The sequence below is a fragment of the Castellaniella sp. MT123 genome (assembly GCF_039614765.1).
Taxonomy (GTDB): Bacteria; Pseudomonadota; Gammaproteobacteria; order Burkholderiales; family Burkholderiaceae_B; genus Castellaniella.
Map to the genome: position 1 here is coordinate 2849225 of NZ_CP154879.1, position 114914 is coordinate 2964138.

General features: G+C 63.5%; 101 protein-coding genes, 4 pseudogenes and 1 riboswitch (2 of these 106 running past the window's edge). Of the genes and pseudogenes, 61 read left to right on the top strand and 44 right to left on the bottom strand.

The features are described from left to right. The 3 genes in view from dapF to ABCV34_RS13475 are tightly spaced (at most 5 nt apart) and all read right to left on the bottom strand, a layout consistent with a single transcriptional unit that may run on beyond the window. Positions 1 to 407, bottom strand: the 5' portion of a protein-coding gene (gene dapF / locus ABCV34_RS13465) for a diaminopimelate epimerase (RefSeq protein WP_345796728.1). Its footprint begins 484 nt before the window's first position; the window shows 407 of its 891 coding nt (coding positions 1-407); it begins with the start codon at positions 405 to 407; its stop codon lies off the left edge, out of view. A gap of 5 nt (positions 408 to 412) precedes the next feature. Continuing rightward, positions 413 to 1303, bottom strand: a complete 891-nt coding sequence (locus ABCV34_RS13470) for a lysophospholipid acyltransferase family protein (RefSeq protein ID WP_345796729.1) — start codon at positions 1301 to 1303, stop codon at positions 413 to 415. After that, positions 1290 to 2150, bottom strand: a complete 861-nt coding sequence (locus tag ABCV34_RS13475; RefSeq protein ID WP_345796730.1) for a lysophospholipid acyltransferase family protein — start codon at positions 2148 to 2150, stop codon at positions 1290 to 1292. The genes ABCV34_RS13470 and ABCV34_RS13475 overlap by 14 nt, the downstream gene beginning before the upstream one ends. A gap of 229 nt (positions 2151 to 2379) precedes the next feature. Between ABCV34_RS13475 and metK the strand changes: the two genes are divergently transcribed. From metK to metF, 15 genes are all read left to right on the top strand, one after another. Further along, positions 2380 to 3543 (top strand): methionine adenosyltransferase, encoded by a 1164-nt coding sequence (gene metK / locus ABCV34_RS13480; RefSeq protein ID WP_345796731.1) that lies wholly within the window; start codon positions 2380 to 2382, stop codon positions 3541 to 3543. A gap of 284 nt (positions 3544 to 3827) precedes the next feature. Then, complete coding sequence (locus ABCV34_RS13485) at positions 3828 to 5198, top strand: FAD-dependent oxidoreductase (RefSeq protein ID WP_345796732.1); 1371 nt, start codon at positions 3828 to 3830, stop codon at positions 5196 to 5198. A gap of 104 nt (positions 5199 to 5302) precedes the next feature. Next, on the top strand, positions 5303 to 5911 hold the full coding sequence (locus ABCV34_RS13490) for a GntR family transcriptional regulator (protein WP_345796733.1): 609 nt from the start codon (positions 5303 to 5305) through the stop codon (positions 5909 to 5911). Between the two features lie 75 nt (positions 5912 to 5986). After that, positions 5987 to 6886: a transporter substrate-binding domain-containing protein gene (locus ABCV34_RS13495; protein ID WP_345796734.1), complete on the top strand. Its 900-nt coding sequence runs from the start codon at positions 5987 to 5989 to the stop codon at positions 6884 to 6886. Between the two features lie 168 nt (positions 6887 to 7054). Then, positions 7055 to 7972 (top strand): MurR/RpiR family transcriptional regulator, encoded by a 918-nt coding sequence (locus ABCV34_RS13500; protein WP_345796735.1) that lies wholly within the window; start codon positions 7055 to 7057, stop codon positions 7970 to 7972. Then, positions 7969 to 8937 carry an isoaspartyl peptidase/L-asparaginase gene (locus ABCV34_RS13505; protein WP_345796736.1) on the top strand — a complete coding sequence of 323 codons (969 nt, stop codon included), beginning with the start codon at positions 7969 to 7971 and terminating at the stop codon, positions 8935 to 8937. The genes ABCV34_RS13500 and ABCV34_RS13505 overlap by 4 nt, the downstream gene beginning before the upstream one ends. 58 nt (positions 8938 to 8995) lie before the next feature. Next, entirely contained in the window at positions 8996 to 10867 is a 1872-nt protein-coding gene (locus ABCV34_RS13510; RefSeq protein ID WP_345796737.1) for a dipeptide ABC transporter ATP-binding protein, read from the top strand. 16 nt (positions 10868 to 10883) lie between these two features. Beyond that, positions 10884 to 12431: a glutathione ABC transporter substrate-binding protein GsiB gene (gsiB, locus tag ABCV34_RS13515; RefSeq protein ID WP_345796738.1), complete on the top strand. Its 1548-nt coding sequence runs from the start codon at positions 10884 to 10886 to the stop codon at positions 12429 to 12431. A gap of 63 nt (positions 12432 to 12494) precedes the next feature. Beyond that, positions 12495 to 13415, top strand: a complete 921-nt coding sequence (gsiC, locus tag ABCV34_RS13520) for a glutathione ABC transporter permease GsiC (RefSeq protein ID WP_345796739.1) — start codon at positions 12495 to 12497, stop codon at positions 13413 to 13415. Between the two features lie 9 nt (positions 13416 to 13424). Further along, on the top strand, positions 13425 to 14318 hold the full coding sequence (gene gsiD / locus ABCV34_RS13525; protein ID WP_345796740.1) for a glutathione ABC transporter permease GsiD: 894 nt from the start codon (positions 13425 to 13427) through the stop codon (positions 14316 to 14318). Continuing rightward, the gene (locus ABCV34_RS13530; protein ID WP_345796741.1) at positions 14318 to 15406 is read left to right on the top strand and encodes a P1 family peptidase; all 1089 of its coding nucleotides are present in this window, start codon (positions 14318 to 14320) and stop codon (positions 15404 to 15406) included. Before gsiD ends, ABCV34_RS13530 begins: the two co-directional genes overlap by 1 nt. 12 nt (positions 15407 to 15418) lie before the next feature. After that, positions 15419 to 16237, top strand: coding sequence for a M55 family metallopeptidase (locus ABCV34_RS13535; RefSeq protein WP_345796742.1), 819 nt, complete (start codon positions 15419 to 15421; stop codon positions 16235 to 16237). A 31-nt stretch (positions 16238 to 16268) separates the two neighbouring features. After that, a riboswitch (S-adenosyl-L-homocysteine riboswitch) is annotated at positions 16269 to 16366 on the top strand. 63 nt (positions 16367 to 16429) lie between these two features. Further along, positions 16430 to 17836 carry an adenosylhomocysteinase gene (gene ahcY / locus ABCV34_RS13540; protein ID WP_345796743.1) on the top strand — a complete coding sequence of 469 codons (1407 nt, stop codon included), beginning with the start codon at positions 16430 to 16432 and terminating at the stop codon, positions 17834 to 17836. A gap of 89 nt (positions 17837 to 17925) precedes the next feature. Next, positions 17926 to 18264, top strand: a complete 339-nt coding sequence (locus ABCV34_RS13545) for a phage holin family protein (protein WP_345798785.1) — start codon at positions 17926 to 17928, stop codon at positions 18262 to 18264. Next, entirely contained in the window at positions 18261 to 19103 is an 843-nt protein-coding gene (metF, locus tag ABCV34_RS13550) for a methylenetetrahydrofolate reductase [NAD(P)H] (protein ID WP_345796745.1), read from the top strand. Before ABCV34_RS13545 ends, metF begins: the two co-directional genes overlap by 4 nt. Here metF and ABCV34_RS13555 read toward each other — a convergent pair. After that, entirely contained in the window at positions 19100 to 19735 is a 636-nt protein-coding gene (locus ABCV34_RS13555; protein WP_345796746.1) for a 5-formyltetrahydrofolate cyclo-ligase, read from the bottom strand. The two genes, metF and ABCV34_RS13555, sit on opposite strands and share 4 nt — an antisense overlap. Before the next feature lie 34 nt (positions 19736 to 19769). On the opposite strand from ABCV34_RS13555, the gene ABCV34_RS13560 reads away from it, so the two are divergent. From ABCV34_RS13560 to murI, 3 genes are read left to right on the top strand one after another with little or no spacing between them, the layout of a single operon-like run. After that, a complete protein-coding gene (locus ABCV34_RS13560) occupies positions 19770 to 21986 on the top strand; it encodes a transglycosylase SLT domain-containing protein (RefSeq protein ID WP_345796747.1) in 2217 nt (738 codons plus the stop codon). Between the two features lie 56 nt (positions 21987 to 22042). Next, a complete protein-coding gene (locus ABCV34_RS13565) occupies positions 22043 to 23221 on the top strand; it encodes a tRNA CCA-pyrophosphorylase (protein ID WP_345798786.1) in 1179 nt (392 codons plus the stop codon). 13 nt (positions 23222 to 23234) lie between these two features. Further along, positions 23235 to 24113 carry a glutamate racemase gene (murI, locus tag ABCV34_RS13570; protein WP_345796748.1) on the top strand — a complete coding sequence of 293 codons (879 nt, stop codon included), beginning with the start codon at positions 23235 to 23237 and terminating at the stop codon, positions 24111 to 24113. On the opposite strand, the gene ABCV34_RS13575 is transcribed toward murI, so the two are convergent. From ABCV34_RS13575 to ABCV34_RS13585, 3 genes are all read right to left on the bottom strand, one after another. Next, positions 24110 to 25291, bottom strand: a complete 1182-nt coding sequence (locus ABCV34_RS13575) for an SAM-dependent methyltransferase (RefSeq protein ID WP_345796749.1) — start codon at positions 25289 to 25291, stop codon at positions 24110 to 24112. The two genes, murI and ABCV34_RS13575, sit on opposite strands and share 4 nt — an antisense overlap. 140 nt (positions 25292 to 25431) lie before the next feature. After that, the gene (locus tag ABCV34_RS13580; protein ID WP_345796750.1) at positions 25432 to 27120 is read right to left on the bottom strand and encodes a DEAD/DEAH box helicase; all 1689 of its coding nucleotides are present in this window, start codon (positions 27118 to 27120) and stop codon (positions 25432 to 25434) included. 209 nt (positions 27121 to 27329) lie between these two features. Next, positions 27330 to 29057, bottom strand: a complete 1728-nt coding sequence (locus ABCV34_RS13585; protein ID WP_345796751.1) for a diguanylate cyclase — start codon at positions 29055 to 29057, stop codon at positions 27330 to 27332. A 203-nt stretch (positions 29058 to 29260) separates the two neighbouring features. Between ABCV34_RS13585 and ABCV34_RS13590 the strand changes: the two genes are divergently transcribed. Further along, positions 29261 to 30595, top strand: coding sequence for an aspartate aminotransferase family protein (locus tag ABCV34_RS13590; protein ID WP_345796752.1), 1335 nt, complete (start codon positions 29261 to 29263; stop codon positions 30593 to 30595). Positions 30596 to 30610: 15 nt separating this feature from the next. Here ABCV34_RS13590 and ABCV34_RS13595 read toward each other — a convergent pair whose 3' ends face one another. The 6 genes from ABCV34_RS13595 to ABCV34_RS13620 all read right to left on the bottom strand — a co-directional run bounded on the left by ABCV34_RS13595 (position 30611) and on the right by ABCV34_RS13620 (position 36036). Continuing rightward, complete coding sequence (locus tag ABCV34_RS13595) at positions 30611 to 31399, bottom strand: ABC transporter ATP-binding protein (protein ID WP_345796753.1); 789 nt, start codon at positions 31397 to 31399, stop codon at positions 30611 to 30613. Continuing rightward, on the bottom strand, positions 31396 to 32154 hold the full coding sequence (locus tag ABCV34_RS13600) for an ABC transporter ATP-binding protein (protein ID WP_345796754.1): 759 nt from the start codon (positions 32152 to 32154) through the stop codon (positions 31396 to 31398). Before ABCV34_RS13600 ends, ABCV34_RS13595 begins: the two co-directional genes overlap by 4 nt. Next, positions 32144 to 33142 carry a branched-chain amino acid ABC transporter permease gene (locus ABCV34_RS13605; protein ID WP_345796755.1) on the bottom strand — a complete coding sequence of 333 codons (999 nt, stop codon included), beginning with the start codon at positions 33140 to 33142 and terminating at the stop codon, positions 32144 to 32146. The genes ABCV34_RS13600 and ABCV34_RS13605 overlap by 11 nt, the downstream gene beginning before the upstream one ends. Further along, entirely contained in the window at positions 33139 to 34038 is a 900-nt protein-coding gene (locus ABCV34_RS13610; RefSeq protein ID WP_345796756.1) for a branched-chain amino acid ABC transporter permease, read from the bottom strand. Before ABCV34_RS13610 ends, ABCV34_RS13605 begins: the two co-directional genes overlap by 4 nt. Positions 34039 to 34108: 70 nt before the next feature. Then, positions 34109 to 35335, bottom strand: coding sequence for an ABC transporter substrate-binding protein (locus tag ABCV34_RS13615; RefSeq protein ID WP_345796757.1), 1227 nt, complete (start codon positions 35333 to 35335; stop codon positions 34109 to 34111). 218 nt (positions 35336 to 35553) lie between these two features. Beyond that, complete coding sequence (locus tag ABCV34_RS13620) at positions 35554 to 36036, bottom strand: Lrp/AsnC family transcriptional regulator (protein WP_345796758.1); 483 nt, start codon at positions 36034 to 36036, stop codon at positions 35554 to 35556. 141 nt (positions 36037 to 36177) lie between these two features. On the opposite strand from ABCV34_RS13620, the gene glmS reads away from it, so the two are divergent. The 5 genes from glmS to torA all read left to right on the top strand — a co-directional run bounded on the left by glmS (position 36178) and on the right by torA (position 43144). Next, positions 36178 to 38010, top strand: coding sequence for a glutamine--fructose-6-phosphate transaminase (isomerizing) (gene glmS, locus ABCV34_RS13625; RefSeq protein ID WP_345796759.1), 1833 nt, complete (start codon positions 36178 to 36180; stop codon positions 38008 to 38010). A 235-nt stretch (positions 38011 to 38245) separates the two neighbouring features. Further along, positions 38246 to 39427 carry a copper-containing nitrite reductase gene (gene nirK, locus ABCV34_RS13630; RefSeq protein WP_345796760.1) on the top strand — a complete coding sequence of 394 codons (1182 nt, stop codon included), beginning with the start codon at positions 38246 to 38248 and terminating at the stop codon, positions 39425 to 39427. Between the two features lie 79 nt (positions 39428 to 39506). Beyond that, positions 39507 to 39824: a c-type cytochrome gene (locus tag ABCV34_RS13635; protein WP_345796761.1), complete on the top strand. Its 318-nt coding sequence runs from the start codon at positions 39507 to 39509 to the stop codon at positions 39822 to 39824. A gap of 119 nt (positions 39825 to 39943) precedes the next feature. Continuing rightward, on the top strand, positions 39944 to 40666 hold the full coding sequence (locus tag ABCV34_RS13640) for a hypothetical protein (RefSeq protein WP_345796762.1): 723 nt from the start codon (positions 39944 to 39946) through the stop codon (positions 40664 to 40666). 12 nt (positions 40667 to 40678) lie between these two features. After that, a complete protein-coding gene (gene torA / locus ABCV34_RS13645) occupies positions 40679 to 43144 on the top strand; it encodes a trimethylamine-N-oxide reductase TorA (protein ID WP_345796763.1) in 2466 nt (821 codons plus the stop codon). Between the two features lie 34 nt (positions 43145 to 43178). Here the strand turns inward: torA and hmgA are convergent, their stop codons facing one another. Further along, positions 43179 to 44498, bottom strand: coding sequence for a homogentisate 1,2-dioxygenase (gene hmgA, locus ABCV34_RS13650; protein WP_345796764.1), 1320 nt, complete (start codon positions 44496 to 44498; stop codon positions 43179 to 43181). Between the two features lie 109 nt (positions 44499 to 44607). Here hmgA and ABCV34_RS13655 point away from each other — a divergent pair, with 109 nt between their 5' ends. Continuing rightward, the gene (locus ABCV34_RS13655; protein WP_345796766.1) at positions 44608 to 45906 is read left to right on the top strand and encodes a D-serine ammonia-lyase; all 1299 of its coding nucleotides are present in this window, start codon (positions 44608 to 44610) and stop codon (positions 45904 to 45906) included. Between the two features lie 13 nt (positions 45907 to 45919). On the opposite strand, the gene ABCV34_RS13660 is transcribed toward ABCV34_RS13655, so the two are convergent. Next, on the bottom strand, positions 45920 to 46834 hold the full coding sequence (locus tag ABCV34_RS13660; RefSeq protein WP_345796768.1) for a LysR family transcriptional regulator: 915 nt from the start codon (positions 46832 to 46834) through the stop codon (positions 45920 to 45922). Between the two features lie 116 nt (positions 46835 to 46950). On the opposite strand from ABCV34_RS13660, the gene ABCV34_RS13665 reads away from it, so the two are divergent. From ABCV34_RS13665 to maiA, 5 genes are all read left to right on the top strand, one after another. Then, positions 46951 to 47571: a TRAP transporter small permease gene (locus ABCV34_RS13665; RefSeq protein ID WP_345796769.1), complete on the top strand. Its 621-nt coding sequence runs from the start codon at positions 46951 to 46953 to the stop codon at positions 47569 to 47571. After that, positions 47568 to 48845 carry a TRAP transporter large permease subunit gene (locus tag ABCV34_RS13670; RefSeq protein ID WP_345796770.1) on the top strand — a complete coding sequence of 426 codons (1278 nt, stop codon included), beginning with the start codon at positions 47568 to 47570 and terminating at the stop codon, positions 48843 to 48845. The genes ABCV34_RS13665 and ABCV34_RS13670 overlap by 4 nt, the downstream gene beginning before the upstream one ends. A 63-nt stretch (positions 48846 to 48908) precedes the next feature. Beyond that, entirely contained in the window at positions 48909 to 49889 is a 981-nt protein-coding gene (locus ABCV34_RS13675) for a TRAP transporter substrate-binding protein (RefSeq protein WP_345796771.1), read from the top strand. A 13-nt stretch (positions 49890 to 49902) separates the two neighbouring features. Next, positions 49903 to 50922, top strand: coding sequence for a fumarylacetoacetate hydrolase family protein (locus tag ABCV34_RS13680; protein WP_345796772.1), 1020 nt, complete (start codon positions 49903 to 49905; stop codon positions 50920 to 50922). Between the two features lie 5 nt (positions 50923 to 50927). Continuing rightward, positions 50928 to 51572 carry a maleylacetoacetate isomerase gene (maiA, locus tag ABCV34_RS13685; RefSeq protein ID WP_345796773.1) on the top strand — a complete coding sequence of 215 codons (645 nt, stop codon included), beginning with the start codon at positions 50928 to 50930 and terminating at the stop codon, positions 51570 to 51572. Positions 51573 to 51658: 86 nt separating this feature from the next. On the opposite strand, the gene ABCV34_RS13690 is transcribed toward maiA, so the two are convergent. Next, the gene (locus ABCV34_RS13690; protein ID WP_345796774.1) at positions 51659 to 52789 is read right to left on the bottom strand and encodes a homogentisate 1,2-dioxygenase; all 1131 of its coding nucleotides are present in this window, start codon (positions 52787 to 52789) and stop codon (positions 51659 to 51661) included. Positions 52790 to 52989: 200 nt separating this feature from the next. On the opposite strand from ABCV34_RS13690, the gene ABCV34_RS13695 reads away from it, so the two are divergent. Beyond that, on the top strand, positions 52990 to 53715 hold the full coding sequence (locus ABCV34_RS13695; RefSeq protein WP_345796775.1) for an IclR family transcriptional regulator: 726 nt from the start codon (positions 52990 to 52992) through the stop codon (positions 53713 to 53715). Positions 53716 to 53784: 69 nt separating this feature from the next. Here ABCV34_RS13695 and ABCV34_RS13700 read toward each other — a convergent pair whose 3' ends face one another. From ABCV34_RS13700 to paaN, 5 genes are all read right to left on the bottom strand, one after another. Then, positions 53785 to 54897 (bottom strand): ABC transporter substrate-binding protein, encoded by a 1113-nt coding sequence (locus ABCV34_RS13700; protein WP_345798787.1) that lies wholly within the window; start codon positions 54895 to 54897, stop codon positions 53785 to 53787. 66 nt (positions 54898 to 54963) lie between these two features. Further along, positions 54964 to 56286 carry a phenylacetate--CoA ligase PaaK gene (gene paaK / locus ABCV34_RS13705; protein WP_345796776.1) on the bottom strand — a complete coding sequence of 441 codons (1323 nt, stop codon included), beginning with the start codon at positions 56284 to 56286 and terminating at the stop codon, positions 54964 to 54966. 37 nt (positions 56287 to 56323) lie between these two features. After that, complete coding sequence (paaI, locus tag ABCV34_RS13710; protein ID WP_345796777.1) at positions 56324 to 56791, bottom strand: hydroxyphenylacetyl-CoA thioesterase PaaI; 468 nt, start codon at positions 56789 to 56791, stop codon at positions 56324 to 56326. A gap of 4 nt (positions 56792 to 56795) precedes the next feature. Next, entirely contained in the window at positions 56796 to 57593 is a 798-nt protein-coding gene (paaG, locus tag ABCV34_RS13715) for a 2-(1,2-epoxy-1,2-dihydrophenyl)acetyl-CoA isomerase PaaG (protein WP_345796778.1), read from the bottom strand. 20 nt (positions 57594 to 57613) lie between these two features. Next, positions 57614 to 59281 carry a phenylacetic acid degradation protein PaaN gene (gene paaN, locus ABCV34_RS13720; RefSeq protein ID WP_345796779.1) on the bottom strand — a complete coding sequence of 556 codons (1668 nt, stop codon included), beginning with the start codon at positions 59279 to 59281 and terminating at the stop codon, positions 57614 to 57616. Between the two features lie 371 nt (positions 59282 to 59652). Here paaN and ABCV34_RS13725 point away from each other — a divergent pair, with 371 nt between their 5' ends. From ABCV34_RS13725 to ABCV34_RS13775, 11 genes and pseudogenes are all read left to right on the top strand, one after another. Beyond that, complete coding sequence (locus ABCV34_RS13725; protein WP_345796780.1) at positions 59653 to 60678, top strand: hypothetical protein; 1026 nt, start codon at positions 59653 to 59655, stop codon at positions 60676 to 60678. Positions 60679 to 60755: 77 nt separating this feature from the next. Further along, entirely contained in the window at positions 60756 to 61796 is a 1041-nt protein-coding gene (locus tag ABCV34_RS13730) for a 2Fe-2S iron-sulfur cluster-binding protein (protein WP_345796781.1), read from the top strand. Between the two features lie 36 nt (positions 61797 to 61832). Next, on the top strand, positions 61833 to 62789 hold the full coding sequence (gene paaX, locus ABCV34_RS13735; protein ID WP_345796782.1) for a phenylacetic acid degradation operon negative regulatory protein PaaX: 957 nt from the start codon (positions 61833 to 61835) through the stop codon (positions 62787 to 62789). 405 nt (positions 62790 to 63194) lie between these two features. Next, positions 63195 to 64070: a branched-chain amino acid ABC transporter permease gene (locus ABCV34_RS13740; RefSeq protein WP_345796783.1), complete on the top strand. Its 876-nt coding sequence runs from the start codon at positions 63195 to 63197 to the stop codon at positions 64068 to 64070. 2 nt (positions 64071 to 64072) lie between these two features. Beyond that, positions 64073 to 65005 (top strand): branched-chain amino acid ABC transporter permease, encoded by a 933-nt coding sequence (locus tag ABCV34_RS13745; protein ID WP_345796784.1) that lies wholly within the window; start codon positions 64073 to 64075, stop codon positions 65003 to 65005. Between the two features lie 3 nt (positions 65006 to 65008). Next, positions 65009 to 65770: an ABC transporter ATP-binding protein gene (locus ABCV34_RS13750; RefSeq protein WP_345796785.1), complete on the top strand. Its 762-nt coding sequence runs from the start codon at positions 65009 to 65011 to the stop codon at positions 65768 to 65770. A gap of 12 nt (positions 65771 to 65782) precedes the next feature. Next, positions 65783 to 66130: pseudogene (locus tag ABCV34_RS13755) on the top strand (hemerythrin domain-containing protein); the annotation flags it as partial. 270 nt (positions 66131 to 66400) lie between these two features. Further along, a complete protein-coding gene (locus ABCV34_RS13760; RefSeq protein ID WP_345798788.1) occupies positions 66401 to 67102 on the top strand; it encodes an ABC transporter ATP-binding protein in 702 nt (233 codons plus the stop codon). A gap of 61 nt (positions 67103 to 67163) precedes the next feature. Beyond that, positions 67164 to 68126 carry an MBL fold metallo-hydrolase gene (locus ABCV34_RS13765; protein ID WP_345796786.1) on the top strand — a complete coding sequence of 321 codons (963 nt, stop codon included), beginning with the start codon at positions 67164 to 67166 and terminating at the stop codon, positions 68124 to 68126. Positions 68127 to 68159: 33 nt separating this feature from the next. Then, a complete protein-coding gene (locus ABCV34_RS13770; RefSeq protein WP_345796787.1) occupies positions 68160 to 69827 on the top strand; it encodes an FAD-dependent oxidoreductase in 1668 nt (555 codons plus the stop codon). Positions 69828 to 69831: 4 nt separating this feature from the next. Then, a complete protein-coding gene (locus ABCV34_RS13775; protein WP_345796788.1) occupies positions 69832 to 70062 on the top strand; it encodes a DUF2783 domain-containing protein in 231 nt (76 codons plus the stop codon). 17 nt (positions 70063 to 70079) lie between these two features. Here ABCV34_RS13775 and ABCV34_RS13780 read toward each other — a convergent pair whose 3' ends face one another. Then, a complete protein-coding gene (locus ABCV34_RS13780; RefSeq protein ID WP_345796789.1) occupies positions 70080 to 70673 on the bottom strand; it encodes a phosphatase PAP2 family protein in 594 nt (197 codons plus the stop codon). Positions 70674 to 70788: 115 nt separating this feature from the next. Continuing rightward, positions 70789 to 72216: a nucleobase:cation symporter-2 family protein gene (locus tag ABCV34_RS13785; protein WP_345796790.1), complete on the bottom strand. Its 1428-nt coding sequence runs from the start codon at positions 72214 to 72216 to the stop codon at positions 70789 to 70791. A 214-nt stretch (positions 72217 to 72430) separates the two neighbouring features. Between ABCV34_RS13785 and ABCV34_RS13790 the strand changes: the two genes are divergently transcribed. After that, positions 72431 to 73972, top strand: a complete 1542-nt coding sequence (locus tag ABCV34_RS13790) for a sensor domain-containing diguanylate cyclase (RefSeq protein ID WP_345796791.1) — start codon at positions 72431 to 72433, stop codon at positions 73970 to 73972. Positions 73973 to 74020: 48 nt separating this feature from the next. Here ABCV34_RS13790 and ABCV34_RS13795 read toward each other — a convergent pair whose 3' ends face one another. Further along, the gene (locus tag ABCV34_RS13795) at positions 74021 to 74650 is read right to left on the bottom strand and encodes an FmdE family protein (RefSeq protein ID WP_345796792.1); all 630 of its coding nucleotides are present in this window, start codon (positions 74648 to 74650) and stop codon (positions 74021 to 74023) included. Positions 74651 to 74935: 285 nt separating this feature from the next. Here ABCV34_RS13795 and acnA point away from each other — a divergent pair, with 285 nt between their 5' ends. Then, positions 74936 to 77611, top strand: a complete 2676-nt coding sequence (acnA, locus tag ABCV34_RS13800) for an aconitate hydratase AcnA (RefSeq protein ID WP_345796793.1) — start codon at positions 74936 to 74938, stop codon at positions 77609 to 77611. Positions 77612 to 77722: 111 nt separating this feature from the next. Further along, the gene (locus tag ABCV34_RS13805) at positions 77723 to 79117 is read left to right on the top strand and encodes an MFS transporter (RefSeq protein WP_345796794.1); all 1395 of its coding nucleotides are present in this window, start codon (positions 77723 to 77725) and stop codon (positions 79115 to 79117) included. 118 nt (positions 79118 to 79235) lie between these two features. On the opposite strand, the gene ABCV34_RS13810 is transcribed toward ABCV34_RS13805, so the two are convergent. Beyond that, positions 79236 to 80078 (bottom strand): aldo/keto reductase, encoded by an 843-nt coding sequence (locus ABCV34_RS13810; protein ID WP_345796795.1) that lies wholly within the window; start codon positions 80076 to 80078, stop codon positions 79236 to 79238. Positions 80079 to 80157: 79 nt separating this feature from the next. Here ABCV34_RS13810 and panB point away from each other — a divergent pair, with 79 nt between their 5' ends. The 5 genes from panB to ABCV34_RS13835 all read left to right on the top strand — a co-directional run bounded on the left by panB (position 80158) and on the right by ABCV34_RS13835 (position 86962). Continuing rightward, positions 80158 to 80985, top strand: a complete 828-nt coding sequence (gene panB / locus ABCV34_RS13815) for a 3-methyl-2-oxobutanoate hydroxymethyltransferase (protein WP_345796796.1) — start codon at positions 80158 to 80160, stop codon at positions 80983 to 80985. A 70-nt stretch (positions 80986 to 81055) separates the two neighbouring features. Then, positions 81056 to 82027 (top strand): LysR family transcriptional regulator, encoded by a 972-nt coding sequence (locus ABCV34_RS13820; protein WP_345796797.1) that lies wholly within the window; start codon positions 81056 to 81058, stop codon positions 82025 to 82027. 97 nt (positions 82028 to 82124) lie between these two features. Further along, positions 82125 to 83564, top strand: coding sequence for a DNA recombination protein RmuC (rmuC, locus tag ABCV34_RS13825; RefSeq protein WP_345796798.1), 1440 nt, complete (start codon positions 82125 to 82127; stop codon positions 83562 to 83564). Continuing rightward, the gene (locus ABCV34_RS13830) at positions 83557 to 84573 is read left to right on the top strand and encodes a magnesium and cobalt transport protein CorA (protein WP_345796799.1); all 1017 of its coding nucleotides are present in this window, start codon (positions 83557 to 83559) and stop codon (positions 84571 to 84573) included. The genes rmuC and ABCV34_RS13830 overlap by 8 nt, the downstream gene beginning before the upstream one ends. Positions 84574 to 84664: 91 nt before the next feature. Then, complete coding sequence (locus tag ABCV34_RS13835) at positions 84665 to 86962, top strand: cbb3-type cytochrome c oxidase subunit I (RefSeq protein WP_345796800.1); 2298 nt, start codon at positions 84665 to 84667, stop codon at positions 86960 to 86962. Positions 86963 to 86987: 25 nt separating this feature from the next. Here the strand turns inward: ABCV34_RS13835 and ABCV34_RS13840 are convergent, their stop codons facing one another. Together ABCV34_RS13840 and ABCV34_RS13845 are read right to left on the bottom strand one after the other, a co-directional pair. Then, the gene (locus ABCV34_RS13840; protein WP_345796801.1) at positions 86988 to 87704 is read right to left on the bottom strand and encodes an RES family NAD+ phosphorylase; all 717 of its coding nucleotides are present in this window, start codon (positions 87702 to 87704) and stop codon (positions 86988 to 86990) included. After that, entirely contained in the window at positions 87664 to 88044 is a 381-nt protein-coding gene (locus ABCV34_RS13845) for an antitoxin Xre/MbcA/ParS toxin-binding domain-containing protein (RefSeq protein ID WP_345796802.1), read from the bottom strand. Before ABCV34_RS13845 ends, ABCV34_RS13840 begins: the two co-directional genes overlap by 41 nt. A gap of 188 nt (positions 88045 to 88232) precedes the next feature. On the opposite strand from ABCV34_RS13845, the gene ABCV34_RS13850 reads away from it, so the two are divergent. After that, a complete protein-coding gene (locus ABCV34_RS13850; RefSeq protein ID WP_345796803.1) occupies positions 88233 to 90257 on the top strand; it encodes an oligopeptide transporter, OPT family in 2025 nt (674 codons plus the stop codon). 50 nt (positions 90258 to 90307) lie between these two features. Here ABCV34_RS13850 and ABCV34_RS13855 read toward each other — a convergent pair whose 3' ends face one another. The 3 genes from ABCV34_RS13855 to ABCV34_RS13865 form a co-directional block, all read right to left on the bottom strand. Further along, positions 90308 to 91327, bottom strand: coding sequence for an ABC transporter substrate-binding protein (locus ABCV34_RS13855; protein WP_345796804.1), 1020 nt, complete (start codon positions 91325 to 91327; stop codon positions 90308 to 90310). Positions 91328 to 91415: 88 nt separating this feature from the next. Continuing rightward, on the bottom strand, positions 91416 to 92282 hold the full coding sequence (locus ABCV34_RS13860; RefSeq protein ID WP_345796805.1) for an ABC transporter permease: 867 nt from the start codon (positions 92280 to 92282) through the stop codon (positions 91416 to 91418). Continuing rightward, the gene (locus ABCV34_RS13865; RefSeq protein WP_345796806.1) at positions 92279 to 93082 is read right to left on the bottom strand and encodes an ABC transporter ATP-binding protein; all 804 of its coding nucleotides are present in this window, start codon (positions 93080 to 93082) and stop codon (positions 92279 to 92281) included. The genes ABCV34_RS13860 and ABCV34_RS13865 overlap by 4 nt, the downstream gene beginning before the upstream one ends. An 83-nt stretch (positions 93083 to 93165) precedes the next feature. On the opposite strand from ABCV34_RS13865, the gene ABCV34_RS13870 reads away from it, so the two are divergent. Next, a complete protein-coding gene (locus ABCV34_RS13870) occupies positions 93166 to 93831 on the top strand; it encodes a response regulator transcription factor (protein ID WP_345796807.1) in 666 nt (221 codons plus the stop codon). Next, a complete protein-coding gene (locus ABCV34_RS13875) occupies positions 93828 to 95198 on the top strand; it encodes a sensor histidine kinase (RefSeq protein WP_345796808.1) in 1371 nt (456 codons plus the stop codon). The genes ABCV34_RS13870 and ABCV34_RS13875 overlap by 4 nt, the downstream gene beginning before the upstream one ends. Here ABCV34_RS13875 and ABCV34_RS13880 read toward each other — a convergent pair. The 5 genes from ABCV34_RS13880 to ABCV34_RS13900 form a co-directional block, all read right to left on the bottom strand. Continuing rightward, entirely contained in the window at positions 95164 to 96717 is a 1554-nt protein-coding gene (locus tag ABCV34_RS13880) for a DHA2 family efflux MFS transporter permease subunit (RefSeq protein ID WP_345796809.1), read from the bottom strand. The two genes, ABCV34_RS13875 and ABCV34_RS13880, sit on opposite strands and share 35 nt — an antisense overlap. A 62-nt stretch (positions 96718 to 96779) precedes the next feature. Then, complete coding sequence (locus ABCV34_RS13885) at positions 96780 to 97580, bottom strand: alpha/beta hydrolase (RefSeq protein WP_345796810.1); 801 nt, start codon at positions 97578 to 97580, stop codon at positions 96780 to 96782. A 78-nt stretch (positions 97581 to 97658) separates the two neighbouring features. Further along, on the bottom strand, positions 97659 to 98474 hold the full coding sequence (locus ABCV34_RS13890; RefSeq protein ID WP_345796811.1) for a dienelactone hydrolase family protein: 816 nt from the start codon (positions 98472 to 98474) through the stop codon (positions 97659 to 97661). A gap of 92 nt (positions 98475 to 98566) precedes the next feature. Further along, positions 98567 to 99016, bottom strand: a complete 450-nt coding sequence (gene arfB / locus ABCV34_RS13895; protein WP_345796812.1) for an alternative ribosome rescue aminoacyl-tRNA hydrolase ArfB — start codon at positions 99014 to 99016, stop codon at positions 98567 to 98569. Beyond that, positions 99013 to 99597 carry a pseudouridine synthase gene (locus tag ABCV34_RS13900; RefSeq protein ID WP_345798789.1) on the bottom strand — a complete coding sequence of 195 codons (585 nt, stop codon included), beginning with the start codon at positions 99595 to 99597 and terminating at the stop codon, positions 99013 to 99015. The genes arfB and ABCV34_RS13900 overlap by 4 nt, the downstream gene beginning before the upstream one ends. Positions 99598 to 99807: 210 nt before the next feature. Here ABCV34_RS13900 and queG point away from each other — a divergent pair, with 210 nt between their 5' ends. Continuing rightward, positions 99808 to 100983 carry a tRNA epoxyqueuosine(34) reductase QueG gene (gene queG, locus ABCV34_RS13905; RefSeq protein WP_345796813.1) on the top strand — a complete coding sequence of 392 codons (1176 nt, stop codon included), beginning with the start codon at positions 99808 to 99810 and terminating at the stop codon, positions 100981 to 100983. 42 nt (positions 100984 to 101025) lie between these two features. On the opposite strand, the gene ABCV34_RS13910 is transcribed toward queG, so the two are convergent. From ABCV34_RS13910 to ABCV34_RS13920, 3 genes are all read right to left on the bottom strand, one after another. Continuing rightward, positions 101026 to 101919: a DMT family transporter gene (locus ABCV34_RS13910; protein ID WP_345796814.1), complete on the bottom strand. Its 894-nt coding sequence runs from the start codon at positions 101917 to 101919 to the stop codon at positions 101026 to 101028. 150 nt (positions 101920 to 102069) lie between these two features. Next, positions 102070 to 102873 (bottom strand): phasin family protein, encoded by an 804-nt coding sequence (locus ABCV34_RS13915; protein WP_345796815.1) that lies wholly within the window; start codon positions 102871 to 102873, stop codon positions 102070 to 102072. Positions 102874 to 103081: 208 nt separating this feature from the next. Next, entirely contained in the window at positions 103082 to 103531 is a 450-nt protein-coding gene (locus ABCV34_RS13920) for an Hsp20/alpha crystallin family protein (RefSeq protein WP_345796816.1), read from the bottom strand. Between the two features lie 489 nt (positions 103532 to 104020). On the opposite strand from ABCV34_RS13920, the gene ABCV34_RS13925 reads away from it, so the two are divergent. From ABCV34_RS13925 to ABCV34_RS13935, 3 genes are read left to right on the top strand one after another with little or no spacing between them, the layout of a single operon-like run. Further along, on the top strand, positions 104021 to 104242 hold the full coding sequence (locus ABCV34_RS13925) for a heavy-metal-associated domain-containing protein (protein WP_345796817.1): 222 nt from the start codon (positions 104021 to 104023) through the stop codon (positions 104240 to 104242). 18 nt (positions 104243 to 104260) lie between these two features. Then, on the top strand, positions 104261 to 106150 hold the full coding sequence (locus tag ABCV34_RS13930; RefSeq protein ID WP_345796818.1) for a cation-translocating P-type ATPase: 1890 nt from the start codon (positions 104261 to 104263) through the stop codon (positions 106148 to 106150). Next, positions 106147 to 106857 carry a Crp/Fnr family transcriptional regulator gene (locus ABCV34_RS13935; RefSeq protein WP_345796819.1) on the top strand — a complete coding sequence of 237 codons (711 nt, stop codon included), beginning with the start codon at positions 106147 to 106149 and terminating at the stop codon, positions 106855 to 106857. Before ABCV34_RS13930 ends, ABCV34_RS13935 begins: the two co-directional genes overlap by 4 nt. 21 nt (positions 106858 to 106878) lie before the next feature. Here ABCV34_RS13935 and ABCV34_RS13940 read toward each other — a convergent pair. Further along, positions 106879 to 107628, bottom strand: a pseudogene (locus ABCV34_RS13940) (glutathione S-transferase C-terminal domain-containing protein); the annotation flags it as partial. A gap of 61 nt (positions 107629 to 107689) precedes the next feature. On the opposite strand from ABCV34_RS13940, the gene ABCV34_RS13945 reads away from it, so the two are divergent. Further along, positions 107690 to 108967 carry an IS256 family transposase gene (locus ABCV34_RS13945; RefSeq protein ID WP_345798665.1) on the top strand — a complete coding sequence of 426 codons (1278 nt, stop codon included), beginning with the start codon at positions 107690 to 107692 and terminating at the stop codon, positions 108965 to 108967. 54 nt (positions 108968 to 109021) lie between these two features. Here the strand turns inward: ABCV34_RS13945 and ABCV34_RS13950 are convergent. Beyond that, positions 109022 to 109282, bottom strand: a pseudogene (locus tag ABCV34_RS13950) (glutathione S-transferase family protein); the annotation flags it as partial. Positions 109283 to 109581: 299 nt separating this feature from the next. Between ABCV34_RS13950 and tehB the strand changes: the two are divergent. After that, complete coding sequence (tehB, locus tag ABCV34_RS13955; protein WP_345796820.1) at positions 109582 to 110145, top strand: tellurite resistance methyltransferase TehB; 564 nt, start codon at positions 109582 to 109584, stop codon at positions 110143 to 110145. A gap of 67 nt (positions 110146 to 110212) precedes the next feature. Here the strand turns inward: tehB and ABCV34_RS13960 are convergent, their stop codons facing one another. After that, the gene (locus tag ABCV34_RS13960) at positions 110213 to 111010 is read right to left on the bottom strand and encodes a uracil-DNA glycosylase family protein (protein WP_345796821.1); all 798 of its coding nucleotides are present in this window, start codon (positions 111008 to 111010) and stop codon (positions 110213 to 110215) included. A gap of 77 nt (positions 111011 to 111087) precedes the next feature. Here ABCV34_RS13960 and ABCV34_RS13965 point away from each other — a divergent pair. Continuing rightward, a pseudogene (locus ABCV34_RS13965) lies at positions 111088 to 111225 on the top strand (integrase core domain-containing protein); the annotation flags it as partial. Between the two features lie 39 nt (positions 111226 to 111264). Here ABCV34_RS13965 and ABCV34_RS13970 read toward each other — a convergent pair. From ABCV34_RS13970 to ABCV34_RS13980, 3 genes are all read right to left on the bottom strand, one after another. Beyond that, positions 111265 to 112743 (bottom strand): TRAP transporter large permease subunit, encoded by a 1479-nt coding sequence (locus tag ABCV34_RS13970; protein WP_345798790.1) that lies wholly within the window; start codon positions 112741 to 112743, stop codon positions 111265 to 111267. Positions 112744 to 112883: 140 nt separating this feature from the next. Next, positions 112884 to 113447, bottom strand: coding sequence for a TRAP transporter small permease (locus ABCV34_RS13975; protein WP_345798791.1), 564 nt, complete (start codon positions 113445 to 113447; stop codon positions 112884 to 112886). Positions 113448 to 113452: 5 nt separating this feature from the next. After that, positions 113453 to 114448, bottom strand: coding sequence for a TRAP transporter substrate-binding protein (locus ABCV34_RS13980; protein ID WP_345796822.1), 996 nt, complete (start codon positions 114446 to 114448; stop codon positions 113453 to 113455). A 149-nt stretch (positions 114449 to 114597) separates the two neighbouring features. On the opposite strand from ABCV34_RS13980, the gene ABCV34_RS13985 reads away from it, so the two are divergent. Further along, positions 114598 to 114914, top strand: partial view of a PAS domain S-box protein gene (locus tag ABCV34_RS13985; RefSeq protein WP_345796823.1) — the beginning only. Its footprint extends 1687 nt past the window's final position; only the first 317 of its 2004 coding nucleotides appear in the window; it begins with the start codon at positions 114598 to 114600; its stop codon lies off the right edge, out of view.

The following is a 114914-nucleotide window of genomic DNA, read 5'->3' on the forward strand; positions in this document are numbered from 1 at the left end:
AGGCGGTCGGGCGTGAACCAGGTGTGCCCCATGTCCACCGTGACCAGGCCGTCGTCGGATTCGTGCAATACGATGAGCCCTGTGGCGATCTCGGCGCGCAGCGGGTTGCGCTTCGACAGTCCCTGTTCATGGACGAAACGCACGAAGCAGCGTGCGCCGTTGCCGCAGTGTTCGACTTCGCTGCCATCGGCGTTGAAGATCCGGTAGCGGAAATCCGCTTCGGGGTCCAGGGGATCTTCGACCAGCAGCACCTGGTCGGCGCCGATGCCGAAATGACGGTCGGCCAGGGCGCGGGCGCGTTCGGGGGTCAGCTGGATGGACTGGCGTACGCCGTCCAGGACGACGAAGTCGTTGCCGGCGCCATGCATTTTGGTGAAGTTCCAGATCATCGAGGCATTATCCCGCAAAAGTCTCAGTAAAAGCCGGCTTCGCCTTCGGGGCGCGTCTTGAAGCGCCGGTGGACCCAATAATATTGGGCGGGGTCGGGGCGGACATTGTCTTCGATGAACGCGTTCAGACGGGCGGTGGCGGCTTCGGGGGTGTCGTTCCCCGGGAAATGATCGACGGGCGGATGCACGGTGACCTGGTAGCGGCCGGTATCGGGATCCAGGCGGCTGATGATCGGCACCACGACGGCATCCTGCGATGACGCGATCTGGGCGGCCGACAGCAGGGTGGCGGCCGGCACGCCGAAAAACGGGATGAAGGCGCTGCCGTGCCGGCCGAAGTCCATGTCGGGCAGGTAATACACCGGAATGCTGCGACGCAGCAAACGGATCATGCCGCGCACGCCGTCGTGGCGGCTGATCAGGTGCACCTGATTGAAGCGCCCGCGCCCCAGGCGGACGATCTCGTCGACATCGGCGTCGCTTTGCCGGGTATAGATCGTCGCGGATTCCTTCAGGAACAGGGTCAGGCGGGTGGCTGCGGCATCCAGACCGATGAAGTGCGGCGCGAACAACAGGATGCGCCGCCCCTGGTCCAGCAGGGCCTGCAGATGATGTTCGCCTTGCAGCTCGATGGTATCCAGGATGCGCTGCCGGTCGCCGAACCAGCACAGGCCGCGATCGATGAAGGACTGGGCCAGCAGATGGAAGTGCCGGCGCGCCATGGCGTCCCGTTCGACCTGATTCAGGTCCGGGAAGCAGTGCGCCAGATTCACCCGGACGACGTGGGCGCGGGACTTCAGCAGGCGCGGCACCAGCCAGCCCAGCGCGCGCCCCCAGCGCAGACGGGTGCGGGTGGGGCAGCGGCCGAAATAGCCCAGCACGGCCCGCAGCAAGGGTTTTTTATCGAAAGCCATGAGCCTCATCCGGGTGCGGTGGTGCATCGTTCGGCCGTTTGTAGCGGTTGTAGCTCCACAGGTATTGTTCCGGAAAGCGACGGATCAAGGTTTCCATGGCCTGATTGATGGTCAGGGCCAGGGCTTCGGGGGTGTCCGGCAGGGGCTCGGGCAGACGCAGGTAGTGCATGCGCCAGCCGTGTCCGTGCGGCAGGCGTTCTCCGGCGGTCAGGATGACCGCCACGCCCGTCTGCAGCGCCAGCCGGGCCGCCAGGGTCATCGTCAGCGCATATTCGCCGAAAAAGGGCAGCCACAGCCCGTCGCCTTCGCGCGGCACCTGGTCCGGCAGCATGCCCACGGCCTCGCCGCGCTTCAGGGCGCGCACGAACTCGCGCACACCGTGACGGTTGGCCGGCACGGCGCGCAGGTTGCGCATGTCGCGGGCGGACTCGACGATGGGGTCCAGATGGCGGCTGCGCGAGGGCCGGAACATCACGGTCAGCGGGCCATACTGGGTCAGATGGCGGGCCGTGATCTCGAAGCACCCCAGGTGTGGGGTCAGGTACAGCACCCCGCGCCCTTCGGCCAATGCATCCTGGACGATGGCTTCCTGGTCGCCGCGGGTGATCGCCAGACATTGCGAGGTGCGCCACCAGACTTTGGGGATCTCCAGGATCATGGCGCCGGATTCGGCGGCGGCGCGGCGTGCGAAGGCCGGACTGTCATAGCCTGCGCGGCGCGCATTGGCGCGCAGGCGGCGGCGATAGCGGCCCGGAAAGGCATAGACGATCAAGCCAATCAACCGTCCCAGCGATTGAAGCCAGGAAAGCGGCAGACAGGCCAGCAAACGGACGATAAACAACAACATGCGCGGTGAAATGTCCCTGTTGGTCAAAAAGGTTTCAGCAGGCGAAGGCTATTTTCGCTTAAAATTCCAGCGATCGCTGAGTTAACCCGACAACTTGCGGAGCGATCCCCACCCCGGCAACGGCGTGGTTTAAACCGCTAAAGCGTCGCGCCCCGATACATCCAGAGGTGCAACGCGTTTCGTTCAACCTCGCACCGGTCGGTCCGGTGCTTATACAGGACGTATCGCTGTGGCAAACAACGATTTTCTCTTTACCTCGGAATCCGTTTCCGAAGGCCATCCCGACAAGGTCGCCGACCAGATCTCCGACGCCATCCTCGACGCTTTGCTCGAACAGGATCCCAATTCGCGCGTGGCGGCCGAAACCCTGTGCAACACCGGTCTGGTCGTGCTGGCCGGCGAAATCACCTCGCGCGCCAATGTGGACTACATCCAGGTCGCGCGCGACACGATCCGCCGCATCGGCTACGACAACACGGAATACGGCATCGACTACAAGGGTTGCGCGGTGCTGGTCGCCTATGACAAGCAGTCGCCCGACATCGCGCAGGGCGTGGACCGCACCCCCGAAGAAATCCTGAACCAGGGCGCCGGCGACCAGGGGCTGATGTTCGGCTATGCCTGCGACGAAACTCCGGATCTGATGCCGGCACCGATCTGGTACGCCCACCGTATCGTGCAGCGCCAGGCCGAACTGCGCAAGGACGGCCGCCTGCCCTGGCTGCGCCCGGATGCCAAATCCCAGGTCACGTTCCGCTACCTGGACGGCAAGCCGGCCGAAGTCGACACCGTGGTGCTGTCCACGCAGCATCACCCCGACATTTCCCAGGCCGACATCCGCGAGGCCGCCATCGAGCACATCATCCGCCCGGTGTTCGCCCCGGGCCTGCTGACCGATCGCACCAAATTCCTGGTCAACCCCACCGGCAAGTTCGTGGTCGGCGGCCCGCAAGGCGATTGCGGCCTGACGGGGCGCAAGATCATCGTCGATACCTACGGCGGCGCCTGCCCGCACGGCGGCGGCGCGTTCTCGGGCAAAGATCCGTCCAAGGTCGACCGTTCCGCCGCCTATGCGGCGCGCTACGTGGCCAAAAACATCGTGGCCGCCGGTCTGGCGCGCCAGTGCCAGGTGCAGGTCAGCTACGCCATCGGCGTGGCCGAACCCATCAACATCACGGTCTACACCGAAGGCACCGGCGTGATCCCCGACGAGCAGATCGCCCGCTTGGTGCGCGAACACTTCGACCTGCGTCCGCGCGGCATCATCGAAATGCTCGACCTGCTGCGCCCGATCTACTCGAAATCCGCCGCCTATGGCCATTTCGGTCGCAGCGAACCGGAATTCAGCTGGGAAGCCGTCGACAAGGTCCAGGTGCTGAAGGCGGCTGCCTGATCCTGCGCCGGTCGCCCGCACGTCGCTGCGGGCTGATCACGCGCCGCGATTGTCACTCGCAAAAGACAAGCCCCAACGGGTGTTCCCATTGGGGCTTGTCTTTTGCGATCGGCAGGCATGGATTTGTCTTTGGCTTAGCCGATCGCCCGGCCGTTGTGTGACGGTCTCATGGGTCTCATAGGGGGTATCCCCAGGCTGTTCTGCATCCGAAATTGGATACAATCTTGAATATCAAACAAAGGGGTGAATCTATCACGCCCGTTGTCATCCAGTGCGGAGGTCGTGTGTCAGAGAGCGCATTTCAGTCGGTCGATGTGGCCGTGATCGGTGCAGGCAGCGTCGGTATCGCGGTCGCCTACTACCTGGCCACCGAAGAGGGGGTCGGAAGCGTGGCGCTGATCGACCCGCTCGATCCGATGAGCCTGACGTCTGCCCAGTCCGGGGAAAACTACAGAAACTGGTGGCCGCACCCGGTCATGACGGCGTTCACCGATCATTCGATCACGCTCATGGAAGACCTCGACCAGCGCAGCGGCGGACGTCTGAACATGACCCGTGGCGGGTATGCTCTGGTGACGCGCCGGCGCAACCCGCAAGACCTGATTGCCGACCTGTATCGTGGTTATGCGCAATCGGATGCGCCCATCCGCATACACGACCATATTTCATCGCGCTATGCGCCACCCTGCCGCGCTCCCTGGCAGGACGCCCCCGGCGGAGTCGATGTGCTGCTCGACGCGGCGATCATCCGCAAGGCTTTTCCCTCGTATGCACAGGACGTCGCTACGGTGCTTCATATCCGCCGTGCAGGCTCCATCAGCGCTCAGCAGATGGGGCAGCTCATGCTCGAGCGCCTGCGGGCGCAGGGCGGGCGGTTGATCCGGGCACGGGTGCAGGCGATTGCGCGCGATGCGCGATACCGCCTCGATCTGGAGGGACCTCACGGGCACAGCACGCTGGCTGCCGATCGTGTGGTGAATGCGGCCGGGCCGTATCTTCAAGACGTGGGGCGGATGCTGGGGGTCGATCTGCCCGTGAGTTCGGTTTTTCAGCAGAAGATCGCCTTCGAAGACCGTGAGGCGGCTATCCCGCGTGACATGCCCTTTACGATCGATCTCGATGGTCAGGCCTTGTACTGGGAGGATGAAGATCGTGCCTTGCTGGCCTCCGATCCTGCCACGCGCCACCTGACCGAGCCGATGCCGGGTGGCATCCATTGCCGCCCCGATGGCGCGCGGGATGGCAAGTGGATCAAATTGGGCTGGGCCTACAACCAGACTGCCAGCGACCCGCATGCCCCGGATCCGATCGACGCGCAGTTTCCCGACACCGTGTTGCGGGGTGCCAGCCGCCTGCATCGAGGGCTGATGGCCTATATCGGACGGCTGCCTCGGGGTGTCCACCATTATGGCGGGTACTACACCATGACCGAGGAAAACTGGCCCTTGATCGGTCCGCTGGACGGGCAGGGGGCCTTTGTCGCCGGGGCCTTGTCCGGGTATGGCTCAATGGGGGCCTGCGCGGCGGGGGCCTTGTGCGCCCGGTGGGTCACTGGCCGGCCGTTGCCGGATTTCGCCGCGCCGCTGAGCCTGGCGCGCCGGACCGACGGCGCGCTGATGGCCGAGCTGACCCGGGCGGCCAAGGGTAGCCTGTAGCCCTCGTTGAGGCAGGCACGGGTTTCTGTCTTTGCGGCGTTTTTGATCATGAGGCGGTCTGTATGTCAGATGCTGAACCAGTGTCTCAAAGAATCGTCAGGGCCTTGCGCCATGACATCCTGAATGGCGTTCTGCCCCCCGGCCTGCAGATCCGGCAGGAAGCACTGGCCGACCAGTATGGCGTCAGCCGAGTACCGGTGCGCGAGGCGCTGCGCCAGCTCGAGGCCGAGGGGCTGGTAGCCTCCGAGCTGCATCGCGGCGCTTTCGTCTCGTCACGCAGCCTCGAAGAACTCGAAGAGATGCTCGACATCCGCATTGCGCTCGAAGTGCGGGCACTGAAACTTGCCGTGCCGAACATGACGCCCGCTGTCGTCGCCGAGGCTGAGGCCGTGCTGGCGCAATATGATGGCAGCGAGAACCCCGAAGAGTGGCGCGACCTCAATATGCGCTTTCATATGACGCTTTATCGGCCCTGCGGCAGGCAGCGGCTGCTGAAGATGATCGAAGACACGGTGCTGGCCAATCACCGCTTCTTGCGCACCTATATCTCCGTCACGGTGGGGCGCGCTGGTCCACAAGCCGATCACCATCGCATTTTGCAAGCGTGCGCGGCACACGATGTCAACCGGGCTGTGCGCCTGCTCGAGGCGCATATCGAGAAGACGCGCGATAGGCTGCGCCGCAAAGAGCAAGAACTACCGCGGCGCAATTAGCCTCGTCGGTGCCCGGCGAGGCACCAGGCTTTTTGCGCTTATCCCCCAAGAGACGAGTCATGACAGGAGACAACCATGCATAAAGTGCTCACGGCCATTCTGGCCTCAGGTTTTGCGATCGCGCTGGTCGCGGCGCCAGCCCAGAGTCAGCCACTTGATGGCACATTGGCAAAAATCAAGCAGCTGGACGAAATTTCCCTGGGCTATCGGGATGTCTCGGTGCCATTTTCCTATCTGGATGACCGGCCCAAACCCGTGGGGTTTGCCATGGATCTCTGCCACAAGGTGGCCGATGCCGTCAAAACGCGGCTCAAGCTGCCCACGCTGCGCATCAAGCTTGTGCCCATTCAGCTCAGTAACCAGATTCCGCTCATACAGAACGGCACCATCGATCTCGTGTGCGGGCCTGCAACCAACACCCTCGAACGAGAAAAGGTGGTGGCGTTCAGCGACACCATCTTTGTGTCCAGCATCCGGGCCGTCGTGCGACGTGATGGCCCTGTCAAGACACTCAAAGACCTGAACGGCAAGGCCATTGCCCTGACGTCGGCGTCCACGTCGATTGCCTTGTTGAATGCCTATGAAAAGGCACATGACATGAAGACGGTGCGGGTACTCAGCGCCGATCATGCCGGGTCGTTCCTGGCCCTCACGACGGGCCGTGCCGATGCGTTTGTCATGGATGATATTTTGCTGGCCAGCATGGTGGCCAACAGTCAGGATCCACAGCAATGGCGTTTGCTTGATGAGGCCTTGCGTGTCGAACCTTACGGCCTGATCCTTCGCAAGAACGACCCGGAATTCAAGGCATTGGTCGACCATACCCTGGTTGGCCTGATGCGGTCTGGTGAGTTCCAGGCTCTTTACGGCAAATGGTTCACCCAACCGATTCCGCCCAAAGGCCTGAACCTGAATTTCCCGATGACACAACCCTTGAAGGATGCGATTGCCCATCCCAATGACAAGGGGGTGTGAACGGGTCGGCACGCCATGAGACCCGGGTGATGCCGCTCTATCGTCTGTCACACACGAAACGCGCAGCCGCACACTGCGCGTTTCGTTCGGGTAATTCCGCATGAAAATTTATTTTCATAAGATATAGAATAATGTAAATAAATTATCTTCGTGGAATTGGGCCTTCCCATGGGACTTCGCGCCGCCGATCCAGCCAGCCAGCCTCCCGATACGCGCAGCATCGCGCGTCGCATCGCCGATGCCATGTCGTCGTTCAGTGAATCGCAGCGGCGGCTGGCGGATTACGCGCTGGCGCATCCGCTGAAGGTCGCCATGATGTCCATCGACGAATTCGCCCGAGAATGCGGGGTGTCGGTGGCCACAGCCAACCGTTTCGCCCGCGCCTTGGGCGTGCCCGGTTATCCCCAGTTCCGCATCGAACTGGCGCGCGGCTTCGAAGAAGCCCTCGAACCGGTGGAGCGTCTGCGGCTCAAGCAGGGGCAGGCCGAAACCGCGGTGGACGTGTTTGCCGCCTCCCTGTACGAAGACCAGCGCAATTCCGAATTGACCCGTCAGTCCCTCAGTGCCGATCAGTGCGCGCGCGCGGTCCAGGCCGTGTTGAAGGCCGAACGGGTCTTCATCATCGGTTTTGGTTCCAGCGGGTTTCTGGCGGGCCTGTTGCAGCGAGGCCTGAGCCTGCACTGCGACATGGTCGAGTCGCTGGCCGGACCGGGCGGGGTATCGCATGCCGCACGCCAGCTTGCGCGCCTGCGGCCTGGCGACCTTGTGATCGCGCTCTCGTTTCCCCGCTACCTCGTCGATACCATCACGCTGGCCAATGCCGCCCGGAAATCCAAGGCAACCCTGCTGGCCATGACGGACCGGACAGATTCTCCGCTGGGATCGATCGCGGATATCTGCCTGTGCGCCCATAGCGGGCGTCAGTTGTTGTCGAATTCGGAAACCGCGGTGCTGGGACTCATCGAAGCCCTGACGGCCGCCGTGGCACATCAGTCCAAAAATTCCCTGTCCACCGCCGCGTTGCTGACCGAGTCGGTCATGCCGTGGCTCACGCACGGGAAACAGTCCGAGGAAACAGGATCATGATTCAACCGGTATTGGCCATTCATGGCGGTGCGGGCGCCATCACGCGCGCGCAGATCACGCCGGAAAAGCAGCAGGCTTACGAAGATGCGCTGCGTTCGGTCCTGCGCGGCGGCACCCGGGTGCTGGCCGAGGGCGGCTCCGCACTCGATGCCGTGACCGAGGCCGTGCGCCTGCTCGAGGAATGCCCGCTTTTCAATGCGGGACACGGATCCGTGTTCACCCGCGATGAAACCCATGAACTGGATGCCGCCATCATGGATGGACGCACCCGGGCCTGTGGTGCGGTCGCCAACGTGACGACGATCCGCAATCCGGTGCTGGCGGCGCGCGCCGTGATGGAACGCAGCCCGCATGTGCTGTTCGTGGCGGCGGGTGCCGAGGCCTTCGCTCGCGCGCAGGGTCTGGAGTGTGTGGATCCGTCCTTCTTTTCCACGCCCGCGCGGCGGGAACAGCTGCGCGCCGCGCAGCGCACGGGGCAGGAATCCATCGTGCTGGACCATGACGCGGCCCGGCTGGCGGCGGATCGGAAAGCCCCCCTGGATGAAAGCCGCAAGATGGGCACGGTCGGGGCTGTCGCCCTGGATCGTGACGGCAATCTGGCGTCGGCGACATCCACGGGCGGCCTGACCAACAAATGGCCCGGGCGCGTGGGCGATACGCCGATCGTGGGCGCCGGCTGCTATGCCAGCAACGCAAGCTGCGCAGTGGCGACGACCGGGAAGGGGGAGTCCTTCATCCGGGCCGTGGCGGCCTACGACATCGCCGCGCTCATGGAATATGCCGGATTGTCGCTGGAAGAGGCCAGCCATAAGGTGGTGTTCGAGAAGCTGCCGCTTCTGGACGGCGCCGGTGGTCTGGTCGCCGTGGATGCCCAGGGCCATGTGGCGATGCCCTTCAATACCGAAGGCATGTATCGCGGCAGCCAGGTGGTGGGCCAGGCGCCCGAAGTCGCCATCTATCGATGAAGAGCAGGTCCCGCCGTATCGCCGGTCCGGGCCATTTTTGATGAGTGAATTGGGTCCCATGGACGTTCAGCCTACCTCCAGCTCCGAGCTTGAAACCGGACGCGTCCTGCGTGTCACGGACTTGAGCGTCCAGTTCCGGACGTCGGAGCGGGTCGTCGATGCCGTCAAGCATCTGTCCTTTCACGTGGATCGGGGTGAGACCCTGGCGATCGTGGGCGAGTCGGGGTCGGGCAAGTCCGTGACGTCGCTGGCGCTCATGCGGCTGTTGCGCCATGGGGGTGGGCGGATCCTGAACGGCGAGTTGCTGCTGCGTCGGCGCAATGGCCAGGTGCTGGATCTGGCGCGGGCCACGCAGGCGCAACTGCGCGGTGTGCGCGGCGCCGACATGGCGATGATCTTCCAGGAACCGATGACCTCGCTCAACCCCATCTTCACGGTGGGTGACCAGATTGCCGAAAGCCTGGTGCTGCACGGCAAGCTGTCGGGCCGCGCGGCATTGGCCGAGGCGCTGCGCCTGCTCGATCAGGTGCGCATCCCGGATGCGAAAGCGGTGCTGCGCCGGTATCCGCACCAGTTGTCGGGTGGCATGCGCCAGCGGGTGATGATCGCCATGGCGCTCGCCTGCAAGCCCGTGATGCTGATCGCCGATGAGCCCACGACGGCGCTGGATGTCACCATCCAGGCGCAGATCCTGCAGCTGATCCGCGAACTGCAGCGCGACATGCGCATGGGCGTGATCTTTATCACCCACGATATGGGCGTGGTGGCGGAGATCGCCGATCGCGTGCTGGTCATGCTGCGTGGAGACCGTGTCGAATCGGGGCCCGCGCAGCAGATCTTCGACCATCCGGCGCATCCGTATACCCGGGCCTTGCTGGCGGCCGTGCCCCGCTTGGGGTCCATGCGCGGCACGGATCATCCCGCCCGCTTTCCGCTGGTCGACGCGGCGGCCGGAATGCCGTCCGACGCCGCCGCGGGCAGTGCGCGTCCCGGCACGGAACCCATCCTGCGCGTTCGAGATCTGGTCACGCATTTCAATATCCGCTCCGGCCTGTTCGGGCGGGTGACGCACCGTGTGCATGCCGTCGAGAAGGTCAGTTTCGATCTGTACCCCGGAGAAACGCTGGGACTCGTGGGCGAGTCCGGCTGCGGCAAGTCCACGACGGGCCGCGCGCTGCTCAAGCTCGTGGACAGTCAGGCGGGGGACATCGAATTCGAAGGGCAGCGGCTGGGGGCGCTGAAGGGCTCCGCCCTGCAGGCTTTGCGCCGCAACGTCCAGTTCATCTTCCAGGACCCCTTCGCATCGCTGGATCCCCGCGTCACCGTGGGCTATTCGATCATGGAGCCGCTGCTGATCCACAAGCTGGCCTCCTTGCGGGATGCCGAAGCGCGCATGTATGCGCTGCTCGACAAGGTGGGGCTGCCGCGCGACGCGGCCCAGCGCTACCCCCATGAGTTTTCCGGTGGCCAGCGCCAGCGGATCTGCATTGCGCGCGCCCTGGCGCTCAAGCCCAAGGTCGTGGTCGCCGACGAATCCGTCTCCGCGCTGGATGTCTCCATCCAGGCGCAGATCGTCAATCTGATGATCGACCTGCAGCAGGAAATGAATATTTCCTATCTGTTCATCTCGCACGACATGGCCGTGATCGAACGCGTGAGCCACCGTGTGGCGGTCATGTATCTGGGGCAGATCGTGGAGATGGGGCCACGCCGGGCCATTTTCGAGGATCCGCGCCACCCCTATACGCGCAAGCTGATGGAGGCCGTCCCCATCGCCGATCCTTCGCGCCGCAGCCAGGACAGGAAGCTGCTGTCCGGCGAGATTCCCAGCCCCATCCGTCGGGTGGGCGACAGCCCTGTGGCGCTTTCCTTGCGGGAAGTGTCCACCGGACATTTTGTAGCACTTGATCCAGCAACCACCAGCCGTTAGGCATCAGGAGGACACTATGCAGCAGCATTTCAGAATCAAGCAGACCATCGTGGCGCTGGGCTTGGCCTCCGGCCTGCTCGCCGCCGTGCCGGCCATGGCCGAGAAGGACGTCACGGCCGCCGTGTATGTGACCCTGGATTCGCTCGATCCCTACAACACGAACTCCACGCTTTCACAGGCCGTGGGCAAGTCGTATTACGAAGGGCTGTTTGCCTTCGACAAGGATCTGAAGATCCAGCCGCTGCTGGCCACGAGCTACGAGGTCACCCCGGACGGCCTGACCTACACCTTCCATCTGCGCAAGGGTGTGAAGTTCTCCGACGGCACGGATTTCAATGCCGAGGCCGTCAAGGTCAATCTGGATCGGGTGCTGGACAAGGCCAATGGCCTGGCGCGCTACAACCAGTTCAGCCGCATCGCAAAGGTCGAGCCGGTGGATGCGGATACCGTCAAGATCATCCTGAAAGAGCCGTTCTCGGCCTTCATCAACGCGCTGGCCCATCCGTCGGCCATGATGATTTCCCCCACGGCGCTCAAGAAGTGGGGCAAGGACATCACCTTTCACCCGACGGGCACCGGACCCTTCGTGTTCGTGGAATGGGATCCCGCCACGCACCTGACCGTCAAGAAGAACCCCAACTACTGGAACAAGGGCTATCCCAAGATCGACAAGCTCACCTTCCGCACCGTGACGGACAACAACACGCGTGCCGCCGTGGTCCAGACAGGCGAGGCGCAGTTCGCCTATACGCTGCCCTACGAGCAGGCCAAGTTGCTGGAAAAGAACGACAAGCTCGAGGTCATTGCGGCACCGTCCATCGTGGCGCGCTATATCTCGATGAACGTGCTGCAAAAGCCGTTCGACGACGCGCGGGTACGCGAAGCGGTCAACTATGCGATCAACAAGGAGGCGCTGGTGAAGGTGGCCTTCGCCGGGTACGCCTTCCCGTCCGAAGGGGTGGTGCCCCAGGGCGTGCAGTATGCCGAGAAGATGAATCCCTGGCCCCATGACCCCAAGAAGGCCAAGGAACTCCTGAAAGAGGCCGGCTATCCGAACGGTTTCACCACCGAACTGTGGTCGGCCTATAACGACGGCACCTCCGCCAAGGCCGTGCAGTTCCTGCAGCAGCAGCTGGCTCAGGTCGGGATCAAGGCGTCGGTGCAGTTGCTGGAATCCGGTCAGCGGGTGCAGCGCGTCGAGCAGGCCAAGGATCCGAAGACCGCGCCGATCCGCATGTATTACGCCGGATGGTCGGCATCCACCGGCGAGGCGGACTGGGCTTTGCGCCCGCTGCTGGACACCAAGGCTTGGCCGCCCGTCTTCAACAACACGGCGTATTACTCCAATCCGGCCGTGGACAAGGACATCGCCGATGCCCTGCTGACCACGGATGACGCCAAGAAGACCGCTCTGTACAACGATGCGCAGAACCGCATCTGGAAGGATGCGCCCTGGGCCTTCCTGGTGACGACCAGGCTGCTGTCGGCGCAAAGCAAGAAGCTGCATGGCTTCTACGTGATGCCGGACGGTTCCTTCAACTTCACCGACGTGTCCCTGCAGTAAGTGGCGTGGCCGGCGGCCGCCCTTCCGGGTGACCGCCGGCTGCCCTCCTTCCGAGCTCGAATTATGTTCAGCTATATCATCCGGCGCCTTCTGGGCATGATCCCGACCTTGCTGCTGGTCATGGTCGTGGTCTTCCTGTTCGTCCATGCATTGCCTGGCGACCCGGCGCGTCTGGCCGCCGGGCCGGAGGCCAATCAGGAAACCGTCGATCTCGTGCGCCATCAGCTTGGGCTGGATCTGCCGCTGCCCCAGCAATTCGTGCGCTACGTGGATCATTTCCTGCATGGCGATCTGGGTGATTCGCTGCGCACCAAACGGCCCGTCACGATTGAAATCTCCGAGCGCTTCATGCCCACGTTCTGGTTGACGCTCACCAGCATGGTGTGGTCCGTGATCTTCGGCCTGGTCATCGGGGTGGCTTCGGCGGTCTGGCGCAACAGGCTGCCGGATCATGCCGGCATGACGCTGGCCGTTTCCGGGATTTCGTTTCCCGCCTTTGCCCTGGGCATGGTGCTGATCCAGATCTTCGCCGTGGGCCTGGGCTGGTTCCCGGTCGTCGGCGCGGACGGTTGGAAAAATTACGTCCTGCCTTCGATCACCCTGGGGGCGGGCGTGGCCGCCGTGATGGCCCGCTTCACGCGGGCGGCGTTCATCGAAGTCATGCAGGAAGACTACGTGCGCACGGCGCGCGCCAAGGGGCTGGCGGAGCGCGTCGTGATCGTCAAGCATACGTTTCGCAATGCGCTCATCCCGGTCGTGACCATGATGGGTCTGCAGTTCGGCTTTCTGCTGGGCGGCTCCATCGTCGTGGAAGTCGTGTTCGCCTGGCCGGGCATGGGCAGCCTGCTGATCGATTCGGTCACCATGCGCGACTATCCCGTCATCCAGGGGCTCATCCTGCTGTTTTCTCTGGAGTTCATTCTCATCAACCTCGTGGTCGATGTGCTCTACGGCTTCATCAACCCCACCATCCGCTATCGGTAGGAGTGCACTGTGACGACGATCGTATCGGCCCCGGCCGCCGTGCCCGACAACGCCCGTGTACGCACGCCGCTGCGGGAATTCTGGCGCAAGTTCCGCAAGCAGAAGCTGGCGATGTGGGCCGGGGCCTTCGTGCTGCTGCTCATCCTGGTCGCCATCGCGGCACCCGGGATCGTGCCGTTCGATGCCGAGGACTACTTCGATTACGATCAGCTCAACTACCCCCCCAATCTGACCCATTGGCTGGGCGTGGATGCGCTCGGACGGGACATTTTCAGCCGGATCCTGATGGGAGCGCGCATTTCGCTGGCCGCGGGCTTCGTGTCGGTGGCGCTGGGGGCTCTGGTGGGGACGGTCCTGGGACTGCTGGCCGGGTACTACGAGGGCTGGTGGGACCGGATCACGATGCGTCTGTCCGACGTCCTGCTGGCGTTTCCGGGCATCCTGCTGGCCATCGGCGTGGTGGCGGTATTGGGGTCCAGCATGGCCAACGTCATCATCGCCGTGGCGATCTTCAGCGTGCCGGCGTTCGCGCGCCTGGTGCGCGGCAGCACCCTGGCGATCAAGCACATGACCTACATCGAGGCGATGCGCAGCATCGGGGCTTCGGACTGGGTCATCCTCGTACGTCATATTCTGCCGGGTACCATTTCGCCCATCGTGGTGTATGGCACGATGCGGATCGGCACGTCCATCATCACGGCGGCCAGCCTTTCCTTCCTGGGGCTGGGCGCGCAGCCGCCGACTCCGGAGTGGGGCGCCATGCTGAACGAAGCGCGCGCCGACATGCTGATCGCGCCACACGTGGCGCTGGTTCCGGCGATGGCCATCTTTCTGACCGTGCTGGCCTTCAATCTGCTGGGAGATGGCCTGCGTGACGCCCTGGATCCCAAGATCGAACAGTGATGACCGATATCGATACCTTCAAACCGTGGGCCCCCCGGGTGGGCGTTCTGCCGAGCGCCGCCAGGGATACGATCTGCGATGTGGCTGGCGTGACGGTGGGGCACATGACGTTGGCGGATGGGCCGCGCCAGACGGGCATCACGGTGGTGCGGCCGGATTCCGGCGATCTCTTCCTGGATCGGGTGCCCGCTGCGTCGACCGTGATCAATGGCTTTGGCAAGAGTGTCGGATTGGTCCAGCTGCAGGAACTGGGTGTCATCGAAACGCCCATTGCGCTCACCAACACGTTTTCCGTCGGAGCGGTGTCCACGGCCCAGATCCGTCAGGCTATCGCGCGTCATCCGGAGATCGGGCGCGAATGGGCCACGGTGAACCCGCTGGTCATGGAATGCAACGACGGCTACCTCAATGACATCCAGGCGCTGGCGCTGGGCGAGGCCGATTATGTCCGGGCATTCGATGCGGCGGCGGACACGTTTGCGCAGGGGAGTGTCGGCGCCGGGCGCGGAATGTCCTGCTGCCAGCTGAAGGGCGGGATCGGTTCGGCGTCGCGGGTGGCCAGGTGGGATGATGGCCTGGAGCACACGGTGGGTGTTTTGGTGCTGGCCAATTTCGGCCGGCTGGCGAATCTGACCGTGGCGGGCAAGCAGGTGGGTGGTCCGCTGGCGCAGCGCCTGCGGGACCTGTCGCAGCCGGTGCCCACCGTGGCGCCGGACAAGGGATCCATCATCCTGGTGCTGGCGACCGACGCCCCCCTGGATACCCGGCAGCTGGGCCGCCTGTCGCGCCGCGCGGCGGCGGGGCTTGCCCGGACCGGCTCGGTGTATGGACACGGCAGCGGCGATATTGCGCTGGCGTTCAGCACGGCCTACCGGATTCCGTATCATCCGCGGTCGGCCATGCCGGACCAGGCGATGTTGCATGAGTCCCGGATGGACGCCTTGTTCGAAGCGGCCGCGGAATCTGTCGAACAGAGCATCATCCATGCGCTCTGGGCCGCGGAAACCGTACGGGGGCGCGACGGTCATGTGCGCCACGCGGTACGCGAACTGTGGCCCGGATGGGCGCAGTCGTTGATGAATGATTGACGAGGATTGATCGTGAAGATTCTGGTGTCGGTGGATATCGAGGGGGTGGCGGGCGTCACCCACGTGGAGCAATGCCGTACGGGCAATCCCGAATACGAGCGGGCGCGTGCCTGGATGACGGCCGAAGCCAATGCGGCAGTCCTGGGGGCGTTCGATGGCGGCGCCGACGAGGTGATCGTCAACGATTCCCACGGCGGCTTTCGCAATCTGCTGCCCGACGGGATGGATCCCCGGGCGCGCATGGTGACCGGAAAACCCCGTTACCTGGGGATGATGTCGGGTGTGGAAGGCTGCGATGCGGTCTTTCTCGTGGGCTATCACGCGGGCGCGGGGCGGCCGGGCGTCCTGGCGCATACGATCAGCAGCTTCGCCTTCCATCGCGTGTCGGTCAACGGCCAGGAACTCAACGAGGCGGGGCTGTACGGCGCGCTGGCGGCCGAACATGGGGTGCCGGTCGCGCTCATGTGCGGCGACGATGCTTTCATCGCCGATACCCGGTCGCGCTTCCCCGGAGCGCTGACCGTCGAAACCAAGCAATCTCAAGGGCGGGCGACCTGCGTCACGTTGACGCCGGCGCAGTCCGTGCAGGCCATTCGATCCGCCGCAGCCCAGGCAATGGCGGGGGTGGCGTCCTTGCGGTCGGTGCCCTTGCCGGGGTCCCGGTATCGCTGCGAGCTGGTGGCACAGGACCCCGGCCTGGCCGATCTGTTCTGCCAGTGGCCGGCACTGGAGCGTATCGACGGGACGACCGTGGCGTTCGAAGCGCCCAGCATGGAATCGTTGATCCGCATGTTGAACTGCCTGTCGGCCATGTCCTTCATGCTGCACTGACGCTGGGAGCGCTTCGTTTATAATGACCCCCTTTCCTGAGGGGCGCTGCACCGGCCCCGCCGGCCTGGATGGCCGACTCAGCGGGCCGCCAGGCTCAGGAACCTTCTTCATGAACGGCGCCCATCGTTGCCCTGCGCGGGCAGGGATGGGCGGCAACCGCCGCCCCGGCCGCGCAGGCTCTACAGGAACACCATGAGCACTGCACACGACTACGTCATCGCCGACATCGCCCTGGCCGACTGGGGCCGCCGTGAAATCTCCATCGCCGAAACCGAAATGCCGGGCCTGATGGCCACGCGCGAGGAATTCGCCGCGTCGCAACCGCTGAAGGGCGCGCGCATCGCCGGCAGCCTGCACATGACCATCCAGACGGCTGTGCTGATCGAGACCCTGAAGGCGCTGGGCGCCGAGGTCCGCTGGGCCTCGTGCAACATTTTTTCCACCCAGGACCATGCTGCGGCTGCGATCGCGGCCGGCGGCACCCCGGTGTTCGCCGTCAAGGGCGAGTCCCTGGAAGACTACTGGCAGTACACGCACCGCATCTTCGACTGGCAGGGCGAGCAGGCCAACATGATTCTGGACGATGGCGGCGATGCCACGCTGCTGCTGCACCTGGGCTCGCGGGCCGAGTCCGATCCGTCGGTCATCGCCAAGCCGGACAACGAGGAAGAGCGCGTGCTGTTCGCCGCCATCAAGGCGCAACTGGCGCGCGACCCGAAATGGTATTCGACCCGTCTGGCGCGGATCCGGGGCGTGACCGAGGAAACCACCACCGGCGTGCACCGCCTGTACCAGATGTCGCAGCGCGGCGACCTGAAGATCCCGGCGATCAACGTCAACGATTCCGTGACCAAGTCCAAGTTCGACAATCTGTACGGCTGCCGCGAATCCCTGGTGGACGGCATCAAGCGCGCCACCGACGTGATGGTCGCGGGCAAGATCGCCGTGGTCTGCGGCTTTGGCGACGTGGGCAAGGGCTGCGCCCAGGCGCTGGCCGCGCTGCGCGCCCAGGTCTGGGTGACGGAAGTCGATCCCATCTGCGCCCTGCAGGCGTCCATGGAAGGCTATCGCGTCGTCGACCTGAACGATCCGGACGTGGTGGAGCAGGCCGACATGTTCGTGACGGCCACCGGCAACTACCACGTGATCGACCGCGAACACCTGTATCGCATGAAGGATCAGGCCATCGTCTGCAACATCGGCCACTTCGATAGCGAAATCAACGTGGCCTCCGTGGAGGACCTGCCCTGGGAAGAGATCAAGCCCCAGGTCGATCACATCATTTTCCCGGACGGCAAGCGCATCATCCTGCTGGCCAAGGGCCGCCTGGTGAACCTGGGCTGCGCCACGGGCCACCCGTCCTTCGTGATGTCGGCGTCCTTCACCAACCAGACCATCGCGCAGATCGAACTGTTCACGCGCGGCGAGCAGTACAAGACCGGCCAGGTCTACGTGCTGCCCAAGCATCTGGACGAAAAGGTCGCCCGTCTGCACCTGAAGAAACTGGGCGTGCGCCTGACGACGCTGTCGGACAAGCAGGCCGATTACATCGGCGTGCCGGTCAACGGCCCGTTCAAGCCCGGTCATTACCGCTATTGATCATCGCCCGGGATTTCAGACCGGACGGCCTGGAATCCCGGATGCGGCGTCCCGGTGGGGTGTCCGCCTGACTTTTCGTGTGGAGGTTCATCATGCTGCTGCTCGTCTGGATCCTGAATGCTGTCGCCTTGCTGGTGGTGGCGTACATCCTGCCCGGGATCACCGTGGCCTCGTTCGGTTCGGCGCTGATCGCCGCGCTGGTGCTGGGGTTGCTCAATACCCTCATCAAGCCGCTCCTGATCCTCCTGACCCTGCCGCTGACCGTGGTCACGCTGGGCCTTTTCCTGATCGTGCTCAATGCTCTGGTGTTCTGGTTCGCCGGCTCGATCCTGAAAGGGTTCCAGGTCGATGGCTTCTGGTGGGCGGTGATCGGCGCCATCGTCTACAGCATCGTGTCGACGGCGCTTTCCGGATTGTTGCTTTCATGAGTTCGAAGTCCATTCTCAGCCTGGAATACTTTCCGCCGCGCGACATTGCCGCCCAGGAACGCCTGGTGCGTTCGGCCAAGCGGCTGGCGGCGCTGAACCCGGCCTACGTCAGCGTCACCTTCGGGGCCGGCGGTTCGACCCGCACCGGCACGCTCGATACCGTGCAGATGCTGCGCAACCTGGGCACCGACGTGGCGCCGCATCTGTCGTGCATCGGCGCGACCCGCGCAGACCTGCACGCCATTCTGGATAATTACCGCAACCGCGGTATCCGTCGTCTGGTGACCCTGCGCGGCGACCTGCCGTCGGGTATGGGGGGCGACACGGGCGACTTGCATCATGCCAGTGAACTGGTGCATTTCGTGCGCGAACACTACGGCGACGCGTTTCACATCGAGGTCGCCGCCTATCCGGAAATGCACCCCCAGGCGGAAAGCGCCGAGCGTGATCTGGGGTATTTCGTGGACAAGGTGCGGGCCGGCGCCAATGGCGCCATCACCCAGTATTTCTTCAATCCGGACGCGTACTTCGATTTCGTGGATCGCGTGCGGGCGCACGGGGTGGATATCCCCATCACGCCGGGCATCATGCCGGTGACCAATTACACGCAGCTGGCACGGTTTTCCGCCATGTGCGGCGCGGAAATCCCCCGCTGGGTGCGGCTGCGGCTGCAGGATTTCGGCGACGACAAGGCGTCGATTCGCGCATTTGGCGTCGATATGGTGACCGCCCTGGCGTCCCGCTTGCTGGAGCAGGGGGCGCCGGGGGTGCATTTCTATACGCTGAACAACGCGGATGCGGTGGTACAGATCTGCGACAACCTGGGGCTCGGTTCTTAGGCCGACAGATCGGGCGCCGGCAGCGCCCACCCCTTGTCCGTCAGGATGGCGTCCAGCCGGACGTCGTGCGGGGCGGGTGTGTAGGATTCCCCACTGAGATCCCCGCAGGCCCAGGCAATGCCGATCGTGGTGAACGCATGGCCGCCGGCCTTCAGGGCCGCCAGCGTGCGGTCGTAGTACCCGCCGCCATAGCCCAGGCGGTCGCCCTGGCGCGTGAAGCCCAGGGTGGGCACCAGAATCAGATCCGGCGCCGGCGCTGTCGGGCCGTCGGGTTCCTGGATGCCATAGGCGCCTGCCTGCATCGGGGTGTCGGGTGTCCACAGATGAAAGGACAAGGGGCTGTCCGGGGCGGTGACGACCGGCAGGGATACGGTCAGCGATTCGTCTTCGGCCCATTGGCGCAGCAGCCCTTCCAGGGCGGGCTCGTCGTCCATCGCCCAGAAGGCGGCGATGTGGCGTACGTCCGGGCGGCCGGTTTCAAGCCGGCGGGTCCGCTGGCTGGCCAGCCAGGTGTACAGGCGGCCGCGGATCAGCAAGGCGCCCCGGTCCCGGTCGGATTCGGGGAGTGCGGCGCGGCGCTGTTTGAGTCGCTTCCGTAGGGGGACTGCGGTATCCTGTGCGTTCTGGTTCATAGGGCAGGCTGTTGCGGTTGGCGTGGGGTGGCACATGTGGTTGGACATTCTAAGGTATCCGGGGTTTCTCGGCCGGTCCGGGGATCTTGTCCGGGGGCGTGAGGCCCCCGCGTCCCGCCGGCGCATGCTGGCGCTGGGGCTGACGGCCACGCTGGGTCTCAGCGGCTGCGCGGGAGCGCAGGCCCCGACGGCAGCCGAAGAGCAGGCGGGCGAGGCGCCCCGCGTGGCGGTGGCCGCGCCGTCGAAATCCGCGGATGCCCCGACGACCGCGCTGGCGGGTTCGGCGAATGCACCAATAGGCGCCCCGACGGGCGCCAGGCCGGCGGTGTCCCAGCCAGCACCCCCGGTGGTGCCGGCGTACGTATCCCCGACCGTACCGCCCGCGGCGCGTCAGGCCGTGCAGGATGCGTACGACGCGATGCGCAAGCGCCGCTGGGCCGATCTGGACCAACTGGTGCCCGTGGCCGCCGCCGATCCGGTGTTGGGGATCTATCCACGCTACTGGTCCTTGCGCCAGCGCCTGCAGGATCCGGCCATGCCGGTGCCGCAAGCCGAAGTCCAGAAATTCCTGAATGACACGCGGGATACCTATCTGGGCGACCGCATTCGCGCCGACTGGATCCTGGCATCCGCCCGCGCGGGGGACTACGCCCAGGTCCTGCGCATCGCCCCGGTGCAGGATCCATCCGCCGCCGTGCAGTGCGCCCAGCTGCTGGCCCGCCACCTGACCGGCAAGCGTGCGAAGGCGGCTGACGTCATCGACGTCTTCAAGCCGAATACCGATTGCTGGAGCCTGCTCGACCAGGTCAATACGGACCACGTGCTCAGCCGCAAGGAACTCAACGGCTTGCTGCGCGATACGCTGGAATCGGGCAAGGCCGGCGACATCAGCCGGATGGCGTCCGTGGTATTTGACGATGCCGCCATGGTGCAGTTCGCCGCGCTGATGAAAAACCCGCGCAAATGGCTCGAATCGCGTCCGCAGCCGCACTCGGCGACGGATTTCGAGCTGGACACGGTGGCGCTGTCGCGCCTGGCGCGCAGCGACGATCGCCTGGATGCGGCGCGGTACATCCAGGATCGGTGGGCCCGCTGGATGCCCAAATCCGACCTGCAGTGGGTCTGGGGGCAGTTCGGGCTGGCGGCCGCGCTGGACGTGGATCCGGATGCCGCCCGCTGGTACCGGGAATCAGGCTTCGTGCCGATGACGGATTTCAATCATGCCTGGGAAGTTCGCGCCGAACTGCGCGCTTCGCCTATCCAGTGGGACCGGGTGGCCGCGGCGATCCGCAAGATGACCGGCCGGCAGGCGGACGAGCCCGTGTGGCGCTACTGGTATGGCCGCGCGCTGGCGGCACAGGGCAACGATCAGGCGGCGCGCCAGTATTACGAATCCATCGCCGGCGACTTCGGATTCTATGGCCAGCTGGCCACCGAAGAACTGGGCCGCACACCCAGCCTGCCCATCACACCCGCGCCGCTGGATCCGACCTGGGTGGCACAGGCTCGCGCCAATCCGGGTCTGGAGCGCGCGGTGGCGCTGTTCGACCTGGGCTGGCGGCGCGAGGCGGTGCCGGAATGGAACTTCACCCTGCGGGGCATGAGCGATCCGCAGCTGCGGGCAGCGGCGGAATTCGCCCGCGAGCGGCAGATTTTCGATCGGGTCGTCAACACCTCGCTGCAGACGAAGCATGTCGTCGATTTCGGCCAGCGTTTCATCGCGCCGTTCGAGGGGCGTGTCGCCGCCAAGGCGCGTCAGATCGATCTGGATCCCGCGTGGGTCTATGGCCTGATCCGCCAGGAATCGCGCTTCATCATGGATGCGCGTTCCCACGTCGGGGCCTCGGGCCTGATGCAGCTGATGCCGGCGACCGCCAGATACGTGGCGCGCAAGATCGGCCTGAAGGACTTCACCCCCGATCAGGTGAACGATTTCGACACCAATACCGTGCTGGGCACCAGCTACATGAACATGGTGCTGCAAGGGCTGGGCGGCTCGCAGTTGCTGGCGACGGCCGGCTACAACGCCGGTCCGGGGCGCCCCAAGCGCTGGCGTGCCCAGTTGCAGGCGCCCGTCGAAGGCGCCATCTTCGCCGAGACCATTCCCTTCACCGAAACCCGGCTGTACGTGAAGAACGTCCTGTCCAATGCCGTCTGGTATTCGATGCTGTTCTCGGGCAAACCGGATTCGCTCAAGGCGCGTCTGGGCACGATCAGCCCCGCCGATGGGGTACGGACGGCAATGCCGTGATCCGCTGGTCTGGCCCGGTGGCGTCGACGCGGGACGACGGGAAGGGGAACAACGACATTTCCGGCAACAGGGGGCGGGATGATCCCGCAACCGCCGGGCTGGATGTCTATATCGTCGGTGGTGCCGTGCGCGATGCCTTGCTGGGGCTGCCTGCCGGCGATCGCGACTGGGTGGTGGTCGGCGCAATGCCCGAAACCCTGGCGGCGCGCGGCTTTACGCCGGTCGGTGGGGATTTTCCGGTTTTCCTGCATCCCGATACCCGCGAGGAATACGCCTTGGCGCGCACCGAGCGCAAATCGGGGCGCGGCTACCGGGGGTTTGTTTTTCATGCGGGCCAGGATGTGACCCTGGAAGACGATCTGCGCCGCCGCGATCTGACCGTCAACGCCATTGCCCGGATGCCCGACGGCACGCTGATCGATCCTCTGGGCGGGGTGGCGGACGTGCGGGCGCGCATCCTGCGTCATGTCGGCTCGGCCTTTGTCGAGGATCCCGTGCGGCTGCTGCGGCTGGCGCGGTTCGCGGCGCGCTTCCACGATTTTTCCATCGCACCTGAAACCCTGGACATGTGCCGCGCGCTGGTGCGCAATGGCGAGGTCGATGCCCTGGTGCCCGAACGGGTCTGGCAGGAATTCGCCAAGGGACTGATGACAGGGCATCCGGGGCGGATGCTGGACGTCCTGGTGGAATGTGGCGCGTTGGCGCGTGTCGCGCCGGGGCTGGTCTGGGATGCCGAGGTGTCAGCCGGGCTGGCGTGTGCGGCCGCCCGGAGGCTGGACCTGGCCCAACGCCATGCGCTGTTGTGCCGGAAGTCCGCCCCCGACCTGCAGAATCGGTTGCGGGCGCCGTCGGCATGTCGCGACCTGGCGCGGCTGCTGCCCGTTGTGCTGGATCGGTTGGCCGGTATCGCGCGCGCTGCCGCGCAGCCAGACGCCGGTGTCCGGGCGGGGTCCTCGGTCGCGGGTGGTGATTCGGCGCAGGGCGGGCCCGCCGCCTGGCTGGCGCTGCTGGAATCCTGTGATGCCCTGCGCCGCCCGGACCGCTGTCTGGCGCTGCTGGCCGCAGCCGATTGTGTCCGCGGCGATGTGGATGTCGCGGCATGGTCGCGTCGTCTGGATGCCGTGCGATCCGTGGATGCCGGCGCGATCGCGCGAGCGGCGGGTGGGGATGCGGCGCGGATCCGTGATGACCTCGGGGCGGCACGGCTGCGCGCACTGACAGTGTTGGCCGGATGACAGGTGCCTGACCATGCCTTCCCTTTCTGATTCGTGCGCCGATCCGGACCGGCCCGTCCTCGTGTTCGATTCCGGCGTCGGCGGCCTGACCGTATTGCGCGAGGCGCGGGTGCTGATTCCGGAGCGGCGGTTTCTGTATGTCGCCGATGACGCCGCGTTTCCGTATGGCGACTGGGCCGAGCAGGATTTACGGGATCACATCGTCGATCTGTTCGGGGATCTGCTGCGTGCGCATGATCCGGTCCTGTGCCTGGTGGCCTGCAATACGGCGTTCACGGTCGCGGGTGCGGCCTTGCGGGCTGCGTATCCCGGCATGACGTTCGTCGGGACGGTGCCCGCGATCAAGCCGGCCGCCGAGCGGACGCGATCCGGGCTGGTCTCGGTCCTGGCCACGCCAGGCACCGTCCGGCGCGACTATACGCATCGTCTGATCCAGTCCTTTGCCTCAAAGTGCCAGGTGCGGCTGGTCGGGTCATCGGTGCTGGCGCAGCTGGCCGAGGATTACCTGCGCGGCCGGCCAGTTCCCGACGCGCGGATCCGGGCCGAAATCGAGCCGTGTTTCGTGGAAGATGGGCCCGTCCGGACGGACATCGTCGTGCTGGGTTGCACACATTATCCGTTCCTGGCCAATGTGTTCCGGCGCTTGGCGCCCTGGCCGGTGGACTGGCTGGATCCCGCCGAAGCCATCGCCCGCCGGGCCCGCAGCCTGCTGCCACACGCCGAGCAGGCGCTGCATCCGGATGCGGACGACGTTGCCCTGCTGACCGGCGGCCAGCCGGACTTCGCGACCCGGCGGTTGCTGAACAGTTTTGGACTGCAGGTTGCAGGCGGAACAGGGCGCCTGGCGGGGGTGTCCGTCGGGCAGGCAGGGTTCGAGAGGCGCGAGGCTTAAAGCCGGTCTCGCCGGTCGCCCCGGGCAAAACCCAGCAACGGGTCATCCAGGTCACGGCCGATCGCCAGCACCTTGAACAGTTCCCCCATCTCGGCTTCGGACAGCAGGGTGTTCAGGGCGGTCAACTGGCGCGCGCGCAGCGCTGGATCCTCGCCCGGGGCACGGATCAGATCCGTCAGGCCGGCATTCATCAGGAAACGCGCCTGGGACGTATAGCCCAGCACGTCCAGACCGCCGTCCAGGGCGGCATCGGCCATGGCGGTGAAGTCCACGTGTGCGGTGATGTCCTGCAGGCCGGCAAGGATCAAGGGCTGATCGTGCGCATGATGGCGAAAGTGGCACATCAGGGTGCCTTGCAGGCGCTGGGGGTGGTAGTACTCGGCTTGTGGAAAACCATAGTCGATGAGCAGCGCGGCGCCGCGCCGCAGCCAGCGGCCCAGGTCGCGTATCCAGGCTTCGGCCTGCGGGTTGATTTCGGACCGGTAGCCGGGCAGCGGCGGCATGCGGTTGCCGATGACCGATGCAACGTCGGCCGGCGCGGGTCGCGCTGACCAGCGAAACGGGCTTGGCCCCTGGGCGTCGGGATCGAGTTCGACGCCCAACAGATCCGGATCGCCTGCGGCATTCCACTGGAACAGCATGGCGGGCATGGCGTCCAGCACCTCGTTGGCCAGTACGCAGCCTTCAAAGATGGTGGGCAGGGTATCGAGCCATCGAACCTGGTCGCCCCAGGGGGCCAGGCGGGCTTGCTGGCGGACCCGCAGATCGGCGGACAATTCCAGGATCCGGTATTCGACCCGGATGCCCAGATCTTGTAGCGCCGGGATCAGGGCGGCGGCCAAGGCGCCGGATCCGGCGCCGAATTCCAGCACGGTCCGGCTCTGGCTGCCGTGCAGGATCTGCGCCACCTGGGGTGCCAGCGCCTGCCCGAACAGGGGACTGGTTTCCGGCGCGGTGGTGAAGTCGCCCTGGCGCTGAAATTTTGCGCTGCCCGCACTGTAGTAGCCCAGGCCCGGCTCGTAGAGCGCGGCCTGCATCCAGGCATCGAACGGCAGCCAGCCGCCGGCTTCTTCGATGCGTCGGACCAGCATGGCCTGGACACGGGCGCCATGGGCACGGGCATCGGCATCGGGTTCCGGCAGGCCGGAGGGTATCTGGACGGTGGGCAATTCGATCATGGGGCGAAGCATAGCAGGTGGAAAAACGCCCCGGGAACCGTTCGATGGTTCCCGGGGCGTTCTGGTGCTTCGGTTGGTGATTGCGTTTCCCTTCGGAACATGACGGGTATTACCCGTGTTTCGTCAGGGCAGAGGCGATATCACGCAAAACGGGGCCGTTGGGCAGGTTTTTTGCCCGAATCCTGTCGGTCTTGCCGCTTGAAGCCGGACTTGGCGCCGGCATGCTCCGGGCGGGAAGTGCGCTTGCCATGGTCGGCGCGTCCTTCCGGACGGCGGGCGTACCCGTCGCGGGAGGCCGGACGCGACTCGTCAGTCGATCGGAACTCTGCTGTACGCGCCGGCCGCGCCGCATGATGCGATGGGCGTGCCGGACGCGATTCGCCGTTTTCGCCGGTTGCCGTGTCCCGGTGCCAGGGTTTGCTGCCAGCTGCGTCGCGGTCCTTCTGCCACGGTCTGCCGGCTGCGTTGCGATCCTGGTTCCACGGCTTGCCGCCCGTGGCGGCATCGCGCTCTTTCTGCCACGGCTTGCCCGCCGCGCCACGATCGTTGTTCCAGGGCTTGCGGGTGTCCGATCCGGCCGACGCCTGGTCGCGATCCTGCTGCCAGGGCTTGCGGCCCTGGTACCCGGATTTGCCACCGGATGGGCGGCCGTCTTTGCTCGGACGATCCTTCCAGGTCGGGCGCACGGACCGTTGCGGCTCCAGCCCCGGGATGGTTTCCGAAGGGATGGCCTGGCCGATGAAGTGTTCGATGCGGCGCACCTTGTGGCGTTCCGCGTGGACGGCCAGCGTGATCGCCTGGCCGTCGCGCCCGGCGCGGCCAGTGCGGCCGATGCGGTGCACGTAGTCTTCGGCCTGCAGGGGCAGGTCGTAATTCACGGCATGGGTGATGGTCTGCACGTCGATGCCGCGCGCGGCCACATCGGTGGCCACCAGCACGCGGACGCGGCCGTTCTGCATCAGGCCCAGAGTGCGCGTGCGCTGGCGCTGATTCATGTCGCCATGCAGGGCCGCTGCCGAGAAGCCTTCTTCGGACAGATGGTCCGCCAGGTCGTCGGCGCCGCGTTTGGTGGCGGTGAAGACGATGGCCTGATCCAGACTGGTGTCGCGCAGCAGGTGGTCCAGCAGGCGCAGCTTGTGCGCCTTGTCGTCGGCATACAGCAGGTGTTGCGTGATGTTCGTGTGTTTCTGGTGGGGCGCGGTGATCTCGATGCGCTGCGGTTCGCGCATCAGATTGGCAGCCAGCTTCGCGACCGTGCCGTCCAGCGTGGCCGAGAACAGCAGGGTCTGGCGATCGGCCGGGGTCGCGGCGACGATGGTTTCGATGTCTTCGATGAAGCCCATGTCCAGCATGCGGTCGGCTTCGTCCAGCACCAGGGTCTGCACCGTGGACAGGTTCACACGACGTGCCTGCAGATGGTCGAGCAGTCGGCCGGGCGTGGCCACCAGGACATCCACGCGGCGCGACAGGGACTTGATCTGGGCGCCGTAGGGCATGCCGCCAACCACGGTGGCGATGCGCAGCCCGTCAATGTTCTTGGCATAGCCGCGGGTGGCGTCGGCAACCTGCATGGCCAGTTCCCGCGTCGGGGCCAGGACCAGCACCTGCACACCACGTCCGCCCGTGCCGGTATTGTGGCTCAGGCGTTCCAGCGCGGGCAGCATGAAGGCGGCGGTCTTGCCGCTGCCGGTCTGCGAGGACACCATCAGGTCGTGGCCGGCCAGTGCTTTCGGGATGGCGGCGGACTGGACGGAGGTGGGGGTGTCGATGCCCTGTTCGCGAAGGGCGGACACGAGCTTGGGGCCGAGCCCCAGAGAGTCGAAAGACATGATTTCCTTGGGCCCGCGCGATGCGGGCGATGTGCTGCGGGATGTCGAAGTGCATTCCCGCCGGGTTTGATGCTGCGGATGTCTGCCGCGCAAGAATCAGTCGCATGTGCCGACCGGATCAACCCAAAGAGCACGCCAAGCGTGAAACCAAGGTCAGGAGGTCAGAAGACAGGCAATCATGCAGTCTATCATGGGTGATTACCCTAAGTCTAGCGGCATCGTGCGAAATCTTTGTGACGATACATGTCGATGTCGGCCGCCCGCAGCAGGTCATTGGCCGTCGCCGCGTCGGTGGGCCAGCAGGCCACTCCGATCGCGGCCCCGAGATGGATCGGTCGGCCTGGCGGGATATCGTCAAGGCTGTGCAAGGGCGCTTCGATGCGCGAGAGCAGATGGGTTTTCAGGGCGTCCAGGGCTTGAGGTGTGCTGATGCCCCTGGCGACGATGACGAATTCATCTCCGCCCAGGCGGGCCAGCAGGTCGTCTTCCCGCAGGCAGGTCTTCAGCCGTTGTGCGATCTCGACCAGCGCCTTGTCTCCGTTGTCGTGTCCATATTGGTCGTTCAGGGGTTTGAAGTCGTTCAGATCGATGAACAGGATGGCGAAGGGCTGCCCGCGTGGATCCTGCGTCAGGTGGTCCAGCAGGCTGTCCATGGCGGCGCGGTTGGACACGCCCGTCATCCTGTCCATGGACAGGTCCGACTGCATGGCCTGGAAGTTGCGCGCCAGGTCGCCCACTTCGTCCCGTCGCCGGACGTCGATCGGGACGTGCCGGTCACCCCGGCGGATCCGGCTGATCGCGTCCGACAGCGAAATCACATCGCGGGCCACCCGGCCAAAGATCCGCATCCCGATCAGGATCGTCAGCAAGACGGCCAGCAGGCTGATCCCCAGCGCCAGCCAGATCTGCCGCTGGATGCCGACGAATAGGGCGTCGCGCGGGATGGCCACGACCGCCAGCCAGTCCAGCCCCGCCCGATCCACGATGCGCCGTGCCGCCACGGTGATCAATCTGCCCTGCTCGTCGTGGACGGTCGTCCGGTATTCCTGATCGTCGCCCGACTGTGGGTCGTGTCCGGCAGGGTCCAGCAAGCCGGACACGCCGAGGTAGGCCGCCTTGATGACGGGGTCGTGGCTGTTTTCCGTGCTGATGCGGATGGGCTTGCCATCCACGCTCAGTCCCAGATTGGCCAGGCCGGTGGCCGCGATCAGCTTGCCGTCGCGTTCGACGATGAAGGCGCGTCCCTGGTCTCCGATGTTCAGCGACGAGATGAAGCGGCTGATCTCCCGCAGGGAGACATCGGTGGCGACGACCCCGATGAAGGTGCCGTCCTGCGCCAGCACACGCCGCGCGCGCGTCACCACGAGTTCCTGGGTCGTGAAATCGATGTAGACCCCGGTCCAGACGTGCCGGGCAGTGTTCTGAGCCAGTTGATACCAGACGCGTTCGCGCGGGTCCAGGTTGCCGGATTCGCGGCCGGTCGCGACGACCCTGCCGCGGATGCCCGTGTACCGGTAATAGGTCCGGTGCAGCTCGGGCCGCAGTTTCAACCGGAGTTCGACCTCGTCGTCGGCGCGACGCTTGAGCGCGATGCTCTGCCCCGCCTCGTTGCCGTAATAGACGTAGTCGTTGGGGTTGGCGTACATGGACGTGGCCACCCAGAAGCGGGTGCGCAGCTCGTTCAGGTCCTGCGCGATGTCCGGATGGGTCACGATTCCTTCCGGGAATGCGGCTTCCAGCACGCTGCCGGACCCACGCACATGGAAATGGACGGCTTGTGCCATGTGCGACGCCGTTTCGCGCATGTACTGGTCGGAAAACAGCCCGATATTGTTCCGTGCCGCCCAGTAATAAGTCGTACCGAGCGCCATCGCCACCATCGAAACCAGCAGCACGTAAGGCAATACCAGGGAGATGCGCAAAGACCGCGGATTCATCAGTTCATCAAAAGAGCGTGAATGCCGAATTGGTTTGTCAGATATTTTACAGGTTGTAGAGCTTTGCCTGTAGTGCCCGACATGGCCCGGAATTTCCCTGATGAGGACTTGAATTAGTTGTTTCATGAGATATGATTAATGAAACGACTGTTTCTGGTCGGCCGTACCACTGACTCGTTGTCAACCTTATCCGGGATCTCATCATGACTCATGTGTTCCACCGCAATCCACAGCGCGCCCTGAACTGTGCCGTGAAGGGTCGGGGCATTTATTTGTTCGATCGTGAAGGACGTCAGTACCTGGACGCCTCGGGTGGGGCGGCCGTCTCCTGTCTGGGGCACGGGCATCCCGATGTGATTGCCGCGATCAAGACGCAGCTCGATCAGATGGAGTATGCGCATTCCTCCTTTTTCACCAATCAGCCATGCGAGGACCTGGCCGATTTCCTGATCGAGCGCGCGCCCGGCGATCTGGACCGGGTGTATTTCGTATCGGGCGGGTCAGAGGCGATCGAGGCGTCGCTCAAGCTGGCGCGCCAGTATTTCGTCGAACGCGGCGAGCTGCAGCGCAGTCAGTTCATCGCCCGGCGCCAGAGCTATCACGGCAACACCCTGGGCGCGCTTGCTATTGGCGGGAATGCGCAACGGCGCCAGCCATTCCTGCCCCTGCTCGTGCCGGCGCATCATGTGTCCCCGTGTTATGCCTATCGCGACCAGCGCCCGGGAGAAACCGAGGAGCAGTATGCCGCGCGGCTGGCCGACGAGCTCGATCAGAAGATCCGCGAGATCGGGCCGGACCGGGTCGCCGCCTTTGTGGCGGAAACCGTGGTGGGCTCGACGGCGGGCGCCCTGCCGCCGGTGCGGACCTATTTCCAGCGCATCCGCGAAGTCTGCGACCGCCATGGCGTGCTGCTGATTCTCGACGAGGTCATGTCCGGGATGGGCCGGACCGGCCATCTGTACGCCTGTGCCGAAGACGGAATCGCGCCCGACATCCTGGCCATCGCGAAGGGGCTGGGCGGGGGATATCAGCCCATCGGCGCGATGCTGGCTAGCCGTCGCGTCTACGACACGATCGTGGGGGGCAGCGGATTCTTCCAGCACGGACATACCTACATGGCCCACGCAACCGCGTGCGCCGCGGCCCTGGCCGTGCAACGGGTGATCGAACGCGACGGCCTGCTGGCCAATGTGCTCGAGCGCGGCGAGCAATTGCGCACCCGCCTGCGCGAGGTTTTCGCGGACCATCCGAATGTGGGCGATGTGCGGGGACGCGGTCTGTTCGTGGCGGTGGAATTCGTGCGCGACCGGGGCGACAAATCAACGCTGGATCCCGCGCTCAAGACGCATGCCCGCCTGAAGCGCCAGGCCCTGGAAAACGGCCTGATGACCTACCCCATGGGCGGCACGGTCGATGGGGTGCATGGCGACCACGTGTTGCTGGCGCCGCCCTTCATCTGCACGGCGGCTGACATCGACGAGATCGTGACGCGCCTGGACCGCACTGTGCGTCAGGTCCTGCCGCCGCAGGCCGCCTAGGTCGACCAGGCCGGCCTATTCGCCGCTGGCATACAGCCAGTGGGCGACCAGCGCGTCGGTGTCGCCGCCGAATTCTTCGCGAGGGCCTTGCGCTGCGATGGCGCCGGTCTTCACCACGTAGACGTAGTCGGTGATCTCCAGCGCGCTGCGGATGTCCTGGTCGACCAGGAGCACCGCCTTGTCCAGCTCGTGCGCCAGCCCGGCGACGATTTCGTAGATGGATTCGCTGGTTTGCGGGTCGATGCCGGCGGTCGGTTCGTCGATCAGGTAGACCGAGGGGTCGGCCATCAGGCTGCGAGCGATCTCGACCTGGCGTTGCTGGCCGCCGGACAGCTGCCCGGCCATCTGATGGCGTTTGGCCCGGACGGCGGGGAAGCGCTCGAAGACCCGTTCCATGCGGTCGAGGATCTCGGCCTTCTTCAATCGGGCATGCCAGAGCCCGAGGCGCAGGTTCGATTCGACGGTCAGGTGCGGGAACAGGCTGGGACGCTGCGGCAGATAGGCGACCCCGAGGCTGAGCATCTGATGGGGTGCGCTTCCGGTGATGTCGCGCCCGTCGAGCAGAATCCGGCCTTCGCTGGGGCGCAGGAAGCCGAACAGCGCTTTCAGCAGGGTGGATTTCCCGGTCCCGTTGGGGCCGACGACGCACGAGATGCGCCCGCGCCAGATGCTGGCCGACAGCCCCCGCAGGATGTCGATATCCTGGGTGTAGCCGGCGACCAGATCTTCGCCGGCGAAGTGCGCGGCGGTTTCGTAGTAGGATTTGCCGGTATCGCAGGCCGCTGCGACGGTGGTGTCGGTCATGAGCGGGAGTCTCCCCTGGCTTTGCGCGAGCCCGTATACGCGTGGATCACGGCCGGGTCGCGCAGGACCTCGTCGGCTGGCCCGTCGGCGATCTTGCTGCCTTGCGCCATGACCGCGGTGCGCCGCACGACGGAGCGGATCGCGTCCAGGTTGTGGTCGACCAGCACGATGGTCATGCCTTGCTGGTTCAGTACCTTGATGTGTTCGATGATCTGGTCGAGCAGCCGGGGATGGACGCCGGCGAAGGGTTCGTCGAGCAGGATCAGCTTGGGGTCCAGCATCAGGGCGCGGCCGACCTCGAGCAGTTTCTGCTGTCCGCCCGATAGCGCGCGGGCGAATTCGTCGGCCAGGTGCCCCAGGCGCAGGAACTCGAGGACTTCGTAAGCCCTGTCCTCGGCCGCGGAGCGCCGGGTGTGGCGGTCCGACAGGGCCGGGACCACCAGATTTTCCAGCACCGTCATGCGACGGAAGAGCCGCGGCACCTGGAAGGTGCGCGCCACGCCCCCGCGCGCGAACGTATGCGCGGGCACCCCGGTGAGGTCGTGGCCATCCAGTGCGATGGCGCCCTGGTCGGGTCGTAGCGCGCCAGCCAGCATATTGATCGTGGTGGTCTTGCCGGACCCGTTGGGGCCGATGAGCCCGACGATCTCACCGCGCGCAATGTCGAGCGACAGATCGGCCACCGCCTGGATGCCGCCGAAGTGCTTGGACAGCTGCCTGGCTTCGAAGAACGCCGGTGCGGGACTAGTTGGCATGGGATTTCTCCGGCGTGGGGCCAGGCTGCGCCTGCGGACGTTTCCCCGGTCTGGATTTACCGGGGCGCTCGACGAGCGAAAACAGCCCGTTGCGTGCGAAGCGCTGCACGAGGATCAGCGCGAGCCCCAGCAGGACGAAGCGCATTTCCCCGTAGTCGCGCAGGAGTTCCGACAGCAGGTAGACGATCGCGGCCCCCACGACGGCGCCGGGAAGGCTTTCGATGCCCCCGATCACGGACATGGCGATGATGATGCCCATTTCCGGAAGGATCATCATGTTGGGTGTCAGGATGCCGATGAAGTGGGCGTAGTAGATCCCCGCCACGGCGGCAATGCCGCTGGTGATGACGAAGACCAGGATCTTGTAGCGCGTCGTGTTGACGCCGCTGGCCTGGGTGGCCCCTTCGTCCTCGCGGATGGCGCGCAGGAACAGGCCGGTGCGCGTCCGCAGCAGATAGCCCATCAGCACCAGGGCGGCCACCAGCAGGCCGAGCCCGAGGTAGTAGTACGGAATGTCGGAATCACCCTTGAAGAAACGCGGCACCTGCAGCCCGAGACTGCCGCGAGTGACCGATTCTTCCGCAATCAGGATCATGCGCACGACCTCGGAGATCGCCAGCGTGAAGAGCGCCAGATAGGGACCCGACAGGCGCAGCACCATGAAGCCGATCAGCGCGCCGATCACCATGGCGAGGACGACGCCCGCCACGATGGCCAGTGGCAGCCAGGCCATCCCCAGGTGCAGGACAATCAGGGCCGAGGCATAACCGCCGAGCGCGGCGAACATCAGGTGCGCAAAGGAAAACTGCCCGGCAAAGCCCGCCAGCAGCGTCCAGCTGGCGGCCAGAATCGCGTAGTACCAGAGCAGCGCGCCCACGTGGATCCAGTAGGCGCCGCCCCAAAGCGGGACGGTCAGGGCTACCAGCAGCAGGATGGCCTGGGTGATGGCGGAGGGGGACAAACCTTGGTGGCGAGCGGTGACCGTCATTCGAGCCTCAGGTGGATCCGTCCGAACAGGCCAGTCGGCCTGAACAGCAAGGTGATGATCAGCAGGATCGCGCCGAACGCCTGCGTGTAGGCCAGCGCGCGGTTGGGATCGGGCAGGTAGCCGACGCCCCAGCTTTGCGCCAGCCCCAGAAGGATGCCGCCCACAATGCTGCCGCCCACGGATCCCATGCCGCCGATCACGATGATGATGAAGGCCTGGACGACCGGGAGGTCTCCCATGCTGGGCGACAGTGCGAAGATCGGTGCGATCAGGGCGCCGGCGCCGCCCGCCAGGGCCGACCCGAGTCCGAAGGCGATGGTGTACATCCGGCGCGGATTGATGCCGATCACGGCGGCCGACTCGCGGCTCTGGCTGACGGCATCCAGTGCCTGTCCCAGCGTGGTCCGCGCCAGGAACCAGGTTGTGACCCCAAGCAGGACAACGGCCACCACAGCCGCGATCAGGCGGTCATAGGGCAGAATCACGGGGCCCAGGATCAATGTTCCGTCCAGGAAGGGCGGCGGTGATTTGCTGAACGGGCCGAACACGACAATGGCCAGATTGGACAGCAGGATCGTCAGTCCGAACGTGACGATGATGGCGTATTCGTCCTTGCGCTCGACTTCGTCGGTGTAGACCGGGCGCATGATCAGGATTTCGAACAGGATGCCGAAGAAGAACAGGGCGATCATGGCGGCCACGACGCCCCCGATGGGGGGCAGCCCCAGATAGCGGATGGCATAGTACGAGGCATAACCACCCATCATGTACAGGGCGCCGTGGCTGAAGTTCACGACGCGCAGCACCGAAAAGATGAGTGTGAGTCCGGCCGCCGTCAGGGCGAAGATCAGGCCGATGACCAATCCGTTGATGGTCAGCAAAGAGAAATAGCTCACGGGGGGGGCTCCGGGTGCGTCTCGTCTTTTCGGGGCCGGCATGCCACGGGTGCCGGCCCCCCAGCCTGCCTTATTTCAGGGGCAGGATCTTGTCCGTCGTTGCCCATTCCTTGGGATAGACGATGACGGCGTCTTCCGGCGCCTGGTTCATCTGCGTGTACTGGATGACGGTGAACGGCACATCCATGAACTGGTGATACGCCCAGGCCGGGGTCTTGTCCGTGGAAAATGAGTATGTCGCGTTCACGCCGGTGTAGTGCACATTTTCCAGCCCCTTGATGACGGCTTTGGGATCGCTGGATTTGGCCTGTTCGATGGCCGCCACCACCACGCCCAGGGTGTCATAGGCTTCCATGGCGACGCCGGTCGGCGGCCGGTTGTGCTTCTGCTGGAATGCCTTGACGAAGCGCTTAGCCTTGTCGTTCCATTGCGACTTGGGCCGGGCCACATTGACGATCAGCAGGTGGTTCGCGCATTTGCCGTCGACTTCCCAGACGTCCTTTTGCAGCAGGCCGGAGGAGCCGAGCATCTTGGTGTCGGCGGTGGGGGCGAACCCCAGCTGGCAGGCCTGCTTCACGATCTGATATTGCGCCTGGCCGGCTACGACCATCTGCAGCAGATCGGGTTTGGGATTCTGGTTCATGAGCCGGATCAGCGCCGGCGTGAAGTCCTGCTGGTTCAGATCGATCGTGGTGGGCGTGTCGACGATGCCTTTTTTCTTCAGGGTGTCGACCACCACTTTGGCGCCGCCCTGTCCGAAGTCCGTGTTTTCCGCGACCGTGGCCACATGTTTGAACCCCTGGTCGGCGATCCAGTTGCCGATCTTCACGTAGATCAGCGAGTTGGCAGGGGCGAGCCGGAAGACTTCGGGATACTGCTTGGCGGTGATGTCGTCGGACCAGACGTCGGTCCCGACCCAGGGGACGCCGTACTGATGGGCGACGTCGATTTCCGCCAGAGCCACCGAACTGTGGAATTCACCGAAGATCGCCGAGACCTTGTCTTTGGTGATCAGCCGCACGGCCGCCGCGCTGCCTTCCGCAGGCTGGCCCTTGGTGTCCTCGTAGGAGACCTTCAGCGGACGGCCCAGGACGCCCCCCGCCTGGTTGATCTCGTCTACTCCCAGTTCGGTGGCCCAGCGCATTTCCTGCCCGCTGGAATAGTTGCCGGGCGCGGACAGCGGACCCACCCAGCCCAGGACGATGGGGTCTCCGGTCGGTGGCGCCGCAAACGCGGCTGCGGATGCCGTTGCCAGAACGGCGGCTGCGACAGCTCCCATACCTCGAGAAAATTTCATGATGATGTTCTCCGGTGCAGTCCGCGACGGGATTTCGGCGAAGTACGGCTACCCAGCCGCCGGTTCAGGACCGGCTGGCGGCATGTCCCGTGTATTCATCGATGCTCGCGGTCATGGTTGTGTAAAGCATGTTGCAAAGACATCCTAATACGAAACATATGTTTAATCACCATCTCGATTTCCCTATGTCGGAAGGCCTGGATGATGGCTGCGACCCGTCATTTGATCGGGATACGTGTGTCGAATTTGCCGCGAGCGGTGGCGAAGAAACTGCGCACGTTGCGCACGCGCGGGTCGCCGGTCAGGTAGCGCAGCGCCAGAGCCTGATAGGCGGCCATGTCGGCGACCTGGGCGATCAGGACGAAATCCGGGCCGCTGCTGACCCGATAGCATTGCTGGATGGCGGGTTCCGCGATCAGCCCGGCTTCGACGGCATCCGCCTGGCCTGCCGCCTGCGCATCCAGGGATACCTCGATGATCACGGTCAGCGCGGCGCCCATGAGGGCAGGGTCCAGCAAGGCGATCTGGCGCTGGATCAACCCCGACTGGATCAGCTTGCGCACCCGCCGCAGGCACGTGGGGGGCGACGCATGCACGCGGGCTGCCAGTTCCTGGTTGGTCAGGGAGCTGTCCTGCTGCATCTGATCCAGGATGCGGCGGTCCAGATCGTCAATGGTTCGGAGGGTGGACAGGGCTGGCATCTCGTGAAATTGTCAGAAAATGAAATTATATTTCATCATTATTTCAATGTGAAATCTGATTTCATAAGCTGCATAAAATAGAAATCATATTTCCTCGTGGCCGGAACACAATACCGGCTATCTGAATCCAGGAGTCTGTCCATGTGCGGCATCGTCGGCGCTGTGGCGCGTCACAACATCGTTCCCATTCTGCTCGAAGGCCTGCGCCGTCTGGAATATCGCGGCTACGATTCCTGCGGGGTGGCCGTGCATACCGGCACCGGCCTGCAACGCGTGCGCAGCACCCAGCGGGTGGCCGAACTGATCGCGCAGGTCGCCCAGGACAATGTCCAGGGCCTCACCGGCATTGCGCATACGCGCTGGGCCACGCACGGCGCGCCGCTGACCCATAATGCCCATCCGCACTTTTCCGGCCCGGAAAACGGGGCGCCGCGCATTGCGCTGGTGCACAACGGCATCATCGAAAATCACGATGCCCTGCGCGCCGAGCTGCAGGCGGCCGGCTACGTCTTTCACAGCCAGACCGACACCGAGGTCATCGCCCATCTGGTGGACCATCTGTACGATGGCGATCTGCTGGCGGCCGTGCAGCAGGCGACTCGTCGCCTGGAAGGCGCCTATGCCATCGCCGTGTTCTGCGCCCAGGAACCGCACCGGGTCGTGGGGGCGCGGCAGGGTTCGCCGCTGGTGGTGGGCTGCAGCGATCAGGGCAACTACCTGGCGTCGGACGCGCTGGCGCTGGCCGGCACCACCGACCAGATCATGTATCTGGAAGACGGCGACGTCGTGGATCTGCAGCTGTCCCGCGTCTGGGTCAGTGATGCCAAGGGACAGGCCGTCGATCGTCCGGTCCACACCGTGCAGGCTCATACGGGCGAGGCGGAGCTCGGTCCCTACCGACATTTCATGCAGAAGGAAATCTTCGAACAGCCACGCGCCGTGGGCGACACCCTGCAGGGCATCGACGCCATCATGCCGGAACTCTTCGGCGATGGCGCGCACGCGGTCTTCAAGGCGATCGACCGCGTGCTGATCCTGGCTTGCGGCACCAGCTATTACGCGGGGCTCACCGCGCGCTACTGGATCGAATCCGTCGCGGGCATCCCCGTCAATGTGGAGATCGCCAGCGAATACCGCTACCGCACCAGCGTGCCGGATCCGCGCACGCTGGTCGTGACGATCTCCCAGTCCGGCGAGACGGCGGACACGCTGGCCGCCCTGAAGCATGCCCGCAGCCTGGGCATGGAGCAGACCCTGACCATCTGCAACGTGGCTACCAGCGCCATGGTGCGCGAATGCAAGCTGTCGTTCATCACCCGCGCCGGGGTGGAAATTGGCGTGGCCTCGACCAAGGCCTTCACCACGCAGCTCACGGCCCTGTATCTGCTGACCCTGGCTCTCGCCCAGGTCCGTGGCCGCCTGGACGATGCCACGGAGCAGCAGGCGATCAAGTCCCTGCGGCATCTGCCGGTCGCGATTTCCGCCGTGCTGGCGCTGGAGCCGCAGATCATCGCCTGGTCGGAACGCTTCGCCAGCAAGGAAAATGCCCTGTTCCTGGGGCGCGGCATGCACTATCCGATTGCCCTGGAGGGTGCCCTGAAGCTGAAGGAGATCAGCTACATCCACGCCGAGGCCTACCCGGCGGGCGAACTGAAGCACGGTCCGCTGGCCCTGGTCACCGACGCCATGCCGGTGGTCACCGTGGCGCCGCACGACGAATTGCTGGAGAAGCTGAAATCCAACATGCAGGAAGTGCGCGCGCGCGGCGGCGAACTCTACGTGTTCGCCGATGCCGATTCGCAGATCACGGGTGCGCCCGGCATGCACGTCATCCGCATGCCCGAGCACTACGGCAAGCTGTCGCCCATCCTGCATACGGTGCCGCTGCAGCTGCTGGCCTACCACACGGCCTGCGTCCGGGGCACGGACGTGGACAAGCCACGCAACCTGGCGAAAAGCGTCACGGTGGAGTGATGCCGTGTGATGTGCTGTCGGCTGGTGTCGCATGGGATGCTGTCCGACGGCTGCCTGAGAGCGATATTCAGATGAATGTCAGGTACTACAAAATCAGGTTTAAGGATAGTGTCAGCTACACGATCTGTTGATTGAGATCAATCAGGACTAACCCTTGAGAGCAGAGAATGTGTCTGCAGGGTGCGCGATCCGTCGCTCACCGCAACACAATCCAGCAATCTTTCAAGGAAACCTGATGAAAAAGATCGCAGAATTCGATGCCGGAAGACGCGCTTGGCTTCGAAACGGCGCCGTGGCTGCCACCGTGGGTGTCGCCGCTGCCGAACTGCTGCCGACAGTTGCTCAGGCGCGGGGTACGGACGGCGTATCGAAGCATGGGGGCGGCACCTATGCCGGCGCAGGGATTCCGGTCGACAAGCTCGAACATATCCGCCCCAAGCTGCTCAAGCCGCCTTTCGTGATGGAACATGAACAAGCCACGAAGGCGGCCCCGCGTGTCGTCGAGTTCACGATGACCGTCCAGGAAAAGCAGGTCGTCATCGACGAAGAACACGGCACTGTGCTGCAGGGGATGACCTTCAACGGTTCCATGCCGGGGCCGACCCTCGTGGTGCATGAGGGCGATTATGTGCAGCTGACGCTGATCAACCCCGCGACCAATACGCTGGAACACAACATTGATTTTCACGCTTCGACCGGTGCCATGGGTGGGGGCGATCTGACGCATATTAAGCCGGGTCAGCAGACCGTGCTGCGCTTCAAGGCCACGCGGACCGGTACCTTTATTTACCATTGTGCGCCGCCGAAGATGGTGCCCTGGCATGTCGTGTCGGGCATGAGCGGCGTGGTGATGGTGCTGCCGCGCGATGGGCTGAAAGACGCGCATGGCCGGCCTCTGCGTTACGACCGGGTCTACACGGTGGGCGAGTTCGATCTGTATATCCCGAAGGACAAAGACGGGAATTACAAGAAATACGAGACGCCGCTGGAGAGCTTCGGCGATACGACCGAAGTCATGCGCGGCTTGATCCCGACTCATGTGGTCTTCAACGGCAAGGTCGGCGCGTTGACGGGCGCCAATGCCATGCAGGCAAAAGTCGGCGAGACGGTACTGATCATTCATTCGTCGGCCAATCGCGATACCCGTCCGCACCTGATTGGCGGCCATGGGGATTACGTGTGGCAAACGGGCAAATTCGTCAACCCGCCCGAGCGCAATCTGGAAACCTGGTTCGTGCGGGGTGGCTCGGCTGGTGCCGCGCTCTACACCTTCCGCCAACCGGGCACCTATGCCTATCTGAATCACAACCTGATTGAAGCTTTTGAACTGGGCGCGGCTGCCCAGTTCAAGGTCGAGGGCACCTGGAATGACGACCTGATGAAGCAGATCCAGGCCCCCGGTCCGATCACAGCGTGAACCCTGTCGAAAGCCCAAGCGGCCCTCGACCTTTGAATAAGGAAGCCCGGATGGTCCGGCTTTCCAGTTGGAGTATGGAATGTTGAAAACCCCCTTCATTGTCGCCTTGTCCCTTATCGCAATCCCCGCGTTGTCCAGTGCCAATGAGCCCAGCTCGCTGCAAACGGGCGAAAAGCTCTACAAGTCGGCCTGCATCGCCTGCCACGGAACGGGCGCGGCCGGCGCGCCGCGCTTTGGCAACAAACAGGAATGGGCGCCGTATCTGTCACAGGGCCTGGACCAGATGGTCGATGTGGCGATGCATGGCAAAGGGGCCATGCCGGCGCGCGGCGGTACCAAGGCCGACGATGCCACACTGCGCGCAGCCGTGGAATACATGGCCAGCCGCGCAAAGTAAATCTGCAGATACCCTTCATCGTCGGTTCAGGAGGAGGCGGAATCGGGTTTCGGGAGGCAGGCTCCGGCCTGTCGCATCGTTCGTGACGTATTGCCTCGGTGGGCATAAGGAGCCTCATGATGCAATTTTCTCTGTTTGATTGCAGGGCCGGTGTGACCAGACCAGGTCCTCGGGACACTGAACCGCGAGTATCCCTCTTTGCTTCCTCCAAACTATCGGCAGGTGCTGGCCCGTTGTGCATCGTTCGGGCATTGGCGGTGGTCGGCCTGCTTGTGGCGGCCCCAATGGGCGTCGTTGCACAAACGGTTGGCGATGCGCCCATCAACCTGGCGTATGCGACACAGTCGACCCCGATCTATGGTGATGTCGCTCTGAAGCAGCAGATCGGGGTGATGACGCCAGGCAGCCCGATCAGCATTTCGAAAGATCAGGGCTCCGATGGTCAACCATTTTCGATGGACGGATGGTTTCAGCAGGGAAACCGGAACGTCCTCTTCCTGGGCGAGGGGAAGCGGATCGTGATGGCCTCGCTGTCGGGATCCCCGGCGGCCTTTCAGGAACTGGGAGAAACCAAGGATGAATACGATACCGTCTGGGTCCATGCCCGGATTCGAGGGTTCATCCCGCCCAAGGCGCTGACCCGTGACCAGGCCACGGTCTGGCAGCGGGCTGCAAAGCTGTATCAGAGCCGCTGCAGCGCCTGCCATGCGGTGCATAAGCCGACCGAGTTCACGGCGAATCAATGGCCAGGCATTCTCAAGATCATGGCCAAGAACGCCGCGCTTCAGCCGGACGAGGTCGTGCTGATTACCGAATATCTGCAGACACACGCAAAACCCTGAGGAGATCTGGTTATGGATAAGTCCTTTATCGTTTCGGATGACGCGCCGGCAGTCCAGTCCGATGCCGTACCGAACCCGTCACGGCGTCATTTCATCGAGGCGGCGGGCGTTTCTGTCGGGGCCCTGGCGGTGCCCAAGGCGGCCATCAGCGCGGTGGCGGAAAAGACCGTGCTGACCGCGACCCACTGGGGGATGGTCCGCGCGGTCGTGCAAGGCGGCCGTCTTTTGCGTGTCGAGCCGTTTGAAAAGGACCCACATCCGACCAAGATGCTGACGGCCTTCGCGGACCGGGTTCACTCGGCGAACCGGGTCGCTTTTCCGGCGGTGCGCAAGGGTTTCCTGGATCGCTCCACGCGCGGCGATACCTCTCGCCGGGGAAAGGATGAGTTTGTTCGTGTCAGCTGGGATCAGGCTCTGGACCTGGTGACAGAGGAGCTGCGTCGCGTCAAGCAAGAGCATGGCAATGGGGCCTTTTTTCCCGGTTCGGCGGACTGGCAGTCGGCGGGTATCCTGCATAGCGCATCGGCGCTGACCCGGCGCCTCCTGGGCCTGCACGGCGGTTTCACGGATTGCTCGGGCGACCCCAGCATCGCCGCTGCCATGGTGATCGTGCCGCATGTGCTGGGCGACCTGGAGGTCTATGGCCAGCAGACGGCGTGGCCGACGATCCTCGAGCATGCCAAGAATGTCGTCTTCTGGGGTTGCTGCCCGCTGAAGAATAATCAGATCGGCACGCATCCGGCTGATCATGGGGCTTATGGTTCGTTGGATGCGTTGCGCGAGAAGTCGGCGCAGCATCGGATTAATGTCATCTCCATCGACCCCCGGGTGACCGATACGGCTCAGTACACCCAGGCTCGCTGGATCGCCCCGCGCCCCAATACCGACACGGCCTTGATGCTGGCCTTGATGTACGTGCTTTATACCGAAAAGCTGCATGACGCCGGTTTCATGTCCAAATATTGTTATGGGTTCGATCGGTTTCTGCCCTACCTGACCGGGGAGAGCGACGGGACCCCCAAGACGCCGGAATGGGCGCAGTCCATCACGGGCGTTGCGGCCGCCGACATCCGCCAACTGGCGCGCACGTTGGCCTCGGGCCGTACCATGCTCATCACGGGCTATGCCATCCAGCGGGCCGACCATGGCGAACAGCCCTATTGGGCACTCATCGCGCTGGCTGCCATGTTGGGCCATATCGGTTTGCCGGGTGGCGGTCTGGGTTTCAGCTATCACTACGACAACGGCGGCTCGCTGACAGCCAAGAACCCCGGCATTGTCGGTATCCCGGCTGGCGAGAATCCGGTTCAGACGGTTCTGCCGTTCGAGCGCGTGACCAGCATGCTGCTCAATCCGGGCAAACCGTTTGATTTCAACGGACAATCCATGGTCTACCCGGATGTCAAGATGATTTATTGGGCCGGCGGCAACCCCCTGACGCACCTATGGAATACCGCCCAGGTCATCGACGCGTGGCGGCGCCCCGAGACGATCGTGGTGGCGGACCCGTTTTGGACGCCGACTGCACGCTTCGCCGACATTGTGCTGCCTGCCACGACGACGTTCGAGCGCAATGACCTGGAAGTGTGTGGCGCCTATTCGCAGCGCTATATCGTCGCCATGCATCAGGCAATCGACCCGGTCGGGGAGGCCCGCAATGATTACGACATCATGCGTGCGTTGGCCAAGCGTCTGGGCTTCGAGGAAAAATTCACGGAAAACAAGTCTGAAATGGATTGGCTGCGCGGGTTCTACGAGCAGGCCCGGCGGGCCGCCAAAGCCGCGGATAAACTGGATATCCCGGATTTCGACAGTTTCTGGAATGGAAAAGGCTATGTGGAATTCCCCGTTCCAGCTGACGCCAAGGATCACGTCGTCCATTCGGAGTTTCGCCAGGATCCTCAGCAGAACCCCCTGGGTACGCCGTCCGGGCGCATCGAAATCTATTCGAAACAGATCGCGGGGTTCAAGTACGATGATTGCCCGCCGCACCCGACCTGGCTGGAACCCGTCGAGTGGCTCGGCAGCGCGAAGGCCAAAAAGCATCCCTTGCATATCGTCTCGCCGCATCCGCAGTTTCGTCTGCATTCTCAACTGGACAACACAATACTGCGCAAGGCTTACGAAGTTCATGACCGGGAACCGGTCTGGCTTAGCGTGGCCGATGCCAAACAGCGCGGTATTGCTCAGGGGGATGTCGTACGGATCTTCAATGATCGCGGCAGCGTACTGGCAGGTGCTGTCGTGACGGACCGCATCATGCAGGGCGTCGTCATGCTGCAGGAGGGGGCTTGGTACGACCCTGACGTGCCGGGCGATCCGCATGCCATGTGCAATCACGGATTGATCAATGTGTTGACCCTGGACAAGGGGACTTCGCGGCTGGCGCAGGGCAACATTGCCAACACCTGTCTGGTCGAGGTCGAACGTTATGGCAAGCCGATTCCCGAGGTTCGTGCTTTTACGGTCCCCGCCTGAGTGACGTGGTCCCGGGGCAGGCGGGTGGCCCGGCTCAGCCGCCCGCCGGTTGACCCGCGCCAGGCGGTGTGAACCGCCTGCCCAGCCCCGCCCAGCACTGCGAGTAATGCGCCTGCAGGTGCGGGGATTCCAGCGCCTGATGGGTGGGGCGGATCACGCAGCGGGTTTCGAACATGATCGCCAGGGTGTCGCGGATGTAATCCGGCTTCGAAGTGTCCGCCGTGCAGGCCTTCTCGAACGTGGCGGCATCGGGGCCGTGGCCCGCCATGCAGTTGTGCAGGCTGGCGCCGCCCGGCGTGAAACCATCGGCTTTTGCATCGTAGGCGCCGGCCACGAGGCCCATGAACTCGCTGGCGACGTTGCGGTGAAACCAGGGTGGGCGGAACGTGTCCTGCATCGCCAGAATGCGCGGCGGGAAGATGCCGAAGTCGATCGTATCCACGCCCGGGGTGTCGGACTGTGATTGCAGCACCAGGAAGATGGACGGATCGGGGTGGTCGTAGCTGATCGACCCGATGGTGTTGAAGTGGCGCAGATCGTATTTATAGGGGACATAGTTGCCGTGCCAGGCGACGACGTCCAGGGGTGAATGATCCATGTCCGCCACCCACAGATGGCCCATGAATTTCGCGATCAGTTCACAGGGGCCGATTTTGTCTTCATAGGCGGCGGTCGGGGTCAGGAAATCCCGCGGATTGGCCAGCCCGTTCGAGCCGATCGGGCCCAGGTCCGGCAGGCGGAACGGGGCACCGAAATTTTCGCAGACATAGCCGCGGGCCTGCGGGTCCAGCAGTTCGACATGAAACCGCACGCCGCGCGGGATGACGATGATCTCCTGGGGCTCGACGTCGAGAATGCCGAGTTCGGTGGCGAAACGCAGGCGCCCCAGTTGCGGCACGATCAGCAGTTCGCCGTCCGCGCTATGGAAATAGCGGTTTTCCATCGAGCGGTTGGCGACATACAGGTGAATGGCGCATCCTGTCTGCTGGTAGGGGTCGCCATTGCCGCCCATCGTGAACAGGCCCTGGACGAAATCGGTGGGTTGCGACGGAATGGGCAGCGGATCCCAGCGCAACTGGTTGGGCGGCGTGTCGACGTCGCCAAACGCGGCAACCAGACGGCCGTCGGCGATCCGCCGAAAGGGTTGGTGGACGGCGGCGGGCTGCATGCGATACAGCCAAGACCGGCGATTGGATTCCCGGGGCGCCGTGAATGCCGTGCCCGACAACTGTTCCGTGTACAGACCCAACGGCGGCTGTTGTGGCGAGTTTCGGTGCAGCGGCAGAGCGCCCGCCACCGCCTCGGTGGAAAAATGGTTGCCAAATCCGGACTGATAGGAGAGGTTCTGGGACATGAAGGGGTCTCGTCTGGCAAGATATGCAAGGGCGTCGACTGTGGAGACGAGTCTGCGCCATCCCGTTCATTCTAGGTGTCAACGATCCTGATTCAAAGGGGGGCTATCCATGAGTACCGTATCCGATTTGGCTCTTTCCCGTCTGCCCGATGGCCTGTCAGCACGGCGGCCTTTGCTCTGGCTGAATCCGGCCTACGAGCCGGAGGCCGGCCCGGGGCTGGAGCCCGATCCGGTGGTGGCGAAAGCCCGCTATGCCCGCTGCGCGGGCCTGTTGGCGCGAGTATTCCCCGAACTCTCCGATCTGGGGGGGCGTTTGGTGTCGCCCCTGGTGTCGATCGATCGTCTACGGGACACCCTGCATTCGTCCGGAACGTCGGGGTTCTGGTTTTTGAAGCGGGATGACAGTTTGCCGGTGGCGGGTTCGGTCAAGGCGCGGGGCGGCTTTCATGAAATCCTGGCGCTTGTCGAGCAGATCGCCACAGAGCACGGGTTGTTGCAGGCCGATACGGATCGGTCCGTACTGGCGGAACCCGCTGCGCGGGCGCTGTTTGGCCGCTACACCATTTCGGTGGGCAGTACCGGCAACCTGGGGCTGGCGATCGGCCTGATCGGGGCCGGTCTGGGGTTTCGGGCCGTCGTGCATATGTCGGCCGATGCCAAGAAATGGAAGAAGCAGCGTCTGCGTGATCACGGCATCGAAGTCGTCGAGCATGTCGGGGATTATGCGGCGGCCGTGGCCGCGGGGCGCTCCATTGCTCAGGCGGATCCTTATGGCTACTTCGTCGATGATGAAAAATCGCTGCCCCTGTTCCTGGGCTATGCGGCGGCGGCACGCGAATTGCAGGCGCAGCTACAGATCGCCGGCCGCCCGGTGGATGCCGACCATCCCCTGTTCGTGTACCTGCCTTGTGGGGTCGGCGGCGCGCCGGGTGGCATCCTGCATGGCCTGAAGCGGCTGTGGGGCGCTGACGTTCACGGATTTTTCGCCGAACCTGTGGCGTCTCCCTGCATGTTGACGCAGCTGGCGGTGGGTTGCGAGACGCCGGTGTCGGTCTATGACGTGGGGCTGGACAACCGGACCGAGGCCGATGGCCTGGCGGTGGCGCAGGCTTCGCCGCTGGTGGCGCCCCTGATGGCGCGCGTGCTGTCGGGCGCCTTTACGGTGGATGATGACACCTTGTTCCGGGATGCGCGGCGCCTGGAAGACGTCGAAGGGATCTATGTGGAACCGTCGGCGGCCGCGGGGTTGCGGGGACCCGGCTGGGTGCTGGATTCGCCGCAGGGGCGCGAGTATTTGCGGCGGCATGGGCTGGATCGGGTGCTGAGTCAGGCAACGCACGTGATCTGGAGCACGGGCGGATCGCTGGTTCCGGAATCGGTCCGCGCGGAATTCCGGGCGCGGGGTTGAGTCGCCAATTGGCTCAGGCTGGCTGGATTCCCCATTTCCGCTGCCCGACGTGTTCGTGCAGATATTGCACGAAAGCCTGGGCGGCCGGCGACAGGCTGGCATGCTGACGGCGATAGATGAAGAACTGACGCCGGATTTCCGGTTCGTGCAATAGCCGTACCCGCAAGCCATAGAGTTCCACCAGACTTTGCGCATAGGGCAGGCAAGCGGTGATCCCCAGGCGTGCGCTGACCATGCTGAGCGCCGTGCTCATGAAGGTGACTTCGTGGGCTGGGCGGATGGCCTGGGTCGAGGCGGCGTCATGCAGATCCAGCGCCAGGCGTTCGGTGAACTGGCCCTGCAGGGCAATCAGGGGGTAATGCACCAGATCCGCCCAAGTCAGGCGCTGTTTGGCTTCCAGTGGGTGACCGGGCGGAAAGACCGCCAGGAAGGGCAGGTCGAACAGCGGGTCGGCTGCCAGCTCGGTCAGGCCTTCGCGCTGAGGGCCGATGCTGATGTCGGCTTCGCCGCGCAGCACCTGAGTGATGGCGTTTTCCACGGCGCAGTCCATCAAGCGGATCCGGATATCGGGGTAGGTCTGGCGAAAACCGGCAATGACCTCGGGCATCAGGGTGCTGGCCATCAGCTGTGGCGCGGCGATCCGCACGATCCCCCGGCGCAGGCGCTTCAGGTTGTTGATGTTTTCCACGGCGCTGTCCAGGTCGCGCAGCACCTGAGTGGTGACGGCGTGGAATTCCTGGCCGATTTCCGACAGGCGGATGCGACGCGTGCTGCGATCCACCAGCCGCACACCCAGCTGCGTCTCCAGTTCCTTGATCAGGCCGCTGAGGGCCGACTGCGTGATGTGCAGGGATTCGGCCGCCCGTGTGAATCCCCCGGTGCGGGCCAGAGCGGCGAAGGCGCGAAGTTGGCGCAAGGTGATATCCATCAGCATTTCCTATGAATCGATGGAAAAAAACTGTTTGAATGATATCTCGAAAGTGCTTCTAATGGTCAAAAAACGGGAGACATCCATGCAGCGACATCCAATAGTCGGGGCGCATCATGCTTGAACGCGCCGCCCTCCACATCACCAAAGGGTTCGAGATTCTGATCGTCATCAGCCTGGCCGTCATGGGTGTGCTGGTCTTCGGCAATGTCGTCCTGCGCTATGCGTTCAATTCCGGCATCGCGATTTCCGAGGAACTGTCCCGGCTGCTGTTCGTCTGGCTGATCTTCCTCGGAGCCGTGCTGGCGTCCGCGCGCCGGATCCATATCGGGTTCGATACCTTGCTGCGTCATGTCGGACCTGGCCTGCGCCGCACGCTGCAGGTCTTCAACGGCGTGCTGATCCTGACGGGCTGCGCCATCTTCATCGTCGGCGGCTGGGAACAGACGCGGATCAATCTGGGCAACGTCTATCCGGTGATGGGCATCTCTTATGCCTGGCTGTACGGTGTGGCACTGGTCTTTGGCGTGGCGCTGATCTTTCCGGTGTGCAACAACATCCGCCTGGCCCTGACGGGTTCGGGCGAGAACCTGACCGAGGATCTGGCGGACCGCATCGAGGATCTGGCCGAGCGCATCGAGGAGGACGAAGCCGTGCGCCGGACAGGGTGCACGGATATTCCGACGGATGCCTCCGATGCCCGTCGCAAGGTGGCTCCGGGTGGGGATCGCGCATGACCGCCTCCGTCTTTCTCGTCACCCTGTTGGGTCTCATCACGCTGGGACTGCCAATCGCCTTCGCCCTGATGTTCGCGGGTGTGGCCCTGATGCTGCTGACCGGGCAGTTCGACGCCCAGACGGTCGTGCAGAATGCCGTGTCGGGGGCGGACAATTTCGTCCTGATGGCTGTGCCCTTCTTCATTCTGGCGGGCGAGTTCATGAATGCCGGTGGGCTGTCCCGGCGCATCGTGGACATGGCCGGCGCTTTCGTCGGTCATCTTCGGGGCGGCCTGGGCTATGTGGCGATCTTCGCCGGCATTCTGCTCGCCAGCCTGTCGGGGTCGGCGGTGGCGGATACGGCCGCGCTGGCCGCGATCCTGGTACCCATGATGCGCCAGGCGGGCTACGATCCCGCCCGGGCCTGCGGCCTGATGGCGGCTGGCGGCATCATCGCGCCGGTGATCCCGCCGTCCATCGGTTTCCTGATCTTCGGCGTAGTGGCCAATGTGTCCATCACGCGGCTCTTCCTGGCCGGCATCGTGCCGGGCATCCTGATGGGGGCGGTGCTGATCGTCGCCTGGTGGATCGTGGCCCGGCGCCAGCAGGTGGCTGTGGCCCCGCGCGTGCCCTGGGGGCAGCGCCTGCGGCTGCTCGGCCGCGGCGGCTGGGCGCTGATGCTGCCGGTCATCATCATCGGCGGCCTGCGTTTCGGGATCTTCACGCCAACGGAATCGGCTGTGGTCGCCGCCGCCTACGCGCTTTTCGTCGGGCTGGTCGTCTACCGCGAACTGGACGGCCACAAGATCTACGAATGCCTGCTGGCGACGGCGCGCACGACCTCGGTCGTTCTGCTGCTGGCGGCGTTGGCCATGGTGGCGTCCTACATGATCACGATCACCGACATTTCCGGCCAGGTCGGCGGCTGGCTGCAGGGCCTGTCCGATCATCCGCTGGCCCTGATCTCGGCCATGATGATCGTGGTGTTCTTTGCCGGCATGGTGCTGGACTTCATTCCCATCGTGCTGATCTTCACACCGGTCTTTCTGCCCATCGCGCAGGCCGCGGACATCGACCCGGTGTATTTCGGCGTGATCTTCATCATGAATTGTTCCATCGGCATGATCACGCCGCCTGTCGGCGTGGTGCTGAACGTCATCAGCTCGGTGGGCAAAGTCACCATGGACGAGGCGGTGCGCGGCATCCTGCCTTTCCTGCTGGCGCTGGTCGTGCTGTTGATCCTGCTGATCCTGTTCCCGGCTCTGGTGACGGTGCCGGCCCAATGGTGGCGCTGATGTCCGGCCCGATAGGGATGGCCGGGCGCAAGACGCCCCACGATTTCCACTGAGGAGACTTCCATGAAAATTCGTATGACGCTGCTGGTGGGACTGCTGGCCGCCAGCCTGTCCGGTTCGGCCTGGGCGACAATCACGGCCAAATTCGCCGTCACCCTGCCCGAGAAATCCCACCAGGGCCAGGGCGTGGCCAAGTTCATCGAACTCGTCAAGGCCAAGAGCCATGGCGATATCGTCATCAAGCCCTATTACAGCGGCGCCCTGGGCGACGACGTGAAGGTCACGTCCGCCCTGCAGGGGGGCACGATCGAATTCACCGTGCCTCAGACCACGACCCTGACGGGCATGGTCAAGGCCTACGAGATCCTGGATTTCCCCTTCCTGTTCAAGAACGACGCCCAGGCGGAAAAGGTCCTGGACGGGCCGGTGGGCCAGCGGCTGATGGATACCCTGCCCGCGCATGGCCTGATTGGTCTGGCCTATTGGGAAAACGGTTTCTTCAATGCCACCAACAGCAAACACCCCATTCAGCGGGTCGAGGACTTCGACGGTCTGAAGTTCCGTTCGATCCAGGCAAAGATCACCCAGGAAACGATCAAGGCGCTGGGGGCCAATCCGGTGCCGCTGGCCGTGCCGGAACTGTATACCGCGCTGGAAACCCACACCATCGACGGCCAGGGCACCCCCAACGCGGTGATCGCCGCACTCAAGCTCTTCGAGGTGCAGAAATATCTGTCCATCACTCGTCACAGCTATGGGGCGTTCATCCCCCTGGCATCCAAGGCGTTCTGGGACAAGCTGACCCCGGAGCAGCAGAAGATCATCAAGGATTCCGCCATCGAGGCGCGCGTCTATCAACGTCAGGTCGCCCGGGCGCAGTCGGAATCCGCGAAAAAGATGATGATCAGCCATGGCGTGCAGGTCAACGAGGTCAGCGACGCGGAGCATGAACGCATGAAGGAACGCGTGCAGCCGGTCTGGAAGATGTTCACCCCCAGCGTCGGCCAGGATCTGTTCGATCAGGTGCAGGCTGAATTGAAGTAGAGCGAGTTCGACGATGAAGCTAGCCACCCTCAAAAACGCGACGCGCGACGGCCAGCTGGTCGTGGTGTCCCGCGACCTGGCGCATTGCGTGGCGGTGCCCGGGATCGCGCCGACCCTGCAGGCGGCGCTCGACGACTGGGACGCCTGCGGGCCGGCGCTGCGCGCGGCCTACGACCGGCTCAATGGCGGCCACGATGCGGCGGCCCGCCCCTTTGATCCGGCGGCCTGCCATTCGCCGCTGCCGCGTGCCTATCAGTGGGCCGACGGCTCGGCCTATCTGAACCATGTCGAGCTGGTGCGCCGTGCGCGCAACAGCCAGGTGCCGGAATCCTTCTTCACCGATCCGCTCATGTACCAGGGCGGCTCGGACTCGTTCGTCGGCCCGCGCGATGCGATCGTGGCCGACACCGAGGACTGGGGCATCGACCTGGAGGCCGAAGTCGCCATCGTCACGGGCGACGTGCCGATGGGCGCCGCGCCCGAGCAGGCGGCCGACGCCATCCGGCTGCTGATGCTGGTCAACGACGTGTCGCTGCGCGCGCTCATCCCCGGGGAACTGGCCAAGGGCTTCGGCTTTTTTCAGTCCAAGCCCGCGAGCGCCTTCTCGCCGGTGGCGGTCACCCCCGACGAGCTGGGCGTGGCCTGGCGCGACGGCAAGGTGCACCTGCCGCTGCGCGTGGACCTGAACGGCGAGCCCTTTGGCTGCCCGAACGCGGGCCAGGACATGACTTTCAATTTTCCGCGGCTCATCGCCCATGCGGCGCGCACGCGGGATCTTGCCGCGGGCACGATCATCGGCTCGGGCACGGTCTCCAACAAGCAAGGCGGCCTGCACGGATCCAGCATGCGCAACGGCGGCGTGGGCTACTGCTGCATCGCCGAGGTGCGCATGTACGAGACCATCGAAGGCGGGGCGCCGGTGACGCCCTTTATGCGCTTTGGCGACCGGGTCCGCATTCACATGGAAGACGCCCAAGGGGCGGATATTTTCGGCGCCATCGAGCAGACCGTGGCGCGTCGGCAGGCGGGCTGAACCTTATGCGCGAGCTCTATTCCTATTTCCGCAGTTCCGCCGCCTATCGGGTGCGCATCGCGCTGGGCATCAAGGGCCTGGATTACCGCATTGTGCCCATCCATCTGCTCAACGGCGGCGGCGAGCAGCACGGCGCGGACTACCTGCGCCGCAACCCCGAGGGCCTGGTGCCGGCGCTGGCCGACGGCGGCCATGTCCTGACCCAGTCGCTGGCCATCATGGAATACCTGGACGAGGCGTATGCGGGCGCACCGTTGCTGCCCGCCGACCCGCTGGCGCGCGCCCGGACACGCGCCTTGGCGCTATTGATTGCCTGCGATATCCACCCGCTGAACAATCTGCGCGTGCTGCGTTGGCTCGCCCACGAGATGCGGGTGGACAAGGATGTGCGCGACGCCTGGTACCGCCACTGGATCGAGATCGGGTTCCAGGCACTGGAGGCGCGGCTTCAGTCGCCGGACACTGGCCTGTGCTGTCATGGTGACACTCCCGGCATGGCCGACTGTTGCCTGGTGCCCCAGGTCTACAACGCGCAGCGCTACGACATGGATCTCTCGGCCTATCCGACGGTCGCGCGCATCGCTGCGCACTGCGAGACTCTGCCCGCGTTCCAGGCCGCGCATCCGGACGTGCAGCCCGACGCGGCCTGATTGGGCATTGGCATGTTCCGGTAGTCGCCTGAACATACCGGCCGCCGAGCATCCGTATCAGAGTCTGGGATGCCCGGAGGCGATCGTCATTCCTTCCATGAATCCAGGTACCCCGGCACCTTGACGGTGTCGGTCGCCGGGTCCAGTTCCAGCGGATAGCGCGAATCGATCATCACGGCGACTTCGTCCGTGTATCTGCGTTCGCCCTTGTTGTTGGCGGCCGCCGCAGCGTAGGCCTTGGGGTGCGGGCCATGATGGAAGCCCGACGGATGCAGGGTGAACATGCCTGGTTTGATGTTGTCGCGGCTGAAGAAATTCCCCTGGTGATAGAAGATCGATTCGTCGAATTCGTCGTTGTTGTGATAGAACGGCACCTTCAGGGCACCCGGATCGCTTTCAATGGGGCGCGGCGCGAATGTGCAGACGATGATGGTGTTCGACAGGAAAGTCGCGTGCACGGTCGGCGGCAGGTGGTAGCGGTCCGACAGCAGCTCGCGGATGTCGCGCCAGTTCAGTTTCACGGGCACGCAGTCGCCATGCCAGCCGGCCGCGTCCAGGAAGTTGTAGGGGAACGTGACGGTCGTGACCTGTTGGCGGCGCTTGGCGCGCACACGGGTTTCGGTCTCGCTGTACTGGGCCTTGAATGCCTCGTCGATCTTCGGGGTGTCCAGCACGGCCAGATCGAACTGGGCGTGGCGGCCGGCGATGCCGCGTTCGGGCAGCATGAACAGGTCCTCGGTGGCCTCGATCGTCAGGACCTCGTTGCGCACGGACGTCTCCAGGCGCCAGGTGGTGCCGCGCGGGATGTTGATGTAGTCGCCTTCGCGGTAGCTCATGTGGCCGTAGTCGCAGAAGAACTCCCCCTCGCCCTTGTGGAAGAACAGGATCATGTCGCCGTCGCCGTTGCGGGCCAGATCGGGCATGGGCACGTCGAACTTCCAGAAGCAGACCTGGGTCTGGGCGTTGTGCATGAAGCGGCGCGCCTTCCAGGGGCAGGGTGCGCTGTCGTCGAGGCGATTGAGATCCAGCAGGGTCAGTTCCAGCGGGCCTTCCCAATGGGTCCAGCCGGTGGGCTTATGGGTATGCAGGATATGGCTGGCCGGGCCAAAGAAGCCATTGCGCCCGTGTTCGCGCTCGTACAGACCGTCGGGGATGTCGGCGTGGGCCTGGCGGGTGTAGATGCCTTCCGCTTTGGGGAAGGCGATGGTGTTTTTCATGTGTGTCTCCGGAAATCTGTTATAAATGAATTAACAGCGTTATTGTAAAAATAACAATGACAATCTAAGGTACGTGACATGGTGCGTCAAACAGTTTTTCCCGATGGATTGATCGGGCAGGCTTGTGGTCCCGGCAACGGGTGCGCCGCGCCGGTTCCGGGCCGATGGCGGGTGGCGTCCCCGCCGCATTGGGGTTGCCGATGAGCCGACCCGCTCCGGCCGCGGACGTCCCCGGCATCCAGTCGCTCGAAATCGGGCTTGGTCTGTTCGACTTGCTGGCGCGCCAGGGATCACCCTGCGGGCTTTCCGATCTGGCGCGCCAGGCGGGCATGCATCGGGCTAAAGCCTACCGCTACCTGGTCAGTCTGGCGCGGGCCGGCTGGGTGTCGCAGGACGAACAGGGCAATTACGCCGTCGGTCCTGCGATGCGCGAACTGGCCGTGCTCTGGCTTGGCCGTCAGGATCCGATCCAGCTGGCCAGTGCCGAAGCACGGACGCTGGCGCAGTCTCTGGGCCAGACCTGTTTCGTGGCGATCCCGGGACAGGCAGGGGCTACCGTCGCGCGGGTGTTCCAGCCGGACCGGGTGGTCTCGATCAACATTGCCGAGGGTGCAGTGCTGGATGCGAAATCCTCGGCTTCGGGGCGGGCGTTCGCCGCCTGGCGGGATGACGGCCGTTGCGGCCTGTCGCGGGCGGTGCGCCAGCATATCCGGACTTTGGGGCTGGCTGTCGTCGAAGGGGAGCATGTATCCGGCGTCAATGCGCTCAGCGCGCCGGTTTTTGATGCGCAGGGAGGGGTGGCGGTGGTGCTGACCCTGGTTGGGCCGGCGCCCACGTTGCCGGCGGATGCCGGCGGCGCGACTGCGAATGGTCTGCGGGCGGCGGCGCGTCGGGTGTCCGCGGCGCTGGGGGCGCCGGCGCCATAGGCTGTCACACGGGGTGACAGCCCATCGGGAGACGCCGATTCGCCGTCGCGGGCGGATCGGCCCCGGCAATCAGTCGATCAGCTTCCAGTGGCCACGGCTGATTTCCAGCATGCGGAAGGCCTTCAGGCCCAGGCCCATGTGGTCGGTCGGCGACAGATTGAATTCGCCGCCCGTGCCCATGAAACCATGGGTCTGCTCGATGGCGTCGCGCACCTTGGCCTTGTCGGTCGTGCCGGCGCGCTTGACCGCATCGACGTAGATCATCAGACCATCGTAGGCGTGGCCGCCGAAGGTCGAGACATCCGTCTTCCAGTGATCCTTGAAGGCCTTGGCATAGGCGGTGACGATCGGCTTTTGCGGGTCTGTGTCCGGCAGCTCATTGGCGACCACCAGGGCGGCGCAGGGCAGGCGCACGCCTTCGGAGGCGTCACGGGTCAGCTTGATGAACTCGTCCGAGCACACGCCGTGAGACTGGTACAGCGGCAGCTTGATCCCCAGTTGCTTGTAATTGCGGGTGACCAGCGCGGGGCCCTGGCCCAGGCCGAAGACCATGACCGCCTGGACGTCGGGGTTGTTCTTGATCTTGGTGAGCTGCGGGCTCATGTCGGTGTCCTTGGGCCCGTAGGTTTCCTGGGTCACGATCTGGATGCCGTACTTGGGGGCGACGATTTCGGATTCCTTCTTGCCGGATTGGCCGAATCCGCTGGTTTCGCTGACCAGCGCGATCTTGGTGATGCCGCGCTTTTTCATGTCCTCGAAGTCTTTTTCGGCCGCCATGCGATCCGTGTGCGGGGTCTTGAAGACCCATTTTTTCACCGGGTCGACGACCACCACGGCGCCAGCCAGGGATATGAACGGGATGCCCGCCTTTTCGACCAGCGGCACCATGGACATGGTGGAACCGGTCGTGGTGCCGCCAATGATGGCGTCGACTTTGTCGTCATAGATCAGGCGCTTGGCGAAGCTGTTGGCCTTGTTGGCGTCGGTGCCGTCATCGTAGGACACCAGTTCCAGCGGACGGCCCAGGACGCCGCCCGCCTTGTTGATGGATTCGACGTACATCTGCAGGGTCTTGACCTCCGGGTCGCCCAGGAAGGCGGCCGGACCGGTGGCTGACAGGATCGAGCCGATCTTGATGGGTTCCGCCGCGCTGGCGGTCATGCCGAGGGCGGCCAGCGCCATGCCGGCAGCCCAATGCTTGATGGATGGTTTCATTGTGTTGTCTCCTCGGGTGGTGGGGATGCGGGTTCAGTGCTGCTTCGGCCGGTCGTCGAAGACGCGTCGCGCCTTGCCGGTCTGTGTTCGCGGCAGTTCGCCGTAGTGCATGACTGTGACTCGGGTGGAAATCCCGATGTTGGTCTTGATGTGGTGCTGCAGCAGGCGCCCGATCTGCCCGACTTGCTCGCCCGACAGCGCGTCGGCATCGTGCTGCAATTCGCAGCGCACCTCGACGTTGTCCAGATGGCCATCGCGGGAGACCAGGATCTGATAGTTGCCGTTGAGCTGAGGGTCGCGCAGGATCTGTTCCTCGACTTGCGTGGGGAAGACGTTCACCCCCCGGATGATCAGCATGTCGTCGGATCGGCCCGTGATGCGCCCCATGCGGCGGAAGCTGCGCGCGGTAGGTGGCAGCAGCCGCGTCAGGTCGCGGGTGCGGTAGCGGATGATGGGCAGCGCTTCTTTGGTCAGCGAGGTGAAGACCAGTTCGCCTTCCTCGCCATCGGCCACGGGTTCACCCGTGTCGGGGTTCAGGATCTCGGGGTAGAAGTGGTCTTCCCAGATGACCGGACCGTCCTTGGACTCGATGCATTCGGATGCCACGCCGGGCCCCATGACTTCGGACAGCCCGTAGATGTCCACCGCGTCCAGTCCCAGTTGGCGTTCGATCTCGCTGCGCATGCCTTCGCCCCAGGGTTCGGCGCCGAAGATGCCGACCTTCAGGGAAATATCGTCGGGCGCGATGCCCTGGCGTTCGAACTCTTCCGCAATCACCAGGGAATACGACGGGGTCACCATGATGATGTCCGGTCTCAGATCCATGATGAGCTGGACCTGCTTTTCCGTCTGGCCGCCCGACATCGGGATGACCGTACAGCCCAGGCGTTCCGCCCCATAATGCGCGCCCAGGCCGCCCGTGAACAGACCGTAGCCGTAGGCGACGTGCACCGTGTCGCCCCGGCGGCCGCCTGCCGCGCGGATGGACCGCGCCACCAGGTTCGCCCAGGTGTCGATGTCCTTTTGCGTGTAGCCCACGACCGTCGGTTTGCCAGTCGTCCCTGACGACGCGTGCAGGCGCGCCAGGCGTTCGCGTGGGACCGCGAACATGCCCAGCGGGTAATTGCGGCGCAGGTCTTCCTTGGTGGTGCAGGGAAACTTGCGCAGATCGTCGAGCGTGCGCAGGTCGTCCGGGTGGACGCCGCGGGTGTCGAAGGCCTTGCGATAGTGCGGGACATTGTCGTAGGCGTGGCGCAGTGTCTCGCGCAGGCGTTTCAACTGCAACGCGGTGATCTCGTCGCGGCTGGCGGTCTCGATGGCTTCGAGGTCGCCCGGTTTGACTGTTTTGACGGGCATGTGTTGTCTCCTTGATGAATATTCTGTGTGGTCCGCGTCAGTCAGGCCGAGAGCCTTGGCCGTCCAGGGATTCCGTCACCAGCCCCTGGATGCGGTGCGATTTTCCGCGAAACAGAGCGATGTCGCGCTGGGTGGTCAGATTATGGACGGTGATGTCGTAGACGCCGGTGCGTCCGCCCTGGGTGCGTGCCTGGGCGTGGGCCTGCAGGCGGTCGCCCTGATGGGCCGGCGCCAGGAAGTCGATGTGGCACGCCGAGGCAACCGTGTTGTGGTTGTCGCTGTTGCACGCATAGGCGAAGGCGGTGTCGGCCAGGGTGAAGATCATCCCGCCGTGGCAGATGCCGTGGCCGTTGAGCATGTCGCCGCGCACCGCCATCGATAGCCGGGCGCTGCCCGGAGCGATGGAGTCCAGGTGCATGTCCAGGGCCTGTGCGGCATGGTCGCGCGACCACATGGCGGCCGCGACGGTTTCGGCCAGGGATTGGGGGGCGAGGGCTTCATGCATTGTCTCAGTCTCCGGTGAAATGGGCGGGCCGCTTTTCCATGAAGGCGGCAACGCCTTCTGCGTAATCCTGCCGCCAGCCCAGTTCGCGCATGAAACCGGCTTCCATGTCCAGCTGCTGTTCGAGGGTGTGCAGGCCGGAAGCCTGCATGGCCTGGCGGGTGCGCACCAGGGCGCGAGTCGGCGCCTGGGCGAGGATCCGGGCCAGGCGGTCGGTTTCCGCGGCAAAGTCGGCATCCGCCACGCAGGACCAGATCAGACCCCAGTCGGCAGCCTGGCGGGCGGGCAGGCGTTCGGCCAACAGGGCCAGGCCCATGGCGCGCGCCAGGCCGACGCGCCGGGGCAGCACCCAGGTCCCGCCGGTATCGGGGATCAGGCCAATCTTGCTGAAGGCTTGCAGAAAGGACGCGGATTCGGCGGCCAGGGTCAGGTCGCAGGCCAGCGCAAGCGATGCTCCGGCGCCGGCGGCGATGCCGTTGACGGCTGCCAGCGTCGGCACGCGCAGGTTCTGCAGCGCCAGGATCAGCGGTCGATAGAGGCGTTCGACGGTTTCGCCCAGGTCGGGCTTGTCGCCGCTATTGATCCGCGCGGCGCGGTCGCCCAGGTCCTGGCCGGCGCAGAATCCGCGTCCGGCACCGGTGAGGACCAGGACGCGGACCCGCCGGTCGTTCTGGATCTCGTCGAGCGCCTGACGCAGGGCCAGGTGCATAGTTTCGTTGAAGCTGTTGAGCTTGTCGGGGCGGTTCAGCGTGATGCGGGCGATACCGTCCTCATGGCTGACGAGGATGGGTTGTTCTTCGGTCATTGTGGGATTCCCGTGCGGGTTCATGCGTGGCGGCGGCGCTGCACGACGCGGAAGCGGTTGGCGACGAACGCCGAGTCGGCATATGAGGCGTTTGCAGCCGGGTTGCCGCCCGTGCCGTGGAAGTCGGAATAGGCGGCCGACTGATTGACATAGACGCCACCCGTGAAATTGATCGACAAGGCGACCTTGGCGCGCCAGGACGACTGGATCGAGGCGTCGATGACGTCTTCCCGCGTGCTGTAGATGGACCATGTCAGGGCACCGTGCCGGCGGGTCAGATCCTCGACCAGGGCGAGGGCCGCCGCCGTATCCGGGGCACGTACCAGGAAGCTGATCGGGCCGAACTGCTCCTGGGAAAAGTGCGTGGTGTCCTGGGCATCGCAGGTCAGCAACACCGGGGTGCGCACGCGGGCCTGAGGGAAGTCCGGGTTGACGATGGCGCGCGGTGACAGCACCACCTGCCCCAGGGCGCCCGCGGCTGCCTGGTCGATACGCCGCAAGGTGTCATCGGACTGGATGGCGCCCAGGACGGCCGTGGCGACCTCGGGCTTGGAGAGGAACTGATCGATGGCGGCGGCCAGGTCCTGGCAGACTTGCTCGTATGACTTGTGACCGTCGTCCGTGTCGATGCCGCCCGCTGGGATCACCAGCGCCTGCGAAGTCGTGCACATCTGCCCCGAATACAGCGACAGGGTGAAAGCCAGGTTGCGCAACATCCCCTGGTAGTCGTCGGTCGAGTCGATGACGATGCTGTTGACGCCGACAAGTTCCGCGTAGACCTGGGCCTGACGGCAGTGATCCAGCAGCCAGCGGCCGAAGGTATTGCTACCGGTATAGTCGATCGAATGGACGTCGGGGTGGGTGTAGAGGGTGTGCGCCGCCTCGTGCGAGACGGGTAGACACAGCGTGACCAGGTCGGGATCCAGGCCGTTTTCCGCCAGTACAGCCCGGATGGTGCGCACCGTGATCGCCGCCGGCAGCACGACGTGTCCGTGGGGTTTCAGGATGACGGGGTTGCCGGTGGCCAGGGCCGCGAACAGGCCTGGATAGGTGTTCCAGGTGGGGAATGTGGCACAGCCGATCACCACGGCCACGCCACGGCCGATGATCTCGTAGTGTTTTTCCATGACTAGCGCCGGGTGCTTGCCCTGCGGCTTTTCCCAGGTGCTGGTGGCGGGAATGAAAGACATTTCGCGCCACGCATACGCGACGGCTTCCAGGCCGCGTTCCTGGGCATGCGGGCCGCCGGCCTGAAAGGCCATCATCCAGCCCTGGCCGCTGGTCATCATGACCGCGTGAGCGATTTCGAAGCTCTGGCGGTTCAGACGCTGCAGGATTTCCAGACAGATGCCGACCCGGCCTTCGGCGCCCAGTGCCTGCCAGGCCGGCATGGCGCGTAGCGCGGCGTCCATGAGCGCCTGCGGGTCGCAGACCGGGTAGCGCACGTCCAGGGCCAGCCCGTAAGGGGACTTTTCATCCGTGTGCCAGCCGGCCTGGCCCGGCTGGTCCAGTTCGAACGGTTTGCCCAGATGGCCCTGAAAGGCGGCTCGCCCCGCCTCGGGGGCTTCGTCGCCGTAGGCCTTGGGGCTGGGGTTCTCGGAAAAGGCGGCCCAGTAACCGCGTTCGGCGATGGCCCGCAGGGCGCCATCGAGAAGCGGTCTGTGCTGTTCGAACAGGGGGTGCGGCATGATGTCCTCCGGCTTCGGCTCGCCGAAGCAATCAATACGTAATTAGCTTGTTTTCACGATTCAATGTATCACTTAAAAGCAGCTTGTTTCTAGATCGATATCATTTATCTTGATAGCTGATGAATTAATCATAAAATAAAATAGATGTTGATAAACAATTGGTTGTCAATATAAATCATAGGATTCATAGACCCGTAACAGGGTCGTAAAGGAAAACCCTAAGCAATAAGCGATACAAAAAAATTGACAATCATTGATGTGAAGTAACATGATAGCGGCGTAGTACCAAATGCCCGTCACATGAATGGGCACCACATGATCCTGCCCTCGACCCGATTCGTCGGATCGCCCGACCTCTGAAGGAGACAAGCATGTCCAGCAAGGAACGTTACGCGGACAAGATGGAATTTCCGCCCGCCATCGAACAACCCAATGTCTATCCGTTGTCCTGGCACCGGAAGACGCAGAAACTGCAGGAAGTCTGGGAAGCCTCCCTGCGTGAATACTGGGAACCGGAAAAACTGCCCTGGGATTCGCTCGACGTCGAGAGCTATTCCTGGGAAGAGCGCGAGTCCATCGCCTACTGGTGGACGCTGCTGTCCGTGTTCGACGCCTCGGCCCCCCCGGTGTTCGCCGAAGCCCTGATCAAGACCTATGAAGTGCACGAGGAAGATCCGGTGCGCAAATGCTTCTTCTCGGTCACCAGCGACGAGCAGAACCACGAGATCATGTGCGGCCTGTCGATCACGAAGCTGCTCGACCATCCGGACCCCCTGACCTACGAGCCGAAGACCGAGATCGGCCGGAAACTGCAGAAGAACGCTCAATGGCTGTATTTCAATGGCGCGCGCTACTGGAATGGCTACAAGAACGCGGTCCCCAAATACGACCTGGCCGTGCTGTTCAGTTCCTTCCTGATGGGTGAAATCGCCGCCGCCACCATCTTCAAGCAGATGTACGAGAACACGCGCGAGCCGGTCTTCAAGGAAGCGTTCAAGAACATCGGCCGCGATGAAGGCCGCCACATGGCGATCTGTATGGCCGTGATGGAACGCGACTACCCGGGCCTCAGTGATGAATACAAGTCCGTGGTCACCCGGCAGATTCGCGCCGGCTACCTGTTCCTGTCGGCTGTTTTGTTCGAGCCGCCCATGGAATTCTGGGATCTGCCGGAAGACTTCATCGCCAACCAGCGTGCGGGCGAGGAAATCGCCCGCAATGCCGGGTTCGGCATCCCCACCTACGAGGCGAAGCTCGAAAACTGGCGCAATGCGATGATTAACCTGAAGGGGGTGCTGGATCGTTACGACATCCCGTTCCCAGCGATCCCGGAGGTGGGGATCACCGGTCACGAGATCTCTGACGTGGAAATGCAGGACATCATTCCGGTGTTCTGACGCTGGCGATCTTTCATCGACCCACAGGTCCTGTCGCCCGCGGCTGACGGGACCATCCGAATTCATTCGAGAGCACTATGGCACGCATCACCATTGAACCTTCCGGCAAATCAGTGGAATGGAAGGAGACCGACACCGCCTTGATGGCGCTGGAAAAGGCGGGGTACGCGCTGCCCAACAACTGCCGGGCGGGGGCCTGCGGGGAATGCAAGGTCAAGGTGGTGTCGGGTCAGTACGACCAGGGCATGGTGCTCGATATGGCGCTGTCCGCCGAGGAACGCCATCACGGCTACGGTCTGATGTGCATGGCGAAGCCGATTTCCGACGAGATGGTGATCGAATGGGGGACGGCCGATGCGCGCCCCAAGCTGTTTCCCCCGAGGGAAGGTGCGCTGTTCGTATTGATCGATCGCCGCGAACTGACCCCCCGCACGCTGGAAATCCGCCTGCGGCCAGTGGGCAAACCCATCCGGTACTGGCCGGGTCAGTACGTCACATTGGGCGATGAGCGCGCCGGCGTTCCACGCCGCGCCTATTCGATCGCCAATGCCCCCCGCCACGATGGCGAGATCACATTGCAGGTTGCCCGGGCCGATGACGGGGTGACCAGTGCATGGATCCACGATACCCTCAAGCTGGGTGACAGTATCAAGATCAATGGCGCCTATGGCACCTTCATCGGCGATCCCTCGGCCGATACGCCCGTGCTGTGCCTGGCGGCGGGGACGGGGCTGGCGCCCATCCTGGATCTCGCCGAGGCGGCGCTGCAGCGCGGCTATCGCAAGCGGGTCGACATGATCTTTTCCGCCCGCGCCTGGGAAGATGTCTACGGCGGGGGCCTGATGTCGTGGTGGCGCACCAAGCATCGGAATTTCGACTATAAAATAACGCTCACGCGCGAACAGCGGGAAGGCTGTCTGCAGGGTCGCATCAATACGATCCTGCCGGGGCTATATCCCGATTTGTCCGCGCATAGTGTTTTCATCGCCGGCAGTCCGGAATTCGTCGATTCCTGTGTCGCAACCGTCAAATCCCTGGGGGCCCGTGATGAATTCATCCACAAGGAAGGCTTCTTTGCCGTGCAGAATGTTCGTGCGCAGGGCCGCTCCTCGTCCTGAACTTTTTTGTTCGCCGCCCTGCGGCGGGTCCGCGCCTTGATTCCAGCCATTCAGCAGCGTCTTGACCGATTTCGCCAGCAGCAGCGGGTTCGCGCGGGCTCGCTGATCATGACGGTCTTCGGCGATGCCGTCCTGCCCCGCGGCGGCCGGATCTGGCTGGGTAGCCTGATCCAATTGCTCGAACCACTCGGGCTGAACGAGCGGCTGGTGCGCACCTCGGTCTTCCGGCTCGCAAAGGAACAATGGCTGCGCGCCGATGCCCATGGGCGCCGTGCCGACTATGTGCTGACGTCATCGGGTCAGTTGCGCTTCGAAGAGGCCTCCCGCCATATCTATGCATCGCATGCCCCGATCTGGGATCGCCGCTGGCGCCTGATCCTGGTGGTGGGCGATCTGGATGTCCGGCAGCGGGACCACCTGCGTCAGGCCCTGCAGTGGCAGGGTTTCGGGACGGTGGGGGGGGATTGCTTCGTCCATCCGTCGACCGATCTCGAGGCGGTGTTCGATGCGCTGGCGGCCGACGGACTGCAGGATGTCCTGGGCAGTCTGCTGCCGCTGTTGGCGGCCGATTCCCGCACGGCGCGCAGTGCCTCCGATGCCGATCTGGTGGCGCGCGCCTGGAATCTGGATCGTCTGGCCGAGTCCTATGCGACCTTCGTATCCGATTACCTGCCGATCCTCGCCGAACTTCGCCGGGACCGGATGGCGCGCATCGAGCCCCGGGAAGCCTTCCTGCTGCGCGTACTGCTGATCCACGACTACCGGCGTCTTCTGCTGCGCGACCCCGAGCTGCCCGAAGTGCTGTTGCCGTCCGACTGGCCGGGCCAGACGGCGCGCCTGTCCTGCCGGGAACTCTACCGGCGCCTGGCCGAGCCGTCCGAATGGCATCTGGACACCCACATGCGTCTGGCCGATGGCGTCATGCCCGAACGCCGGACCGACGGCTTCGAGCGCTTCCCCATCGACGATCCCCTGTCCGCGATCTCCGTGTAGGGTTCCGTGCGGCCGGGCCGTGCGATTCGCCCTCGTGTTTTCGGTCGCCCGCGGCCTGCCCGGCAGGCATCGCGCAAACACGGTCCATCCCGTTCATGATACGGATAACAACTCAATATAGATTGAATTGGTGTTGTATCTGGCTAACTTGATTCAGCAGAATCACTGATGAATGAATCAGATAAGCTGAACTTACTCTGATCGTTTTCCCGAGTGAGTGTCGGTAATTCATCAGCCAGTATTGAACAATCCGGACAAGTTCTCTATCTTTGCGTTGATACCAAACATCTATCAATTTTCATGATGTTTGTAATGTATTGGATCCGGGGATGCACTTTCCGATTCCGTACCCATTCGCACCGGAACGCCGACAAACCGCTGGCTGCCCGACATTGGAGACCATCCGTGCAAGCCGAGTTCCTGCAATTCCTGTTTTCGGGGCTCACCGTCGGGGCGACCTATGCCCTGGTGGCCCTGGGATTCAACCTGATCTACAACGCCAGCCATGTCATCAACTTCGCCCAGGGCGAATTCGTCATGCTGGGTGGCATGCTGGCAGTATTCTTCACCCAGATCGGCCTGCATTGGGGGGTGGCCTTCGCGCTGGCGGTACTGCTGCCCGCCGGGGTGGGTGTGCTACTGGAAAAGATCGCGATCGAACCCGTCAAGGACGCGGAAACCGTCACCCTGATCATCATCACGATCGGCGCGTCCCTGGTGATTCGTGGGCTGGCGCAGGTCTGGTTGGGAAAGAACGCGCACAGCCTGCCGCCGTTCTCCGATCATGAGCCGATGTTCATCCTCGGCGCCATGTTGCTGCCGCAGAGCCTGTGGGTGTTCGGGGTGACCGCGCTGGCGGTGGTGCTGCTCTGGTATTTCTTCAGCCGCACGCTGGCGGGCAAGGCCATGCTGGCCACCGCCTACAACCATGTTGCCGCGCAACTGGTCGGGGTCAGCACCGGCTGGGTACTGCTCGTCAGCTTCGCACTGGCCGCCGCGCTGGGCGCCCTGGGGGGCATCCTCATCGCTCCGATCACGCTGACCTCGTACGACGTGGGCATCATGCTGGGCCTCAAGGGTTTCGTGGCGGCCGTTCTGGGTGGGTTGGGCAATGGCCTGGGGGCCGTGGTGGGCGGGTTGCTGTTGGGCATCCTGGAAGCCATGGGGGCGGGATACGTGTCGTCCGCCTACAAGGACGCCATCCCCTTCGTTCTGATCCTGCTGGTGCTGTTCTTCATGCCGCGCGGCTTGTTCGGCGGCCGTTCCACGGATCGGGTGTAAGCATGCGCAGACAATCGATGATCGGGCTGATCGTTCTGGCCGCCGTGCTCGCGGTGGTGCCCTTTGCCGTACCCAACAGCTACTTCCTGGACATTGCCATCCGCATGGCGATCAATGCGGTGATCGTGATCGGCCTGAACCTGTTGGTCGGCTATGCCGGACAGATCAGTCTGGGGCATGCGGGTTTCGTGGGCATCGGGGCTTACGCCTCGGCTGTGCTGCCCACGCATCTGGGCTGGCACCCCCTGGCCGCCATGATCGCGGGGGCCGCCGCCGCGGGCCTCCTGGCCCTGATCGTGGCGCGCCCCATTCTCAAATTGAAGGGCCACTATCTGGCCATGGCGACGCTGGGGCTGGGCATCATCATCAATATCGTGATCCGCAACGAGGCCGCCTGGACCGGCGGGCCCGACGGCATGCCGGTGCCGTCCATGACGCTGTTCGGCTACGACATGGTGCGTGACCTGCAATGGTACTGGGTGATGGCCATCGTGCTGCTGCTGACGACCTGGGGGGCGCTCAATCTGATCGACTCTCCGTTTGGGCGCGCCTTGCGCGGCCTGCATGGTTCGGAAACCGCCTCGCGTGTCGTGGGGGTGGACGTTCCCCGCTACAAGGCGGCCGTCTTCGTGCTCTCGGCCATCGCGGCCAGCCTCATGGGCAGCGTCCTGGCGCATTACGTCGGTTTCGTGACCCCCGAAGTCGCCAATTTCTTCCATTCGATCGAGTTGATCACGATGGTGGTGGTCGGCGGCATGGCCTCGGTGTTCGGGTCCATTCTGGGGGCCGTGCTGCTGACGGCGCTGCCCCAGGCGCTGGCCACCTTCGAAGGCTGGGAAGTCGTGGTGTTTGGCGCGATTCTGATGCTGTGCATGATCTTTCTGCCACGCGGGCTGGTCCCGTCGCTGGCGGCCCGGCTTTCCAGGGGAGACTGAACCATGGCGTTGCTGGAAGTCGAGAACCTGTCCGTGCGGTTCGGCAATGTCCGGGCGGTGCAGGATGTCAGCTTTTCCGTGGATGCCGGCATCGTGTATTCGGTGATCGGACCCAATGGCGCGGGCAAGACCACGCTGTTCAATCTGGTGACGGGCGTCTATTGTCCCGAATCGGGCACGATCCGCCTGGATGGCCGCGAAATCCAGGGCTGCGACCCCAGCCGCCTGGCCGGCTTCGGGGTGGCGCGCACCTTCCAGAATCTGCAGGTCTGGATGAACATGAGCGCGCTGGAAAACGTCATGGTGGGTGCCCACCTGCATCTGGATCGCAATCTGTTCAAGGCGCTGCTGCGCCTGCCGTCCATCCGGCGTGGCGATGCTGTCCTGCGAGAGAAGGCCGCCGAACTGATGCGCTTTGTCGGTCTGGATGCGTATGTGCGCACACGCGCCGACAGCATGCCCTATGGGGCGCTCAAGCGTCTGGAGATCGCCCGGGCGCTGGCCATGCAGCCGCGCCTGCTGTTCCTGGACGAGCCCGCCGCCGGTCTGAATCCCAAGGAAACCCAGGAAGTCGACGCCCTGGTGCGGCGCATCGCCGATACCGGGGTCACTGTTGTCCTGGTGGAACATGACATGAAGATGGTGATGAACCTGTCCGACCGCATCCTGGTGCTGGACTACGGCAAGCGCCTGGCCGAAGGCACGGGCGCCGAGGTCCGGCGCAATCCGGACGTCATCGCCGCTTATCTCGGCGGTCACGCCTGAACGGAAATCCGCATGCACGCACTCGACATCATTCAGGAAGAGCACCGCAATCTGTGGCGCATTGCCATTACCATCGACTGGGTCGCCAACGATCTGGAAACCGGCCAGCCGGTCGATGAAGCATTCTTCACCGCCCTGTTCGACTATATCCGTGAATTCATGGATGGCTGTCATCACGCAAAGGAAGACCAATATCTGTTCCTGGCCCTGCGCCGGCGCAGCCCCGAGGCCGCCGCTGTATTGGACCGCCTGGAGGCCGAGCACCGCGAAGGGCCGCAGCATCTGCAGGCCCTGCGTGCGTTTCTGGGGCGCGATACCGGGGGACTGGCCGGCAACGCGGATTTCATCGCCGGCCTGCGCCGCTATGCCGCAGCGCTCAAGCACCACATCCAGTCCGAGGAAAAGGACGTGATTCCTCTGTCGCGGGCGATCCTGCAACCCGAGGACTGGGCCGGGATCACGGCGGCCTTCGGCGATCACCAGGATCCGCTATTTGGCGAGCAGGCGCGCGCCGAATACCGCGAGCTCTACCACCGGATCGTGTCCCTGGCGCCCGATACCATCGGTCTGGGGGGGCGCAGCGCGGGTGGTTTCAAACATCTCGATGCCGCCCGTGCCGCGCGTGAGCCGCTGCTTCAAGTCAGGGGCCTGAAGTCCTGCTATGGCCGCATCCAGGCGCTCAACGGCGTCGACCTGGAAGTCCACAAGGGCGAACTGGTCGCGCTGGTGGGGGCCAACGGGGCCGGCAAGACCACCTTTCTGCGCACCCTGTCGGGTATTCAGTCCATGAGCGGCGGCAGCATCCGCTTCGCCGGCCAGGATCTGGGCCGTGTGCGGGCGGACCGGCGAGTACGCGCCGGGATCTGCCATAGTCCGGAAGGCCGGCAGGTATTCGGGCCCCTGTCCATCGAGGATAACCTGCGCCTGGGCGCCTATCTGCGCCAGGGCGCGCAGGTGGCCGAGGATCTGGACCGGGTCTATGCCATGTTTCCCGTACTGTACGAGAAGCGTCAGTTGCCGGCCGGCACGCTGTCGGGCGGCCAGCAGCAGATGCTGGCCATCAGCCGGGCCCTGATGGGGCGCCCGCGCCTGCTGCTGCTCGACGAGCCATCGATGGGGCTGGCGCCGCTGCTGGTCGAGGAAGTCTTCAACGTCATCCGCACCCTGAAGGCGCAGGGGATGACGATCCTGTTGGTTGAACAGAATGCCTTTGCCGCGCTGGGCATCGCCGATCGGGCCTATGTCCTGGAAACCGGCAATATCGTACTGTCGGGTACCGGGCAGGACATGATCCGCAACGAGCAGGTCCGCGCGGCCTATCTGGGCATGTAGCCCCTTGGGTGTTCCGCCCTCCGGGCGGGGATGCCGCAGCAATTTTTTCAGGAATCCATCCATGAGCAAACAATTCGCCTCGGTAGCCGATCTCGAGGAAAAGAAGACCACCTTTTCCCGCCTGTCCGAGCATTGCTGGTCGTATACCGCCGAGGGCGACCCGAACACGGGGGTCATCATCGGCGACGATTCCGTGCTGATCTGCGATACGCTGGCCACCCCGGTGATGGCGCAGCGGCTGATTGCCACGATCCGCCGGCTGACGGACAAACCCATCAAATATGCCGTGCTGTCGCACTACCATGCGGTGCGGGTGCTGGGGGCATCGGCGTATCGCGCCGAAGGGCTGCAGGAAATCATTGCCAGCCGCGGCACCCACGAGATGATCGTCGAGCGCGGCGCTCAGGACATGCAGTCCGAATATGAACGGTTTCCACGCCTGTTCCAGGATTTCGACGCGATCCCGGGGCTGACCTGGCCCACCCTGGTGTTCGATGACGGGATCAGCCTGTGGATGGGCAAAGACCTGGAGGTGCGAGTTTTTCATCCCGGCTCCGGCCACACCAAGGGCGATACCGTCGTCTGGGTGCCATCCGAGCGGGTGCTCTTTTCCGGCGATCTGGTCGAATACGATGCCGCTTGCTACACGGGCGACGCCCAGTTGACGGAATGGCCGGCCACCCTGGATGCGCTGGCTGCCCTGCAGGCGGAAAAACTGGTGCCGGGACGCGGTCCGGCCCTGGATTCGCCTGAACGCGTCGCGGCGGGCCTGGCCTATACGCGGGATTTCGTGACGACCCTGTTCGGCGCCGCCTGTGAAGCCCACGCCCAGGGATTGGATCTGAAGCAGGCCATGGCCCATATCCGGCGATCCATGGACCCCAAGTTCGCCGATGTGTTCATCTACGAGCACTGCTTGCCGTTCGATGTGGTGCGCGCGATGGACGAGGCGTCCGGGGTGACGCACCCGCGGATCTGGACGGCGCAGCGCGACAAGGAAATGTGGCACGGACTGCAGTCCTGATCATGACCGGTAGCCTGTGAGGAGACGAGACTTATGCAGAGCACCTATGAATATCCGAAATATGCCTTCCAGGCTCCTCGCGAGCTGCAAGGCAAACCATCCCAACGCTATCCGGTCGTGGTGGTCGGCGCCGGACCGGTGGGCCTGGTGGCAGCCATCGATCTGGCGCAGCAGGGCGTGCCTGTGGTGCTGCTCGATGACGACGATACCGTCTCCGTGGGGTCGCGGGGGGTCTGCTATGCCAAGCGCGTGCTGGAGATCCTGGATCGTCTGGGGGTGGGGAACGACTGCGTCGACAAGGGCGTCAGCTGGAGCGTCGGCCGCACCTTCTTCCGTACCGAAGAGGTCTACTGCTTCAATCTGTTGTCGCAACCGGATCATCGCCGCCCGGGCATGATCAATCTGCAGCAGTATTACCTCGAGGAATTTCTCGTGCGCCGGGCGCGGAAGCTGCCCTTGCTGGATCTGCGATTTCGCAGCAAGGTCATCGGCTTGCAGACGCAGGAGCAGGGGGTCACGCTGCAGGTCGAGACACCCGAAGGTGAATATTCCCTGGCCGCCGACTGGCTGATTGCCGCCGACGGGGCGCACAGCAGCATCCGGCGCGCGATGGGGCTGGAGGTCGAGGGCAAGGTCTTCATGGACCGTTTCCTGATCGCCGATGTGGTGATGAAGGCCGATTTTCCCGCCGAACGCTGGTTCTGGTTCGACCCGCCCTTCCATCCGGGGCAGTCCGTCCTGCTGCATCATCAGGCCGACAACGTCTGGCGTATCGATTTCCAGCTTGGGTGGGATGCCGATCCCGAGGAACAGAAGCGGCCGGAAAACGTCATTCCGCGCATCAAAGCCATGCTGGGCGAGGAACACGAATTCGAGCTGGAATGGGTCAGCGTCTATACCTTCCAGTGCCGCCGGATGGCGCAGTTCCGCCATGGCCGCGTCCTGTTCGCTGGCGATGCCGCGCACCAGGTGTCGCCTTTCGGCGCACGGGGGGCGAATTCCGGTATCCAGGACGCCGACAATCTGATCTGGAAGCTGCGGCTGGTCCTGGAAGACAAGGCTCCCGAAACCCTGCTGGACACCTATTCCGAGGAACGCACCTTCGCCGCCACCGAGAATCTGCGCAATTCCACCCGCTCGACTGATTTCATCACCCCCAAGACGCGCGTATCCCTGGCGTTTCGCAATGCCGTGCTGGATCTGGCGCGCCAGTACCCCTTTGCCCGGGCGCTGGTCAATTCAGGCCGGTTTTCAGTGCCGTCCATCCAGGCGGAGTCCAGCCTCAATACCCCGGATACCGCGGAATTCGCCGGCGACATGGTGCCGGGCGCTCCGTGCGACGATAGTCCCATGCGTGCGCAGGTGGACCATTTCTGGCTGCTGGACCGCCTGGGCAACCGGTTTCAGTTGCTGGTCTACGTCGATCAGCCGTCCGACGTTCATCAGGCCGCCGCCCTGCAGGGGCTGATGGGCGGCGACATACCGATCGATGTGATCCTGGTGTCCCCCTCGGGCGGGCGTTCGCCGCACGGCCTGAGGGTCTTCGAAGATTATTCGGGCCGGTTCGCCGAGCGGTACGACGCCCGTGATGGGTCCGCCTGGCTGATCCGGCCCGATCAGCATATCGCCGGGCGCTGGCGTTCGCCGGATGCCGCCCGGATCCGTGCCGCCGCCGCCCGTGCCACCTGCCGTCAGGAGTGAATCCATGGCCTTGAATCTGAATCTGAATTTCGGCGAGCCAGGCCGCCACTATGTGCGGGCCTACGAGCCGGGCGATGACTTCTACGAAGCGTTGGTCGAGCTGCACCGCGATCTTAGCGACGAGCAGAGCCAGCAGGTCAACGCCCGGCTGATCTTGCTGCTGTCCAATCACATCGGCGATCTGTCCGTGTTGCGCGAAGCCATGGCCATCGCGCGGGAGGGCGCCGTGGGCTGATCCTGTGATCCGCTGTCTCAGGCGCGGAACCAGCCCTTGCGGATCGGCCAGGCGAACGCCAGTCGGTAGATGGGCTCGATCGCGCGCCGCAGGCTGGGGATCAGTCGATTGCGCAGTGGCAGGCACAGGATGGCCGCGATGACGGCGGTGATCAGGGCACCCGCCATATCCAGTGGGAAATGTACGCCCATGTAGATGCGCGCCCAGGCAACCGGCAACCCCAGCAGCCCCAGGATGATCGCGGCGCGGCGCCGCACGGGATGCACCCAGAGCCCCGCGCAGATCGCCCAGATGAAGCTCAGGTGGTTGCTGGGAAAGGACGCGGTCGGCTCGTGCGGCATGTACTGGTGCCCCAGGCCAATGACGAAGGGCCGGGGATGGAACCACAGCCGGGCGATCCCCCAGGACAGGATCATGGCCACAATGGCGCTCAGGACGGCCTGCAGCAGGGCTTCACGTCCGGCGGCATCGGCGCGCAGCCAGTTCAGGACGACATACAACGGAAACACGTAGACCAGGCCATTGGCCAGAAGACGCCCGAGCAGCAGGCCGAAGGCCGATGGATTCGTGGCATTGATCCATAGAAACAGGGTTTCGTTCAGGTGTTCCATAGGGCGATCGGGGATGGGATGCGAAGGAAGGCAGCATAGCACCAGTACCCGGTCCGCCCGGCCCGTGGGCCCGGATTTCCGGGCCCTCTTTTGTCACCGGGTGTTCCCGCGTCCGTCAGTGCGCGAGGCTCTTGGCCGGTGTGCGCGGATCCGCGTGCGGTGTGGCGCTCTGGTCGTGGCCCGTGCCGGCGGCGAAGACGGAAGGTTTGTCGGGATTTCCCGTCGTCAGGTGGTTGAACAGCAAGTTCAAAAGAATCGCCATGATGGCCGCCGAACTGATGCCGGAATGAAAGATCGTGGCGACCCAGGCGGGGAAATGGTCGTAGAAGTGCGGCGCGGCGATGGGGATCATGCCAAAGCCCACCGAAGTCGCCACGATGATCAGGTTCATGTTGTTCTCGTAATCGACCCTGGCCAGGGTCCGGATGCCGCTGGCCGCCACCGTGCCGAACAGCACCAGGCCTGCGCCGCCCAGGACGGATGCCGGCACGGCTGCGATCACGCGCCCCAAGACGGGCAGCAGACCCAGCACCAGCAGAATGATGCCGCTGGTGGCGACGACGTAGCGGCTTTTCACGCCGGTCACGGCCACCAGGCCCACGTTCTGGGCGAATGCGCTCTGGGTGAACGAGCCGAAGACGGGGGCCACCATGCTGGAGACCATGTCGGCGCGCAACCCGTCGCCCAGGCGGCGGGAGTCGATCGGGGTCTTGATGATGTCGCCGACGGCCAGGATGTCGGCGGAGGTCTCGACCAGCACCACCAGGATGACGATAAACATCGACAGGATGGCGGCGGGATGGAATTCGGGCATGCCGAAGTGGAACAGCGTCGGCACGGCGAAGGCCGGACCATCCATGACCCTGGAAAAGTTCGTCATGCCGGCGCCCCAGGCGATCATCGTGCCCAGCACCATCGCCAGCAGGATGGACAGACGCGAGATCGTCGCATTGCCCAGCTTGCTGAGCAGCAGCACGATGACCAGGGTGGCGGCGGCCAGGCCGATGTTGGCTGTGCCGCCGAAGCCGGGTGCCTTGGCATTGCCGCCCATGGCCCAGTGCGCCGCCACCGGCATCAGGGACAGCCCGATGGTCGTGATGACCGACCCTGTCACCAGGGGCGGGAAAAACCGGATGATCCGGGAAAAGACCGGGGTGATCAGAAACCCGAGCAATGCCGCCGCCATGACGGCGCCAAAGACCGATGGCAGGCTTGCGCCGGCGCTCAGGATCGCCAGGATCGTGGCGACGCTGGCAAACGACACCCCTTGCACCAGCGGCAGCTGGCAACCGAAAAACGGCAGGCCCAGGGTCTGCAGCAGCGTTGCCAGGCCGCCCATGAACAGGCAGGATGCGATCAGAATGCCGATCTCGGCGGGTGCCAGGCCGGCTGCCTGGCCGACGATCAGCGGCACGGCGATAATGCCGCCGTACATGGTCAGAACGTGCTGGAATCCGTACAGAATGTTGGCGGGCAACCCCAGATGTTCGTCTTCGGGGCGTTGCTGTCGGGTGAGGGCAGGGGTGTTCAAAACAGTCTCCATCCTAATTATTGTCGCGAATCCGGTGCGAGTTCATTTTGAACTCCGAACCTATTTTCGGGGCGTAAGGCGGAGCATATCCTCTATCGAAATGGTCTTATATTGATGCCCGTCCATAGGGATTTCCGCTAGGGACATTCTGAACAAGTCTGGCCGTCGGAGATGCCTTCCATGTACGGTAATATTATTTACCAACGCTAACGACAGGCCCATCAGCATGAGCACCACGGCGCAATCACATTCGGATACGGAACCGGCGGCTGGGCCTGATCCGCATCTGCCGGACCTGTTCGAGGCCTCGCCCATGGCCTTCTGGCTAGAGGACTACAGCGCCCTGCATGTCTTTTTCCAGGAATTGCGCGCGGCCGGCATCCAGGACCTTCGCCCGTGGTTGTTGCAGGATCGCCGGCGGCTGGCCGATTGCGCCCGCCTCATGCGGGTGCTGCGGGTCAACCGGCAGACCTTGTCCTTGTACGAGGCCGCTTCCCAGGAAGACCTCCTGGCGCATCTGGACCAGGTCTTTCGCGACGATATGCTCGACGGCTTCGCCGAGGAACTGAACCAGCTCTGGCTCGGTCTTGCCGGGTTCCACGGCCTGACCGTGAATTACACCCTGCAAGGCAAGCGGCTGGACCTGTCGCTGAAGGGCGTCGTGCTGGCCGATGCCAAGCAGCCCTGGGACCGTGTTCTGGTCACCATGGAAGACGTGACCGAGCTGCAGACGCTGCGTCGCCGGGCACAGGATAGCGCCCGGGACGCGCGCGAGTTCTTCGAGCAGGCCCCGGTGTCCCTGTGGGTCGAGGACTTCAGCGCGATCAAGAAATTATTCGACGAGTTGCGCGCCCGTGGCGTCACCGATTTCCGGACCTTTCTGGATGTGCACGAGGAATTCGTCGACCGCTGCCTCCAAGAGATCCGCGTCCTGGACGTCAACGACTACACCCTGAAGATGTTCAAGGCGTCCTCGCGGGCCGAATTGCTGTTGCGGCTCGGCGATGTCTTCCACGATGAAACCCGCGATTCGTTTGCCGAACAGCTGATCGACCTCTGGGAAGGCAGGCTGTTTCACCAGAAGGAAGTGCAGAACCGCACGCTGCAGGGCGATCTGCTGTACATCCATCTGCAGCTCTCGGTGTTTCAGGGCTGCGAGCAGGACTGGTCCCAGGTGCTGGTGTCCCTGACCGACATCACCGCGCGCAAGAAGGCCGAAGCCTATCTGGAATATCTGGGCCAGCACGACGTGCTGACCCAGTTGAAGAACCGGTCCTATTTCGTGGACGAGCTGGGTCGGCTGGCGCGCAAGCACACGCCACTGGTGTCTTTCATCGCCCTGGATCTGAACAATCTGAAACGTGTCAACGACGAATCGGGCCATGCGGCGGGCGACGATCTGCTGCGTCGTTTCGGCGAGGTCCTGAACAAGGCGATCGATCGTCCCGGGCACGCCGCGCGGGTCGGCGGTGACGAATTCATGGTGCTGTTGCCCGGGCTGGACAAGACCGCTGCCCACGTCGTGCTGGACAACATCCGCTCGTTGGTCGAGCTGAACAATCAGTATTACAGCGGCGTGGCACTCAGCGTCTCGGCGGGGCTGGCCGTCTGCCACCATCATGGCAAACTGGAGCAGGCCATGAAGGAAGCCGACCAGGCCATGTATCAGGACAAGCTCGAGTACTACCAGACACACGAACGGCGCCAGCCCGACTGGGATGGCCTTGCCGGCTCCGCGGACGAGGCCATCCCAGGAGAAGCAGCCTGATCCGCCGTTGTCCGGCAGGGCATCCCCGGCGGGATGGCGGAGTTGCGGTCAATGGACCTGGGATGACGGCTGCCGCTGGCTGACCGTGATCACGCCGGGCTGGTCGGCGGCCTCCAGGATGCGGCGCACCCGGTCCTGCCACAACTGACCGAATTCCTGTTTTTGCGCATCGCTGGCGTGGCCGGTCAGGATCTTCTGCAGCAGCGGCATCGCAGCCGCCGATGGCGGCACGCGCTGAGCGCTGTAGGACACGTCGACGCCGGCTCCCGTGTCGCGTCGAATGAAGGCGATCTCGCCGGACAGGTCATGCTGATCGAACCGCAACAGGTCGCGGCGGTCGTACCGGCCACCCAGCCCCTTGAACCCTGTATCGGTGGTCGAGCCCGTCACCAGGCTGACCACGTTGGCGATGACGCCCGTCACGCCATTGGTGGCGCTATCGGCGAATTCCACCAGCACGTTGCCGCGTTCCGGGGTCTCGCCGGGGTACAGCGCACGCAGGGCATGCACCGTCATCAGCCAGGCACCGGCTACGGTGGGACAGGAATGGCCCGCCAGGCGCACGGCGTCCTCGTAGCCGTATTCGATCCGGCCGTCGTCCGAGGCGCCCAGCAATTGCGCCAGCGGGTCATGCAGCACGATGCGGGGGGCCTGGGTGAAAAATGCGGGAAACGCCATGATGGGGCTCCAGTGATTCGCAGATTGTCCAGTGTAGGGCTTCGGTCAGCGGAAATCCGCCCTGGCCCGATGTGTGACCGGGCGTTCGGCGAGCGTTCCTTGACATGAGTCAATTCTCGCTCGCGGAAGTTCGCGTTCGTAGCGCGTGACCAGAAGACCCCGACGCGCCATGGGCGGAATGGAGAGCTCGGCCGGATTGCGTGTAAGATGGATTGGATAAAGCCGGTCGGGCTTTTGCGGAAGCCCGCAGGCGCGGATACGAGATCGACTCCAGGAGGACTTGCAATGGCTTACCCCAACAGTTTTGGCGCACGCTCGACCCTGGATGTGGGGGGCAAGCCCTACCGCATCTATCGCCTGGATGCCCTGAAAAACCATGGCCTGGACCCGTCCCGCCTGCCGTACGGGCTGAAGATCCTGCTGGAAAACCTGCTGCGCACCGAAGACGGCGGGGATGTCACGGCGGACGACATCCGCGCCCTGGCGTCCTGGGATCCCGATGCCCAGCCCAGCCGGGAGATTTCCTTCACGCCGGCGCGGGTCATCCTGCAGGACTTCACCGGCGTGCCGGCCGTCGTGGATCTGGCGGCGATGCGCGAGGCCATGCAGGCCCTGGGCGGCAAGCCCGAACGCATCAATCCGCTGGCCCCCGTCGAACTGGTCATCGACCACTCGGTCATCGTCGACGACTTCGGGCACAACGATTCCTACCGCCGCAACGTCGAAATCGAATACCAGCGCAACGTCGAACGCTACCAGTTCCTGCGGTGGGGGCAGACCGCCTTTGATGGCTTCCGGGTCGTGCCGCCCAGCACCGGCATCGTCCACCAGGTCAACCTGGAACACCTTGCGCGCGGTGTGTTCACCCGCCAGATCGACGGCCAGACCGAAGCCTATCCCGATACCTGTGTGGGCACGGACTCGCACACGCCCATGGTCAACGGCCTGGGTGTCGTGGCCTGGGGCGTGGGCGGCATCGAGGCTGAAGCCGCCATGCTGGGTCAGCCGATCTCGATGCTGATTCCCCGGGTGGTAGGGTTCAAATTGTCCGGCGCGCTGCCCGAAGGCACGACGGCCACCGACCTGGTGCTGACCATCACCGACATGCTGCGCAAGCACGGGGTGGTGGGCAAATTCGTGGAATTCTACGGCCCTGGGGTTGCCTCGGTGCCGCTGGCCAATCGTGCCACGATCGGCAACATGAGCCCGGAATACGGTTCCACCATCTCCATCTTCCCGATCGACGAAGAGACCCTGAACTATCTGCGCTTCACCGGGCGCCCGGCCGAGCAGGTCGCGCTGGTCGAGGCCTATGCCAAGGCCCAGGGGCTGTGGCACGACGCGGCGCATGAACCGAATTACTCCGAACGCCTGGAACTCGACCTGGGCACGGTCGTGCCGTCCATCGCCGGGCCGAAGCGCCCGCAGGACCGCATCCTGCTGTCGGAATCCAAGCCCTCCTTCGCCAAATCCCTGGCGGCGCTGCCGGGGTCGCCGAAGTCCCACCCGGCGTCAGTCCACATGGACGGCGGTGTGGATTTCCAGATCGATCACGGGGCCGTGGCGATCGCCGCCATCACCTCCTGTACCAATACATCCAATCCCGCCGTCATGGTTGCGGCGGGCCTGCTGGCCAAAAAGGCCGTCGAGCGTGGCCTGCATCGCAAACCCTGGGTCAAGACGTCGCTTGCGCCAGGATCCCGGGTGGTCACCGACTACTATGAAAAATCCGGCCTGACGAAGTATCTGGATGCCCTGGGCTTCAATTTGGTGGGCTATGGCTGCACCACCTGCATCGGTAATTCCGGCCCGCTGATCCCGGAGATCTCCGACGCTGTCCGCGCCAATGACCTGGCCGTCGCCTCGGTCCTGTCCGGCAACCGCAACTTCGAGGGGCGCATCCATTCCGAAGTGAAGATGAATTACCTGATGTCTCCGCCGCTGGTCGTCGCCTATGCGCTGGCCGGGTCCATGGATTTCGATCTGTACAAGACCCCGCTGGGCCAGGATCCCCAGGGCAAGGACGTCTACCTGCGTGACATCTGGCCCACCAGCGCCGAGGTCCAGGATGTCATCCGGTCCTCGATCACCGCGGACATGTACACCCGGGGTTACGCCGATGTGTTCGCGGGCAACGACCGCTGGCGCGATTTGCCGACACCGGAAGGCGATTTGTACCGCTGGGATGACGCATCCACCTATGTGCGCAATCCGCCCTACTTCGAGGGCATGCGCCGTGATCCGGATCCCGTCGGCGATATCCACGGTGCCCGGGTGCTGGCAAAACTGGGCGATTCGGTCACGACCGACCACATCAGCCCAGCCGGCTCGATCGCGAAGGATTCCCCGGCGGCCCAGTATCTGCAGTCGCAGGGTGTTCAGCCCAAGGACTTCAATTCCTACGGTTCGCGGCGCGGCAACCACGAAGTCATGATCCGCGGGACCTTCGCCAACGTGCGGCTGCGCAACCAGATCGCGCCCGACACCGAAGGCGGCTGGACGCGGGATTTCACGCAGGATGGGGCTCCGGTCACGACGATCTTCGATGCCTCCCAGAACTACCAGAAAGCCGGCATCCCGCTGGTGATCCTGGCCGGCAAGGAATACGGTTCGGGATCGTCGCGCGACTGGGCGGCCAAAGGCACGGTGTTGTTGGGGGTGCGCGCGGTCATCGCCGAATCCTACGAACGGATCCACCGGTCGAACCTGATCGGCATGGGCGTGCTGCCACTGCAGTTCCCGGAAGGCCAGAATGCCACGACGCTGGGTCTGCGCGGCAAGGAAACCTTCGAGATCACCGGCATCGAGGCCTTCAACGACGGCAAGACCCCGAAGACTGTCCATGTCAAGGCTGGCGACGTGGAATTCGACGCGCTCGTGCGCATCGACACGCCCAGCGAGGCCTCCTACTATCGGCACGGAGGGATCCTGCAGTACGCGATCCGGCAACTGCTGGGCTAGGGTCGGGCTGCGGGTTTGGTCTCCTGCCGGTGGGGGCAACACCCCGCCGGCAGGTCCGTGAGCTCTTGGTTCTTTGTCTACAATGCGGGCTCCCAGCCCGCATTTTCATTCATGACTTCATCCTCCCGCGCCTCGTGGGGTGCCCTGCTGCGAGGCCGCAATGGCCTGCGATCCCTTGCGCTGGCCGGCGGCGTCGCTGCCCACGCGATCAATGTCTTTATCGCCACCACCATCCTGCCGTCGGTCGTGCAGGATATCGGTGGACTCTCCTGGTACGCGTGGAATACGACGCTGTTCGTGGCGGCCTCCATCATGGGCTCCTCATGCGCGCCCCTGGGCATCCGTTGGTACGGTTTGCGGCGGACCTTTCTGCTGGGCCTGGTTGTGTTCGTGTGCGGGACGGTGATCTGCGGCTTGGCGCCTACCATGCCCTGGCTGTTGTTCGGCCGGGTGTGGCAGGGCCTGGGCGGCGGGATGCTGCTCAGCCTGAGCTATGCCACGGTTCCTCTGGTGTTCGACGAAGGCCTTTGGGCGCGGGCCATGGCGCTGATTTCCGGTATGTGGGGGGTCGCCACCCTGGCGGGGCCTGCCATCGGCGGCCTGTTCGCCGAGGCCGGGCATTGGCGCTGGGCATTCTGGGCGGTACTGCCGGTCTGCGGCGTGCTGTTCATCCTGCTGGTGACCCAGCTGGGCCCGCAGGGCCGCGACCGTGGCGCCCGGCTGGATGCGCCGCTGCTGCGCATGAGCCTGCTGGTGTCGTCCGTGCTGGTCGTGTCATCCGCCAGCCTGTTTTCGTCCTGGTTCGCCCAGGCGGCCGGCGTCGTCGGCGGCCTGCTGCTGATCGTCTGGATGGCGCGCATGGATCGCCGGGCTCCTCAGCGCTTTCTGCCCCAGGGGGTGTGGTCGCTGACTCATCCGCTGGGGCGTCGCTACGCCATGATCGGGCTGCTGAGCATCGGCGTGACGACCGAAGTCTTCGTGCCCTATTTCCTGCAGGTCCTGCATGCGCAGTCGCCGCTGCATGCGGGGTATCTGTCGGCTCTGATGTCGGCTGGATGGACACTGGGCTCGCTGGTGAGCTCGGGACGAGGCAGCGCCATCGTCGGTCGTCTGCTGGTGTCGGGGCCGATCCTGTCGGCGCTGGCGCTGGCTGGCCTGGCCTGGTTCATGCCGTCGCCGGATACCAGCGTTTTCCTGCTGGCCAGCCTGCTTCTGGCTGTGGGGTTCGGTGTGGGACTGTGCTGGCCACATCTGCTGACCGGGGTGTTCCGGGCAGCGCCTCGGGAGCAGAGGAACATCGCATCGGCCGCGATCACGACGATGCAGCTGTATGCGATCGCGCTGGGTGCCAGCGTGGCCGGGATGGCCGCCAATGCGGCCGGCTTCACCGAACCGGGCGGATGGCAGGGCACCCGGCAGGCGGCCTGGGCGGTCTATGGGGTCTTTGTGTTTGCGCCCGCGCTGGCGATCCGGCTAGGCTGGCGCGCGGCCCGCGATGATTTCTGACACGAAACAGTCCGCAGGGACTGTTCTTGGGTCGTGGCATCCCTCCACGTCGCAGCTTGCAAGCTGCTCCGATTCGGCGTGCACAAAATGATCCGCAGGGATCATTTTGTGTCTCGCCTCATCCCTTCATCAAATGGAAGCGGTCGGGGTCGGGGCCGATGCGGCTGTCGGGGCGGTCCAGAGAGGCGATCCGTGCCATGGCGGCCTCGTCCAGGAACAGATTCCACAGATTGAAGTTCTCGCGGATCCGGTCCGGGTGGGATGATTTCGGGATCACCATGTGTCCCATCTGGATGTGCCAGCGCAAGATGATCTGGGCCGGGCTGGCCTGCAACTGATGGGCCAGTTCCAGGATCACCGGATCCTGCAGTTGCTGGCCCTGGCCCAGCGGGGACCAGGCTTCGGTCTGGATGTCGTGATCCGCATGGTAGGCACGCAGTTCGGCCTGCTGGAAATACGGGTGCAGTTCGATCTGATTGACGACCGGCAGCACGCCGGTGTCATCCAGCAGTCTTTGCAGGTGGTCGATCTGGAAATTGCAGACGCCGATCGATTTGGCCAGACCTTCGTCGCGCAGCTGGATCAGGGCTTCCCAGGCTTCCAGGTAATGGTTTTCTTTCGGGATGGGCCAGTGGATCAGATAGAGATCCACATAGTCCAGCTGCAGCTTGTCCAGGCTTTCGCGCAGCGCGGCTTTGGCGCTGTCCAGGCGGTGCCGGTTGTTCCAGAGCTTCGTTGTGACGAACAGGCCATCGCGTGGAACCCCGCATTTGGCGATGCCCTGGCCGACCTGGGCCTCGTTCTCGTAGATATATGCCGTATCGATGGCGCGATACCCGGCCTCGACGGCGGCCTGGATGGCCGGAGCGACATCGTCGCCGGTCAGTTTCCAGGTGCCCAGGCCCAGTTGGGGTGCGCGGCGGCCATCGTGCAGCGTCACGTAGGGTTGATTGGATGACATGAAGGTCTCCGGGGTGATGCAGCTCCGGCTGCGTTGGGCCACAATGGCCGACAATGGTTCTTTTTTCGGGAGTAGATCAATGAGTGTACATAGTCAGGTCCGGCGCGTCACCGTGCCCCAGCTCATGTCTTTCAAGGGCGCGCGCAAGATCGCGGCCCTGACGGCCTATACAGCCCCGATCGCCCGATTGCTGGACGAGGCCCTGGACATGATCCTGGTTGGAGATTCCACCGCGATGGTGGGATATGCCCTGCCCGATACGCTGTCGATCTCCGTGGATACGATGTCAGCCCATGCCGCCGCCGTGGTGCGGGCCACGAGCCAGGCCTGCGTGATCGTGGACATGCCTTTCGGCAGCTATCAGCAGTCGCCGGCACAGGCTTTTGCCAATGCGGCCTCGATGCTGGCAGCCAGCGGGGTGTCCGGCGTCAAACTCGAAGGGGGGCAGCCGCTGGCCGAGACGACCCGGTTCCTGGTGGATCGCGGCATTCCCGTGCTGGCGCATGTGGGTCTGATGCCGCAGTACATGAACACCATGGGGGGGTTCAAGGCCCAGGGGATGACGGACGCCGCCGCGCGACGCATCCTGGAAGATGCTCGGGCCCATGCGCAGGCCGGGGCATTCGGGGTGGTCCTGGAGGGCATCAGCGAGCCCCTGGCCCGCGAAATCACGGCGGCACTGGACATTCCCACCATCGGCATCGGGGCGTCGCCCGCGTGCGACGGCCAGATTCTGGTGACTGAAGACATCCTGGGCCTCAGCGGCGACCGGATTCCGAAATTCGCTCACCGTTTCGCCGACGTGGGGCAGGTCATCCAGGATGCCGTACGTGACTACGCCCAATCCGTCCGTGAAGGAACCTTTCCTACGCTAGATCACTGCTTTGGGGTGCGTCGGCAGAATTAACATCATGAGACAATAAGTTTCACAGTGGGTGGTCTGACGGCATGTGCCACCACCTCTTTGCAGGGTCGTTATGGAAATTCGCCAACTCGAGGCACTGAGCGCCGTCGTCACCAGCGGCAGCGTCACAGCGGCCGGCCGCCTGCTGGGCCGGTCCCAGCCCGTTGTCAGCCGCCAGATCAGTGACCTCGAAGACGAACTCGGTTTCGTGCTGTTCGAACGCACACGGCCAACAATCACCCTGACCGAATCGGGGGCCGAATTCTACCTGGAAGTTCGCGGCATCCTGGCCGACCTTCAGCAGCTCGAGTCCCGCGTCCTGGGCATGCGTAGTGGCCAGATCCGGCCTTTGCGCATCCTGGCCACCGTCGATCTGGCGCGCGGGCTGCTGCCCGAGGCCTTGGCGGCAACCGACCGCTTCAGTCCGGCCTTTCGCCAGAAGTTCATCCTCGAAGAAGTCGTGCACGAGGTCACCCCGCGCAAGATCCTCGAAGGACGCGCCGATTTCGCCCTGATCAACCTGCCCATCGACACAGAAGGCCTGCGGGTCCATTGGTGCGGTCAAGCGCCTTGCCTGCTGGCCGTTCCGGCGGCACATGTCCTGGCGGCCCGGGATCCCATCCCCCTCGAAGAGATCCAGGATACGGACGTCATCACGCTGCTCAGCCGCTATCGCATGCGGTATCACCTGGTCAACGGCCTGGTCCAGGCCACGATGGGGGGCATGCGGCGCCACATCGAGGTCGGCAGCCAGCAGACGGCCCTGTCGATGGTGCGCGCAGGCCTGGGTATCGCCCTGATCGATCCGTTTTCCATCCAGGGGGTCCTGCTGGATGGGGTTGCGATCCGGCCTATCTTGTCCGATATCCAGTACCGGATCGGCGCAGTGTCCCAGAAAACGCACGAATTGCCCGAAGAGGCGGAGCGTCTGGTCCAGGGGCTTCACCGCTACGTGCGCACGACGTTTCCGCAGTTCGTGGATACCGATGTCAACGGCCTGCAGCTCCAGCCGCGCGCGGCGGACTCCGCACTGTCCACGGTCTGATCGGCTCCCGGCCTAAGCGGCGGCGGGCCGGGAACAGTGCGCTCAGCTGGCATTCCAGGTGTGCGATCATGTGCCTTTCCTGGTCGAGGACTGAATCGTGGCCCCGTTGTCCCCTGAAACTCTGGCCTTGCTGGCGTTGGCGCTGCTGATCGGCGTCCTGATCGGGTGGTGGCCGTCGCGCCGGCGCGGGGCTGCGCAGGCCGCCGAACTGGCGCGGCAGACTGAGCGGACGGCGCAGCTGCAGACCCAGCTGGATCAGACGCGGCAGGTCATGGAGACCCTGGAATCCCGACTGGAGGACTGGCGCGTGCAGGCGCAGGCGCGGGATCTGGACCTGACCCGGTTGCGGGCCGTCCACCAGGAAAAACTGGCGGCGCTCGATGAACTGAAGCAGGCCTTCGAGCAGTCCAAGGCCGCGATGCGCACGGAATTCCAGAATCTCGCCAGTCAGGTGCTCGAGGAAAAGGGCAAGACTTTTACCCGGAACAGCCAGGCATCGCTGGATGGCCTGCTGCGGCCGTTTCGCGAGCAGATCGACGGGTTCCAGAAACGTGTCAATGAAATCCACGATGCGTCGCTGCGTGGCCAGACCCAACTGGGCGCCGAGATCCGCCGCGTCCTCGACATCGGGCTGAAAATGAGCACCGAGGCCAATACCCTGGCCACGGCGCTGAAGGGCGACAAGAAGACCACCGGCAACTGGGGCGAAGTCCAGCTGGAACGCAGCCTGCAACTGGCCGGGCTGATGCCGGGCGACCACTACGAGGCGCAGGCCAGCTTCCGTGACGAGGCGGGCAACCGCCGCCAGCCGGATTTCGTCATCAAGCTGCCCGACGACAAGCACATGGTCATCGACAGCAAGGTCTCGCTGGTGGATTACGACCGGGCGATCGCGGCGGAAACAGAGGCTGGACGCGAGGCCGCCATGGCAGCCCATGTGCAGGCCGTGCGTCATCACATCGACGATCTGGCGCGCAAGGACTACAGCAACCTGATCGGCATGAAGAGCCCCAGTTTCGTGTTGATGTTCATGCCCATCGAGCCGGCCTACATCGAGGCCATGCAACACAACCGTGACCTGTTCGATCACGGCTATCGCAACAACGTCATTCTGGTGTCGCACACCACGCTGATGCCGATCCTGCGCACGGTTGCCAATCTGTGGATGATCGCACGCGGCAACGAACAGACGCGGGCGCTCGGCGATATGGCGGGCGGTCTGTACAACCAGGTCGCCATGGTGGCCGAGCGTCTGCAGAAACTCGGCAATGCGCTCAATACCGTCAGCACGCATTACAACCATACCGTCACTGCAGTGGCCGGTCAGCAGGGTTTATACGGCAAGGTCAACCGCTTTGCCGAACTTTCCGCCAAGGCCAACAAGCAGCTGCCCGCGCTGGAACCCATGCATGCCGACATCGAGGTGCAGCGCCTCGAGACGGTGGTGGCGGAATCGGCGCCACCCCAGGCGCTGGCATCAGCCGCCGCGGACCCGCTTCCCGAATGGAATGTCAGGGAGATCGATGACCATGACTGAGCCAGACCCCGTAGAAGCACCCCGTCCGGAGGATGCCTTCCGGCAGTGTGCCATCGCGTCCACCCTGTATGCGCCGGGAAGCCCGCCCCGGGATGTCGGCCTGGAGGACCTGGGCACCGCGTCGACGCAGTCCGGCTTGCTCTGGGTCGGTCTGAAGGAACCCGATGAAATCCTGTTGCATGCCGTGGGGGGGCGGCTGGGGCTGCCGGAACGCGCGATCGAGGAAATCATTGCGCCGCACCGCCGTCCGAAGATCATCGAATACGACCGCCTGACGCTGGTGGTCGCGATCACCGTGGAAATCGCGCATGAGCGGCCCAGTTTCGGCGATACGCAGATCCTGATCGGCCCGGGTTATTTGCTGACGATCCGCCGCCATGCCGTCGGGTCGCATCAGGAATTGCGCAGCCTGCTGGCGGAATCGCCCGATCTTCTGGAACGCGGCAGCGACTACGTGGCCTCGACCTTGCTGGATCTGCTGGCGGACCGATACGTCCAGGCCCTGAACCACATGGAGGCCCAGGTCGAGAACATCGAGCATCAGTTCCTGCTGCGCGGGTTTCGAGAAAAAGAAATCCGCCGCCTGTATCGCCTGCGACGCGACCTGCTGCGCATGCAGACCGCCATCGCGCCGCTGGTCGAGATCTGCCGTCGCCTGGCGCGGGTGGACACCCGCAATATCGGGGCCGACAGCCGGGGATACTTCGGCGAGGTCGCCGACCGCATCCAGCGCGCGGTGGAAGGTTTTTCGGGGCTGCGCGAAGCCCTGGTCTTCGCCTTCGAGGCCAGCATGATGATCAGCCAGATGCAGCAGACCGACATTACCCGCAAACTGGCGGCCTGGGCGGCCATCCTGGCGGTGCCTACGGCCGTCGCGGGTATCTACGGCATGAATTTCCATGACATACCGGAATTGAGCATGCCCTACGGGTATCCCATCATGATGTCGGCGACGGCGGGGGTCTGCGGCCTTCTGTACTGGAAATTCCGCCGGATCAAGTGGCTGTAGAACCGACGACCCGGCCATGAACGGGTGATTCAGCTGAATTTAGGCTGAGCGGGAGTACGTTGAGAGCTCGTCTTCTGGTTGGGAGCTTGCCATGGCCGCACAATTTCCGACACTCGCCTCCGACGAGTCCGAGCTTTCACCGTGGTGGATCCGGTCGATCCTGATGGTGATGGTCGTTGGGCTGGCGATCCTGATCGCGATCACGGCTCAGGGCTACACCAAGGCACCACCGATTCCGCAGCGCGTGGTGGACGCCCAGGGTGCGACGCTGTTCACCGGCGCGGATATTCGTGACGGGCAGGGCGTGTTCCTGAAATATGGACTGATGGACAATGGCTCGGTCTGGGGGCATGGGGCGTATCTGGGGCCGGACTTCTCCGCCGAGGCCTTGCATCGGATGGGGCAGGACACGGCTGCCGCCGTGGCCCAGCGTCAGTTCGGGAAACCGCTGGATCAGCTCGATGCCACGCAGCAGGCCGCCGTGCATGCCGAGGTCGCCATCATCCTGAAAAAGAACCGCTACGATGCGGCCTCCGGCGTGCTGACCCTGACCCCCGAGGAAACCCAGGCCTGGAGTCAGCAGGTTCCCTATTGGACACGATATTTTCAGCACCCGGAGATCAATGGTGGCCTCAAGGCGGGGATGATCTCGGATGCTGCCGAATTGCGGCAGTTCTCGGCCTTCGTGGCCTGGTCGGCCTGGGCCTCGGTAGCCAACCGGCCTGGTTACGGCTATTCCTACACTAACAATTTTCCCTATGATCCGCAGGTGGGTAATACGCCGATCCCGGGTGCGCTGCTCTGGAGCGCCCTGAGCCTGCTGGTGCTGCTCGCCGGCATGGCGGCCGTCCTGATGGTGTCCGGTAAATTCGACTACCTGGGCTGGGTATCGCGCGGACATCGGCCGCACCCGAATATCGTTCCCGGGCAGTCCAGCCCTGCGCAGCGGGCGCTGGTCAAGTTTTTCGTGGTCGTGGCGCTGCTATTCCTGTTCCAGACCCTGGTGGGTGGGGCGACGGCGCACTATCGGGCCGACCCGGGCAGTTTTTACGGCATCCAGCTGGAAGACTGGTTTCCCAGCAACCTGATGCGGACCTGGCACCTGCAAAGCGCCATCTTCTGGATTGCCACAGCCTATGTGGCGGCTGCCTTGTTCCTGGGCCGGTCCCTGCGTCGCGAGGACCCGCGCGGACTGCTGACCTGGACGCACATCCTGTTTGGCGCTTTCGCGGCGGTTGTGGTCCTGAGCCTGCTGGGCGAATGGGCCGGGATGTCGAACTTGCTGGGATCCTGGTGGTTCTGGCTGGGCAACCAGGGTTGGGAATACCTGGAGATCGGCCGGTTCTGGCAGATTCTGCTGATCGTGGGCCTGTCCGTCTGGTTCATCCTGCTGTTCTGGCTCTGTCGGCCCGCCCGCATCGACAACACAGATGTGCGGCCGATTGCCCGCATGTTCCTGTGGGCGGCGTCCGCCATCCCGGTGTTCTATCTGCCTGCCCTGTTCTATGGGGCCCATACGAACTACACCGTGGTCGAAACCTGGCGCTTCTGGATCATCCACCTGTGGGTGGAAGGCTTCTTCGAGTTCTTCGCGACCACTGTCGTGGCCCTGATGCTCTACCAGCTGGGGCTGGCCAGCCGCAACGTGGCGTTGCGCGTCATTTACCTGGACGCCATCCTGTATTTCCTGGGCGGGCTGATCGGGACCGGCCACCATTGGTACTTCGTGGGTCATACGCAGCTGAACATGTCCTTGTCCGCGCTCTTTTCCGTCCTGGAAGTCGTGCCCCTGACCCTGTTGACACTGGATGCCTGGGATTTCGTGCACACCACCAAGGGTCAGGTCATCGTCGATGGTCAGCCCCAGCAGGTACAGCACAAATGGACCTTCTATTTCCTGATGGCGGTGGGTTTCTGGAATTTCGTTGGCGCCGGGATGTTCGGCTTCCTGGTCAATCTGCCGATTGTCAGCTATTACGAAGTCGGCACCCAGTTGACGCCCAATCATGGGCACGCTTCGTTGATGGGCGTCTTCGGCATGCTGGCGCTGGGGCTGATGACTTTCGTGCTGCGCCAGACGGTGGATGAACGGCATTGGCCGGAGATCGAAAAATACATCAAGATCGGATTCTGGGGCACGAATATCGGGCTGGCCATGATGGTCGTCATGAGCTTGTTCCCCAGCGGCGTACTGCAGGTCTGGGACGTCGTGCAGCACAGTTACTGGCATGCACGCAGCATCGACTACATCGGCACGCCGCGCCAGCACCTGATCGAATGGCTGCGCCTGCCCGGCGATCTGGTGTTCATCATCTTCGGTTCGATTCCGATGCTGATCGCGTCCACCAAGGGCTGGCTGAGCGTGCGGGGAATTCGATCGGTCCGGTGATGAGGGGCGCCGCGGGCTGTGGTCATCAGACCCATTCCGCCATCAGGAACCGCATGGATTCGGTATCCCGACGCAGGGTGACTTCGTCTTGGGATACGGCCAGGAACCAGGTCTGACGATCCTTGTGGGGGCGGGGTTTGGCGAAACCCGCCGGGGTCAGCAGCGCCAGGCACCAGGCAGGCTGCGGATCGCGCACCGAGCGGTACAGGATGCCGCCGATGTCGGCCAGCCGCGCCGTGCGCGCGAATTGCTGGGTGGGGCCGTAAGCCGTCGGATGCCGCCAGACCGCCTGGTCCGCGTCGAAGGGCGGGTGCCGCAGATCCACGATGGATGTGGCGATGTCCACCTTGAACGCCGTATGGGCAACCGGTTCGAGGCGCTGCAGACCGGCCGAGTCCCGCAGGAATCGCCAGCGCCAGTAGCCCAGTTCGGCGGCGGCCGTGCGGACCGATTGCGCGCCATAGAATACGCCCGGGTCGGTCACGGCGCGAAAGCGCGACCCGCCACGCAGCGGGCTGTAGCGAAAAGGGGTCGCCAGCAGATAGTCCAGGTCGTCGGTGTCGGCCGGCAGGGCCGGTTTTCCGGATTCGAGCAGGGTTTCCAGGACGTCCTGTTCGTCCTGATTGTCCACGAGCTTCATCGTGGCGGCGATGTGCTGGGATTCCACCATGCGCCAGGCCTGGCCCTGCCAGGCGCGGGCTTCAGATGACAGCGCGGGAGGCGTCCAGGTATTGAACGACACGGACCAGGCCTTCGGTGTGGTGAATCAGGTCGATGGGGCGGCCATTGAGCGCCCGGTTTTCGCTTTGCAGCCATTGGCGCGCGGCCAACGCGTTGCCCACGATGGAATCCAGGGACCGGTAGACGCGGATGAGCAGCAGCGCGAATTCCCATTCCTTGCGGCTGGCATCCAGCGTGTAGCCGCCCTTGCACAGGCGGCTGACGGTCGCGGCGCTGAGACCCAGGACTTTGGCCAGCGTGGCCTGGGGCATGGCCAGGTGGTTGGCCGCGCGTACGACGGCTTTGCTGAGCACCTGGGATGGGTCCGGCTGCGTACTGTTCTGGAGGGTGGAAGGAATCATGATGGCTTTCCTTGTTCTAAGGAAATTATACATCACATAAATTTCTACAGAAAGAAAATCTGGAATGGCGATTCGTCAGGACGAGCCACCGCGAAGTCCAAGGTGTCGTCCGATGTTCCCGTCGGTTCACAAGGTATGGATTGACCGTCTATCATTTCGCTTTTGACTCTCGGATCGAGAATCTCATCATGTCCGAACCCTCCGCATCACTGAAGGAACTCACCCTGCGGGGCGTGATCCTGGGCACCCTCATCACACTGGTCTTTACCGCATCCAACGTTTATCTGGGACTGAAGGTGGGGTTGACCTTCGCGTCTTCCATTCCGGCCGCGGTCATTTCCATGGCCTTGCTGCGTGTTTTCCGGGATTCGAACATCCTGGAAAATAATATTGTTCAGACGCAGGCCTCGGCGGCGGGTACCTTGTCGGCCATCATCTTCGTGCTGCCAGCCTTGCTCATGATGGGCTACTGGTCCGGCTTTCCCTTGTTGCAGACCGCCATGATCTGCGCTTGCGGCGGCATCCTGGGCGTGGTGTTCACGGTGCCGCTGCGCCGTGCGCTGGTGGTCAACAGCGATCTGCCATACCCCGAAGGGGTGGCGGCAGCCGAGATTCTGCGGGTGGGGCAGGGACGGGCAGACGACGAAACATCCGACAAGGGGCAGGGCTTCAGGGAAATTGTGCTGGGCGGCACGGTGGCTGGCGGTTTCAGTCTGCTGACGGGGGGCTTCCGGGTGGCGGTGGACAGCGTCAGCCACTGGTTCGGCATCGGGCGAGCCGTCTTTCAATTGCCGCTGGGCCTGTCCTTTGCTCTGGTAGGCGCGGGCTATCTGGTCGGTATCACCGGCGGCACCGCCATGCTGGTGGGGGTCGTCCTGACCTGGGGCGTCGTGGTGCCGTGGCTCACACATCTGTTGCCCATGCCCGACGGCGGCACGCTGGCCAGCTTCGCCACCGGGGTCTGGGTATCCAAAGTGCGGCTGATGGGGGCCGGGATGATTGCCGTGGCGGCCGTCTGGACGTTGATCACGCTGATCAAGCCCATGATCGAGGGCATGCGCATTTCCTTGTCCGTGCTCAGGAGCGGCTCAGGCGCATCCAGCCAGGCGCGGGCGGATGCCGATCTGTCGCCTCGGCTGCTGCTCACGCTGACGGTTTTCATGATCCTCCTGCTGGGGGCCACGTTCTGGTCCTTCGTGGCGGATTCCGGCCTGCCGGCGGCGACCGCCTGGACGCTGGTGGTCGTCGGTACGCTGCTGGCCTTCTTTTTCGGCTTTCTGGTGGCTGCGGCCTGCGGCTACATGGCCGGGCTGGTGGGGTCGTCGGCCAGTCCGATTTCGGGTATTGCCGTGATTGCGGTCCTGGCTTCGTCCATGATCTTCATCGGCATCGGCCAGGCGCAGGGCGTGCTCGGCAGCCATGAATCCGTGCGTTTCTTCACGGCGTTGGCCCTGTTCTGCACCTCTGTCGTGGTGGCCATCGCCGCGATCTCCAATGACAATCTGCAGGACCTGAAGACCGGCTGGCTGGTGCACGCCACACCCTGGCGGCAGCAGGTGGCGCTCATCATCGGCTGCGTGATCGGTGCACTGACAATCCCGCCCGTACTCGACCTGCTCTATCAGGCGTATGGCTTCATCGGCAGCTTGCCGCGCGCCGAGATGGACCCCGCCCAGGCCCTGGCCGCGCCCCAGGCATCGCTGATGATCACGATTGCCGATGGGCTGTTCAGTCATACGCTGGACTGGACATACATCCGGTTCGGCGTGTATGTCGGCGTGGTCCTGATCGTGCTCGACGCGCTGCTCGGTCGCCTGACGACGCACTATCGTGTGCCACCGCTGGCGGTCGCCATGGGTGTGTACCTGCCGCCGTCGGTCGCCACCGCGTTGTTTGTGGGTTCGCTGATCTCCTGGATCGTCCGGCGGCGCATCCGGGCCGCTGCCGCATCCGCGCACACGGATCCCGCACCCTGGCTCAAAGCGGCGGATCGCAAGGGCACGCTCTTTGCGTCAGGCCTGATCGTCGGCGAAAGCCTGGTGGGCGTGGTGCTGGCGATCATCATCGTGGCCTCGGTCGCCACGGGTGGCAGCGATGCACCGCTGGCCTTGGTGGGTGGAGTCAATTTCGCCCCCGTGGCCACCGTTATCGGGCTGGCCTGCTTTCTCGCCATGTGTCTGGCGTTCATCCGGCGTCTGGTAGCGCGTCAGTGACGGCCGCCGGTCCGCCAGAGGGCGCGTACCGGCCCGCCAAGCGGAATGCGTCAACTACCGTTCTGGCCGGCCAGCCCGCTGACGAACAGATCGGACCATTTCGCCGGCTTGTTCTTGATGGTGCCTGCCCGGGACATGAAGTCCGCGTATTCCATCATGCCATTGGGCGTAGTCGAGAACCGAGTATCCGGATCCGCCAGGATTTTTTCAACCTCGGCCTGAGGCATCTTGATCTTGGAGACGCGCAGGAAGGTTTCGGCGGCACCTTTCTTATCCTTGGCGATGTAGGCGTCGGCCTGGTCCTGGGCTTTCATGAAGGCCCTGATCAGCCTGGGATTCTCGTCCGCGAACTGCTTCAGGGCGTAGATGACGGTCAGCGTGATGTTCCCCAGAACCTGTGTCGAGCTGAAGACGCGCGAGATCTTCGGATCTTCCAGTTCCAGGTACGAGAACGGCGGCGAGGTGAAGTGGGCCGTGATCTCGGTCTTGCCCGAGGTCAGTGCGGCAAGCGCGTCCGGGTGCGGCAGGCTGACGGTGATGGGGTCCAGCTTGGCGTAGTTCTTGATGCCGAATTCCTTGGCGACTGCCATCTGCAGCATCACGGCGGACAGGGACGTCTTGACGCCGGGCAGCGCGATCTTGTCCTTGGTGGTGAAGTCTTTCAACGACTTGACGTTCGGGTTGTTGGTGTTCATCCATAGCGCGGATGTGCCGAGCGCGCCCAGTCCGATGACCTCGGAGCGTGGGATGCCGTGCGCCTTGGACCACAGCGTGATGAATCCCGGAGAGCCCGTGCCGGCGATGTCCAGATTGCCGGCGAGCATCGCGTCGTTGATGACGTTGCCGCCGTCGATGTTCAGCCAATTGATCCGGATGTCGCCCAGGCCGTCGGCCTTGGCCTGCTTTTCGATCAGGTGCTGGTCGCGCATCACCATCAGGGGCAGGTACAGGATCCCGTACCCGTGAGATATCCTGACCGCCGACGCTTCCGCGCGCGCGGCGGTCGGCGCGGAAATCAGGCCGCCGATTGCGCCTGCCAAAGCCATTGCCAGAAAAGTTCTACGTATCATGTCTACTCCTGTTTTGGTATGTTTGTGATGGTTGAGACTGCCGGAATAAAACGGTCGGTTCTGCGCATGGCGCGTTCGGAAATGGGTGTCAGGCCTGCATGCCCCAGCGCCGGATCGTGCGTTTTTCGATGCTGGCGAAGACCACGTTTTCCACGAAAAGGCCGATCAGAATGACGAAGAACAGGCCGGAAAAGACATTCGCGGTTTCCAGCTGATTGCGGTTCTCGAAGATGTACCAGCCCAGCCCGCCCTTGCCGGAGGAGGCTCCGAAGACCAGTTCGGCGGCGATCAGCGTGCGCCAGGCGAATGCCCAGCCCACTTTCAGACCGGTCAGGATGCTGGGGAAGGCGGCGGGAATCAGCACCTTGCGCACCAGCACGAAACCCTTCAGGCCATAGTTCCGGCCCACCATCTTCATCGTGGGCGACACCGCGCGAAAACCGCCGTGCGTGTTCAGCGCCACCGACCACAGGACCGAGTGCACCAGTACGAAGATCAGGCTTCCCTCACCGAGACCGAACCAGATCAGGGCCAGCGGCAGCAGGGCGATCGCCGGCAGGGGGTTGAACATCGAGGTCAGCGTTTCCAGGAAATCCGTGCCGATCTTCGAACTGATTGCCAGGGTGGTCATCAGAATCGCCAGCACGATGCCGGCGGCATACCCCACCACCAGCGTCTGCAGCGAAATGGCTGCACGGCCCAGCAGCTCGCCGCTGGCAATCCCGGAAAAGAAGGCATTCAGGGTGTCGGAAAACGTCGGGAAAAGTAGGGGATTGTTCAGCCAACGGCCATAGATCTCCCAGATCACCGTCAGCGCCAGCAGGATCGCCAGCTTGCGCAGCCAGCCCATGCGGTAGATGCTCTCGAAGGCGGATAGCGGTCTCTGGATTTCGGCCAGCTCGCCGTGCGTGGGGTCGAGGATGATTTCAGGGCGGGCCAGAGTGCTCGTGCTCATGCGGAGGCCTCTTCGTAGGCAAATAACATGTCATTGATTCGGGCTTCGAGCCTTGTCTGGCTTGCCGAGCCCATTTCGTCGCGGGAAATGCTGTTGAGTTCGGCCTTGACCTGGCCCGGGTGCGGCGACAGTAGCAGGATGCGCGTGCCGACCTTGATGGCTTCCTCGATGGAGTGCGTCACGAACATGACGGTAAAGCGCGTGTCGTCCCACAGACGCAGCAGTTCGTCCTGCATTTTCCGGCGGGTCAGCGCATCCAGCGCCGCGAATGGTTCGTCCATCAGCAGCACGTCGGGTTCCATCGCCATCCCGCGCGCGATCGACACGCGCTGCTTCATGCCGCCCGACAGCATGTGTGGATAGCTGTCCTTGAAGGCGCTCAGGCCGACCTTGTCGATGTAGTGGGCTGCGCGTTCTGCCGCCTGCTTGCCGCGCAGGCGGCCGCTGGCTTCCAGCGCGAATTCAACGTTCTGGCGCACCGTCTTCCAGGGCAGCAACTGGTCGAACTCCTGGAATACCATCATCCGGTCTGGACCTGGTTCCCGGATCTCCTGGCCTTTCAGGCGGATAGAGCCCCGAGTGGGCCGGATGTAACCGCCGACCGTCTTGAGCAGCGTGGATTTTCCGCAGCCGGATGGGCCAAGCAGAATGTAGCGGTCGGACGGGTACACCTTGAAGCTGACCTGCTGGGCGGCGGTGATCAGATACTGGTCTGTCTTGTATTGCACCGTGACGTTGTCGATCTCGAGCAACGGCGACGATGAATCGACGGACCCTGCGTCGGCGGCGGCGTCATTCATGATGTCTCCTGTTTCGTTTTAGTCATCGGCTATCATGCTAAGGGTTGAACCTGTGCCGAATCTGACGTTCGGCAAACGATGAAATGCGTATCCTGTTGGTGGAAGATGCTGCCGATGTAGCCGAGGCGATCGTGGCCTGCACACGGCGCATGGGCCACGATACGGATTGGGAATCCAACGGGAAGCGCGCCGCTGAGCGGGTTCTTGCGGACTGCTACGATCTGCTGATCCTGGATGTGATGCTGCCCGATATGGACGGTCTGGCGTTGCTGCAGCGGGTGCGCGGGCGAAAATTGGCGACGCAGGTGCTGATGCTGACTGCTCGGGGCGAAATCGAAGAGCGCGTCGAGGCGCTGGACATGGGGGCCAACGACTACCTGGTCAAACCATTCGATTTTCGCGAACTGGAAGCGCGTGTCCGGGCCTTGCTGCGCCAGGGCAGCGGCACCCCGACCAACCTGCTGAGCTGCGCCAATCTGACGATCGACCGCAAGAGCCGCACAGTCCAGCTGGATGGCCTGGCGTTGGATTTGACCCGCCGTGAGGTCATGTTGCTGGAACTGCTGGTTGCCCGCCCGGGGCGTATCTTCAGCAAGGACGAACTGATCGACCGCCTGTTCGGCATCGATGACAACCCCAATGCCAACACAGTGGAGCAGCATGTCGCGCGGCTGCGCAAGAAACTGGCGGGTGCCCGGTTTACGATCCGCACCTTGCGGGGGCTGGGCTACCAGGTCGTCGTGCCGTGATCCTGGTCCTCAATTCCCTGTACGCCCGGCTGGTGACGCGAGTCGGGGTCGTGCTGGTCGTCAGCGCGGCAGTGCTGCTGTTCGCAGTCTGGTGGACGACGAATTTCGCGGCCAGACAGGCGTATGACCGGATCCTGACCAGCAACGCGTTGCAGATCGCGGAGAACACCTGGTTTCAGAACGGTGCCGTGACGGTCGACGTGCCGATCACTGCACGTACGCTGCTGGCGCCAGAGGACAAGACCTACTACGCCGTCGTCGATCCAAATGGTCGGACCATTGCGGGCGACATCCACTTCAAACCCTCGATTCCTTGGGACGCACTGCGGGACGGGCCGGTGCTGTCCGATGGGGTTTACGATGGACACCCGATCCGGATCGCGATCGTGGGCCGGCGCATGCCTGTGGAAGGACCGCACTCCTGGGCGGTGATCATGGTGGCGCAGACCACGATCGCCCGATCGTCATTTGCCCGCAGTTTGACCGCGGATGCCTTCCTGGTAATTCTGGTCATGGGAGTCCTGACGCTGATCGCAGCGATGTTCACGTTGCACCAAGCTCTTGCGCCCCTGAAGCAGATCGAGGAAGCCATCCGCAAGAGGGACCCGCTGGAACTCTCACCACTGTCTCTGGACGTTCCTGTCGAGATCCGCACGCTAGTCGATACGGTCAATGGTTTCATGCGGCGCCTGGCCACTCATCAGGCGGTCACGCGGCGTGTCATCGGCGACGCGGCCCACCAGTTGCGCACCCCGGTCACCGCACTGCTGTCGCGGATCGAGTTGCTGTCGATCCAGACCGACGAAGCGCAAAAGCAGGCGCACCTGGCGCGCTTGCGGGTCCTGACGCGGGAACTGGGACAGCTGGTCAACCAGCTTATCAATCACGCCATGGTGCAGCAGCGTGCGGAAACCACCCCATTCACGACGATCGATCTGGCGGAACTGGTCCGGACCGAATTGGCCGAGGCTCTGTCGAACGAGCCGGACAGAGACCTGGACGTCGCTGTGAATGCGCCGGATGCCGCCTGCCTGGTCAGGGGGGATCCGACGACTTTGCGTGAAGCCGTGAAGAACATCATCCACAACGCCCTGCGGTATGGGGCGCCGTCGCTGCTGCAGGTCGATATCGTCCGCAAGCAAAGAAACTGGGAGGTCCGATTCCTCGATGATGGACCCGGCATCCCGCCCGCGGACTGGGATCGGGTCCGGCGGCCATTCTCATCGCGCAGTGGGGGCCGGAGCGGCGCCAGCCTGGGGCTGGCCATCGTGCAGGAAGTCATGCGTACGCACCGGGGCAAGTTGCGGTTTGCCCTAGAGAGCGACGGGCGATTCATGGTTGTCCTGATCTTTCGCGCATCCGCGTAGCGGAACTGATAAACGGGGGTTTGGCCAGCCAGACCACCGCGATCAGCGCGATGAAGCAAAACCCCAGGCCATTGAAGATGTCGTTGAAGGACACCTGCATCGCCTGTTGGGTGATCACCTGATTCATCGCGGCGCCGTAGTGCGGCAGGGATCCGTCTGCTGCTTCGATGCCCAGGCGAACCTGCGGGTTCGACAGCGTGATGAATTCGGCCAGGTGCGCGTGGCTGGCTGATGCGCCTCGGGTCCACAGATAGGTCGTGATGGACACGGCGAAGCTGGCGCCCACCGTGCGCAGGAAGGTCGCCGACCCGGATCCTTCCGCGATTTCCGGGCCTTCCAGGTCCGACAGCAGGATGGTCAGGATGGGCATGAAGAACAGGGCCACCCCCAGACCCATGATCAGCTCGGTCAGCGCGATGCGCGTGAAATCAACTTCCGTGTCGAAGCTGCCAAAGCGGAAACAGACGAAGCCCATCACGGCAAATGACAGCGCGGTCAGCCAGCGCAGGTCGAAGCGGGAAGCGTATTTACCCACCCAAAAGGTCAGCAGGATCGGAATGAAACCGATGGGCGCGACAGCCAGGCCGGACCACAGAGCCGTGTAGCCCAGGGTGTTCTGCATCCAAAGCGGCAGCAGCAGCGACACCGCAAAGAACAGACCAAACGCCAGCACCATCGCAAATGTCCCGGCCGCAAAATTGCGGTGCCGGAACAGCCGCAGATTCACGATCGGCTTGTCGTCAGTCAGTTCCCAGATCACGAAAATCGTCAGGGATACCGTGGCCACGGCGGCCAGGACCCGGATGACGGTGGATCCGAACCAGTCCAGATCGTTGCCTTTGTCCAGCAGGATCTGCAGCGAGCCGACTCCGAGGATCAGGGTGGCCACACCGACCCAGTCGATGCGGTTCTTGACCAATTGCTCGATGCGACCGCTCATCTGGGTGAGGGCCAGTGAAGCCGCGAAGATGCCGATGGGCACGTTGATGAAGAAGATCCAGCGCCAGGAATACGAGTCCGTGATCCAGCCGCCGGCCACGGGCCCCACGATCGGCGCCACCACCGTGATCATGCTGATGATGGCCAGTGCCATGGCCCGCTTCTCGCGCGGGTAGAGCGACACCATCAGGCTTTGCGTGATCGGGTACATCGGCCCGCAGACCGCGCCTTGCAACGCGCGAAACGTCACCAGCATCGGCAGGCTGGTGGCCAGGCCGCAGGCCAGTGAGAACAGCGAGAACAGCAGGACCGACCAGACGAAAGTCCTGACTTCGCCGAACCAGCGCGACAGGAACCCTGTCATGGGCAGCGTGATCGCCTGACAGACGGTGAACGAGGTGATGACCCAGGTGGACTGATCCCGGCTGGCGGCCAGATTTCCCGCGATGGTGGGCAGGGACACATTGGCGATGCTGATGTCCAGAACCTGCATGAAGGTTCCCAGAGACAGACCCATGGTGGCCAGTATCAGACTGGCAGGCTTGAACGCATCCTCTGTCTGGTTTGCGGCAGGCGTCATGTCCGCGACCTTTCGGGTTTCCCTGCGACATTATCGCCCCCTTCCGTCCAGCCCTTGTGCGCTCAGGTTGTTGGCGCCTTGATCCAGGCTGATATCAAATCCACCACTTGGCGTTCCATGCCGATATAACCATGGTAGTGCAGAGCCTCGCAGGGGTCGCCTGTGGCGCCGGATCCGCCGTCGACCATGACCAGTTTCTTGATGGATGCGTTTTTCAAGCCCTTCATGATGGCCGGTACCTCATCCGGCCGACAGATTCGACACGCATCCTTGGCATGGTGTACGACCAGCACGGGTACCTTGATTTTTTCAAGTGCCTGCCGCGGCACTGAGCCTCGCAACTTCCAGCTGGTGATGCTCGACGTCAGTACCACGCCAGCGATCAGGCTGGGATCTTGATGCGCAATGGCAAGCGCTGTTGCGGAAATGGTGCCTTGACTCGTTCCCACGAGCCAGATGGGCGCGCTGGAAAGCGTTTTGATATGCTGCAGCGTTTTGTACAGGCCATCTATATAACCCTCGCCAATGCGAAGGTCCGGATCCAGCCTTGGGATGTCGGAGGGCTTGGCGACCATGGCGATGTTGAAACCAGCCGCAGCAAAGGCGTGACCGCTGCGAATCAGAAAGTTCTCACTACTGGGCCAACCCGAGCCATCCAGCTTGCCGATCCCGCCGCCGCCGCCGGTCAGCAGCACCACTGTCATCGGAGCCGTGTTCTGCTTCACCCAAAAAACCGGCACGTATGTACCGCCCTGGGTCGGCACATGCAGCATTTTTCCTTCTTGGGCGACTGTGGGCGCCGTTGGTAGCCAGAGTGCCCCAGTGATTGCAACGGCCAGCAAGAGATCACGCAAGCGAATCATGAGAGTTCTCCCCACGCGTGGATGGAAATCCGAGCCAGTAGTTTGACTCTTACCCCTTTCGTCTCGGGTGCCGCCTGTTCATGGTTCATTTTGCGCTCCTTCTGTACGCGCCTCGAAGCTTTCCTTCAACCAGTCATGCATCATCCGGTATGACCGCGCGGCGGCCTTCGGGTCGTAGCGGCAGTTTCCCGTCGTGGCGGTGGCCTCCGTCTCGGTGAAACAATGCACAGCGTGCCCGATTTCCACGAACTGCCAGTCGGCGGGGTCTTGCCGCATCTCGCGCGTGAATTCCGGCACGCCCGGCATGGTGGCGGTGTCGTCGGCGCCATTGATCGCCAGCACGCGCGCCTTGATGTTTTTCGCCAGCGCGGGATCGTCGGTGCTCAGGTCGCCGTGAAAGGAGACCACGGCCTTGACGTCCGAGCCGCTGCGGGCCAGATCCAGTACGACGGCGCCGCCGAAACAGAACCCGATCGCAGCCAGGCGGGATAGGTCGATCGGCGCGTGGCCAGCCTGGGCTTTCAGTTGTGCAAAGGCCTTGCCGATCCGCGCCCGCATGAGATTGCGGTCGGCATACAGGGGCTTGACCGCAGCCTGGGCTTGCGCCGCGTTCGTCGGGCGGATGTGTTCGCCGTAGACGTCGGCAAGCAGGATGACGTAGTCCCGTCCGGCGACGCGCTTGGCTTTCGCGATGGCGATGTCGTTGACGCCGGACCAATTGGGCACCATGACCAGACCGGGGCGTTTGTCGTGCGATGCGTCGTCGTACACGAGCACGCCTTTGAATTGTGTGCCGTTCAGGGTCCAGGTCACGGGTTCCGCTACCATATCCGCAGCGGCTGGACGGACGAAGAACATCGCCAACAGGATCAGCAGGGAACGTGCGAGTCTCATGGGTAGCCCTCTCTCGATGCCTTCCGATAGCCTACGGGAATTCCTGCGTGATGGGAATCGGGAGCGCGTCGGGCCACACTCAGGGCGCGTCGTTAATGCTCCGTGATCCTGGCGCGCAGCTGTTTGGTGGCGCTGCGTTCGGCTTTTTCCTGCAGGCGGCGACGCCTGGCACCTTGCGTGGGTCGTGTGGGGCGCCGTATCTCAGGGGTGTCGCTGACCCGGTCGATGAGTTCCTGCAGGCGTGCCAGCGCTTCCAGCCGGTTTTGTATCTGACTGCGGCTGGATTGCGCCTTGATCACGATCAGGCCCGTTGCGGTGATGCGATGATCACGCAGGTTCAGCAATCGCTCGCGGATGGGTTCGGGCAATGAAGACGCCTGAATATCAAAGCGCAGATGGACGGCGCTCGAAACTTTGTTGACATTCTGGCCGCCGGCGCCTTGGGCGCGGATGGCGGTGATTTCAACTTCGTTTTCCTGGATCGGGTAGCGGTGTTGCGGCAACGGCTGGCCTCTATGGATGGACACGACAGGGCGAATCATAGCGGGGCTGCCTCGCGCCACATCCCAGGCTGCAGGCCTTCGAGGCTCCAGGGCCCGATACTCATCCGTATCAGACGCAGGGTCGGCAGGCCCACGGCGGCCGTCATGCGCCGGACTTGGCGGTTGCGGCCTTCGTGGATGGTGATCTCCAGCCATGCGGTTGGAATGTTTTTGCGAAAACGCACCGGTGGATCCCGGGGCCAGAGTTGCGGTTCCGCCAAGCGGCGCGCCTGGGCGGGCAGGGTGGGGCCGTCCTTCAGGACGACGCCGTCTTGCAGAAGCTGCAACTGGGCATCGGTCGGCTCGCCTTCGACCTGGACCCAATAGGTTTTCGCCATCTTGTATCGGGGGTCGGCGATGCGCGCCTGCAGACGTCCGTCATTGGTCAGCAGGAGCAGACCTTCGCTATCGCGATCCAGCCGTCCGGCCGGGTACACGTCTGGCACGTCGACGAAATCCTTCAGTGTGGCACGCCCCTGGTCGTCGCTGAACTGGGTCAGTACACCGAACGGTTTGTTGAGCACGAGCAGGCGGGGCTGCGCCGGCGGTGTCTTGGTTGTGTGTCGCGCCCTGGGCTGCATGGGTCGGTGCGGCGGGTGGCGCGGTCGGGAACTGGGCGGCAACGGGCTCTCCATGCGGATAAGCGGATTCCAGAGGGACGTTTCAGTACTGTAGCCTAGTCGGAATTCCAGTCGCATGAGCGTTTTGCGACAATATATCCTTCGCTCCCCGGGCGGGAAGCGGAAAACCGTGCCGATTCTCAGCACGGACCTTATCGATATCGTCTGGTCATGACCACATCTTCCCCGACAAATACCGGCAGTAGCCAGTGGATTCACCAGATACGGGCCTGGGCACAGGAACTGGGGTTTTCCCAGATCGGTGTTTCAGGGGTGGATTTATCCTCGGCCGAGCCGCGTTTGCTGCAATGGCTTGCCCTGGGCTACCACGGCGACCTGCACTACATGGAACGCCATGGCCTGAAGCGCGCCCGCCCGGCGGAACTGGTTCCCGGCACGGTCAGCGTGATCACCGCGCGCATGCCCTACCTGCCGCGCGGCACGGCGCCCGACTGGCAGGACCGCGAACGCGCACGGTTGGACGAACCCGGCGAGGGCGTGGTGTCGCTCTATGCCCGAGGGCGTGACTATCACAAGGTGGTGCGTGCCCGCTTGCAAAAATTGTGCGACCGGATCGAGGCCCTGGTCGGCCCGTTCGGCTACCGCGTCTTTTCGGATTCGGCGCCGGTCCTGGAAAAAGAACTGGCCAGCCGCAGCGGCCAGGGCTGGCGCGGCAAGCATTCCATGGTGCTCTCGCGCGATGCGGGATCGATGTTTTTCCTGGGTGAAATTTTCGTGGACTTCGCACTGGATCCGACCGATCCGGTCAGTGCGCATTGCGGCACCTGCACCGCGTGCATCGACGTTTGCCCCACGGGTGCCATCATTGCTCCCGGTGTGGTGGATGCGCGCCGCTGCATTTCCTATCTGACCATCGAAAATCACGGCCCTATCCCAGAGGAACTGCGCCCCCTGATGGGCAATCATATCTATGGCTGCGATGACTGCCAGACGATCTGTCCCTGGAACAAGTACGCTCAGGCCACGGAACTCCCCGACTTCGATGAGCGCTCGCCGTTGGTCGGCCAGCAGCTCGTGGAACTGTTCGCCTGGGACGAGGCGATGTTCCTCAAGCGGACCGAGGGTGGGCCGATCCGGCGCATCGACCATGAACGCTGGCTGCGCAACATTGCCGTGGCGCTGGGCAATGCGCTGCGCCAGGCCAATGAGGCACAGGCGCAAGAGTTGCGCGCGGCATTACTGACCCGTGCCGACCACGAAAGCGCTCTGGTGCGCGAGCACGTGGCCTGGGCGCTGGCGCAGCGGAATCCTGCAGCTGAAAGGATGAAGCCCGCTGGGTCGAACGCCGCGCTTTCGCCCGGCAATCCAAATTCTGTGCGCCAATAACAGTCGATCATCGCTGCGGATCATGCTGAGGAACTGGTTGCGTCAGGCCTGCTTGCCGCGCCTGACCGGCCGCAGCAATACGGCGCTGATGGCCACCACCACGCACACGACGGCCAGACCGTCCTGCCAACTGGGCCGTTCGCCGATCAGCATGCTGCTCAGGATGCCGACGATCGGTATGGCGGTGACACTCATGGCGCTGGTGGATGCCGGCAAGGCGCGCGCCATGGCGAACCAGATGACCTGGGCTGCGCCGTAATTCAGCAGCATCGACCATAACAGTACACCCCACATGGCGGGGCTTGCAGGCCATTGCGGTGCGGGTTCAGTGACCGAAGCCACCAGCCCGAGGGCCAGCGATGACAGCGCCAGCATCCAGATCACCAGGGTTTCGGGTGCCAGCGTCAGTTTTGCGCGCTGCATCCAGACTGTGCCCAGCGCCCAGCAAAACGCGGCTGCCTGCATCCACACAATGCCCACGGGGCTGCCGGCGAGCCTGCTGAGCTCGTTCCAAAGCAGCAGGGCGATGGCGATCAGGACGGCACTGACGGCCAGGGCCAGGCGCGCCGTGAAGCGTTCTCCGTAAAAAAACACGGATAGCAGCACGGTGAACACGGGCATGGTGAAGCCCAGGATGGCGGCCCGCCCTGCCGGTAGCAGAGAGACCCCGATGATGGATAGGCCGTGCCAGCCCATCACGTTGGGCAGGCCCAGCACGACGACGCTGCGCCATTGCCGCGCGCCGCACGGCAGCAGCGGAACCCCTTGTCGCCGGTAATAGATCAGCAGCACCAGGGCGCCGCCGGCCATGGTCACAGCGCGAAACCATAATGGGCTCCACTCGTGCAGGCCCAGTTTCATCACAGGCCAGTTCAAGCCCCACATCAGCGTGAGCAGAACGAGGCCGAGCAGTTGGCGGGCATTCAAGAGGGGCACCGAAATAAGAAAACGCGAGTCTGGATCTTAGCAGGCGTGGCGGTTGGTGCGGTGAAACCGCCGCGCATCAAGCGCGTGGCGCTCGGCAATGTGCTGCGCCAGGCCGACGAGGCGGCCTGGCGCAGCGGGATCGGCGATCAGTAAATTCGCCTACGACTGGGAGGAGTCCTTTTCTGAACCCTCTGGCGTCGTCTGCGCAACCAGATGGCCGATGACGTTGACCGGTGGCTGCGCAGGCTTCCTCGCCGCAGCGGCGGTCGTCGGCTGTGGCGCCGCCACTGACGTCACTGGTGCAACAGCCGGTTGGCGTGTGACCGCGGCAGCCGGGCGCACGACTGGTTTGACGGCCGGTGCGCCCCGTTTAGCAGCGGTCTTGGCAACCGCCTTGGCTGCGGGCAGGCCCTTATCCGGCTTGCTCATGACAGGCGGTTTTGCGGAACGCGGATGAGATGCCGCCTGGCGCTTGGTGCGCGACGGGGCTTTGGCGGCTTTCTCCTTTGTGGGCGCGGCTGCTGCAGCGACAGGCTTTGCGCCGGACTGCGCATCCCGGACGGCGGATTTTACGGTCTGACGCGTAGGCCGTTTGATGACGGGCCGAGTCCGGGAAGGGGCAACGACTGCCGGAGGCTGATCACGATCGAGTTCGGTCAGTGTCAGTTTATGCAGGCCAGACTGCAGGCCCTCGATGATTTCACCGAGCTGGCGTCCATAAGCCAGGTGATGGTCGAACTGATGCCGCACCCGCTGTGCAAACTGCGCCAGAGGATCAGGCTCTCCTGATTGCGTATCGGATGTCTTGACCCGGTCAACTGCCTCATCGAGGCGGCCTCGCACTGCCTGAAGGTTGAGGCTGACAAGCTTCTCGAAGCCATCCAGAAACAGAAACTGGACATGATGCACACGCGCCAGCAGTGCCTTCTGGCTATCGCGGATCTGTTGGTGCAAATCTTCCATGTGTGGTTCTCCGTTGTGAGGCCTGGGCTGGCGATGACCGCATTCGACCGGAGGCGCTCGATGGGACTGTCAATTGCTGCGTTGCAGCAATTGAACATATTACAGGAAGATCAGTGCTTTAGCGACGCCAGTTACGTCTGTGACCGTGCTCGGGCCCCCTGGCCGGAAGGCCGGGGGGCCATACGCATCACTGAATGCGCATTCCGTGTTACGAGATCGACAAGGTTTTCGCACCGCCGCCGCCGGCGCGTTTCGGCAAAGTCAGCTCCAGGATGCCGTCCTGGTAGCGGGCCGATGATTTGCCGTCGTCGATATCGTGCGGCAGGCTAAAGCTGCGCGATTGCACTCCGAAGTAGCGTTCGCTGCGCACCACGGTCTCGCCTTGCTTTTCCTCGGTGTTACGTTTCGATTCCGCCCGGATGGTCACCGTGTTGCCGTCCACCGTGACCTTGATGTCTTCCTTTTTGACACCAGGCACTTCGGCCTTGACGACATAGGATTGATCAGACTCCGTAACATCCAGGTTGATGCGCGGATTCGCTTGAGTTGGAATGAGGTTGCCCAGGAACGGATGCTTGAAGAAGTCGTCGAAATCGTGAAAAGCATCAAAGCGCGCCAGGTCGCTGAAAGGACTGAAGCGCGTCAAGTTGTTAGCCATTGTAAATACCTCTCGGACATTGCTGTATCAAAGCAGGCATGCCTTCCAGCCGACCATGTCGGATCCGCCTGCCGGGACTGTGGAAGCGCAACCACCGCCTCCAATACTTATTATGTGCGCGGGCCGGCGGAAATCAAGGGGCGCCCGCCAGGGGTCTTATGGATCGGCCGATCGGTCGGCGGGTATTGCGGTTCAGGATGGGATGTACGGCGTAAACCGTAGGGATGATGGAGCTGTCACGCGGCCAAGGCCGGACACGGGCAGGTCGTCTGAATCCTTAAATGGGCGTGAATAAAAATTAATGCGAATCGGTCCTGGATTCTAATTGAAAATATCCGTGTGCTCTGGAATTGGCAATCAGCCGATTAGTGTTGATTGAGAATGATTTCTGTGTATTTGAATGATTTTCTGAAACTTGTCGGCGGTCAATGCCTGAAGGGTAAGGCTTCGTTAAGATGAAGTCGTCAATTCATCAATCAGGAGCATGACATGCAAAAAGTCGTTTTCAATATGGAACCCTTCACCTGTCCTTCCTGTGTCAAAAAAATCGAGAATACCGTCTCCAAGGTCGACGGTGTAAATGAAGTCAAGGTGATGTTCAATTCCGGCCGTGTCCGGGCCGAGTTCGATTCATCCAGGACAGATGCCGACATACTGCAGAACGCCATCGTGCAGTTGGGTTATCCGGTGCTGTCCAGGAAAGTTTCGTAAACACGACCGGAGCACGACATGAAACTTATCAATAATGCCCAGGTCGCTGGCGGCGCAGGTCTGCTGCTGGCGATCGCACTGGCGTTGCATTTGGCGGGGTTCGCCCAATGGAAGGACTATGTCTTGATTGGGTCTTCGTTGTTCGCCGGCTATTTCATTGCCATCAAGGCCTTCAAGGCGCTGCGCATGAAAGCCTTCAGTATTGAATTGCTGGTGACCATCGCAGTCGTCGGCGCCTTGATCATTGGCGAATACGTTGAATCCGCTGTTGTGACCTTTCTCTTCATTTTTGGCGGGTATCTTGAATCGCGCACCCTCGAAAAAACGCGGTCTTCCCTGCGTGAACTGATCGACCAGACGCCGACGGAAGCCACGGTGATCCGCGCGGAAGGCCACATCAAGGTCCCGGTCGAGGAAGTCGTCAAGGGCGACCGGGTGCTGATCCGCTCTGGTGAAAAGGTTGCGGTGGACGGTGTGATTGCCGCAGGCCGGGCGCTGATCGTCGAAGCGGCCATCACAGGTGAATCCGTGCCCGCCGGCAAGGCTGTGGGCGACCGGGTGTTCAGCGGCACCATTCTGGACAGCGGCTATATCGAAGTCACCGCCGACCGCGTGGGCGACGACACCACTTTCGCGAAAATCATCGAAATGGTGGAAGAGGCACAGGAATCCAGGACCAAAACACAGAAATTCCTGGATCGATTCGCACAGATCTATACACCCGGCATCGTCGTTCTGTCCATCCTCGTGTATGCAGTGTCGCGCAACGTCGAACTCGCACTCACGTTTCTGGTCATCGCCTGTCCGGGGGCCCTCGTCATCTCGGCACCGGTATCCATGGTGGCGGGTATCGGTAACGGCGCGCGCAACGGTGTACTGGTCAAGGGTGGCGAAATCATGGAAAAGCTTTCCAGGATCGACGCGGTCGTTTTCGACAAGACCGGCGCGCTGACCAAGGGCAAGCCCGAAGTCACCGACATCAAGAGCTGGGGCATGGACGACAGCACGCTGCTGCGTATGGTGGCGGACGCCGAAAAGGTTTCCGAACACCATTTGGGCCAGACCATCGTCGGCGAAGCTAGAAAGCGTGAGCTTTCCCTGGCGCACGAGCCGCAAGATGTGGAAATCGTGAAGGGCGGTGGCATGATCGCTACCGTAGCGGGCCGGCATCTGGCCATCGGCAACCGTAAACTTATGGTGGATCAGGGCGTGACCATCGATGCGGATGCCGAAGCCTATGCAATCAATCGCGAGAAAGCCGGCAACACCGCGGTGCTGGTGGCGGTCGATCGGCAGTTGGCGGGGGTTATCTCGATTGCGGACCAGATCAAGCCCGAGGCCAAGGCCGCCATCGCACAACTGCGGGATGCCGGCGTGAAAAAGGCCATCATGCTCACCGGCGACAATCGCCATACGGCGCAACTGGTGGGCGACGAGCTCGGCCTGGATGCGGTTCATGCTGAACTGTTGCCGCAGGACAAGGTGGCCTGGGTCAAGAAGCTGACGAGCGAAGGCTATCGCGTGGCGATGGTCGGCGATGGCGTCAACGATGCGCCGGCACTGGCGATGGCTGACGTCGGTCTGGCGATGGGGACCGGCGGGACCGACATCTCGATGGAAACAGCCGATATCGTGCTGATGTCGGACCGGCTGGACCAGTTTTCCCATGCGTATTCGCTATCCAAGGCTACCGTGCGCAACATGAAGCAGAATACGGCCCTGGCCGTGGGCACCGTCGTCCTGTTGCTGGCCGGCGTGTTGCTGGGCAAGATCTTCCTGGCGTCAGGCATGCTGATTCATGAATTGAGCGTGCTGATCGTGACCCTCAATGCAATTAGACTGATACGCTACCGGGCGCCGGGAGCGTTTGCGCGAGCCCTGCCACGACCCAGGAGTCAATTCGCATGAGCATGAATTCTGTTCCTGAATCGTCTGAAACAGGGGGCGGCCACGTGCGGGTCCTGTGCGTGTCGCGGGTCCCGATCTTCAACCACTTGCCGCCCAAGGCGCTTGAGTCTGTCGCCAAGAAGGCGTTCATGCGCACCTATGAGCGAGGGGAATTCATTCATGGGCCCGGCGACAAATCGGACAAACTGTTTATCGTCCATCGAGGAAGCGTCAAGGTCTATCGTCTTTCCGATTCAGGCAAAGAGCAACTCGTCCGGATATTGAAGGCGGGTGATTTCGCGGGCGAGCTCGACCTGTTCTCTTCGAGCGATTACGACTCCTATGCCGAAGCCATGCAGACATCCCAAGTCTGTACGATCCACCAGGCCGATGTGCGCGAGCTGCTGCTCGAATATCCCGACATCGGCCTGCATGTGCTGGCCGAGCTGTCGCGGCGCCTGGGAGCCAGTGAAAAACAAACAGCGGCCATTGCCACCGCATCGATCAATGCCAGGCTGGCGCTGTATCTGGCCGATCAGGCGGAACAGGCAAATTCCAGCGACTTCAGCTTGCCCATGAGCCGTAGAAACCTGGCGTCGTTCCTGGGCACCACGCCCGAAACCGTCAGCCGTCGATTGGGTGAATTCGAGGCGGCCGGCTGGATCAGGCAAACGGGGCAACGCCAGATCGCCATCATCGATCTGGATGCGTTGCTGCTGGCTGAATAGCGGGTATTGAACGCAGGTCGTCTATCGCGAAACGGTCGGGACGGGCGGAGCTGATGACATAGTCTCGGAGACAACGCGATCGGGTGCTCGACCAAGATCCAGCGTGGGTCCGAGGGGGACGATGCCATTCGGATTGATGCTTCGGTGGCTACGATAATAATGCAGCTTGATGTGATCGAAGTTCACGGTGTCCGCGATACCTGGCCGTTGATACAGCTCGCGGGTGTAGCTCCAGAGATTTTTATAGTCGACCAGGCGCTTCAGATTGCATTTGAAGTGGCCGTAGTAGGCGGTGTCGAACCGGATCAGCGTGGTGAACAGCCGCCAGTCGCTCTCGGTGAGCCGGTCGCCCAGCAAATAGCGCTGGCGGCCCAGCTTGTCTTCCAGGGTGTCCAGGCAAGCAAACAGCGCGCTGACTTCCTGCTCGTAAACTTGCTGCGATGTTGCAAAACCGGCTTTATAAACCCCGTTGTTGACGGCATCGTAGACCTTGCTGTTGATGGCGTCGATCTCGGGCAATAGCGCGGCCGGAGCGTAATCGCCTTCCCGCGCGCCAATGCCGTCGAAGGCCGAATTTAACATGCGGATGATTTCGGAGGATTCGTTGTTGACGATCGTGTTTTGCTGCAGGTCCCACAGGATGGGCACCGTGACTCGTCCGCTGTAATCGGCTTGTGCGCGCAGGTAGACCTGATAGAGATATTGGGTTTCACCAACCGGGTCGGCGATCACCCCGGGACCGGGCTCGAATGTCCAGCCATGATCGCCCATGTAGGGAGAGTGTCCGGAATTTTGTGGGCGAGGCATAACATGAGAGAAAACGATCATGGATATGCCCGTGAAACACAAGAAACCATCCATCGCGGCGCAGGCGGCCGCCCGCGAGGCGCGGCTGCCCAAGCTGCCTGAGCACCTACTGGACGGCCTGGTCGAAGGCCCGATGTCAGCCATGGAGGTCGAGGACCTGATCGATGCCTTCGGCCGCGCGGTCATCGAGCGGGCCATGGGTGCGGAGATGAACGTGCACCTGGGCTACCGCCCCGGTGAGGACAAGCCCGCCGCGCAGACCGATGAGCGCAACGGCGTGAGCACCAAGACGCTGCTGACCAAGCACGGTTCGGTGCAGGTACAGCTGCCCCGAGACCGCGACGGCAGCTTCGAGCCGGTGCTCATCCCCAAGCATGAACGCCATTTCGCCGGGTTCGATGAGCGCATCATTGCCCTGTATGCCCGTGGCATGAGCGTGCGCGAGATCCAGGCTTTTCTCGCCGAGACCTATGGCACGAACGTTTCGCCCGAGCTCATCAGCGAGGTGACCAACGAGGTGATGGCCGAGACCGTCGCCTGGCAGAACCGCCCCTTGGAGCGCATGTACCCGGTCGTCTTATTTGACGCACTGCGGGTGAAGATCCGCACTGATGGTTTGGTGGTCAACAAGGCCGTCTACCTGGCCCTGGGCATCGACGCCAACGGGGAACGCGACGTGCTGGGGCTGTGGATCGAACAAACCGAGGGCTCAAAATTCTGGCTCAAGGTCTTCAATGAACTGAAAAACCGAGGCTGCCAGGACATCCTGATCGCCGTGGTGGATGGCTTAAAGGGCCTGCCCGAGGCCATTAACGCGGTCTTCCCGAAGACGACGGTGCAGACCTGCATCGTGCACCTGATGCGCAACAGCTTGGATTACGCGGGCTGGAAGGACCGTAAATTGGTCGCTGCCGCGCTCAAGCCCATCTATACCGCCGCCAACGAACAGCAGGCCCGAGAGGCCCTGCAGGCCTTCGCCGATGGCCCCTGGGGTACCCGCTACCCGACCATTGTGGCCGCCTGGGAACGGGCTTGGGAGCATGTGGTGCCGTTCTTCATCTTCCCGCCCGATATCCGGCGAGTGATCTACACCACCAACGCCATCGAGAACATGAACCGGCAGCTGCGTAAAATTATCAAGAACCGGGGCCAGTTCCCCAGCGATGAGGCGGCTGTGAAGCTGCTGTGGCTGGCGCTCAGAAACATCCTGGCCAAGCCATCCCGATCCGTTCACACTTGGAAGGCGGCGATGAACCAGTTCGCCATTCTGTTCGGTGAACGGTTCACTGAGGCCAGGGATTAACCAATGTCAAATCGCCCCGCCCACAAAAAATCTGACACTCCCCATGTAGGGGTTGACGACCGACACACTGATCATTGTTTCCAGGCCCTTCAGGGCTCGCAGGATCAGGACACGGTGCGCCCATGGGCAGGCCAATGACACATAGAGATGGTAGCGCCCCGCTTCGGCGCGAAAGCCCCCTGTGCCGGAAGGCCCCGGGTGGCCATCCGGCGTGATCCAGCTGCGAAACTGCGCATCACTGCGCACGAAGCGCCCACCCGTGCTGTCCGTGTCGTACCACTGATCCTGCCATTTTCCATTGATCAAAAGTCCCATGTCATTTCCTTGCCTGTATTGCCACGCGTACCGTAGCGTTCATGTTCTTTTCCTCGCCTTGCCAGGACATGCGCTTCGTTCTACTGATATTTTATTAAGTATGGGAACAGAGAAAAAGGCGGTATTTGCCGATTCTAATTTTCATATATGGAACAATCAGCGAGGCGACCCAGATTGTTTCCCGTCCATTTCACCGGGCGGACTTCGACTGGAAGGGCTATCATCACCGGGCGATCGCCGCCTTCACCGGGCAGCGGCCCAGGCCCTTGGCCTGTCATGATTTTCAAGGATGCTAGTCGATGGAAGATTTGAACGGCCGCTACGGTCTGACCCCGGCCCACAGCGAAGTCGTGAAGGCGTGCGAGCTCATCGAGCCGTGCAATACCCTGGATATGGGGTGCTCGAGCGGGCGTAATGCTCTGTATCTGAGTCAGCGTGGTTTCGAGGTCACCGCTGTTGATGCCAACCCCAACGCCATAGCCACGTTGCAGTCCATCGTCGATCAGGAAGGAATCCGGACAATCAGGCCGCAGGTCTATGACATCCAGCAAGCCAGTATCGGTGCGGATTATGGCTTTATCGCCTGCACCGTGACCCTGATGTTCCTCGATCCGTCGCGTGTCAGCGCGGTGTTGTCCGACATGCAGCATCACACCCTGCCTGGGGGATACAACCTGATCGTCTGCGCGATGGATACCGACGCATATCCTTGCCCCATGAATTTCCCGTTTACCCTGAAGCCGGGTGAGCTGAGCCAAGCCTATGCGGGCTGGGAACTTGTCAAATACAACGAGGATCCGGGCACCATGCACAATGGGGCCCGCCTGCAGTTCGCCACGATGCTGGCGCGCAAACCGGATTAGAAAACAAACTCGTCCCCCCGGGATGGTGCCTTTGGGCCCGGCTGCCTGGCCTTGACTGAGCACGCCGTCACAGCCAAGGAGCCAGGGTCTGGTCAGCGATGTCGGCCCAGCCCTGGTTCGCGGCGGGATTGGCCGGGCTGGGGTGTAACAGGTAGGCCGTCGGCACCTTGTCGCCCGCGATGGCCTGCGCGCGGCCATGGGCAAAGCGTCCGATACCAACCACGACACGGGGCCCGATCGCATGAATCACGGCGTTCAGTGCTGCGTCACAGATGCCAAATAACGGTTCGCGTTCCGCCTTGTGCAATTGTTCCGGGACCAGATTGCGGTTATTGCGTAGAAACAGCAGAGGGCAGTAGTTCCAGACGAAAATGTCCTGGAAGAACCGGTCGGGGCTATTAAAGCGCCGCCGCGCCCAGCCCCAGAAGCGATCCCCGCTGCCTTCGCTCCGGTGGCAGGCAAAGCCGGTGATCGGGTATTTTTCGTGCTGATCCGGCAGTGGGCCGCCCAGGGGTTTTTCGATCTTCAGCCAGTCGCGTGCCATGGAAACCGCGCCAAAGGGGACCCCGGTCTGGGCCATGCCCCAAGGGCCGGGGTTCATTCCGACCAGCAGGATGCGGCCCTTCAGGTTGCCGTACCGCTGCATGTATTCACGGTGCGCCGGCCACATGTAGATCAGTGGGTTATAGACGTGGCTGGCGCTGGGGAACGCCAGCACCTGCAGGCTGCCCGCGAGGACCCGCGCGATGGCGGTGGCGGTGTTGTCCAGGTCGGGGTCGGCTCTGGCGGTCAGGTGTCCTGCCTGGGTGAGACCAGAATTAGCGGCGATGCGGGCCTTAGCGGAAAACTTATCTGGTTTGTTCATGCCGACATTTTCTCTGAAATGTCGAAGGAAGGTGACGGTATCCCTGCTCGAAGTCAGCGGCCGCCTCTACCACCGATCGGGGCCTGACCCAGAGCATGTCACGCAAGGGAAACTGTCTGGGCAATGCCGCCATGGAAAGCTTCTTCGGCACCCCGCAGTCTGAGTTCTTCTATCTGAACCGTTTCGAGAGCATCGAGCAACTCCAAGCCGGCATCCGCCAATCTGGCAAATTTGGGCACCCACGGTTCAGCGTTTCATTTCAGCGCATAGGGTAGCCAGGTGGAGACTGCGGGCACGTAGGTCACCAGCAGCAGGAACCCGATCATCGCGAAAAGCCATGGCGCCACGGCCACCGTCAGTTCCGTGATCCCCATCTTGGTGATGCCGCTGGCCACGTACAGGTTCAGGCCGACGGGTGGGTGGCACATGCCGACTTCCATGTTCACGACCATCAGGATTCCGAAGTGAATCGGGTCGATGCCCAGTTTCTGCGCGACCGGAAACAGGATGGGTGCCATGATAAGCACGATGGACGAAGGCTCCATGACGTTGCCGGCCAGCAGCAGCAGCACGTTGACCACCAGCAGAAATGCGATGGGGCCCAGACCCTGGGCCAGGATCCAGCTGGCCATTTGCTGTGGAATGCTCTCGGAGGTCATCAGGAAGGAGAACAGCACCGCGTTGGTGATGATGTAGAGCAGCATCGCGCTCATGCTGGCCGAGTCCAGCAGGACTTTCGGGACCTTCTTGATGGGCATGTCGCCATAGACACAGGTCGAGACGAAGAAGGCGTACACCGCGCTCATGGCGGCAGCCTCGGTCGGCGTAAACACGCCGGCGTAGATGCCGCCCATGACCACGACGATGAGCAGCAGACCCCAGACGCTTTCCCAGTAAGTGGACCATACGCGCTGCGATTCGTAGGGCAGCAGCTTGGCGTGGGTGAAGCCCCGGCCCAGGCGGTAGGCCGTGTAGAGCCATGCGATCGATATCAGTACGCCGAACAGGCCTATGCCCTGAGCCACAGCCGGAGCGGTGAGGGACAGCAGGCCATAGAGCAGCGCGATGGCAATTGCCGGCGGCACGATGGTAAAGCCCACGCACAGCAGCAGGCCCCACAGGGCGTAGCCGGTAGCGGTCGTGGGACTGTGCTGTTCGAATTCGCAGAACCGGGGGTAGTTGTTTTTGCGCGCCATGTACCAGGTCACGAAACCCAGCAGCAGCGCCAGCAAGATGCCCGGTACGACCCCGGCGATGAACAGGTCGCCCACCGAGGTGTTGGTGGACACCGAATACAGCACCATGACGATGGAGGGCGGGATCAGGATGCCCAGCGAGCCCGACGTGGTGATGATGCCCGCACCGAATTTGTTGGGGAATCCTTGCTGCAACATGGCGGGCAGGATGATCGAGCCGATGGCCATGACCGTGGCCGGACTTGAGCCTGAAATGGCCGCGAACATGGCGCAGGCGAGCACGCCCGCCAGGCCCAGACCGCCGTGCAGGTGGCCGATGATGCTGGTGGCGAAATTGATCATGCGCTTGGCCACGCCGCCATGCGTCAGGAAGCCGCCGGCCAGGATGAAGAACGGGATCGCCATGATCTCGAAGTTCTCGATGCCCGTGAACAGCTTCATGGCCACCGATTCGATCGGTACCTGCGTCATGGTGAACAGGTAGGTGAGCACCGTCAGGCCCAGTGCAATGGACACCGGCATGCCCGTGAGCAGCATCACAATGAGCAGGCAGAAGATGAATGCGGTTTTGCCGAACGCGAACAGCAGAGCGCCGAGCACCACGGCCAGGATGATGAAGATATTGCGTGTGATGCGCGGATCGCCGACGGCCGGCGTCGCGAGCGGGATGCTTTGGCTCATGATAGGGTTCCCAGGGCGGGCTGCGGTTCAATGCCTTCCACATGCGAGTGGTCATGCTTGGGCACGTTGCCGCTTTGCAGGAACTGCGCACAGACTTGCAGGAAGCGGAAGCACATCAAGTAGGATCCCAATGGCACGCACAGGAAGGCGATCCAGCGCGGCAGCTCCAGGTCAGGCGAGATCTGGTCGGTTTGCGCCAGCGCCCAGACGAACTTGACGCCGAGCGAGCCGATGACCCCGGTGAACAGCGCGCCGGCCAGCAGCCCGGTGACGATGAAGATCTTGCGCGACGCCGGCTGAAGGCGGTTGACCATGACATCCACACCGACGTGGATGCCGGTGCGCACGCCATAGGCGGCGCCGAACTTGGCCATCCAGACAAACATGTAGATGCACAGTTCCTGCGCCCAACTGGTGTTGAGCGACAGCAGCCAGTCCTGCAAATAAGGGATATTCACGCCGGCGGCGTAGCGGTGCAGCACCGCTACGAAGATGACCAGCGTCGCGGCGCCCATCAGGAACGCGATCAGGCATTCCTCCAGGCGGTCGAGTAGCTTCATCATGATTACAGACGCTTCCCGGTTGTCTGATAGACCTCTCCGATCAGTTCCTTGCCGATGCGGCTCTCTTGCTGGAGGTGCACCCTCGCCATGGCCTTCTTCCACTCGTCCTTTTGTGCGGGCGTCAGTGTGATGATTTCGGTCTTGCCGGCGGCCTTGATGCTGGCCATGGCGTCGTCGTTTTCCTTCTTGGCGATGTCGTTGGCGTACTGGGTGGCGTCATGCATGGCGCCTTCAAGCGTGTCGCGGATATCGGCGGGCAGGCCGTCCCAGAACTTCTTGTTGACGATCACTGCGTAGCCGATATAACCGTGGTCCGACAGCGTCAGGTATTTTTGCACTTCGTTCATGCGCTGCGTGTAGATGTTGGATGGGGTGTTTTCCGTGCCGTCGACCACGCCGGTCTGCAGCGCCTGGTAGACCTCGGAGAACGCCATGACCTGGGGAATGGCACCCAGGGCGCGGAACTGGGCATCGAGCACCTTGGACGACTGGATGCGCATTTTGTGGCCGCGGAAATCGGCCGGAACGCGAAGGGGCTTGTTGTCGGTCATGACCTTGAAGCCGTTGTCCCAGTAGGCCAGGCCCTTGATGCCCTTGGATTCCAGCTTGGACATCAGCTGCTTGCCCACCGGGCCGTCGGTGACTTTGTGCAGATCGGTGTAGTTGTCGAAGATGTAGGGCAGGTCGAAGAGTTCGAATTCCTTGACGCCCAGCGGGCCGAACTTGGCCAGCGATGGCGCCAGCATCTGCACCGAACCCAGCTGAAGGGCTTCAAGCTCTTCCTTGTCCTTGTAGAGCTGGCTGTTGGGGTAGACTTCGATCTTGACGCGGCCCTGGGTGCGTTCCTCGGCCAGTTTCTTGAAGTAATCGGCGGCCTTGCCCTTGGGGGTGTCCGATGCGACCACGTGGCTGAATTTGATGACGATGGGCGTTTCGGCCCCGGCGCTCAGCGCCACGGCGGACAGACAAAGGCCGGCAATCAGGTACCGAAGTTTCATGGCTTGTTTCCTCGTGTAAAGTATTTATGGCGCACAGAGCCGACCTATGATCGGAGGGGTGCTTTTTTCGGGTGCCCAGGAAGTTTCAGCCATGGGCACCGTCGCCGACAATACGTATATCCCACATTCATGATTCAGGACTTTCCCGAATGAACACTCGCTCCGGCGCTATGCCGAGGCAAGATTACGCATCGCCGCGCTGGCTTGTGGGGTTGCCTCTGGCGGTCATCGTGCTCATTGTGGCGGGTGCCATTGCAGCCTTGCTGGTGTCGTCGCGCTTCGAGCGCGATCAGCGCGGCGAGCAGCTCATTTCCGATACGCTGTGGGCGGAACAGGCCATCGACTTTGAATCCCAGCGTCTGATCGAGGCCATGCGCATCATGGGGCGCGACCTCGATGCCGCTCCGGACGATGTCGTCCTCTTCCAGCGCCGCGCCGCCGATCTGCTGCAGCGTAGCGTCGAGGC

Coding starts and splice junctions, on each gene's coding strand:
- ABCV34_RS13730 (WP_345796781.1), top strand. CDS start 60,756: ATGGCACGCATCACCATTGAACCTTCCGGCAAATCAGTGGAATGGAAG.
- torA (WP_345796763.1), top strand. CDS start 40,679: ATGGATAAGTCCTTTATCGTTTCGGATGACGCGCCGGCAGTCCAGTCC.
- ABCV34_RS13660 (WP_345796768.1), bottom strand. CDS start 46,834: ATGGATATCACCTTGCGCCAACTTCGCGCCTTCGCCGCTCTGGCCCGC.
- ABCV34_RS13880 (WP_345796809.1), bottom strand. CDS start 96,717: ATGACGCCTGCCGCAAACCAGACAGAGGATGCGTTCAAGCCTGCCAGT.
- ahcY (WP_345796743.1), top strand. CDS start 16,430: ATGAGCACTGCACACGACTACGTCATCGCCGACATCGCCCTGGCCGAC.
- ABCV34_RS13505 (WP_345796736.1), top strand. CDS start 7,969: ATGATTCAACCGGTATTGGCCATTCATGGCGGTGCGGGCGCCATCACG.
- ABCV34_RS13835 (WP_345796800.1), top strand. CDS start 84,665: ATGGCCGCACAATTTCCGACACTCGCCTCCGACGAGTCCGAGCTTTCA.
- ABCV34_RS13655 (WP_345796766.1), top strand. CDS start 44,608: ATGAGTACCGTATCCGATTTGGCTCTTTCCCGTCTGCCCGATGGCCTG.
- ABCV34_RS13915 (WP_345796815.1), bottom strand. CDS start 102,873: ATGGAAGATTTGCACCAACAGATCCGCGATAGCCAGAAGGCACTGCTG.
- arfB (WP_345796812.1), bottom strand. CDS start 99,016: ATGATTCGCCCTGTCGTGTCCATCCATAGAGGCCAGCCGTTGCCGCAA.
- glmS (WP_345796759.1), top strand. CDS start 36,178: ATGTGCGGCATCGTCGGCGCTGTGGCGCGTCACAACATCGTTCCCATT.
- ABCV34_RS13580 (WP_345796750.1), bottom strand. CDS start 27,120: ATGTCTTTCGACTCTCTGGGGCTCGGCCCCAAGCTCGTGTCCGCCCTT.
- ABCV34_RS13925 (WP_345796817.1), top strand. CDS start 104,021: ATGCAAAAAGTCGTTTTCAATATGGAACCCTTCACCTGTCCTTCCTGT.
- paaI (WP_345796777.1), bottom strand. CDS start 56,791: ATGCATGAAGCCCTCGCCCCCCAATCCCTGGCCGAAACCGTCGCGGCC.
- ABCV34_RS13780 (WP_345796789.1), bottom strand. CDS start 70,673: ATGGAACACCTGAACGAAACCCTGTTTCTATGGATCAATGCCACGAAT.
- acnA (WP_345796793.1), top strand. CDS start 74,936: ATGGCTTACCCCAACAGTTTTGGCGCACGCTCGACCCTGGATGTGGGG.
- ABCV34_RS13920 (WP_345796816.1), bottom strand. CDS start 103,531: ATGGCTAACAACTTGACGCGCTTCAGTCCTTTCAGCGACCTGGCGCGC.
- ABCV34_RS13470 (WP_345796729.1), bottom strand. CDS start 1,303: ATGGCTTTCGATAAAAAACCCTTGCTGCGGGCCGTGCTGGGCTATTTC.
- ABCV34_RS13700 (WP_345798787.1), bottom strand. CDS start 54,897: ATGGCGCTGGCCGCCCTCGGCATGACCGCCAGCGCGGCGGAACCCATC.
- ABCV34_RS13765 (WP_345796786.1), top strand. CDS start 67,164: ATGAGCAAACAATTCGCCTCGGTAGCCGATCTCGAGGAAAAGAAGACC.
- ABCV34_RS13890 (WP_345796811.1), bottom strand. CDS start 98,474: ATGAGACTCGCACGTTCCCTGCTGATCCTGTTGGCGATGTTCTTCGTC.
- ABCV34_RS13810 (WP_345796795.1), bottom strand. CDS start 80,078: ATGTCATCCAATCAACCCTACGTGACGCTGCACGATGGCCGCCGCGCA.
- ABCV34_RS13665 (WP_345796769.1), top strand. CDS start 46,951: ATGCTTGAACGCGCCGCCCTCCACATCACCAAAGGGTTCGAGATTCTG.
- ABCV34_RS13805 (WP_345796794.1), top strand. CDS start 77,723: ATGACTTCATCCTCCCGCGCCTCGTGGGGTGCCCTGCTGCGAGGCCGC.
- ABCV34_RS13830 (WP_345796799.1), top strand. CDS start 83,557: ATGACTGAGCCAGACCCCGTAGAAGCACCCCGTCCGGAGGATGCCTTC.
- ABCV34_RS13635 (WP_345796761.1), top strand. CDS start 39,507: ATGTTGAAAACCCCCTTCATTGTCGCCTTGTCCCTTATCGCAATCCCC.
- ABCV34_RS13510 (WP_345796737.1), top strand. CDS start 8,996: ATGGACGTTCAGCCTACCTCCAGCTCCGAGCTTGAAACCGGACGCGTC.
- ABCV34_RS13860 (WP_345796805.1), bottom strand. CDS start 92,282: ATGAGCACGAGCACTCTGGCCCGCCCTGAAATCATCCTCGACCCCACG.
- gsiC (WP_345796739.1), top strand. CDS start 12,495: ATGTTCAGCTATATCATCCGGCGCCTTCTGGGCATGATCCCGACCTTG.
- ABCV34_RS13885 (WP_345796810.1), bottom strand. CDS start 97,580: ATGATTCGCTTGCGTGATCTCTTGCTGGCCGTTGCAATCACTGGGGCA.
- ABCV34_RS13845 (WP_345796802.1), bottom strand. CDS start 88,044: ATGATTCCTTCCACCCTCCAGAACAGTACGCAGCCGGACCCATCCCAG.
- ABCV34_RS13855 (WP_345796804.1), bottom strand. CDS start 91,327: ATGATACGTAGAACTTTTCTGGCAATGGCTTTGGCAGGCGCAATCGGC.
- ABCV34_RS13670 (WP_345796770.1), top strand. CDS start 47,568: ATGACCGCCTCCGTCTTTCTCGTCACCCTGTTGGGTCTCATCACGCTG.
- ABCV34_RS13680 (WP_345796772.1), top strand. CDS start 49,903: ATGAAGCTAGCCACCCTCAAAAACGCGACGCGCGACGGCCAGCTGGTC.
- ABCV34_RS13745 (WP_345796784.1), top strand. CDS start 64,073: ATGCGCAGACAATCGATGATCGGGCTGATCGTTCTGGCCGCCGTGCTC.
- ABCV34_RS13585 (WP_345796751.1), bottom strand. CDS start 29,057: ATGAATCCGCGGTCTTTGCGCATCTCCCTGGTATTGCCTTACGTGCTG.
- ABCV34_RS13975 (WP_345798791.1), bottom strand. CDS start 113,447: ATGAAGCTACTCGACCGCCTGGAGGAATGCCTGATCGCGTTCCTGATG.
- paaK (WP_345796776.1), bottom strand. CDS start 56,286: ATGCCCGTCAAAACAGTCAAACCGGGCGACCTCGAAGCCATCGAGACC.
- ABCV34_RS13970 (WP_345798790.1), bottom strand. CDS start 112,743: ATGCTGCTCACGGGCATGCCGGTGTCCATTGCACTGGGCCTGACGGTG.
- ABCV34_RS13600 (WP_345796754.1), bottom strand. CDS start 32,154: ATGCCAACTAGTCCCGCACCGGCGTTCTTCGAAGCCAGGCAGCTGTCC.
- ABCV34_RS13795 (WP_345796792.1), bottom strand. CDS start 74,650: ATGGCGTTTCCCGCATTTTTCACCCAGGCCCCCCGCATCGTGCTGCAT.
- ABCV34_RS13775 (WP_345796788.1), top strand. CDS start 69,832: ATGGCCTTGAATCTGAATCTGAATTTCGGCGAGCCAGGCCGCCACTAT.
- ABCV34_RS13870 (WP_345796807.1), top strand. CDS start 93,166: ATGCGTATCCTGTTGGTGGAAGATGCTGCCGATGTAGCCGAGGCGATC.
- ABCV34_RS13900 (WP_345798789.1), bottom strand. CDS start 99,597: ATGCAGCCCAGGGCGCGACACACAACCAAGACACCGCCGGCGCAGCCC.
- ABCV34_RS13595 (WP_345796753.1), bottom strand. CDS start 31,399: ATGACCGACACCACCGTCGCAGCGGCCTGCGATACCGGCAAATCCTAC.
- hmgA (WP_345796764.1), bottom strand. CDS start 44,498: ATGTCCCAGAACCTCTCCTATCAGTCCGGATTTGGCAACCATTTTTCC.
- ABCV34_RS13495 (WP_345796734.1), top strand. CDS start 5,987: ATGCATAAAGTGCTCACGGCCATTCTGGCCTCAGGTTTTGCGATCGCG.
- ABCV34_RS13785 (WP_345796790.1), bottom strand. CDS start 72,216: ATGGAGACTGTTTTGAACACCCCTGCCCTCACCCGACAGCAACGCCCC.
- ABCV34_RS13675 (WP_345796771.1), top strand. CDS start 48,909: ATGAAAATTCGTATGACGCTGCTGGTGGGACTGCTGGCCGCCAGCCTG.
- ABCV34_RS13820 (WP_345796797.1), top strand. CDS start 81,056: ATGGAAATTCGCCAACTCGAGGCACTGAGCGCCGTCGTCACCAGCGGC.
- ABCV34_RS13750 (WP_345796785.1), top strand. CDS start 65,009: ATGGCGTTGCTGGAAGTCGAGAACCTGTCCGTGCGGTTCGGCAATGTC.
- ABCV34_RS13640 (WP_345796762.1), top strand. CDS start 39,944: ATGCAATTTTCTCTGTTTGATTGCAGGGCCGGTGTGACCAGACCAGGT.
- ABCV34_RS13945 (WP_345798665.1), top strand. CDS start 107,690: ATGCCCGTGAAACACAAGAAACCATCCATCGCGGCGCAGGCGGCCGCC.
- ABCV34_RS13560 (WP_345796747.1), top strand. CDS start 19,770: ATGTGGTTGGACATTCTAAGGTATCCGGGGTTTCTCGGCCGGTCCGGG.
- ABCV34_RS13590 (WP_345796752.1), top strand. CDS start 29,261: ATGACTCATGTGTTCCACCGCAATCCACAGCGCGCCCTGAACTGTGCC.
- ABCV34_RS13690 (WP_345796774.1), bottom strand. CDS start 52,789: ATGAAAAACACCATCGCCTTCCCCAAAGCGGAAGGCATCTACACCCGC.
- maiA (WP_345796773.1), top strand. CDS start 50,928: ATGCGCGAGCTCTATTCCTATTTCCGCAGTTCCGCCGCCTATCGGGTG.
- ABCV34_RS13500 (WP_345796735.1), top strand. CDS start 7,055: ATGGGACTTCGCGCCGCCGATCCAGCCAGCCAGCCTCCCGATACGCGC.
- ABCV34_RS13555 (WP_345796746.1), bottom strand. CDS start 19,735: ATGAACCAGAACGCACAGGATACCGCAGTCCCCCTACGGAAGCGACTC.
- ABCV34_RS13475 (WP_345796730.1), bottom strand. CDS start 2,150: ATGTTGTTGTTTATCGTCCGTTTGCTGGCCTGTCTGCCGCTTTCCTGG.
- ABCV34_RS13620 (WP_345796758.1), bottom strand. CDS start 36,036: ATGCCAGCCCTGTCCACCCTCCGAACCATTGACGATCTGGACCGCCGC.
- queG (WP_345796813.1), top strand. CDS start 99,808: ATGACCACATCTTCCCCGACAAATACCGGCAGTAGCCAGTGGATTCAC.
- nirK (WP_345796760.1), top strand. CDS start 38,246: ATGAAAAAGATCGCAGAATTCGATGCCGGAAGACGCGCTTGGCTTCGA.
- ABCV34_RS13960 (WP_345796821.1), bottom strand. CDS start 111,010: ATGAACAAACCAGATAAGTTTTCCGCTAAGGCCCGCATCGCCGCTAAT.
- tehB (WP_345796820.1), top strand. CDS start 109,582: ATGGAAGATTTGAACGGCCGCTACGGTCTGACCCCGGCCCACAGCGAA.
- paaG (WP_345796778.1), bottom strand. CDS start 57,593: ATGACCGAAGAACAACCCATCCTCGTCAGCCATGAGGACGGTATCGCC.
- ABCV34_RS13575 (WP_345796749.1), bottom strand. CDS start 25,291: ATGATCGAATTGCCCACCGTCCAGATACCCTCCGGCCTGCCGGAACCC.
- ABCV34_RS13850 (WP_345796803.1), top strand. CDS start 88,233: ATGTCCGAACCCTCCGCATCACTGAAGGAACTCACCCTGCGGGGCGTG.
- ABCV34_RS13530 (WP_345796741.1), top strand. CDS start 14,318: ATGACCGATATCGATACCTTCAAACCGTGGGCCCCCCGGGTGGGCGTT.
- murI (WP_345796748.1), top strand. CDS start 23,235: ATGCCTTCCCTTTCTGATTCGTGCGCCGATCCGGACCGGCCCGTCCTC.
- ABCV34_RS13980 (WP_345796822.1), bottom strand. CDS start 114,448: ATGAAACTTCGGTACCTGATTGCCGGCCTTTGTCTGTCCGCCGTGGCG.
- ABCV34_RS13930 (WP_345796818.1), top strand. CDS start 104,261: ATGAAACTTATCAATAATGCCCAGGTCGCTGGCGGCGCAGGTCTGCTG.
- gsiB (WP_345796738.1), top strand. CDS start 10,884: ATGCAGCAGCATTTCAGAATCAAGCAGACCATCGTGGCGCTGGGCTTG.
- panB (WP_345796796.1), top strand. CDS start 80,158: ATGAGTGTACATAGTCAGGTCCGGCGCGTCACCGTGCCCCAGCTCATG.
- ABCV34_RS13770 (WP_345796787.1), top strand. CDS start 68,160: ATGCAGAGCACCTATGAATATCCGAAATATGCCTTCCAGGCTCCTCGC.
- paaN (WP_345796779.1), bottom strand. CDS start 59,281: ATGCCGCACCCCCTGTTCGAACAGCACAGACCGCTTCTCGATGGCGCC.
- ABCV34_RS13605 (WP_345796755.1), bottom strand. CDS start 33,142: ATGACGGTCACCGCTCGCCACCAAGGTTTGTCCCCCTCCGCCATCACC.
- metF (WP_345796745.1), top strand. CDS start 18,261: ATGAGTTCGAAGTCCATTCTCAGCCTGGAATACTTTCCGCCGCGCGAC.
- ABCV34_RS13615 (WP_345796757.1), bottom strand. CDS start 35,335: ATGAAATTTTCTCGAGGTATGGGAGCTGTCGCAGCCGCCGTTCTGGCA.
- ABCV34_RS13695 (WP_345796775.1), top strand. CDS start 52,990: ATGAGCCGACCCGCTCCGGCCGCGGACGTCCCCGGCATCCAGTCGCTC.
- ABCV34_RS13725 (WP_345796780.1), top strand. CDS start 59,653: ATGTCCAGCAAGGAACGTTACGCGGACAAGATGGAATTTCCGCCCGCC.
- ABCV34_RS13935 (WP_345796819.1), top strand. CDS start 106,147: ATGAGCATGAATTCTGTTCCTGAATCGTCTGAAACAGGGGGCGGCCAC.
- ABCV34_RS13865 (WP_345796806.1), bottom strand. CDS start 93,082: ATGAATGACGCCGCCGCCGACGCAGGGTCCGTCGATTCATCGTCGCCG.
- ABCV34_RS13790 (WP_345796791.1), top strand. CDS start 72,431: ATGAGCACCACGGCGCAATCACATTCGGATACGGAACCGGCGGCTGGG.